Source organism: Microbacterium tenebrionis (genome assembly GCF_020682665.1).
In the GTDB taxonomy this organism is placed as follows: domain Bacteria; phylum Actinomycetota; class Actinomycetes; order Actinomycetales; family Microbacteriaceae; genus Microbacterium; species Microbacterium tenebrionis.
In genome coordinates this window covers 1-115,343 of record NZ_JAGTTM010000005.1, presented here as the reverse complement: position 1 = coordinate 115,343, position 115,343 = coordinate 1, and the positions used below count along the sequence as shown (strand labels likewise).

At 68.5% G+C, this 115,343-nt stretch carries 98 protein-coding genes, 3 tRNA genes and 1 pseudogene (1 of these 102 running past the window's edge); 58 read left to right on the top strand and 44 right to left on the bottom strand.

Translation table 11 applies throughout. The features are described 5' to 3' along the window. The 5 genes from KEC56_RS12215 to KEC56_RS12195 form a co-directional block, all read left to right on the top strand. Positions 1-939 carry the 3' portion of an ABC transporter permease gene (locus KEC56_RS12215; RefSeq protein ID WP_227531163.1) on the top strand. 93 nt of this gene lie to the left of the window's left edge, so the window shows 939 of its 1,032 coding nt (coding positions 94-1,032); its start codon lies off the left edge, out of view; its stop codon occupies positions 937-939. Beyond that, entirely contained in the window at positions 929-1,978 is a 1,050-nt protein-coding gene (locus tag KEC56_RS12210) for an iron chelate uptake ABC transporter family permease subunit (protein WP_227531162.1), read from the top strand. Before KEC56_RS12215 ends, KEC56_RS12210 begins: the two co-directional genes overlap by 11 nt. Beyond that, positions 1,975-2,733 (top strand): iron ABC transporter ATP-binding protein, encoded by a 759-nt coding sequence (locus KEC56_RS12205; RefSeq protein ID WP_175987040.1) that lies wholly within the window; start codon positions 1,975-1,977, stop codon positions 2,731-2,733. The genes KEC56_RS12210 and KEC56_RS12205 overlap by 4 nt, the downstream gene beginning before the upstream one ends. Before the next feature lie 197 nt (positions 2,734-2,930). Further along, on the top strand, positions 2,931-20,291 hold the full coding sequence (locus tag KEC56_RS12200) for a CLIPPER-2 domain-containing protein (RefSeq protein WP_227531161.1): 17,361 nt from the start codon (positions 2,931-2,933) through the stop codon (positions 20,289-20,291). A 23-nt stretch (positions 20,292-20,314) separates the two neighbouring features. Next, a complete protein-coding gene (locus KEC56_RS12195; protein WP_227531160.1) occupies positions 20,315-20,812 on the top strand; it encodes a hypothetical protein in 498 nt (165 codons plus the stop codon). 7 nt (positions 20,813-20,819) lie between these two features. Here KEC56_RS12195 and KEC56_RS12190 read toward each other — a convergent pair whose 3' ends face one another. The 3 genes from KEC56_RS12190 to KEC56_RS12180 form a co-directional block, all read right to left on the bottom strand. Then, positions 20,820-21,029: a hypothetical protein gene (locus tag KEC56_RS12190; protein WP_227531159.1), complete on the bottom strand. Its 210-nt coding sequence runs from the start codon at positions 21,027-21,029 to the stop codon at positions 20,820-20,822. 29 nt (positions 21,030-21,058) lie between these two features. Beyond that, positions 21,059-22,030 carry a DNA-3-methyladenine glycosylase family protein gene (locus KEC56_RS12185; protein WP_227531158.1) on the bottom strand — a complete coding sequence of 324 codons (972 nt, stop codon included), beginning with the start codon at positions 22,028-22,030 and terminating at the stop codon, positions 21,059-21,061. A 114-nt stretch (positions 22,031-22,144) separates the two neighbouring features. Then, positions 22,145-22,870, bottom strand: a complete 726-nt coding sequence (locus KEC56_RS12180; RefSeq protein ID WP_227531157.1) for a winged helix-turn-helix domain-containing protein — start codon at positions 22,868-22,870, stop codon at positions 22,145-22,147. A gap of 327 nt (positions 22,871-23,197) precedes the next feature. Here KEC56_RS12180 and KEC56_RS12175 point away from each other — a divergent pair, with 327 nt between their 5' ends. From KEC56_RS12175 to KEC56_RS14075, 4 genes are all read left to right on the top strand, one after another. After that, a complete protein-coding gene (locus tag KEC56_RS12175; RefSeq protein ID WP_227531156.1) occupies positions 23,198-23,506 on the top strand; it encodes a GNAT family N-acetyltransferase in 309 nt (102 codons plus the stop codon). A 31-nt stretch (positions 23,507-23,537) separates the two neighbouring features. Further along, positions 23,538-24,002 (top strand): DIP1984 family protein, encoded by a 465-nt coding sequence (locus tag KEC56_RS12170; RefSeq protein ID WP_175988424.1) that lies wholly within the window; start codon positions 23,538-23,540, stop codon positions 24,000-24,002. 245 nt (positions 24,003-24,247) lie between these two features. Beyond that, the gene (locus KEC56_RS12165; protein ID WP_227531155.1) at positions 24,248-25,405 is read left to right on the top strand and encodes an exonuclease SbcCD subunit D; all 1,158 of its coding nucleotides are present in this window, start codon (positions 24,248-24,250) and stop codon (positions 25,403-25,405) included. Beyond that, positions 25,405-28,380, top strand: a complete 2,976-nt coding sequence (locus tag KEC56_RS14075) for an AAA family ATPase (RefSeq protein WP_227531154.1) — start codon at positions 25,405-25,407, stop codon at positions 28,378-28,380. Before KEC56_RS12165 ends, KEC56_RS14075 begins: the two co-directional genes overlap by 1 nt. A gap of 41 nt (positions 28,381-28,421) precedes the next feature. Here the strand turns inward: KEC56_RS14075 and KEC56_RS12155 are convergent, their stop codons facing one another. Then, positions 28,422-29,372, bottom strand: a complete 951-nt coding sequence (locus tag KEC56_RS12155) for an aldo/keto reductase (RefSeq protein ID WP_227531153.1) — start codon at positions 29,370-29,372, stop codon at positions 28,422-28,424. A gap of 109 nt (positions 29,373-29,481) precedes the next feature. Between KEC56_RS12155 and nadE the strand changes: the two genes are divergently transcribed. Beyond that, on the top strand, positions 29,482-30,300 hold the full coding sequence (nadE, locus tag KEC56_RS12150; protein ID WP_227531152.1) for an NAD(+) synthase: 819 nt from the start codon (positions 29,482-29,484) through the stop codon (positions 30,298-30,300). Between the two features lie 38 nt (positions 30,301-30,338). Continuing rightward, positions 30,339-33,806 (top strand): TM0106 family RecB-like putative nuclease, encoded by a 3,468-nt coding sequence (locus KEC56_RS12145; RefSeq protein ID WP_227531151.1) that lies wholly within the window; start codon positions 30,339-30,341, stop codon positions 33,804-33,806. Between the two features lie 106 nt (positions 33,807-33,912). On the opposite strand, the gene upp is transcribed toward KEC56_RS12145, so the two are convergent. After that, entirely contained in the window at positions 33,913-34,545 is a 633-nt protein-coding gene (gene upp / locus KEC56_RS12140) for a uracil phosphoribosyltransferase (RefSeq protein ID WP_227531150.1), read from the bottom strand. Between the two features lie 66 nt (positions 34,546-34,611). Here upp and tadA point away from each other — a divergent pair, with 66 nt between their 5' ends. Next, positions 34,612-35,043, top strand: coding sequence for a tRNA adenosine(34) deaminase TadA (gene tadA, locus KEC56_RS12135; protein WP_227531186.1), 432 nt, complete (start codon positions 34,612-34,614; stop codon positions 35,041-35,043). A 52-nt stretch (positions 35,044-35,095) separates the two neighbouring features. On the opposite strand, the gene KEC56_RS12130 is transcribed toward tadA, so the two are convergent. Beyond that, the gene (locus tag KEC56_RS12130) at positions 35,096-35,407 is read right to left on the bottom strand and encodes a cation transporter dimerization domain-containing protein (protein ID WP_227531149.1); all 312 of its coding nucleotides are present in this window, start codon (positions 35,405-35,407) and stop codon (positions 35,096-35,098) included. A gap of 79 nt (positions 35,408-35,486) precedes the next feature. On the opposite strand from KEC56_RS12130, the gene proC reads away from it, so the two are divergent. Beyond that, complete coding sequence (proC, locus tag KEC56_RS12125) at positions 35,487-36,326, top strand: pyrroline-5-carboxylate reductase (protein WP_227531148.1); 840 nt, start codon at positions 35,487-35,489, stop codon at positions 36,324-36,326. A gap of 236 nt (positions 36,327-36,562) precedes the next feature. On the opposite strand, the gene KEC56_RS12120 is transcribed toward proC, so the two are convergent. Both KEC56_RS12120 and KEC56_RS12115 read right to left on the bottom strand, forming a co-directional pair. Continuing rightward, positions 36,563-37,234: a potassium channel family protein gene (locus tag KEC56_RS12120; protein ID WP_227531147.1), complete on the bottom strand. Its 672-nt coding sequence runs from the start codon at positions 37,232-37,234 to the stop codon at positions 36,563-36,565. Then, the gene (locus KEC56_RS12115; protein ID WP_227531185.1) at positions 37,227-38,588 is read right to left on the bottom strand and encodes a TrkH family potassium uptake protein; all 1,362 of its coding nucleotides are present in this window, start codon (positions 38,586-38,588) and stop codon (positions 37,227-37,229) included. Before KEC56_RS12115 ends, KEC56_RS12120 begins: the two co-directional genes overlap by 8 nt. Positions 38,589-38,751: 163 nt before the next feature. Here KEC56_RS12115 and KEC56_RS12110 point away from each other — a divergent pair, with 163 nt between their 5' ends. The 9 genes from KEC56_RS12110 to KEC56_RS12070 all read left to right on the top strand — a co-directional run bounded on the left by KEC56_RS12110 (position 38,752) and on the right by KEC56_RS12070 (position 43,202). Further along, positions 38,752-39,168, top strand: coding sequence for an ArsR/SmtB family transcription factor (locus KEC56_RS12110; protein WP_175988402.1), 417 nt, complete (start codon positions 38,752-38,754; stop codon positions 39,166-39,168). 126 nt (positions 39,169-39,294) lie between these two features. Further along, positions 39,295-39,486 carry a helix-turn-helix domain-containing protein gene (locus tag KEC56_RS12105; protein ID WP_175988400.1) on the top strand — a complete coding sequence of 64 codons (192 nt, stop codon included), beginning with the start codon at positions 39,295-39,297 and terminating at the stop codon, positions 39,484-39,486. 137 nt (positions 39,487-39,623) lie between these two features. Further along, positions 39,624-39,722, top strand: coding sequence for a 30S ribosomal protein bS22 (locus tag KEC56_RS12100; RefSeq protein ID WP_003792170.1), 99 nt, complete (start codon positions 39,624-39,626; stop codon positions 39,720-39,722). 96 nt (positions 39,723-39,818) lie between these two features. Continuing rightward, the gene (locus KEC56_RS12095; RefSeq protein WP_175988398.1) at positions 39,819-40,121 is read left to right on the top strand and encodes a rhodanese-like domain-containing protein; all 303 of its coding nucleotides are present in this window, start codon (positions 39,819-39,821) and stop codon (positions 40,119-40,121) included. After that, positions 40,118-40,375 carry a glutaredoxin family protein gene (locus KEC56_RS12090; protein WP_175988396.1) on the top strand — a complete coding sequence of 86 codons (258 nt, stop codon included), beginning with the start codon at positions 40,118-40,120 and terminating at the stop codon, positions 40,373-40,375. Before KEC56_RS12095 ends, KEC56_RS12090 begins: the two co-directional genes overlap by 4 nt. Beyond that, positions 40,372-40,671, top strand: a complete 300-nt coding sequence (locus KEC56_RS12085) for a Dabb family protein (RefSeq protein ID WP_227531146.1) — start codon at positions 40,372-40,374, stop codon at positions 40,669-40,671. The genes KEC56_RS12090 and KEC56_RS12085 overlap by 4 nt, the downstream gene beginning before the upstream one ends. A 123-nt stretch (positions 40,672-40,794) precedes the next feature. After that, positions 40,795-41,616: a transporter substrate-binding domain-containing protein gene (locus KEC56_RS12080; RefSeq protein WP_175988392.1), complete on the top strand. Its 822-nt coding sequence runs from the start codon at positions 40,795-40,797 to the stop codon at positions 41,614-41,616. A 36-nt stretch (positions 41,617-41,652) separates the two neighbouring features. Further along, complete coding sequence (locus KEC56_RS12075; RefSeq protein WP_227531145.1) at positions 41,653-42,450, top strand: amino acid ABC transporter permease; 798 nt, start codon at positions 41,653-41,655, stop codon at positions 42,448-42,450. Further along, complete coding sequence (locus KEC56_RS12070) at positions 42,447-43,202, top strand: amino acid ABC transporter ATP-binding protein (RefSeq protein ID WP_227531144.1); 756 nt, start codon at positions 42,447-42,449, stop codon at positions 43,200-43,202. The genes KEC56_RS12075 and KEC56_RS12070 overlap by 4 nt, the downstream gene beginning before the upstream one ends. A gap of 126 nt (positions 43,203-43,328) precedes the next feature. Here the strand turns inward: KEC56_RS12070 and KEC56_RS12065 are convergent, their stop codons facing one another. The 6 genes from KEC56_RS12065 to KEC56_RS14065 form a co-directional block, all read right to left on the bottom strand. After that, positions 43,329-44,414 (bottom strand): ABC transporter ATP-binding protein, encoded by a 1,086-nt coding sequence (locus KEC56_RS12065; RefSeq protein ID WP_227531143.1) that lies wholly within the window; start codon positions 44,412-44,414, stop codon positions 43,329-43,331. Further along, on the bottom strand, positions 44,411-45,205 hold the full coding sequence (locus tag KEC56_RS12060; RefSeq protein ID WP_175988384.1) for an ABC transporter permease: 795 nt from the start codon (positions 45,203-45,205) through the stop codon (positions 44,411-44,413). Before KEC56_RS12060 ends, KEC56_RS12065 begins: the two co-directional genes overlap by 4 nt. Continuing rightward, complete coding sequence (locus tag KEC56_RS12055; protein ID WP_227531142.1) at positions 45,202-46,119, bottom strand: ABC transporter permease; 918 nt, start codon at positions 46,117-46,119, stop codon at positions 45,202-45,204. Before KEC56_RS12055 ends, KEC56_RS12060 begins: the two co-directional genes overlap by 4 nt. Positions 46,120-46,124: 5 nt before the next feature. Beyond that, positions 46,125-47,264 carry an ABC transporter substrate-binding protein gene (locus tag KEC56_RS12050; RefSeq protein ID WP_175988380.1) on the bottom strand — a complete coding sequence of 380 codons (1,140 nt, stop codon included), beginning with the start codon at positions 47,262-47,264 and terminating at the stop codon, positions 46,125-46,127. A gap of 221 nt (positions 47,265-47,485) precedes the next feature. Continuing rightward, positions 47,486-47,686, bottom strand: coding sequence for a GNAT family N-acetyltransferase (locus KEC56_RS14070; protein ID WP_308013015.1), 201 nt, complete (start codon positions 47,684-47,686; stop codon positions 47,486-47,488). Positions 47,687-47,754: 68 nt separating this feature from the next. Continuing rightward, positions 47,755-48,036, bottom strand: a complete 282-nt coding sequence (locus KEC56_RS14065; protein WP_308013014.1) for a GNAT family protein — start codon at positions 48,034-48,036, stop codon at positions 47,755-47,757. 47 nt (positions 48,037-48,083) lie between these two features. Between KEC56_RS14065 and KEC56_RS12040 the strand changes: the two genes are divergently transcribed. Further along, a complete protein-coding gene (locus tag KEC56_RS12040) occupies positions 48,084-48,914 on the top strand; it encodes a sulfite exporter TauE/SafE family protein (protein ID WP_227531141.1) in 831 nt (276 codons plus the stop codon). 278 nt (positions 48,915-49,192) lie between these two features. On the opposite strand, the gene aspS is transcribed toward KEC56_RS12040, so the two are convergent. Continuing rightward, positions 49,193-50,974, bottom strand: a complete 1,782-nt coding sequence (aspS, locus tag KEC56_RS12035) for an aspartate--tRNA ligase (protein WP_227531140.1) — start codon at positions 50,972-50,974, stop codon at positions 49,193-49,195. 138 nt (positions 50,975-51,112) lie between these two features. On the opposite strand from aspS, the gene KEC56_RS12030 reads away from it, so the two are divergent. The 6 genes from KEC56_RS12030 (at position 51,113) to ccsB (KEC56_RS12005) (ending at position 56,338) form a co-directional block, all read left to right on the top strand. Further along, positions 51,113-51,478: a DUF5684 domain-containing protein gene (locus KEC56_RS12030; RefSeq protein ID WP_227531139.1), complete on the top strand. Its 366-nt coding sequence runs from the start codon at positions 51,113-51,115 to the stop codon at positions 51,476-51,478. Continuing rightward, positions 51,479-52,102, top strand: a complete 624-nt coding sequence (locus tag KEC56_RS12025; protein WP_227531138.1) for a histidine phosphatase family protein — start codon at positions 51,479-51,481, stop codon at positions 52,100-52,102. A 150-nt stretch (positions 52,103-52,252) separates the two neighbouring features. Beyond that, on the top strand, positions 52,253-52,870 hold the full coding sequence (locus KEC56_RS12020) for a TlpA family protein disulfide reductase (RefSeq protein ID WP_227531137.1): 618 nt from the start codon (positions 52,253-52,255) through the stop codon (positions 52,868-52,870). Further along, positions 52,867-53,631, top strand: coding sequence for a cytochrome c biogenesis CcdA family protein (locus KEC56_RS12015; RefSeq protein WP_227531136.1), 765 nt, complete (start codon positions 52,867-52,869; stop codon positions 53,629-53,631). The genes KEC56_RS12020 and KEC56_RS12015 overlap by 4 nt, the downstream gene beginning before the upstream one ends. 28 nt (positions 53,632-53,659) lie before the next feature. Then, on the top strand, positions 53,660-55,333 hold the full coding sequence (gene resB, locus KEC56_RS12010; RefSeq protein WP_227531135.1) for a cytochrome c biogenesis protein ResB: 1,674 nt from the start codon (positions 53,660-53,662) through the stop codon (positions 55,331-55,333). 9 nt (positions 55,334-55,342) lie between these two features. After that, positions 55,343-56,338 (top strand): c-type cytochrome biogenesis protein CcsB, encoded by a 996-nt coding sequence (gene ccsB / locus KEC56_RS12005; RefSeq protein ID WP_227531134.1) that lies wholly within the window; start codon positions 55,343-55,345, stop codon positions 56,336-56,338. A gap of 15 nt (positions 56,339-56,353) precedes the next feature. Here the strand turns inward: ccsB (KEC56_RS12005) and KEC56_RS12000 are convergent, their stop codons facing one another. The 3 genes from KEC56_RS12000 to KEC56_RS11990 all read right to left on the bottom strand — a co-directional run bounded on the left by KEC56_RS12000 (position 56,354) and on the right by KEC56_RS11990 (position 61,889). Next, positions 56,354-56,941, bottom strand: a complete 588-nt coding sequence (locus KEC56_RS12000; RefSeq protein WP_227531133.1) for a 2'-5' RNA ligase family protein — start codon at positions 56,939-56,941, stop codon at positions 56,354-56,356. 227 nt (positions 56,942-57,168) lie between these two features. Continuing rightward, positions 57,169-59,133 (bottom strand): YhgE/Pip domain-containing protein, encoded by a 1,965-nt coding sequence (locus KEC56_RS11995; RefSeq protein WP_227531132.1) that lies wholly within the window; start codon positions 59,131-59,133, stop codon positions 57,169-57,171. Further along, positions 59,130-61,889, bottom strand: coding sequence for an efflux RND transporter permease subunit (locus tag KEC56_RS11990; RefSeq protein WP_227531131.1), 2,760 nt, complete (start codon positions 61,887-61,889; stop codon positions 59,130-59,132). Before KEC56_RS11990 ends, KEC56_RS11995 begins: the two co-directional genes overlap by 4 nt. A gap of 139 nt (positions 61,890-62,028) precedes the next feature. On the opposite strand from KEC56_RS11990, the gene KEC56_RS11985 reads away from it, so the two are divergent. Next, the gene (locus KEC56_RS11985) at positions 62,029-62,661 is read left to right on the top strand and encodes a TetR/AcrR family transcriptional regulator (RefSeq protein ID WP_227531130.1); all 633 of its coding nucleotides are present in this window, start codon (positions 62,029-62,031) and stop codon (positions 62,659-62,661) included. Positions 62,662-62,784: 123 nt separating this feature from the next. Here the strand turns inward: KEC56_RS11985 and KEC56_RS11980 are convergent, their stop codons facing one another. Next, positions 62,785-63,768 (bottom strand): o-succinylbenzoate synthase, encoded by a 984-nt coding sequence (locus tag KEC56_RS11980; protein WP_227531129.1) that lies wholly within the window; start codon positions 63,766-63,768, stop codon positions 62,785-62,787. 122 nt (positions 63,769-63,890) lie between these two features. After that, on the bottom strand, positions 63,891-64,904 hold the full coding sequence (locus KEC56_RS11975; RefSeq protein ID WP_227531128.1) for a GNAT family N-acetyltransferase: 1,014 nt from the start codon (positions 64,902-64,904) through the stop codon (positions 63,891-63,893). Positions 64,905-64,981: 77 nt separating this feature from the next. Between KEC56_RS11975 and KEC56_RS11970 the strand changes: the two genes are divergently transcribed. From KEC56_RS11970 to KEC56_RS11940, 7 genes are read left to right on the top strand one after another with little or no spacing between them, the layout of a single operon-like run. Then, complete coding sequence (locus tag KEC56_RS11970; protein WP_175988440.1) at positions 64,982-65,320, top strand: PadR family transcriptional regulator; 339 nt, start codon at positions 64,982-64,984, stop codon at positions 65,318-65,320. Between the two features lie 2 nt (positions 65,321-65,322). Continuing rightward, complete coding sequence (locus KEC56_RS11965; protein ID WP_227531127.1) at positions 65,323-66,321, top strand: permease prefix domain 1-containing protein; 999 nt, start codon at positions 65,323-65,325, stop codon at positions 66,319-66,321. A gap of 32 nt (positions 66,322-66,353) precedes the next feature. Beyond that, a complete protein-coding gene (locus KEC56_RS11960; protein WP_227531126.1) occupies positions 66,354-67,262 on the top strand; it encodes a 1,4-dihydroxy-2-naphthoyl-CoA synthase in 909 nt (302 codons plus the stop codon). A gap of 3 nt (positions 67,263-67,265) precedes the next feature. Next, positions 67,266-68,402, top strand: a complete 1,137-nt coding sequence (locus KEC56_RS11955) for an AMP-binding protein (RefSeq protein ID WP_227531125.1) — start codon at positions 67,266-67,268, stop codon at positions 68,400-68,402. Between the two features lie 25 nt (positions 68,403-68,427). Next, positions 68,428-69,219: a class I SAM-dependent methyltransferase gene (locus KEC56_RS11950; RefSeq protein WP_227531124.1), complete on the top strand. Its 792-nt coding sequence runs from the start codon at positions 68,428-68,430 to the stop codon at positions 69,217-69,219. A gap of 52 nt (positions 69,220-69,271) precedes the next feature. After that, entirely contained in the window at positions 69,272-70,507 is a 1,236-nt protein-coding gene (locus KEC56_RS11945) for a sensor histidine kinase (RefSeq protein WP_227531123.1), read from the top strand. Then, complete coding sequence (locus KEC56_RS11940; protein ID WP_175988344.1) at positions 70,504-71,139, top strand: response regulator; 636 nt, start codon at positions 70,504-70,506, stop codon at positions 71,137-71,139. Before KEC56_RS11945 ends, KEC56_RS11940 begins: the two co-directional genes overlap by 4 nt. A 16-nt stretch (positions 71,140-71,155) precedes the next feature. Here KEC56_RS11940 and KEC56_RS11935 read toward each other — a convergent pair whose 3' ends face one another. Together KEC56_RS11935 and KEC56_RS11930 are read right to left on the bottom strand one after the other, a co-directional pair. Beyond that, positions 71,156-71,542 (bottom strand): type II toxin-antitoxin system VapC family toxin, encoded by a 387-nt coding sequence (locus KEC56_RS11935; RefSeq protein WP_227531122.1) that lies wholly within the window; start codon positions 71,540-71,542, stop codon positions 71,156-71,158. Then, the gene (locus KEC56_RS11930) at positions 71,543-71,785 is read right to left on the bottom strand and encodes a type II toxin-antitoxin system Phd/YefM family antitoxin (protein WP_227531121.1); all 243 of its coding nucleotides are present in this window, start codon (positions 71,783-71,785) and stop codon (positions 71,543-71,545) included. A 147-nt stretch (positions 71,786-71,932) separates the two neighbouring features. Between KEC56_RS11930 and KEC56_RS11925 the strand changes: the two genes are divergently transcribed. The 3 genes from KEC56_RS11925 (at position 71,933) to KEC56_RS11915 (ending at position 75,001) form a co-directional block, all read left to right on the top strand. Continuing rightward, the gene (locus KEC56_RS11925) at positions 71,933-72,694 is read left to right on the top strand and encodes an ABC transporter ATP-binding protein (RefSeq protein WP_227531120.1); all 762 of its coding nucleotides are present in this window, start codon (positions 71,933-71,935) and stop codon (positions 72,692-72,694) included. Continuing rightward, positions 72,691-74,169, top strand: a complete 1,479-nt coding sequence (locus tag KEC56_RS11920; RefSeq protein WP_227531119.1) for an ABC transporter permease — start codon at positions 72,691-72,693, stop codon at positions 74,167-74,169. Before KEC56_RS11925 ends, KEC56_RS11920 begins: the two co-directional genes overlap by 4 nt. Positions 74,170-74,344: 175 nt before the next feature. Further along, positions 74,345-75,001, top strand: a complete 657-nt coding sequence (locus KEC56_RS11915) for a 2-phosphosulfolactate phosphatase (RefSeq protein ID WP_227531118.1) — start codon at positions 74,345-74,347, stop codon at positions 74,999-75,001. Between the two features lie 241 nt (positions 75,002-75,242). Here KEC56_RS11915 and KEC56_RS11910 read toward each other — a convergent pair whose 3' ends face one another. The 3 genes from KEC56_RS11910 to KEC56_RS11900 form a co-directional block, all read right to left on the bottom strand. Beyond that, complete coding sequence (locus KEC56_RS11910) at positions 75,243-75,731, bottom strand: SprT-like domain-containing protein (protein ID WP_175988335.1); 489 nt, start codon at positions 75,729-75,731, stop codon at positions 75,243-75,245. A gap of 33 nt (positions 75,732-75,764) precedes the next feature. Next, positions 75,765-76,292, bottom strand: a complete 528-nt coding sequence (locus KEC56_RS11905; protein ID WP_227531117.1) for a hypothetical protein — start codon at positions 76,290-76,292, stop codon at positions 75,765-75,767. A gap of 78 nt (positions 76,293-76,370) precedes the next feature. After that, positions 76,371-77,231, bottom strand: a complete 861-nt coding sequence (locus KEC56_RS11900; RefSeq protein ID WP_227531116.1) for a spermidine synthase — start codon at positions 77,229-77,231, stop codon at positions 76,371-76,373. Positions 77,232-77,392: 161 nt separating this feature from the next. Between KEC56_RS11900 and KEC56_RS11895 the strand changes: the two genes are divergently transcribed. From KEC56_RS11895 to KEC56_RS11880, 4 genes are read left to right on the top strand one after another with little or no spacing between them, the layout of a single operon-like run. Next, positions 77,393-78,685 carry a sugar ABC transporter substrate-binding protein gene (locus tag KEC56_RS11895; protein ID WP_227531115.1) on the top strand — a complete coding sequence of 431 codons (1,293 nt, stop codon included), beginning with the start codon at positions 77,393-77,395 and terminating at the stop codon, positions 78,683-78,685. A gap of 42 nt (positions 78,686-78,727) precedes the next feature. Beyond that, on the top strand, positions 78,728-79,711 hold the full coding sequence (locus KEC56_RS11890) for a carbohydrate ABC transporter permease (protein WP_175988329.1): 984 nt from the start codon (positions 78,728-78,730) through the stop codon (positions 79,709-79,711). Further along, on the top strand, positions 79,708-80,541 hold the full coding sequence (locus tag KEC56_RS11885; protein ID WP_175988327.1) for a carbohydrate ABC transporter permease: 834 nt from the start codon (positions 79,708-79,710) through the stop codon (positions 80,539-80,541). Before KEC56_RS11890 ends, KEC56_RS11885 begins: the two co-directional genes overlap by 4 nt. Further along, positions 80,538-82,022 (top strand): glycoside hydrolase family 3 protein, encoded by a 1,485-nt coding sequence (locus KEC56_RS11880; RefSeq protein WP_227531114.1) that lies wholly within the window; start codon positions 80,538-80,540, stop codon positions 82,020-82,022. The genes KEC56_RS11885 and KEC56_RS11880 overlap by 4 nt, the downstream gene beginning before the upstream one ends. Before the next feature lie 15 nt (positions 82,023-82,037). Here KEC56_RS11880 and KEC56_RS11875 read toward each other — a convergent pair whose 3' ends face one another. Further along, positions 82,038-82,934 (bottom strand): TIGR01777 family oxidoreductase, encoded by an 897-nt coding sequence (locus KEC56_RS11875; RefSeq protein WP_227531113.1) that lies wholly within the window; start codon positions 82,932-82,934, stop codon positions 82,038-82,040. 238 nt (positions 82,935-83,172) lie between these two features. Between KEC56_RS11875 and rpoB the strand changes: the two genes are divergently transcribed. Both rpoB and rpoC read left to right on the top strand, forming a co-directional pair. Further along, positions 83,173-86,673 carry a DNA-directed RNA polymerase subunit beta gene (gene rpoB / locus KEC56_RS11870; RefSeq protein WP_227531112.1) on the top strand — a complete coding sequence of 1,167 codons (3,501 nt, stop codon included), beginning with the start codon at positions 83,173-83,175 and terminating at the stop codon, positions 86,671-86,673. Between the two features lie 41 nt (positions 86,674-86,714). Next, the gene (gene rpoC, locus KEC56_RS11865; protein WP_175989024.1) at positions 86,715-90,590 is read left to right on the top strand and encodes a DNA-directed RNA polymerase subunit beta'; all 3,876 of its coding nucleotides are present in this window, start codon (positions 86,715-86,717) and stop codon (positions 90,588-90,590) included. Between the two features lie 69 nt (positions 90,591-90,659). Here rpoC and KEC56_RS11860 read toward each other — a convergent pair whose 3' ends face one another. Further along, positions 90,660-91,253, bottom strand: a complete 594-nt coding sequence (locus KEC56_RS11860) for a hypothetical protein (RefSeq protein ID WP_227531111.1) — start codon at positions 91,251-91,253, stop codon at positions 90,660-90,662. 37 nt (positions 91,254-91,290) lie between these two features. On the opposite strand from KEC56_RS11860, the gene KEC56_RS11855 reads away from it, so the two are divergent. From KEC56_RS11855 to KEC56_RS11800, 12 genes are all read left to right on the top strand, one after another. Next, a complete protein-coding gene (locus KEC56_RS11855; protein WP_227531110.1) occupies positions 91,291-92,208 on the top strand; it encodes a PfkB family carbohydrate kinase in 918 nt (305 codons plus the stop codon). An 87-nt stretch (positions 92,209-92,295) separates the two neighbouring features. Continuing rightward, positions 92,296-92,377: transfer RNA gene (locus tag KEC56_RS11850), tRNA-Tyr, on the top strand. A gap of 81 nt (positions 92,378-92,458) precedes the next feature. Continuing rightward, complete coding sequence (locus KEC56_RS11845; protein WP_175989029.1) at positions 92,459-92,953, top strand: FBP domain-containing protein; 495 nt, start codon at positions 92,459-92,461, stop codon at positions 92,951-92,953. 50 nt (positions 92,954-93,003) lie between these two features. Continuing rightward, positions 93,004-93,801, top strand: coding sequence for an enoyl-CoA hydratase/isomerase family protein (locus KEC56_RS11840; RefSeq protein WP_227531109.1), 798 nt, complete (start codon positions 93,004-93,006; stop codon positions 93,799-93,801). Between the two features lie 123 nt (positions 93,802-93,924). After that, a complete protein-coding gene (locus KEC56_RS11835; RefSeq protein WP_227531108.1) occupies positions 93,925-95,127 on the top strand; it encodes a hypothetical protein in 1,203 nt (400 codons plus the stop codon). Then, positions 95,124-95,924 carry an inositol monophosphatase family protein gene (locus KEC56_RS11830; protein WP_372456279.1) on the top strand — a complete coding sequence of 267 codons (801 nt, stop codon included), beginning with the start codon at positions 95,124-95,126 and terminating at the stop codon, positions 95,922-95,924. Before KEC56_RS11835 ends, KEC56_RS11830 begins: the two co-directional genes overlap by 4 nt. A gap of 200 nt (positions 95,925-96,124) precedes the next feature. Further along, a complete protein-coding gene (locus KEC56_RS11825; protein WP_227531107.1) occupies positions 96,125-97,189 on the top strand; it encodes a peptidoglycan DD-metalloendopeptidase family protein in 1,065 nt (354 codons plus the stop codon). A gap of 50 nt (positions 97,190-97,239) precedes the next feature. Next, positions 97,240-97,311: transfer RNA gene (locus tag KEC56_RS11820), tRNA-Thr, on the top strand. A gap of 33 nt (positions 97,312-97,344) precedes the next feature. Further along, positions 97,345-97,418 (top strand) — tRNA-Met (locus KEC56_RS11815). 206 nt (positions 97,419-97,624) lie between these two features. Next, complete coding sequence (locus KEC56_RS11810; protein ID WP_175988823.1) at positions 97,625-97,840, top strand: helix-turn-helix transcriptional regulator; 216 nt, start codon at positions 97,625-97,627, stop codon at positions 97,838-97,840. 149 nt (positions 97,841-97,989) lie between these two features. Then, entirely contained in the window at positions 97,990-98,532 is a 543-nt protein-coding gene (locus tag KEC56_RS11805; RefSeq protein ID WP_227531106.1) for a site-specific integrase, read from the top strand. Between the two features lie 109 nt (positions 98,533-98,641). Then, the gene (locus KEC56_RS11800) at positions 98,642-100,000 is read left to right on the top strand and encodes a M23 family metallopeptidase (RefSeq protein WP_175988819.1); all 1,359 of its coding nucleotides are present in this window, start codon (positions 98,642-98,644) and stop codon (positions 99,998-100,000) included. A 110-nt stretch (positions 100,001-100,110) separates the two neighbouring features. Here the strand turns inward: KEC56_RS11800 and ccsB (KEC56_RS11795) are convergent, their stop codons facing one another. The 17 genes and pseudogenes from ccsB (KEC56_RS11795) to KEC56_RS11715 form a co-directional block, all read right to left on the bottom strand. Continuing rightward, on the bottom strand, positions 100,111-101,139 hold the full coding sequence (gene ccsB, locus KEC56_RS11795; RefSeq protein ID WP_175988817.1) for a c-type cytochrome biogenesis protein CcsB: 1,029 nt from the start codon (positions 101,137-101,139) through the stop codon (positions 100,111-100,113). A gap of 69 nt (positions 101,140-101,208) precedes the next feature. Then, complete coding sequence (locus KEC56_RS14060; RefSeq protein ID WP_227531105.1) at positions 101,209-101,889, bottom strand: M23 family metallopeptidase; 681 nt, start codon at positions 101,887-101,889, stop codon at positions 101,209-101,211. Between the two features lie 209 nt (positions 101,890-102,098). Beyond that, a complete protein-coding gene (gene resB, locus KEC56_RS11785) occupies positions 102,099-103,778 on the bottom strand; it encodes a cytochrome c biogenesis protein ResB (protein ID WP_175988815.1) in 1,680 nt (559 codons plus the stop codon). Beyond that, entirely contained in the window at positions 103,759-104,523 is a 765-nt protein-coding gene (locus KEC56_RS11780) for a cytochrome c biogenesis CcdA family protein (protein ID WP_175988813.1), read from the bottom strand. The genes resB (KEC56_RS11785) and KEC56_RS11780 overlap by 20 nt, the downstream gene beginning before the upstream one ends. Further along, positions 104,520-105,179: a TlpA family protein disulfide reductase gene (locus tag KEC56_RS11775; protein WP_175988811.1), complete on the bottom strand. Its 660-nt coding sequence runs from the start codon at positions 105,177-105,179 to the stop codon at positions 104,520-104,522. Before KEC56_RS11775 ends, KEC56_RS11780 begins: the two co-directional genes overlap by 4 nt. 811 nt (positions 105,180-105,990) lie before the next feature. Next, a complete protein-coding gene (locus tag KEC56_RS11770; protein WP_227531104.1) occupies positions 105,991-106,632 on the bottom strand; it encodes a M23 family metallopeptidase in 642 nt (213 codons plus the stop codon). A gap of 395 nt (positions 106,633-107,027) precedes the next feature. After that, positions 107,028-108,632, bottom strand: a complete 1,605-nt coding sequence (lnt, locus tag KEC56_RS11765) for an apolipoprotein N-acyltransferase (protein ID WP_308013013.1) — start codon at positions 108,630-108,632, stop codon at positions 107,028-107,030. Then, positions 108,633-109,571, bottom strand: coding sequence for a cytochrome c oxidase assembly protein (locus KEC56_RS11760; RefSeq protein ID WP_227531182.1), 939 nt, complete (start codon positions 109,569-109,571; stop codon positions 108,633-108,635). 206 nt (positions 109,572-109,777) lie between these two features. Then, positions 109,778-110,113, bottom strand: a complete 336-nt coding sequence (locus KEC56_RS11755; protein WP_175988803.1) for a DUF6804 family protein — start codon at positions 110,111-110,113, stop codon at positions 109,778-109,780. Beyond that, complete coding sequence (gene lspA / locus KEC56_RS11750; RefSeq protein WP_175988801.1) at positions 110,110-110,646, bottom strand: signal peptidase II; 537 nt, start codon at positions 110,644-110,646, stop codon at positions 110,110-110,112. The genes KEC56_RS11755 and lspA overlap by 4 nt, the downstream gene beginning before the upstream one ends. Next, on the bottom strand, positions 110,639-111,061 hold the full coding sequence (locus KEC56_RS11745; RefSeq protein WP_175988799.1) for a hypothetical protein: 423 nt from the start codon (positions 111,059-111,061) through the stop codon (positions 110,639-110,641). The genes lspA and KEC56_RS11745 overlap by 8 nt, the downstream gene beginning before the upstream one ends. A gap of 154 nt (positions 111,062-111,215) precedes the next feature. Further along, a pseudogene (locus KEC56_RS14055) lies at positions 111,216-111,284 on the bottom strand (TFIIB-type zinc ribbon-containing protein); the annotation flags it as partial. A gap of 48 nt (positions 111,285-111,332) precedes the next feature. Then, entirely contained in the window at positions 111,333-112,241 is a 909-nt protein-coding gene (locus KEC56_RS11735; RefSeq protein ID WP_227531103.1) for a cation diffusion facilitator family transporter, read from the bottom strand. Between the two features lie 16 nt (positions 112,242-112,257). Further along, the gene (locus KEC56_RS11730) at positions 112,258-113,271 is read right to left on the bottom strand and encodes an NAD(P)-binding domain-containing protein (RefSeq protein WP_227531102.1); all 1,014 of its coding nucleotides are present in this window, start codon (positions 113,269-113,271) and stop codon (positions 112,258-112,260) included. Then, positions 113,268-113,933 (bottom strand): DsbA family protein, encoded by a 666-nt coding sequence (locus tag KEC56_RS11725; RefSeq protein WP_227531181.1) that lies wholly within the window; start codon positions 113,931-113,933, stop codon positions 113,268-113,270. Before KEC56_RS11725 ends, KEC56_RS11730 begins: the two co-directional genes overlap by 4 nt. Before the next feature lie 86 nt (positions 113,934-114,019). Beyond that, positions 114,020-114,457, bottom strand: a complete 438-nt coding sequence (locus KEC56_RS11720) for a hypothetical protein (protein ID WP_175988795.1) — start codon at positions 114,455-114,457, stop codon at positions 114,020-114,022. Positions 114,458-114,612: 155 nt separating this feature from the next. Further along, positions 114,613-115,206 carry a copper resistance CopC family protein gene (locus KEC56_RS11715; protein ID WP_227531101.1) on the bottom strand — a complete coding sequence of 198 codons (594 nt, stop codon included), beginning with the start codon at positions 115,204-115,206 and terminating at the stop codon, positions 114,613-114,615. Positions 115,207-115,343: the final 137 nt, after the last annotated feature.

Sequence of the window (115,343 nt, the reverse complement as noted above, 5' to 3'; positions counted from 1 at the left end):
CCCCTCGTCGTCGCGATCGTCCTGACGATCGGGCTCATCGTGCTGTCCCTGTTCGTCGGGGTCGCCGACATCACCGCAGGCCAGGGAGGCGGCACGGAGTTCCTGTGGATCACGCGCGTGCCGCGCACGGCATCCCTCGTCCTCGCGGGGGCGAGCATGGCGATGGCGGGCCTCGTCATGCAGCTGATGACCCAGAACCGGTTCGTCGAGCCGACCACCGTAGGCACCACCGAATGGGCCGGGCTCGGTCTGCTCGTGACCTACATCGTGCTGCCGGCATCCGGCGTCTTCGTGAAGATGGTCGTCGCGATCGGATTCGCCTTCGTCGGCACCCTGATCTTCTTCGCGTTCCTGAGGCGCGTCACGCTGAAGTCGTCGCTCATCGTGCCGATCGTCGGCATCATGTTCGGCGCCGTCGTCAGCGCGATCACGACCTTCCTCGCGTTGCGATTCGATCTGCTGCAGGTGCTGGGCGGGTGGTTCATGGGCCGCTTCACCGGCGTCGAGGTCGGACGCTACGAGCTCCTCTGGATCGTCCTGGCCGTGGCGATCGCCGTGATGGTCCTCGCCGACCGCTTCACGGTCGCGGGCCTCGGCAAGGACGTCGCGACGAACGTCGGCATGAACTACGAGCGCGTCGTGCTGCTCGGCGTCGGGCTCATCTCTCTCACCACCGGTGTCGTGACCGTCGTGATCGGGATGCTGCCCTTCCTCGGACTCATCGTGCCCAACCTCGTCTCGATGGTGCGTGGCGACGACCTGCGCTCCAACCTGCCGTGGGTTCTGCTGACCGGCATCTGGATCGTGACGGTGTGCGACATCATCGGTCGCGTCGTCATCATGCCGTTCGAGATCCCGGTGTCCCTGGTGCTTGGCGTCGTCGGGTCCGCCGTGTTCATCCTCCTGCTCCTGAGCACGAGGAGGACCAATGCTCGCTGACTCTCAGCTCTCCGCGCCTGCCGGCGCGGGCATCGGCCGCCGGGGCTCCGGGCCCTACGCGAGCCCGCGGCACCGCATCCGGTACCTTGTCATCCTCGTCGCGCTGATCGTCGCCGCGGTCACGATCACGGCTCTGCTGCTCACGTGGGGCAACCAGTTCGAGCCGTTCAGCGAGAAGTGGTGGCGGATCTCGCGCATGCGCGCCACGACGCTCGTCGTCATCGCCGTCGTCACCTTCTGCCAGGCGATGGCGACCGTGACGTTCCAGACCGTGACGAACAACCGCATCATCACGCCGTCGATCATGGGGTTCGAGTCGCTGTACGTGCTCATCCAGACGGCGATCGTGTTCTTCTTCGGCACGGCGGGCGTCGCCGAGATCAGCCCGCTCGGCCGGTTCCTGCTGCAGAGCGCGATGATGGTGGTGTTCGCCGTGCTGCTGTACTCCTGGCTGTTGTCGGGGCGGTTCGGCAACCTGCACGTGATGCTGCTGATCGGCATCGTCATCGGCGCCGGCATGGGGGCGCTGTCGACGTTCATGCAGCAGATGCTCGACCCGAACGAGTTCGACGTGCTCGCCGCGCGGCTGTTCGGCAGTGTCGGGCACGCCAGCACCGACTTCCTCTGGATCGTGATCCCCGTGGCAGCGTTGGCGGGCGGTGCGATCTGGTTCCTCGCCAGGCGTCTCGATGTGCTCTCCCTCGGCGGGGAGATCAGCGCCAACCTCGGGCTTCGCCACCGGCGTCAGACCATGCTGATGCTGACCCTGGTCTCGGTTCTCATGGCGATGACGACCTCGCTCGTCGGACCGATGACCTTCCTCGGCTTCCTCATGGCCACGCTCGCGTACTCGATCACGAGCACGTACGACCATCGCCGCATCCTGCCGGTGGCGTGGCTGCTCGGCTACGTCATCCTCACCCTCGCCTACTTCCTGCTGCGGCACGTGTTCCCGATCGTCGACGCCGTGACGATCGTCGTCGAGCTGATCGGCGGGCTGCTGTTCCTCATCGTCGTCTTCCGGAAGGGACGCCTGTGATCCGTCTCACCCATGTCACCAAGCGCTACAGCAGCGATGTCGAGATCGGGCCCGTCTCGATCGACATCCCCGCCGGCGGCATCATCGCCCTCGTCGGGCCGAACGGCGCGGGCAAGTCCACCGTGCTCACGATGATCGGGCGGCTGCTCGCCCCCGACGAGGGGACGATCGAGGTCGCGGGACTCGACGTGCACCGCACGCCGTCGAAGACCGTCGCGAAGACGGTGTCGATCCTGCGCCAGGAGAACCACTTCGTCACCCGGCTCACGGTGCGTCAGCTCGTCTCGTTCGGGCGGTACCCGTACAGCGGCGGGCGGCTCACGCAGGCCGACGAGGACAAGATCTCCGAGGCGATCGACTTCCTCGATCTCACCGACCTCGAGCAGCGCTTCCTCGATCAGCTCTCGGGCGGACAGCGCCAGCGCGCGTACGTCGCGATGGTCCTCGCACAGGACACCGACTACCTGCTCCTGGACGAACCGCTCAACAACCTCGACGCGCAGCACTCCGTGCAGATGATGGGGCAGCTGCGCCGGGCCGCCGACGAGCTCGGGCGCACGATCGTCATCGTGCTGCATGACATCAACTTCGCGGCCGCCTACAGCGACTACATCATCGCCATGGAGAACGGACGCATCGCCGAGCACGGGACGCCGGACGAGATCATCCGCGACGACGTGCTGACCCGTGTGTTCCGCACGCCGGTGACCGTGATCGACGGCCCGAACGGACGGTTCGCCGCGTACCACCGGTGATCCCGGGCGCCGCGTGCAGCGGGGGAATCGACGTTCGCAAACTCGCCATGGCGGATGCGCTTTCGTGGAGGTTAGGATGGAAACCTCCGGCCTGAACGGCTGGCGACGCCTCGGAGAGGGGCCGTCGATTTGCGGGGAGAGTTATGAACGCGGAGACGACTGCGCCCCGTCGTCGACGGTGGCGTTCGCTCATCGCGATGACGACTGCGGCGACTCTCGCCGTCGTCGGGCTCACGGTCATCGCGCCGCCCGCTCCTGAGCCGGCGGAAGCCGCGGTCGTGCAGTGGGGCACGAACTCGGGAAGCGCACCGAACTACCAGGCCAACGTGAACGGCGACTTCCTGATGTCGGGAAACGGCGTGCTCGGCTGCACAGGCTCGGGTGTTACGGGCAGCGGCACGTGCACCGACCTGCACGCGGCCTCCAGCACCAACACGAACAACGTCAACGACAACTTCACGATGGCGAACGTCAACGCGGTCACGGGTTTCACGACGAACTCGTCCAGCGCGACCGTGAACATCCCGGCCGGCGCCACCGTGATCAAGGCGTTCCTCAACTGGAGCGCGAACACCGGCGTCTTCACCGGCGATTCGCGCGTGCTGTGCACGACGTGGAGTGCCGCGCGCGGCACCGCGACCCTGCCGTCGGGGTCGGCCACCGGCTACACGTCGCGTGCCGTGCAGTTCAAGGTCGGCAGCGGTGCGATTGCGAACGTGGCACCGCAGAGCATGATCGAGGATCCGACGTCGCAGGCGACCTACCGCAGCTACTCGGCGACAGCCGATGTCACCAGCGCCTTCGCGGGAGTCGCCACAGGTTCTGACGTCACCGTCTCGGCCGGCAACATCTGGACCCCGACCGGACCGGGTTGCTACGCGGGCTGGTCCGTCACCGTGATCTACGACTACGGCACCTACATTCCCGGGAACACCGCGTCCATCCAGCGCAACATCATCTACTACCAGGGTCACGTCCGGCAGGGAGCGTCCGATCCCGCGCTCACGGTCGCGTTCAACGGATTCACCGCGGTCGACACCGGTACGCGCGTGGGCTTCACGCTGTACGAGGGCGATCGCAACATCACGGGTGATTCGGCATCCTATTCGCGGAACACGTCGACGTCATACACACCGATCGCCAATCCTGCCGGCGCGACGAACAACATCGGCATCGGCCGTGCCGAGAACTCGATCCGATACACCGGAGCCGCGGGCACCGCCTTCACGAACCAGAGCGTCGACGTCGACACGGCACCGCTCACGAACATCGTGGCGGGGGACTCTCGCGTCAACCTGCAGCTCGGCACGAGCGGTGACTCCTACCTCCTCACCAACGCCGTGCTCTCGGTGCCGACGGCAGGGCTCCAGCTCGTCAAGTCGTTCGACGGCACGAAGGACACACAGTCGCGCACCGCCGGCGAGAACGCGACATTCACGATCCGGGTCACGAACACGGGTGCGGGCACCCTGCGCAACATCGTGATCCAGGACGACCAGTCCGACTGCAGCCGGACCCTCACCGGCGTGCAGCTCGCACCGCAGGAGTCCTACACCTTCACCTGCACCGCCAACGCGCCATCCTCGACGGGGTACGTGTCGACGGCGAAGGCGACGGCGAACACCGTGGTCGGCAACTTCCTCGCGCAGGACGAGGATTCGACCACCGTGCTGCTGTCCGCGATCGCGCTGACGAAGACGAGCACTCTGGCCGCAGGAGCCACTGGCAGGGCTGGTGATGTCATCACCTACACCTTCACCGTCACCAACAGCGGGCAGTCGACGCTGACCGGCGTCACGATCACGGACCCGCTGCCCGGGTTGTCGACCATCGTGTTCGGCGCGTGGCCCGGCTCCCCGGGAACCCTGGCCCCCGGCCAGTCGGTCACCGCGACCGCGACGTACACGCTCACCCAGACCGACGTGGATGCCGGCGCGGTCGCGAACACCGCGACTGCGACCGGAACGGATGACGACGGCGGAGCGAAGCCGACGGCCCCGGCCAACAGGGTGACGCCGATCGCTGCGGCCGCCGCGATCACGGTCACCAAGACGGGAGCGCTCGCATCGGGAGCGACCGGTCGCGTCGGCGAACGCATCAACTACACCTTCACGTTCACGAACACGGGCAACGTGACGCTCGCGAACGCGACTCTGGCAGATCCGCTCTCGGGGCTCTCGCCCCCGGTCATCACCTGGCCCACCGCGACCGCAGGCGTGCTCCCGGTCGGCCAGAAGGCGACGGCCACCGCGTTCTACACCATCACCCAGGCGGACGTGGACGCAGGATTCGTCCGCAACACCGCCACCGTCTCCGCCCGCACCCCCGCAGGCAGCACCATCTCGGCCTCTTCTCCTCAGGTCCAGGTCAACACGATCGCGTCCGCCCCGGCGCTCACGACGACGAAGTCGGGAGCCATCACCTCGGGCAGCGGCGGCGTCGGCAGCGTGATCACGTACAGCTTCACGGCCCGCAACGCGGGCAACACCACCCTGACGGGCGTCTCGATCTCCGATCCGCTCACAGGTCTGTCCGCACTCACGTACTCGTGGCCGGGCACCGCAGGAACGCTCGCTCCCGGTCAGACCGTCACGGCGACCGCCACGTACACCGTCAAGCAGGCGGACGTCGATGCGGGCTCGGTCAAGAACACCGCCACAGGCAAGGCGACGACCCCGGCCGGCGCGACCCTGACGGTGCCGAGCAGTCAGTCGACGGTGTCGACGGCGCCGGCGAACCCGGCCGTCACCCTCACCAAGACCGGTGCCCTCGCTCCCGGAAGCGCTGGGCGCGCCGGGGATGTGGTCACCTACTCGTTCGCCCTGGCCAACACCGGCAACGTGACGCTGACGCAGGTCGGCATCACCGACCCGCTCTCCGGCCTCTCAGCGCTCACCTATTCGTGGCCGGGCACCGCGGGGACTCTGGCCCCCGGTCAGAGCGTCACAGCGACCGCCACCTACACGCTCAAGCAGAGCGATGTGGATGCCGGTGCCGTGGCGAACACGGCGACGGCGAGCGCCCGGCCCCCGTCCGGTGCCGCGCTGACGCAGTCGCGCTCGGCGACCGTGCCGATCGCGCCCGCCAGCACGCTGTCCGTCCTCAAGTCCGGCTCGATCACCTCGGGCAGCGGCGGCGTGGGCAGCGTCGTCACCTACGACTTCTCCGCCACGAACACGGGCAACGTCACGCTCACGCAGGTCGCCCTGAGCGACCCGTTGGCAGGACTGTCGGCCATCACGTACACCTGGCCGGGAACCGCGGGAACGCTCGCGCCCGGTCAGGTCGTGACGGGGCGCGCGACGTACACGATCAAGCAGAGCGATGTGGATGCCGGGGTCGTGACCAACACGGCGACGGCGACCGGGCGCACTCCCGGCGGTCAGACCGTGACCGGAAGCTCGCCGACCAACCGTGTCAACACGGCCGCGGCCGCCCCGGCGTCCACGACGACGAAGGCCGCCGCGGTCTCCGGCACCGGCCGCGTCGGCGATGTCATCACCTACACCGTGCGCACGACCAACACGGGCAACGTCACGCTCACGGGCGTCTCCGTCTCCGATCCGCTGGCCGGTCTGTCCGCATTCACGTACTCGTGGCCCGGCACCGCGGGAACACTCGCACCGGGCCAGACCGTCACGGCCGTCGCGACCTACACGATCAAGCAGACCGACGTCGACGCGGGCGCGGTGCGCAACACGGCCGGCTCGACCGGGGCCTACGGCACGACACCCGTGACGAGCAGCTCCCCGCAGGTCGTGACGCCGACGGTCGCGGCGGCGCCGGCGATCGTGACGACCAAGAGCGGTGCGCTCCCCGGCGGCTCGGTGGGGCGCGCCGGCGACACCATCACCTGGACGATGACGCTTCGCAACAGCGGGAACGTCACGCTCACGGGAGTCGCCGTCAGCGACGCGCTGCCCGGCATCTCGCAGCCCGTCTACGGCACCTGGCCCAGCGGCACCGCCGGTACGCTCGCCCCGGGGCAGACCGTTACGGCCACCGCGACGTCGATGATCTCCCAGACCGATGTGAACTCGGGCGCAGTGAGCAACACGGCGACCGGCACCGGTCGTCCGCCCTCCGGCGACGCGGTCACGAGCTCGGCACCGGCCACGGTGTCGCTGGCCTCGACACCCGACCTGACGATGGTCAAGACCGGCGCGGTCACCTCGGGCAGCGGCGGTGTCGGCAGCACGATCACGTACACGTTCCGCTCGACCAACACCGGCAACGTGACGCTGAGCGGTGTCGCGTTCGCCGACCCGCATGCGGGGCTCTCCGCCATCTCGAGCGTGTGGCCGGGGGCGGCCGGCACGCTGGAGCCGGGGCAGACCGTCACCGGTACGGCGACGTACACGATCCGGCAGTCCGACGTCGACGCGGGCGTCGTCAAGAACACGGCCTCGGTGAGCGGCACCCCGCCGACCGGCGCGCCCATCACCAAGACGTCGAGCGAGGTCTCGGTCGCGACGGTGGCGGCAGCCCCGTCGATCACCACGACGAAGTCCGCGGCGGGAGCCGGGGGAGGCGTCGGCAGCACGATCACGTACACCTTCCGTGCCACCAACAGCGGCAACGTCACGCTCACCGGCGTCGCCATCACAGACCCCCTCGTCGGCCTCTCGGCCCTGAGCTACAGCTGGCCCGGCGCGAACGGCACGCTCGCTCCCGGCCAGAGCGTCACGGCGACCGCGACCTACACGCTCACTCAGCGCGACGTGGATGCCGGTTCCGTGACGAACACGGCGACCGCCCGCGGCACCGGCGGCGGCACGACGGTGAGCGCCGGCTCCAGCGCTGTCGTGACCCCCACGGCGACGAGCTCGCCCGCCATCACCGTGGGCAAGGCGGGGACGCTGAACGGCAGTGGTGTCGCAGGCGACACCATCACCTTCGCGTTCACCGTGCGCAACACCGGGAACGTGACCCTCACGGGCGTCGGGCTGACCGACCCGCTTCTCGGAGCGGCCCCGATCGCGCTTTCGGGATGGCCGGGCGCGGCAGACACGCTGGCGCCGGGACAGAGTGTCACCGGCAGGGCGACCTACACGCTCACGCAGACGGACGTCGACGCCGGTTCGGTCATGAACACGGCGACCGCCGTGGGCACGCCGCCACGGGGAGCGGCCGTGAGCGGCACGGGAAATTCCGCAGTGCCGATCGCCGCCGCGCCGTCGATCGTCGTGAACAAGACGGGTGCGCTGACCAGCGGCAACGGCGGTGTCGGCAGCACCATCACGTTCTCTTTCACGATCCGCAACTCGGGCAACGTGAGCCTGGCCGACATCGTCCTGACCGACACGCTGCCCGGTCTCCCCCGCCCGAGCGTGACCTGGCCGGGTGCGGCGGGATCGCTGGCGCCGGGCGAAACCGCGACGGGAACGGCTGCGTACACCGTGCGCCAGAGCGATGTCGACGCGGGAGCGGTGCCCAACACCGCATCCGTGAGCGGTCGCCCGCCTGCAGGCGCGCTCGTGTCGTCGTCATCCACGACGACGGTCCCGACGATCACTCCGTCGCCTGAACTCACGGTCACCAAGACCGCGAGCTCGACGACCGGCAACGTCGGCGACGTGATCGAATACACGATCCGGGTCGAGAACTCCGGCAACCAGACACTCACCGGCGTCACCGTGCGCGACGCGCTGCCGGGGATGTCCGTCCTGGCAGTCACGTGGCCGGGCGCCGCGGGGACCCTGGCACCGGGGCAGGCCGCGACCGCTCGTGGCACGTACGCCATCACGCAGGCCGATGTGAACGCGAGCACGATCCGGAACACCGCGACCGCTGAGGGACGAGCGCCCGGGGATGCTCCGGTCACGGCCAGCGCCACGAGAGACACCCCCACGGCCGCAGCCGCACCGCAGCTCGCGCTGAGCAAGAGCGCATCCCTCGCGTCGGGCGCCAGGGGCGTCGCCGGCGATGTCGTCACGTACACGTTCACGATCCGAAACGCCGGCAACGTCACCATGACCTCGGTCGGCGTGAGCGACCAGATGCCGGGTCTGTCCGACATCGCCTACTCGGCGTGGCCGGGTGCGTCCGGCACGCTTCAGCCGGGGCAGAGCGTTGTCGCGACCGCGACGAAGACTCTGACCCAGGCGGACGTGGATGCCGGGTCCATCGTCAACACCGCCACTGCGAGCGGCACCCCGCCGAGCGGTCCGGCTGTCCAGCAGTCGGCGTCCGCCACGCTTCCGCTCGCGCCCAGTCCGTCACTGACCCTCGCCAAGAGCGGCAGCTATACGAGCGGCTCCGGCGCCGTCGGCAGCGTCATCACGTATCAGTTCACCGCGCGCAACACCGGCAACGTCACGCTGACGAACGTCTCGATCGCCGACCCGCACGACGGCCTGAGCGCGATCACGCCGTCGTGGCCCGGCACGCCGGGGACACTCGCTCCCGGCCAGGCCGTGACCGCGAGCGCGACATACACTCTGGTGCAGGCGGACGTCGACCGGGGCTCGGTCTCGAACCGGGCACGCGTGACGGCCACTCCGCCCACCGGCCCGACGGTCGGTGCGAACTCGCCGACGGTCGTGCTGCCGACTGCCGCCGCCGGCCCCGGGCTCGTCACGACGAAGTCCGCCTCGGTCAGCGGTACGGGCGCGGTGGGCGACGTGATCTCGTACACGATCACGACGCGAAACTCGGGCAACGTGACCCTGAGCGGCGTCACGATCGACGATCCGCTTCCCGGCATCACTCCGCTGCAGTACACCTGGCCCGGCCCGGAGAACACGCTCGCCCCGGCGCAGACCGTGACAGCGACGACGTCCTACACCATCACCCAGGCCGATGTGGACGCCGGCAGCGTGAGGAACACCGCAACCGGGCGGGCGACGGCGCCCAACGGCGCATCGGTCGCGAGCCCGCCCGCGTCGGTCACGTCGCCGACGGTCGGAGCGGCGCCGCGGATCCAGGTCGTGAAGACCGGCTCGCTCCCGGGCGGTGCGGAGGGCGTCGCCGGCGAGACCATCACCTGGACTCTGACGATCACCAACACCGGCAACGTGACCCTCACGGGAGTCGGCGCCACAGACTCGGCACCCGGCGTCAGCGCACTGATCTACGGGCCCTGGCCGGGCGGAACGGCCGGCACGCTCCCCCCGGGTGCTTCGGTCACGGCGACCGCCACCTCCGTGGTGCGGCAGAGCGATGTGAACGCCGGATCCGTCGCGAACACGGCGACGGCGACGGGAACTCCCGCACGCGGTCAGGCCGCGACTGCCATGGGATCGGCCACGGTGCCGCTCGCAGCCGCCCCCGCCGTGACGATCGACAAGGCCGGCGCATACACGAACGGCACCGGCGCTGTCGGCGACACCATCACGTACACGTACACGGTGCGCAACACCGGCAACGTGACCCTGACCGGCATCACGATCGCCGACCCTCACAACGGGCTGTCGGCCATCAGTTACGGCGCATGGCCGGGCGGCACGGCCGGAACCCTCGATCCGACGCAGACGGTGACCGCGACCGCGACGTATGTCGTGCGTCAGAGCGATGTGAACGCAGGCAGCATCAGCGACACCGCCACCGTGTCCGGGCGGCCCCCGGCGGGCGCTGCGGTGAATGCGACCTCGCAGACGGTCGTGCTCCCGACGGCGGACGCGGCTCCTGCGATCGAGACGAACAAGACCTCGTCCGTCTCGGGCACCGGTGTCGTCGGCGACCTGGTGACCTACACCATCACGGCGCGCAACACCGGCAACGTCACGCTCACCGGCGTCACGATCTCGGACCCGCTCTCCGGGCTCAACGCACCGGTCTACGGACAGTGGCCGGGCCCTGCCCGCACGCTGCAGCCGGGTCAGACCGTCACGGCCACCGCGACGTACCGCATCACTCAGGCCGACATCGATGCCGGCAGCATCACCAACACGGCGACGGCGACCGGCAAGCCGCCGACCGGCGCCGACGTGAGCGACCCCGATTCGATCACGACGCCGGTCGCACCGCAGACCCCGGCGTACACGCTCACCAAGACCGGGGCGCTCGCGCCTGGAACGACCGGGCATGAAGGCGACACCGTCAACTTCTCCTTCACCGTGCGCAACACCGGCAACGTCACTCTCAACGCGGTGAGGCTGAGCGATCAGCTCGAGGGCATCTCGCAGCTGGCGTACGTCTGGCCCGGTGCCGAGGGCAGGCTGGTGCCCGGTCAGACCATGACCGCGACGGCGACCTACGCGCTCACCCAGGCGGATGTGGATGCCGGAGTCGTCACGAACACGGTGAACGGCACGGCGACGCCTCCCACCGGCGCCGCCGTGACACGCACGGCGGAAGTCGACGTCCCGATCGCCGGCGCACCCTCGATGACGCTCGAGAAGACGGGCACCGTGCTCGGTGCGGGTGAAGCCGGCGACACCATCCGCTTCGGGTTCACGATCGTGAACACCGGAAACGTCACGATCGACGCGATCGCCCTCACCGACAGCATCCCCGGCGTCTCGCCCGATGTCACCTGGCCGGGAGCCGAGGGCGTCCTCTCGCCGGGTCAGCAGGCGACTGCGACTGCCGACTACGAGATCACGCAGGACGACGTCGACGCCGGCAGCGTCGTCAACAGCGCAGCGGCTGAGGGGCGATCGCCGGCCGATCAGCCTGTGAGAGCGGCCGACGAGGTCACGGTGTCGACCGGAACGCAGCGAGCCGAGCTCACCCTCGAGAAGTCCGCGTCGCCCACGACGGGCGTCGCCGTCGGGGATGTCGTGACGTTCACCTTCGATGTGACGAACTCCGGCAACGTGACGATCGACTCGATCGCCCTGGCCGACGAGCTCCCCGGGCTGTCCTCCATCACGTTCGGTCCCTGGCCGAGCGCGACCGGAACCCTCGCACCTCGTGACACCGTGACCGCGACCGCGACCTACACCGTCACGCAGGCCGACGTCGACGCCGGCGGTTTCTCGAACAGTGCCACCCTCACCGGTGAGAGTCGTGGCGGCGTGGATGTATCCGACACCTCTGCCGTCGACATCGCGACGGTGGAGGCCGCGCCCGCCATCACTCTCACGAAGACGACCGGCGCCGACGCGGTGAAGCGCGGCGACACGATCGAGTACGCCTTCAGGGCGACGAACTCGGGCAACACGACCCTGACCGGCGTGAGCATCGCGGATGAACTCGACGGTGTGTCCGCGATCGACTACGGCTCCTGGCCGAGCGGCGAGGCCGGTGTGCTGGCGCCCGGGCAGTCCGTCACGGCTACGGCGCAGTACGTCGTGACGCAGGCGGATGTCGACGCCGGGATCGTCACGAACCGGGCGACCGCGAGCGGCGCACCGCCCACCGGCCCGGCGGTGACGGGCTCCGACAGCATCGACACGGCCGCCGCGCCCTCCGCGCCCGCCCTCCTGGTCGAGAAGTCCGGCGCCCTCGCGGCCGGATCCACCGGGCGTGCCGGAGACACGGTCGAGTACGGGTTCGTGATCCAGAACACCGGCGATGTCACCATCTCGAATGTCGTGCTCGGCGACCCGCTCCCCGGTATCAGCACCATCCAGATCACCTGGCCGCAGGCCGAGGGCGTGCTCGCCCCCGGACAGCGCGCCACGGGCACGGCGACGTACGCGCTGACGCAGAACGACGTGGACGCGGGGGCGGTCGTCAACACAGCGACGGTGACCGCAACGCCCTCGCGCGGGTCTGAGCTGACCCGGCAGGCCAGCGAGACGGTCGCGATCGCACCCGGAGCCGGACTCTCGGCGGTCAAGAGCGGGGCGCTGCTCGGCGACGGCATCGGCGAGGTCGGCGACGTGATCCAGTACGCGGTCCGTGCGACGAACACCGGAAACGTCACGATCACGGGCGGCCAGCTGATCGACCCGATGCCGGGTCTGTACGACGTCTCGATCACGTGGCCGGGGGCCGACGGACGGCTCGACGTGGGGCAATCCGTGACCGGCCAGGGCAAGCACCGGATCACCCAGGCCGACGTCGATCGCGGCTACGTCGAGAACACCGCCACGGTGGGCGGCCAGACGCCCCAGGGGCAGATTGTCAAGACCGACACGAACACCGTCCGCATCAGCACGGTGCAGCACGCACCGGCGATCGCCGTGGCCAAGTCCGGCACCGCGAGCGGTACCGGCGCGGTCGGCGACACGATCGAGTACTCCTTCGAGATCGTCAACTCCGGCAACGTGACACTCACCGGGGTCACGCTGTCGGACCCGCTGCCCGGCGTCGAGCTGTCGTCCATCGCCTGGCCTGCAGCGGACGCGCCAGGGCGACTGGAGCCGGGACAGAAGGCGACCGCGACGGGTGTGCTCGAGATCACTCAGGAGCACCTGGATGCCGGACGCGTCATCAACACGGCCACGGCGACCGGCACACCGCCCGCGGGGGCCGATGTCTCGGGCGCTTCGCCCGAGAACGTGGTCACCACGGCCGCTGGCCGCCCGGCGCTGACCGTGACCGACAGCGGCGCCCTCGCGCCAGGCGCCGCCGGTCGTGCCGGTGACGTCGTCACCTGGACGTACGTGCTGACGAACTCCGGGAACGTGACGCTGAGCGAGGTCGCGCTGAGCGACGCCGTCGCCGGCATCAGCGATCCCGCGTACACGTGGACGACTCCGGTCGGCGTCCTCGCCCCGGGAGAGTCGGTCACGGCGACCGCGACCTACGCACTGACCCAGGCCGACGTGGACGCCGGATCGGTGTCGAGCCTCGTGACCGGTTCCGGAAAGCCCGCGGTGGGCGATCGGGTGTCATCGACGGCCCCGGCCACCCTTGCCGTCGCGCCGGATCCCGCACTCGTCCTGACGAAGACCGCCCGGCCGGGTCCCGCGCCGAGCGTCGGCGACACCATCACGTACGACTTCACGATCGACAACCCCGGCAACGTCACCATCTCGGTCGTGAGGCTGATGGACGAGCTGACCGGTCTCAGCGAACCGGTGTTCGCGTGGCCGGGTGCCCCGCGCATCCTCGCGCCGGGACAGCAGGCCACCGCCACGGCCACCTACGTCGTCACGCAGGCGGACGTCGATCGCGGTGGCGTGGTCAACTCGGCCACTGCCGTGGGCGCGGCGCCCGGTGGAGTCCCCGTGGAGTCCGACGAGGTCGAGATCACCACGGCGACCGTTGCAGTCGCTCCCACCATCACCACCCGCAAGTCGACGGTGGGCGAGACCGAGGGACGCGTGGGCGACCGCGTGACCTACCTCGTCGAGGTCGAGAACACCGGCAACGTCACGCTGCACGACGTGCAGGTCGCCGACCCGCTTCCGGGTCTCTCCGCGCTGTCGCTGGTGTGGCCGGACGAGGAGGGCGTGATCGCGCCCGGCGAGATTGTCACCGCCCACGCCACCTACCGGATCACGCAGACCGACGTCGACCGCGGGACGATCGCCAACACCGCAACGGGAACCGGAACGCCGCCGACCGGGCCCGCCGTGTCGGACGACGACGAGCACACGCTGACGACGGCGGCCGCCGCCGCCGATGCCACGGTCGTCAAGGACGGCAGGCTCGCCGCTGGGGCCACAGGTGCGGTCGGCGACGAGGTGCAGTACTCGTTCACGATCCGCAACACCGGGAACGTCACGCTGAACGCGGTCGCCCTCGACGACACGCTCGCCGGCATCTCCGAGATCACGTACACGTGGCCGGGCGTGGCCGGGGTGCTCGCACCAGGACAGGCTGCAACCGCGACCGCGCGCTACGCGCTGACGCAGGTGGACATCGACCACGGATTCGTGGACAACTCCGTGACGCTCGACGCGGCGCCGACCCGCGGCGACCCGATCCAACGCACGAGCTCGAAGCGAGTGGACATCCCGCGTGAGCCGGGTGTGGTTGCGGTGAAGTCCGGTGAGCTGATCGATGGGGGGATCGGTCAGGTCGGTGATGTGATCCGGTATCGGGTCACGGCGACCAATACGGGCAATGTGACGCTGACCGGTGGTGCGCTCGTCGACCCGATGGAGGGTCTGGAGAACGTTTCGATCGATTGGCCGGATCCCGATGCCGAGGGTGTGCTCGAGGTCGGGCAGTCGGTCACCGGTACCGGGACGTATACGTTGCGTCAGTCGGACATCGATCGCGGGTACGTCGAGAACACCGCTCACGTGGCGGCCAAGTCGCCGGACGGCCAGGAGGTCCGCGCCGACACCAACACGGTCCGCATTTCGACCGTGCAAGCCGCGGGAGCGCTCGCAGTCACGAAGTCCGGCGTGATGAACGGAGACGGCGGTGTGGGATCGCGCGTCGACTATACGTTCCGCGTCACGAACACCGGAAACGTCACGGTCAGCGCCATCACGCTGAACGATCGGATGCCCGGTCTGAGCGAGCCGGAGATCACCTGGCCGGGCACGGCCGAACAGCTCGCCCCCGGCGACACGGCGATCGCGACCGCGACGTACACCGTCACCCAGGCAGACGTGGATGCCGGGTCGATCGTGAACGCCGCGAACGCGACCGGCGACTCGCGCGGCGGCGCCGTGACGAGCCCGCAGGCGCCGGCCACCGTCTCCACCCAGAACATCCGCGCGTCGATCGATGTCACGAAGACCGGTGCTCTCGAAGACGGCGCGACCGGCGCCGCCGGTGACCGCGTGGTGTGGAGCTACACGCTGGAGAACACCAGCAACGTGACGCTGACGGGCGTCACGCTGACCGACGAGCTCTCGGGCGAGGGGATCGAGTACGTCTGGCCCGACGCATCGCGACCCGGTGTGCTGCTGCCCGGCGAGACCGTCACTGCGACCGCGACGTACACGCTGACGCAGGCCGATGTCGACCGCGGCTCGGTGGGCAGCGCGGTCGACGGAGCCGCCGCGCCGCCGCGGGGATCGAACGTCACCGATTCCGCGAACGCCTCCGTGCTGCTCGAGGCGCGTCCGGGGATCCGTGGGGTCAAGACGGGCACCGTGAACGGCGAGGGCGCCCTCGGTGACACGATCGACTACGCGTTCGAGGTCGAGAACACCGGCAACGTCACACTCACGCTCGTCGACCTCAAGGATGCGCTGGCGGGCGTCAGCGATCCCGTCTTCGCGTGGCCCGGGGAACCCGGTATTCTCGCGCCCGGTCAGAGCGTGACGGCGACAGCCGACTACACGATCACGCAGGCGGATGTCGACCGGGGGACGGTCACCAACATCGCCACGGCGCGGGGCAAGCCCCCCGTCGGCGACATCGTCACCTCGAGCACGGACTCCGTCCAGTCGACGGTCGTCGCCGCCGAGCCCGCTCTCGACGTGCGGAAGTCCGCGGCCGTGGACGGCGACGGCGCCGTCGGAGACCGCATCGACTACGTCTTCGAGATCGAGAACACCGGCAACGTCACGCTGACCGGCCTCGTGCTGGACGACCCGCTTGCCGGGCTCTCGACGCCCGTGATCCAGTGGCCCGCAGACCCGGGCGTGCTCGCCCCCGGCCAGACCGCCACCGCCACGGCCCAGTACTCCATCTCCCAGACGGACGTGGATGCCGGCGACGTCATCAACACGGCGTCGGCCTCCGGGCACTCGCGCGCCGGCGAAGTGAGGGACGACTCGGAGACGGTCGCCACGCCGACCGAGCCGAGCGCGCCCGCGATCGCGGTGGCGAAGCACGGTGAGCTGGAGCCGGGCGGTACCGGTGAGGTGGGCGAGATCGTCACCTACGAGTTCGTCATCGCCAACGACGGCAACCAGACTCTGACCGGTATCGAACTCGACGACCGCATGGTGGGGCTCAGCGATATCGAGTACATCTGGCCTGGCGCCGACGGGGTGCTCGCACCCGGTGGTTCCGCGTCCGCCGTCGCGACCTATGCTCTGACGCAGCAGGACATCGATGCCGGCGCTGTCGCGAACGTCGTGATCGCCACAGGAACCGCACCGGGCGGCGGAGACGTCGCATCCGAGCCGACGCCTGAGACCGTCGAGGTTCCGCGTGTGCCTGGTCTGAGTGCGGTGAAGTCGGGTGAGCTGATCGATGGGGGGATCGGTCAGGTCGGTGATGTGATCCGGTATCGGGTGACGGCGACCAATACGGGCAATGTGACGCTGACCGGTGGTGCGCTCGTCGACCCGATGGAGGGTCTGGAGAACGTTTCGATCGATTGGCCGGATCCCGATGCCGAGGGTGTGCTCGAGGTCGGGCAGTCGGTGACCGGTACCGGGACGTATGCGTTGCGTCAGTCGGACATCGATCGCGGGTACGTCGAGAACACTGCGCACGTGGCTGCCGAGTCGCCGGACGGACAGACCGTCCGCGCCGACACCAAGACGGTGCGCATCGACACGGTCCTTCCCTCGCCCGCGCTCGCCGTCACGAAGGACGGCACGACCACCGGCAGCGGCGGGGTCGGCGATCTCGTCAGGTACAGGTTCTCGATCAGCAACACCGGGAACGTTACGATGTCGGGGGTCGAGCTCTCCGACAGCAAACCGGGCGTCTCGGTACCAGAGATCGAGTGGCCGGGCGTCGACGGTGTGCTGGCGCCGAACGAGACCGCGACCGCGACAGCCGAGTACACCATCACTCAGGCCGATGTGAACGCCGGGCAGGTGCTCAACACGGCATCCGCCACGGGGATGACTCCCCGCGGCGGATGGGCCACGGCATCCTCGCCCGAGAGCGTCGTTCCGACGCAGGCGGCGGCGCCGTCGATCGTCGTCACGAACTCGGGTGCGCTCGCTGCCGGAGCCGTCGGCAAGGCGGGCGACGTCGTCACGTGGACGTACACGCTCGAGAACACCGGCAACGTGACGCTTTCGTCGTCGAGCCTGGCCGATTCGCTGCCGGGCGTCGACGACCCGACCTACCTGTGGCCGGGCGAGGCCGGAGTGCTCGCTCCCGGGCAGAAGGTCACGGCGACGGCGACGTACACGCTCACGCAGGCGGATGTCGACGCCGGCGCAGTGACCAGCATCGTCACCGGAAGCGGCATGCCTCAGGTCGGCGCTCCTGCGAGCGCGACGGCACCCGCCACTGTGGCGATCGCCCCCGATGCGGGCATCGACCTCGTGAAGACCGGCCGGCTCGAGCAGCCGACGCAGAACGCGGCGGGCGATGCCGTCGAGTTCGGGTTCCGCATCGAGAACACCGGCACGGTGACCCTGCGCGACGTCGCGATCACCGACACCCTGCCCGGGCTCGAGCCGATCCGGATCACCTGGCCGGCCGCGACGGGAGTCCTCGCGCCGGGGCAGGTGGCCACCGGAACTGCTGCGTACGCCATCAGCCAGGACGACGTCGACCGCGGCACGGTCGAGAACACGGCATCCGTCAGAGGTACCACGCCCGGCGGGGAGACCGTCGGCGACAGCTCGACGATCACGCCGATCGCGACCGCTGCGCACGCACCCTCGGTGACGATCGTCAAGGGCGGCTCGTACGCGAGCGGCTCGGGCGGTGCCGGCAGCGTCATCGAGTACACGTTCGACGTGACCAACAACGGAAACGTCACGCTTCGCCTGATCCGCGTGGCCGATGAACTCCTGGGCCGCTCCGCACCGGTTCTGGCGTTCCCCTCAGCCGCCGGAGTCCTCGCCCCCGGCGAGACCGCGCAGGGAACCGCGCGCTACACGGTGACGCAGGCGGACGTCGACTCCGGCTCGGTGACCAACGTCGCGGCCGTGTCCGGCATCGCTCCGGACGGCGACGGGATCTCGGCGCAGTCCGACCCCGTGGTCATCGGAACCGACCCGCAGACGCCCCCTGCCGACGCGATCCGCACGACTCAGACCGCGCGCCTCGCCGACGGCGACACGGGCATGCTCGGCGACACGATCGAATACGTCTTCGAGATCCGCAACACCGGCAACACCACGTTGACCGATGTCGTCCTCGACAACACCGTGCCGGGCCTGACCGGGTTCGAGTACACCTGGCCCGACCCGGCCGCCCCCGGGCGCCTGCTTCCCGGTCAGTCCGCCATCATCCGCGCGACCCACACGGTCACACAGGCCGATGTCGACGCCGGTGAGGTGCGCAACACCGCGACCGGTTCCGGGACGCGCCCGCGCGGCGGAGACGTGAGCGACACGTCGACCGAGACCGTCGTCCCCCTGGTCGCACCGACGAGCGGGCTCGCGGTCGCCAAGACCGGCACGCGCAACGGAGACGGCACTCCAGGAACGACGATCACGTACGACTTCGTGATCACCAACGTCGGCCAGGTCACGACCAGCGGCGTAGTGCTCACGGACGATCTGCCGGGTATCGGCCCGATCACTTACGGCGCGTGGCCCGGCGCGGACGGTGTGCTCGCACCGCAGCAGTCGGTCACGGCGTCGGCCGAGTACACGATCACCCAGGCCGACCTGGATGCCGGTGCGGTGCGCAACACAGCCACCGCCACGGGGCAGAAGCCGAACGGCGACGCCGTCACGGGGGCCTCTCCTGAGGCCGTCGTGCCGACGGCCGATCGTGCCCCGCACATCGACCTGACGAAGACCCAGGAGCTCGCACCGGGTGCGACAGGGCGCCCGGGTGACGTCGTGCAGTTCGCCTTCACGGTCACGAACGACGGCAATGTCACGCTCACCGGCGTCGTGCTCGGCGATGCCCAGAACGGGATCTCGGATCTCGGCATCCGGTGGCCGGGGGAGCCGGGCGTGCTGGCGCCGGGGCAGACGGCGACCGCCACGGCCTCGTACCGGCTGACGCAGGCCGACGTGGATGCCGGCGGGGTATCCTCGACAGCGACCACCAGCGGCAGCGGTGGCGGCACGACCGTGAGCGATCGCGCGACGGGCTCGACGCCGATTGCTGCGGCGCCCGCGCTCACGCTGGACAAGACCAGCTCGGTCTCGCCGGCGCCTCAGCAGGGAGCCCGCGTCACCTACACGTTCACCGTGGTCAACACCGGCAACGTCACGCTCCACGACGTGTCGGTCACCGACGAGATGCCGCGTCTGAGCGATCTCACGGCGCACTGGCCCGAGACTCCCGGCGAGCTCGCACCGGGTCAGACGGCGCGCTTCACGGCCGTGTACGTCATCGCCCAGGCCGACGTCGACCGTGGATCGATCGTCAATACGGCCACCGCGACCGGCACCCCGCCTTCAGGGGCGCCCGTGCAGGCCGAGGACGAGAACACCCTCGCTGTGCCACACCGCTCAGCTGTCGCGCTCGACATGGGCATCGCCGTCAAGAGCGGTCAGCAAGGCTTCGCGGGCGACACGCTCGTGTTCAGCTACGCGGCGACCAACACCGGCACCAAGACGCTCACGAACGTCACGATCACCGACCTCTACCCGGGGCTGTCCGGGCTCACGTACACCTGGCCGGGCGTGCCGGGCGTGCTCCTGCCAGGGCAGACCGTGACGGCCACCGCGACGGTGACGATCACGGCGGCCATGGAGGGCACCGTGGTAGCGTCGCATGCCGTGGTGACCAGCACCGAGATCGACACCGAGATCCAGGTGCGCGACGAGGCATCCGCATCGATCGAGCTGCCGGCTCGCCCGCCGTGGGGCGGTCTTCCGCTCACGGGCGGCGACCCCGCACCGTACGCCGCGGCTGCGGCGGCGCTGCTGATGGCCGGCCTCGTGCTCCTGCTTGTCCGCCGTCGCCGCGAGCAGAACACAGACTCCGCATCCTGATCCACCCCGTGAAAGGCCACACCATGCAGTCCCAGACACCTCGCGCAACCCTCCGTGCGACTCTCAACCGTCGGTCGATCGGTGTGCGTGCGGCGGGCGCAGGCGCTGCCCTGCTGCTCGGCGTCGTCGGACTCAGTGCCTGCACCAATGGCGACAGCGAGCCGTCGCCGTCGCCGTCCGCGAGCTCCACTCTGACCCCCGGCATCACCGACATCACCGACACGCCCGGATCCGGCGAGAACCTGGTGGGCGCGCTCGCCGACGCCACCGTGTCGACGTGCGAGCTCGGCGACGGCAGCTGGACGGTCGACGGCACAGTGAAGAACCCCACGAAGGATTCGGTCTCGTACCGGATCTACGTCTCGCTCCTCAACGAGGCCGGGGACACCCGTTCTCTCAGCCAGGTCGATGTCGACGGCGTCGGTGAGGGCGCTGAGGAGGAGTGGGCGACCACGGTCGATCTGACCGACGAGGACCTCACCTGCGTTCTGCGCGTCGAGCGCTACGCGGCGGCCGGCTGATCCCGGCTCAGACCTCGATCCCGGTGGACTCGTCGTTCACACCGGTGTTGTCGCCTCGGCGCGACTCGGTCGCGATCAGCCACACGATCGAGACGATGAGGGCGAGCAGCAGACCCAGCCCGACGTTCTGCAGGATCAGTCCGATCACGACGCCGAGGACGACCAGGGCGACGGTGCCGCCGAGCCAGATCCAGCGCTGTTTCGTGCGTGCAGACATGCCGTCAGCCTAGGGGATGCCGTGGCGCCTCACCGGCGACGGTGATCCTCCGGGGCGACGCGCGGGCCGCGGCGCGGTTCGATGAGACCGCTCGCGAGGATGAGGCGGACGACGCGCTGACGGTGCCCCGCCCAGGGAGCGAGGAGCTCCAGCATCCCCGCGTCGTCGGTGCGGGATCCGGTCAGGGCGTAGCCGACCTGATGGGCGAGGTGGTAGTCGCCGACGCTGACCGCATCGGGGTCGCCCAGGGCGCGGATGCGGGTCTCGGATGCCGTCCACGCGCCGATCCCGGGAAGGCTCACGAGCACGCGATCCCCATCTGCGCCGGTCGGGCCTGCGAGCACGGCGTCCGCGATGCGCAGGCCGCGCTCGGCTGCGCGGACGATCGTGCGCGACTGCGGAGGTTCGACGCCGGCGCTGTGCCAGGCCCACGAGGGGATGCCGCGCCAGCCGTCGATCGTCGGCGGGGCGAACATCGGCCGCGGGGTCGGTCCGGGGGCGCGTTCGCCGAATCGCGTGATGAGCACCCGCCAGGCACCGAATGCCTGGAAAGACGTGACCTTCTGCTCGATGATGGCGCTTGCGAGCGCATCGAAGACGAGATCGGTGCGGGTGAGGCGGGTGGATGCCGTACGGCGGGCGACGTCGGCGAGATGCGGATGCCCTGCCGCCGTGAGGGATGCCGGGTCGAAGCCCGCGTCGTTGTCGGTGGCGCCGCAGAGGCGCGGGAGCTGCTCGAGGGCCCAGTCGGATCCCGGGCCCCAGGCGGTGGCGTGGACGCCCTCGGTGCTCTGGCGCAGGGCCAGCGTCGCAACGCCCGCCGGAGTGCGGGCGGCGCGCCACAGGGTGGAGCCGGCGACCATCATCGTCGGGTCCTTCGGCCCGCGCATGAGCACGCCGACCGTGCGGAACAGGTTCAGGGGGCGCTGCGGGTGGTAGACCGTGTGCAGCGGCTGTGCGGCGTCGACGGGGTCGGTCGCGGCATCCGCTGTCAAGGTCATACGAACACCCTACGTCGCGGCGCTGACAACGCCGCGCGCAACGAGGTGGCGCGTATGGTGGTCACCAAAGCGGTTCGGTGACCATTCGCGGCCCCTGGCGCTGCCGCGTCACACTCAGAAGCGGTCGGGCGAGGGGGTGCCCTGGCCGTAGCGGATCACGACGTCGGCGTGGCGGTCGAACCGGTACCCGACGCCGCGGACGGTGCGCACGATGTCCTCGTAGCGGCCGAGCTTCGCGCGCAGTCGGCGCACGTGCACGTCGATCGTGCGCTCGCCGGGGGTCTCGTCCTCCGGAGCCTGCCACAGGGCGCCGACGAGCTCGGAGCGCTCGATGGTGCGGCCCTCGCGGAGGACGAGGTACTGCAGCAGCTCGAACTCCTTGTACGTGAACGCGGCCGACTCGCCGTCGATCAGCACGCGCTTGCGCGAGATGTCGACGGTGACGCCGTAGTCCTCGTTCTTCTCCTCGGTCTCGGTGGCGGCCTTCGCCCGGGCGATCGCGCCGGGCTCGTGCAGAGCGAGGCGAACGACGTCGAGGTCGCGTCCGCCCGAGCCGTGCGGTGCGAGAGCGACCGTGGCGTGCGTCTCGGCCTCGGGGGCGAGTTCGGCGAGCGTGCGGCGCAGCGCGTCGACGAGCAGGGGCAGGCTCACGCCGGCGCCCGCGGCCTTGATCTCATCCAGACCGACGTACAGGGCGAAGCCACGGGGCGAGCGGGTGGCGGGGAGATCTTCGGGCGTGGCCGGTGCGGCCGGCGCATCCTGTTCGACGAAACGCGGGACGGGACGCAGGTGCGGGGCGCGGGTGGAGGCGGGACGCTCGAGGAGGGCGATGTTCGACATGATGATGAAGTCCTTGGAAGGGTGAGCCGACGCGGCTCGGATGTGTTGCGAGAGTGACCCTGAAGGCCGAGAACAAGCACACGGGTAGGTGCTCGGGGCTCACGCTTCGCAGATGGCGAAGAGCGGAGCCGGACAGGTCAGCTGAGTGATCAGCGACACATTCGGCAACACATGCCAACGCAGCCGGGCATCATCATCCCGGTAGTCCCGTTCGCCTCCTGGGCGGACAAAGGGAGCGCGTTGGTGGTCATGGGGGGATTATGTCTGAGGATGACGCCCCGTGTCAAAACGAGTCCCGGGGTTACCGGGTGGCATAGCGTGGATGCCATGACGGATTCGACGATGATCGACGGTTTTCTCGTCACGGATGAGAAGGATGCATCGCGCTACACGCTCACGCGTGACGGTGCGCTCGTGAGCGTTCTCGACTATCGCGACGACGGCACGACGATCGCGCTGACGCGCGCCTTCACGACCCCGACGTTCCGCGGGCACGGCTACGCGGCCTGCGTCGTGAAGGGTGCCGTCGACGACATCGAGAGCCGCGGCGACCGGAAGGTCGACCCGGTCTGCTGGTACGTCGCCGAGTGGTTCGAGCAGAACCCCGAGCATCAGGGTCTGCTGCGCCGACGGTGACACGGTCGGCATGGCCTGAAAGGATGAGGTCATGAAGATCGCCGAGGCTCTGACCGCGCGGGCCGATCTGCAGCGCCGTATCGAGCAGCTGCGCGCCCGCATCACCGCGAACGCCCGATATCAGGAGGGCGAGGAGCCGGCCGAGGATGCCGCTGCGCTCCTGGGCGAGGCCGAGAAGGACCTCGCGAGGCTCCGCGAGCTGATCCGTCGGATCAACGCGACCAACGCCCGGCTCGATCTCGGAGCCGACGGCACCATGACCGATGCGCTCGCCGCCCGCGACGTTCTGCGCCTGCAGCACTCCCTGCTCGTGGACGCCGCGGCCGCAGCATCCGGATCGGGCAGCGGCTTCCGGCAGATGCGCTCGGAACTGCGCCAGATCGCGGCACTGCCCGTGGCGCAGCTGCGGGAGGCCGCGGACCGCGTGGCACAGGAGCTGCGCGAACTCGACAATCGCATCCAGGAGGCGAACTGGACGCACGACCTGGAGGAGTAGAGCGGAAGTCGGTAGCCACGACGAGGCGGACACACGCCCAGCCGGAGGGTCAAGTCCGGCACTGCAGGGCGGAGGGCAGCCCACGATCTCGCATCGCGCAGCCCTGCACCCCGCACATGTGAAAGCGCATCGCGCATTCCGCATCACCACGTGTCGATCGTCGAGGTGAGGGTCGGGTCAGGGGCCTTCCGCTCGTCGCGGCACGCCTCGGAGAGAATGTCCGAGGCCGTCCGTACCGTGTGAGTATGCGAATCCTGCACACCTCCGACTGGCACATCGGCCGCACCTTCCATGGCAACTCGACCATGGATGCGCTGGCCGAGGTGCTCGCAGCGCTGGTGCAGCAGGTGCGCGACCAGGCGGTGGATGTCGTGATCGTCGCCGGCGACGTGTTCGACTCGGCGACGCCGGCCGGGCCCGCATACACCCTGCTCGGCGACACGCTCGCAGCGCTCCACGACACCGGCGCTCGTGTGATCGTCACGAGCGGCAACCACGATTCGGCCGCGCGGCTCGGGTTCCAGGCCCGGTTGCTGCGCGACGGCATCCATGTGATCACCGACCCGCTCCACGCCGGCACTCCCGTGACGATCGACGACGCCGACGGTCCGGTGCACTTCTACGGCATCCCGTACCTCGAGCCGGCGATCGTCCGTCAACACTGGGACGGCGTCGCGCTCAAGACGCAGGCGCAGACCATGGCGCACGCGATGAACCTCGTGCGCGCCGGCATGGCCGAGCACAGCGGCCGGTCGGTCGCGATCGCGCATTGCTTCGCCGCCGGGGTGGATGCCACGGCCGGACTCGAGCGCGAGGTGCGCCAGGGCGGTCTCGACGTCGTTCCGCTCGAGGTCTTCGACGGCCCCGATTACGTCGCGCTCGGCCACATTCACGGGCGCCAGAAGCTCAGCGAACGGGTTCGCTATGCCGGCGCCCCGCTGCACTACAGTTTCGGCGAGCAGCACAAGCAGCGCGGATCCTGGCTCATCGACCTCGACGCGTCGGGGCTGGCCTCTGCCGAGTGGCTCGAGCTGCCCGTCCCGCGCCGCCTGGTGACGCTCACCGGCACCCTCGACGAGATCCTCTCCGCCGAGAACGTTGCGGCGCATGCCGACGACTGGGTGTGCGCGGTCTACAGCGACGCGCTGCCGCAGGCCGAGCCGATGCGCCGTCTCAAGGAGCGCTTCCCGCACTGCGCGATGGTGCAGCACGCCCCGGCAGGTAGTACTGGCGACCAGGTCGAGCACTCGTATGCCGCGCGGCTGAAAACGGCTGTGACCGACACCGAGCGCATCGAGGCCTTCCTCGTGCACGTGCGCGCGGGGCAGGGGCCGACCGAGCGCGAGAGCGAACTCATCCGCGAGGTGCTCGATGAGCGCGTCATCGCGGAGGCTCTCGTCTAGTGCGCCTCCACCGTCTCGAGATCGAGGGTTTCGGGCCCTTCCTCGCCCGACAGATCGTCGACTTCGACGCGTTCGCCGACGACGGCATCTTCCTTATCGCGGGGCGCACCGGTGCAGGCAAGTCCAGCATCCTGGACGCCGTCTGCTTCGCCCTCTACGGATCCGTCCCGCGCTACGAGGGCGGCGACAAGCGCCTGCGCAGCGACCACTGCGAACCCGACGACCGCAGTGAGGTCGTCGTCGAGTTCAGCACGGGTGCCGGGCGGTATCGGGTGACGCGATCGCCCGAGTACCTGCGCCCGGCGAAGCGGGGTGGCGGGCTCACGAAGCAGAACTCCGCCGTGCAACTGGATGCCTTCATCGACGGGGGCTGGGTCACTCTCGCCGCGAAGGAGAAGCGCGTCGCCGATGAGCTGGACGGGATCGTCCAGCTCAGCCGTGAACAGTTCCTGCAGGTGATCCTGCTGGCGCAGAACAGGTTCGCCCGGTTCCTGCTCGCCGACAGCAAGGAGCGACAGGCATTGCTGCGGCGGCTCTTCGGCACCGAGCGCTTCGAAGACGTGCAGGCGCGGTTCGACGAGCGCAGGCGAGCATCCGAGAACGCGCTGGCCGGGGCCTCTGCGCGGGTGGACGCCCGGATCGACGAGGCCGAGCGTGTCGTCACGGACGGCGAGCTGTGGGGCGATGCAGGGACTGCCCCGGAGTCGGTGGCGACGGCGGAGCGGATCGAGGCGCTGCGGGCGGCCCTCGGCCGCGCCGAGTATCGGGTGGAGCGCCGGACAGCGGAGCGCGATGACGCCGAAAAGGCGCTTCAGAAGGCGGAGTCCGCGCTGACAGCCGTTCGCGAGGATCGCGCGGCCCAGCAGGAGCGCGATCGTGCGCGAGATGCTCTGGCGCAGCTCGATGCCGAGCAGCCCGCGATCGATGAGGCCCGCCGCGCGTTGGACCGCGCGCGGGCGGCCGAAGCGCTGAGAGCGACGATCGCTGCGGCGAGTCGGGCGGAGTCCGCGCGCGATGCCGCCGTGGTCGCGGAGAGCGCGGCGCGCGCTGCGTGGGACGCGACGGGAGCCGAACTCGACGAGGTCTCAGCGGAGACGCTCGAGGCCTGGGCGGCCGAGCGTACGCGCGAGAGCGGAGCCTGGGCGCGAGCGGCCGAGCTCGAAGGCGGCCGAACGGCGCTGCGTGCCGAGATCGAGGGCGCCGAGATCGTCGTCGAAGCGGCGACGGCGCGCGTGGCGGAGGGCGACGAGCAGCGCACAGCGCTTCCCGAACGGTTGGCCGAGCTCACCGCGCAGCGCGACCGGGCCAGGCGCAGCGCCGACCGCACCGACGATCTCGCCCGAGCGCTGGCATCCGCCGGAGCTCGCCGTGATGCCGCCGCCGAGGCTGCACGGATCATCGGTGAGCTCGAGTCGGCCGATCGAGAACTGGCCGAGGCGAGCACCGTTCTCGCCGAGGCCCAGACCGCGCTCGCCCAGCTGCGCCGCAGACGCCTGGACGGCTTCGCCGGCGAGCTGGCGACCGCGCTCGTCGCCGGAGAGCCCTGCTCGGTGTGCGGATCGACCGAGCACCCTGCGCCCGCCGTGCACACCGACCCGGTATCAGCCGAGGATGTCGAGCGCGCGGAGCGCGAGCGGGATGCTGCGCAGACGGCCGAGCGCGCGGCCCAGACGCGCAGTGCCGAGCTGACCTCGAGGCTCTCCGCGGCGGTGGCGATCGCCGACGGGCTCGGCGTCGATGCCGCGGAGTCCGAGGTCGCCGCGGCCGGCGACGCCCACGAGGCGGCCGTCGCCGCGGGGGCCGAGCTCGCGGCGCTGGACGAGCAGATCGCGCAGGCGACAGCCGCGACATCGGCCCTCGCGCAGGAGCGCGAGGACGCGGCGGCGGCCCTGGCCGCTGCCCGTGAGGCGCTGGCGCTGCTCGCGCAGCGCGAGCAGGACGCGGCGACGCAGATCGCCGACGCACGCGGTGCCTTCGAGACGGTGGCCGAGCGCATCGCGCACGTCGGCGGGCAGGCGTCGGCCGCGCGCACGCTCGCATCGGCGCTGACCGAGCGCGCGCGGATCGAGCAGGAGTTCGCCGAGGCGAAGAGCGAACAGGATTCCGCGCTCACCGCCTCCGATTTCGATGATGCGACCGCGGCGCGAACGGCGATGCGCTCCGCAGCCGAGCAGGAAGCTCTGGACGCACGCATCCAGGCGCACCGGGTGCAGTGCGAGAAGGAGCGTGCACTGCTGCTGCCGCTCGAGATGCGCACGCTGCCGGAGGAGACGATCGACCTCGCGCCGGCTGAGCACGCCGCCGCCGATGCGCGTTCTGCGTGGAAGACGGCGACGGATGCCGCCGGCCGCGTCGAGGCGATGACCGATCAGCTGCGCAGGCTCATCGACTCCGCGGCCTCCGAGCACGCCCGGAGCGCCGAGCAGCAGGCCGATCACGAGGTGCTCCGCGGACTCGCCGACACCGTCGCCGGCCGCGCGGGCAACACGCACAAGATGAGCCTCGAGACGTTCGTGCTCGCAGCGGAGCTCGAAGAGATCGTGGATGCCGCGAACCGTCGGCTGTCCGACATGTCGACCGGCCGGTATCAGCTGCAGCACTCCGACGCGCTTGCATCGCGCGGGGCGGCATCGGGCCTCGGCATCGTCGTGTTCGACGCGTTCACCGGGCAGACGCGCCCCGCGCAGTCGCTCTCGGGCGGAGAGACGTTCCTCAGTTCGCTCGCCCTCGCGCTCGGGCTCGCCGAGGTCGTCACGGCGCGGGCCGGCGGCATCCAGCTCGACACCCTGTTCATCGACGAGGGGTTCGGGTCGCTGGACGCGGACACGCTCGAGGTCGCGATGCGCACTCTCGACGAGCTGCGCTCAGGCGGCCGCACGGTCGGCGTGATCAGTCACGTCGAGTCGATGCAGGAGCAGATCCCCGCACAGGTCGTCGTCGAGCAGACCCCCGCGGGGCCGAGTCGCATCCGCTGAGCCGGCTTCGACTCCTCGCCGGCGCTCGACCGCCCCGGCGCTCAGGCGTTCGCCGGGCTCCAGGCCGAGACGGCATCCAGGCTGCGAACCTCGTCCGACGACAGCTCGAGCCGCGTGCTCGCCAGCAGATCCGCGACCTGCTCGACCCGCGACGCGCTCGCGATCGGAGCCGCGACGGTCGGCTGCGCCCGCAGCCAGGCCAGCGCCACCGAGGCGATGGACGCGTCGTGCCTGCCCGCGATCTCCTCGAGCTCATCGATGATCTTCAGCCCGTGCTGGGTCGCGTACTTGGCCGCGCCGCCGGCGCGGGGCGATGAGCCCGCCGCATCCGTCGACCGGTACTTTCCGGTGAGGAATCCGCTCGCCAGTGCGTAGTACGGCACGAGGCTCATGTCGAAGTCTTCGGCGACGGGGATGATGCTCTCCTCGACGTCATTGCGGTGCACGAGGTTGTAGTGCGGCTGAACCGCGACCGGCAGGGGGATCCCGGCATCCTGTGAGATGGAGACCCATTCGCGGATGCGCTCGGCGGAGTAGTTCGACACCGCGATGTTGCGCACGAGACCGGCGGAGACGAGCTCGCCGAACGCCGTGACGGTCTCTTCGAGCGGGGTCGAGGCATCGTCGAAGTGCGCGTAGTACAGGTCGATGGCGTCGACGCCGAGGCGCTTCAGCGACGCCTCGGCGGCAGCTCGCACATTCGCGGCCGACAGGCCGGGGAACTCGGGGTGCGTGCTGACCTTCGTGGCGATGGTCAGGCCGCTCGGCCTGCGTGCCGCGAGCCATTCGCCGATGATGCGCTCGCTCTCGCCGCCGTGGTTGCCGGGCACCCAGTGGCTGTAGCCGTCGGCGGTGTCGATGAAGTCGCCCCCGCCGGCCGTGAACGCGTCAAGGATCGCGAACGACGTGTCGCGATCGGCGGTCCACCCGAACACGTTCCCGCCAAGGGCGAGGGGGAGGACATCGAGGTCGCTGCGGCCGAGCTGGGTCATGATTCTCTCTTTCATCGGGAGGACGGTCCTGTGGTGACAAGCACGGCGCCTGCGACGGTATTCCCGCCGCGTCATACCCGCGTAACGCATGCAGGACGATACTGGAGGCATGACGCTTCAGCAGGAGATCGCCCAGACCCTCGGGGTGAAGCCCCAGATCGACCCGGCCGCCGAGGTCGAACGCCGCGTGACGTTCCTCGTCGACTATCTCGACAAGACCGGAGCGAGAGGGTTCGTGCTCGGAATCTCGGGCGGCCAGGACTCCACGCTCGCCGGACGCCTCGCGCAGCTTGCCGTAGAGCGGGTCCGCGACGGCGGCGGCACTGCCGACTTCATCGCGGTCCGCCTGCCGTACAAGGTGCAGCACGACGCGGATGACGCCGCTGCCGCCCTCGAGTTCATCGCGGCGGATCGGGTCGTCGAGGTGAACATCCAGGGCGGCGTCGACGGTGTCGAGACCGACATCGAGCATGCCGCCGGCGCGACGATCTCGGACTTCAACCGCGGCAACATCAAGGCCCGCATCCGCATGGTCACCCAGTACGCGCTCGCGGGGCACGATGCGCACCTCGTCATCGGCACCGATCACGCCGCCGAGGCCGTGACCGGTTTCTACACGAAGTTCGGCGACGGCGCGGCCGACATCCTGCCGCTGTCGGGGCTGAACAAGCGCCAGGGCAAGCAGCTGCTGCAGACGCTCGATGCGCCGGAGCGGCTGTGGAAGAAGGTTCCGACCGCCGACCTTCTCGACGACCAGCCCGGTCGCGCCGACGAGGACGAACTCGGCCTCACGTACGAGCAGATCGATGACTATCTCGAAGGCCGCCCGGTGGATGCCGAGGCTGCCGCCCGCATCGAGCAGAAGTACCGCGCCACGGAGCACAAGCGCCACCTGCCGGTCACCCCGGCCGACGACTGGTGGCGCTGAGCGCCGGGGGTGTCTGAGCCCCCGGCTACGCTCGAAGCATGCGGATCGACACCCAGGCGCAGCGCGTCATCTGGAGCGCGAGCGACCTGAAGGCCGCCGCCGAATGCGAGTTCGCCTGGGCGCGCGCGATCGACGCCAAGCTCGGCCGCGTTCCCGCTGTGGAGGAGCCCGAGGATGCCACGTTGAAGCGCGCGGCGAAACTCGGCGACGCGCATGAGGTGAAGGTCCTCGAGGCGTACCGAGAGCAGCTCGGAGCAGATGCGGTGCACGAGGTGGCGAAGGTCAACTCCTCCGATCCCGAGGCTCTGACTGCTGTGGTCGACGAAACGCGCGAGGCGCTGCGGTCGGATGCCCGCCTCGTGTTCCAGGCGGCGTTCGCGACCGACGAGTTCGTCGGATTCGCCGATTTCCTGCTGCGCGACGACGACGGCCGGTGGCGGGTGCAGGACTCCAAGCTCGCCCGGACGGCGCGGGTCACCGCACTCATGCAGCTGGCGGCATACGTCGACCAGCTCGACGGTCTCGGCATCCCGCGATCCGACCAGGTCGATCTCATCCTCGGCGACGGAACGGTCAGCACGCACGACGTCGACGACCTCCTGCCGCTCTTCCACGTGCGCCGATCGCGTCTGCGAACGCTGATCGCCGATCGTGATGTGGCAGCAGGCGCCGCGGGCACGCCGCTCGCCTGGGGCGATGAGCGCGGCGACATCGGTCTCGTCGCGTGCGGGCGCTGCGAGACGTGCACGCAGCAGGTGGATGCCGCACGCGATCTCCTCATGGTCGCGCGGATGCGACCGGTGCAGCGCACGCGCCTCCGCGACGCCGGCATCGAGACGATCGATCAGCTCGCCGCGGCGACCGAAGCCCCCGTCGGAATGAACATCGACACCTTCGAGTCGCTCCGTTCCCAGGCCCGGCTGCAGCTGCGCGCCGAGGCCGACGACGCCCCCTCCTACGACGTCTACCACCCCGCGGCGATCCACACGCTGCCCCGCCCGAGCCGCGGCGACATCTTCTTCGACTTCGAGGGCGACCCCCTCTACACCGAGCCCGCCGCGGACGGCCATGCGCAGTGGGGCATCGACTACCTCTTCGGCTGGGTCGACAACGACGACCAGTACACACCGCTGTGGGCGCACACCTTCGCCGACGAGAAAGCAGCGCTCGAGCAGTTCCTCGACTTCGTGCACGCCCGCAGAGCCGCCCATCCCGACATGCACATCTACCACTACGCGCCGTACGAGACCTCGCATCTCAGTGCGATGGCCGCGCGGCACGGGGTCCGGGAGGGCGATGTCGACAAGCTCTTGCGCGAGGGCGTCTTCGTCGATTTGTACCCGCTCGTGCTGCGCACCGTGCGGGTCGGCTCGCGGTCGTACTCGATCAAGAAGCTCGAGCCGCTCTACATGGGCGAAGACGTGCGCACCAGCGACGTGCAGAAAGGCGACGACTCGATCGTGCAGTACGTCGCAGCGCGCCAGCTCGCCGCCGCCGGCGAGGCAGCCGATGCCGACGCCGTGCTCGCCGATCTCGCCGACTACAACCGCTACGACTGCGTCTCCACGCGCCGCCTGCGCAACTGGCTGATCGAGATCGCCCGCGACAAGGGCGTGAACCCGGCGCCGCCCGATGTCGCCGACGAGGTCGTCTACGAGCCGTCGCCGAGGTCGGTCGCGCTGCTGGCCGACGCCGCAGAAGACGTCGAGCGCGGGGGAGACGGCGAAGCCCATCGCGTGGCTGCGGCCGCGATCGACTACTACCCGCGCGAGTCGGCGATCTTCTGGCGGGCGCACTTCCAGCGGCTGCGCGAACCGGTGTCGATGTGGGATCAGACCCGCGACGTCGTCCGCGTGGACGCCGCGGCCTCGGCGGTGCGCCGCGACTGGAGCATCGAAGAGGGTCGGCGCGTCATGTCGCGCGAAATCGAGGTCCGCGGCGAGGTCTCACCGGGGACGACTCTCGGCGAGGGCGCCGAGCCATTCGCGCTGTACCCGTTCCCCGCACCCTTCGTGGTCGATGCGCCGTCACGGGCCGTCCACGTGCCGCATATCGTGCGCATCACCGAGGTCACAGAAGACGGCTACGTCGTGACCGAGAACGCGGTGGACGGGCAGACCTGGGACGAGCTGCCCCTCGCGCTCACCCCGGCAGCGCCTCCCCGGGTCGTCTCCCTGCAGGGCGCGATCGACGAGTGGGCGGATTCCGTGCACCAGGCGGCGCCCGAGTTCCCGGCGGATGCGGCAACCGATATCCTGCGCCGTGTGCCGCCGCGCACCGCGTCGGGCACAGGGCTCCCGGCGCGCGGAGCCGACGTGATCGATGCGATCGTCCGCGCCGTCCGAGATCTCGATCGCAGCTACGTCGCCGTGCAGGGGCCGCCCGGCACCGGCAAGACCTACACCGGGTCGCACGTCATCGCCCGGCTCGTGAACGAGTACGGGTTCCGCATCGGCGTCGTCGCGCAGTCGCATGCCATCATCGAGACGCTGCTCGAGCGCGTCGTCGCCGCCGGCGTGCCGGCGGGTCAGGTCGCGAAGAGCCCGAAGGAGAAGGGGAGCGATCCCGCGTACACGCCGATCCCCAAGACGGGCATGGCGGCCTTCCTCGCCGAGCGCGAGGGGCAGGGCGTCGTGGTCGGCGGCACCGCGTGGGACTTCAGCAACACGACCCGGGTCGAGCGCGGAGGCCTCGATCTCATCGTCATCGACGAGGCCGGTCAGTTCTCGCTCGCCTCGACCATCGCGGTCGCGGCCGGGGCGAAGCGATTGCTTCTGCTCGGTGACCCGCAGCAGCTGCCGCAGGTGAGCCAGGGCGCGCACCCCGAGCCGGTCGACACCTCGGCGCTCGGCTGGGTCATGGACGGCGACTCCGTCGTCCGGCCCGAGTACGGCTACTTCCTCGACCACAGCTGGCGGATGCATCCCGCCGTCGCCGAGCCCGTCTCACGGCTCTCGTACGCGGGGCAGCTGGAGTCGGCATCCGGAACCGAGCTGCGGGCGATCGACGGGATCCGTCCCGGGCTCCATCTGGCGCCGCTCCGTCACCGCGGGAACGCGACCCAGTCGCCGGAAGAGGCGGACGAGGTCGTGCGGATCGTCCGCGACCTGATCGGGCGCGCGTTCTCCGAGCCCGACGCCGGCACCAGGCCGCTGACGGAGGCGGACATCATCGTCGTCGCGCCGTACAACGCGCAGAAGCAGCTCGTCCACGACGCGTTGACCGCCGCCGGATTCGGCGACGTGCCCGTCGGGACGGTCGACAACTTCCAGGGCAAGGAGGCCGTCGTCTCGATCACGACGCTCGCGGCATCCAGCGGTCGCGATGCGCCGCGCGGGCCGGAGTTCCTGCTGCTGCAGAACCGGCTCAACGTCGCCATCTCGCGCGCGCAGGTCGCGGCGTTCCTCATCTACTCGCCTGCGCTGCTCGATGACCTCCCGCGGACGCCGGAGGGCGTGACCAGGCTCAGCGCCTTCGCGCGTCTCGTCGGCGCGGATCGAGGTTGAGCCGCCGCTCCCGGATCAGGACGAGTGATCGAGATCAGGAAGGTCTATCCGAATCGTCCTGCTCTCGGGCACTGTTCCTGACCTCGGCGCGGCTGAGCGGGAGAGGTCAGACCGTGCCGTACAGGCGGTCCCCGGCGTCGCCGAGGCCGGGGACGATGTAGCGGTGCTCGTTCAGCCCCTCGTCCAGCGCGCCGAGCACGATCGTGACGTCGCGGTCGCCGACGAGCTTCTCGATCGCCTCGAGGCCCTCCGGCGTGCCGAGCAGGCAGATCGCGGTGACGTCCTTCGCGCCGCGGTCGAAGAAGAACTGGATCGCCGCGGCGAGCGAGCCGCCGGTGGCGAGCATCGGGTCGATCGCGAAGCACTGGCGGTCGCTGAGGTCGTCGGGCAGCCGCTCGGCGTAGGTGGTCGGCTCGAACGTGGTCTCATCGCGCACCATGCCGAGGAAGCCGACTTCGGCGGTCGGGAGCAGCTTGACCATGCCCTCGAGCATGCCGAGGCCCGCACGCAGGATCGGCACGACGATCGGACGCGGCTCGGAGATCTTCACGCCCGTCGTCTTGGTGACCGGCGTCTGGATCTCGATCGGGGTCACCTTGACGTTGCGCGTCGCCTCGTACGCGAGCAGGGTGACGAGTTCCTCGGTCAGCTGCCGGAAGACCGGAGACGGGGTGCGCTCGTCGCGCAGCACGGTCAGCTTGTGGGTGATGAGCGGATGGTCGGCGACGTGAACACGCATAGACATAGGGTAATGCGCGCGGGGTCCGGATACGCTCGGAACATGCGCCAGGCACACACCGACGGGATGCTGCGCGCGCTCGCGCTCGCTGAGGAAGCGGCAACGGCGGGAGAGGTGCCGGTCGGGGCGGTACTGCTCGATGCCTCCGGTGCGATCATCGGCGAGGGGCGCAACACCCGCGAGCAGACGCACGACCCGACCGGTCACGCCGAGGTCGTGGCGATGCGGCAGGCCGCGGCGTCCATCTCGTCCTGGAACCTCGAGGGCTGCACGCTCGTCGTCACGCTCGAGCCGTGCGTGATGTGCGCGGGGGCGATCCTGCAGGCGCGCGTGGGACGCGTCGTCTTCGGCGCGTGGGACGAGAAGGCCGGGGCTGCGGGGTCGATGTACGACGTGCTGCGCGACCGTCGTCTTCCGTACCGCGCGGAGGTCGTCGGCGGGGTCTCGGAAGATGCGTCGACCGCGCTGCTGCGCGACTTCTTCGAGCAGCGCCGCTGAGGCGGCCGGGCGATCGCGGAGCCTGTCGATGCGCCCGGTGGGCAGCGGCCGGTCAGTCCTCGGACTTCAGCACGAAGACATCCGTCGACGGCTCGGGGTCGAGCGACGGGCGGTAGATGTCCGGCTGGATGTACAGCGAGCCCACGGCAGGCACCGTCGTCCGGATCTGCTGCTCGATCTCGCCGATCACGTCCGCGACGTCGCGGACGGTCTTCTCCGCAGGCAGGGCGATCTTGACCGCGACGAGGAGCTTGTCGCCCTCGACCGTGTACGTCTTCAGGCTGATGAGCTTCTCGACATCGGCGCATCCGAGGATCGCGTCCATGATGAGGTCGAGGTCGTGTTTGCTGGCAGATCCGCTCATGCCGCGAGTCTAGTTCGGGCCCCTGTGATCCGCTGGGGTCCTCATCGGCGCTGTCGCATCCCGAGCATAGGATGGCCGCATGCATGAAGCGCTTCCGTCCCTCGCGTTCCTCGGTGCCGGATCGATGGGAGGCGCCATCCTGCACGGCGTCGTCGCGTCGGGCATCCCGGTCGACGGGGGCATCATCGCGACCAACCGCACGGCCGAGAAGGCCGCGACGCTCCAGGGGCTCGAGAACGTCACGGCCGTCGCGCTGGAGAGCGAGCCGAACGGCAACACGGATGCCGCGGCATCCGCCCGTGTCATTCTCGTCGGCGTGAAGCCGTACATGGTGCCCGATCTGTTGCGAGAGATCGCGCCCGTCCTCCGGGACGACGCCATCGTCGTGAGCCTCGCCGCCGGTGTCACGCTCGCCACATTCGCAGAGAACCTCGGCGAGGGTGCCAGGGTCATCCGGTCGATGCCGAACACCCCCTCGACTGTGGGCAAGGGGGTGACCGGACTCGCCGCCGGAGGTGCCGTGACCGCCGATGACGTCGCGCTCGTTCGGCGGCTGTTCGAACTCGTCGGCGCCGTCGTCGAGGTTCCGGAGGAGAAGATCGACGCCCTCTCGACGATCTCAGGCTCCGGCCCGGCGTACGTCTTCCTGCTCATCGAGGAACTCACCAAGGCCGCGATCGCCAAGGGCTTCGACGAGACCGACGCCCGGCTCATGGCCGAGCAGACCTTCATCGGCGCGACCGCGCTGCTCGCGGCATCCGGAGAGGAGCCCGCCGAGCTCCGACGGCGCGTGACGAGCCCGAAGGGGACGACCGAGCGGGCGATCGCGGTCCTGCAGGATGCGAATCTCGACGACGTATTCACCCGGGCGACGGATGCCGCACTCGCCCGCGCCAAGGAGATGGCTGCGGGGAAGTAGCGGCTTCGACCCGTCGCTGCGCTCCGCGCTCAGCCCGTTTCCTCTGCGCGCTTCGCGCTCCGCTCAACGCCCCGCAACCGGAACCACGGGTCGCTGAGCGAGCGCAGCGAGTCGCAGCCGGGTCAGGCGGCGTACCCAATCCGCTCGAGCAGCGCCGTGCGAAACTCCTCAGGGCGCTCGAGGTGCGGCGAGTGTCCGACGCCCTCGAACTCGACCTCGGCCACGTCTCGACGCGGTCAGCGGTCCAGCGCCGCGAATCGTTCGATGTCGCTGTTCGTACCCGACACGATGATGAGGTCGTGGTTGGTGACGACGGTGTTCGCCTCGGCGTAGCGGAACGGCTTGCCGGGGCTCTTCACGCCCACGACCGTGACCTTGTACTTGCTCCGCACACCGGACTCGTTCAGGCTCACGCCCCGGATGAACTTCGGCGGGTACATCTTCGCGAGCACGAAGTCGTCGTCGAAGCGGATGAAGTCCAGCATCCGACCGCTCACGAGGTGCGCGACGCGCTCGCCGGCCTCCCGCTCGGGGTAGATGACGTGGTTCGCGCCGACCCGGGCGAGGATCTTGCCATGCGACTGCGAGACGGCCTTCGCCCAGATCTGCGGGACCTTGAGGTCGACGAGGTTCGCGGTGATGAGGACGGATGCCTCGATGAGCGAGCCGACCGCCACGACCGCGACCTGGAAGTCCTGCGCGCCGATCTGCTTGAGAGCGTCGATGTTGCGGGCGTCGCCCTGGACCGTGTGCGTGACGCGGTCGGACCACTTCTGCACGAGCTCGAGGTTCTCGTCCATGGCGAGCACCTCCCGGTCGAGCCTGTCCAGCTCGCCGGCGCACGCGGCGCCGAAGCGTCCGAGTCCGATGACCAGCACCGGGGCATCGCTGCGGAGACCTTCAACCAACGATCGGCCTTTCGACGGGCAGCGAGTAGAGCTGCGTTCTCGTCGTCGCGGCGACCGCCGCGGCGAGTGTCACTGTACCAACGCGCCCCATGAAGATGGTCAGCGCCATGACGTACACGGCAGGATCGGGCAGGCTCTGGGTGAGGCCTGTGCTCAGGCCCACCGTGCCGAAAGCCGAGATGACGTCGAAGAGCACGTCCTCGGTCGAGGCCTTGGTGATCTGCCCGATGATGATCGTCGACAGGGCGACGATCGTCGCGCCCCAGGCGACGACGCTGAGGGCGACGCGCTGCACGTCGCTGGGGATGCGGCGTCCGAACGCGTTCACCGACTGGCGTCCGCGCGCCTCGGACCACACGGCGATCGCGAGCACGGCGAGAGTGGTCACCTTGATGCCGCCCGCCGTCGAGGCCGAGCCGCCTCCGACGAACATGAGCATCGAGATCGCGAGCTTGGACGAGCCGTTCAGATCGGCGATCTCGACCGTGCTGAACCCGCCGGATCTCGTCATCGCCGAGAGGAAGACGGACTGGAACGTCGTGTCGACGGCATCCATCGACCCGAAGGTCTTCGGGTTGTCGAACTCGAGGACCACGAACACCGCTGCGCCCAGGACGAGCAGAATCGCCGTCGTGATGAGCGTGAGCTTGGAGTGCAGTGACCAGCGCTTGACGTGATAGTGGTGCTTGAGCAGCGTGTAGATGACGGGGAATCCGATGCTGCCGAGGAACACCCCGATCATCAGCATCGTGAGCACGAAGTAGTCGTCGACGAACTCGACGACGCCGGTCGCGTTAGGCGCGAAGCCGGTGTTCGTGAACGCCATCGCCGAGTAGTACGGCGCCTCCCAGAGGGCCGTCAGCGGATGGATGCCTGCCATCACGAGGCCCGGATACAGCAGGGCCGCGACGACGAGCTCGATGACGATGAGCGACATCGCGACGGTCATCAGCAGCTGGCCGACCTCGCCCAGCCGGACGGTCTGTCCTTCGTTGACGACGCCGCCGTGCGCACGCAGCGGGTTGCTGTCGCCTGCTGCGAGGAGCTTGGCGCGCAGGCCGAGCTTCTTCGAGATCACCAGGCCCAGGACCGAGGCGAGGGTCAGCACGCCCATGCCGCCGATGTTCACCCCGAGGAAGATGAGCACATGGCCGAACGGTGACCAGTGCTCGGCCATGTCGACCGTGGCGAGGCCGGTCACGCAGATCGTCGAGACCGCGGTGAACAGTGCGTCGCCCAGCGGGGTGACCGTCCCGGATGCCGATGCGATCGGCAGTGAGAACAGCGCGGTGAACAGGAGGATCAGCGTCGCGAAGATGAGGATCGCGAACCGCGACGGCGAGGATGTGATGATCCGCCTGGAGAGGTGCCAGAAGTCGAATGCTCGCTTGCGGGACGACGTCGACCAGCCGATGCTCGACACGCACGCCTCCCCGATTCATCCGGTCGCTCGGCGCGAAGGTCACGCCGAGTCTTCGTCATGGTACTCCCGGCGCGGGGCGACTAACCTGAACTTCATGACGGACATCTTCGACGTGATCGCAGACGGAACGAGGCGCGACATCCTCCAGCTTCTGCTGCGGCGGTCGACGGAGGGGGATGCCGGTACCAGCGTCTCGCAGATCGTCAGCGACCTGGGCATCAGCCAGCCCACCGTCTCGAAGCACCTCAAGGTGCTGCGCGATGCCGAGCTCGTCAGTGTCCGCGAGGACGGACAGCGCCGCTTCTACAGCATCGAGGTCGAACCGCTCGAGACCGTCGACGACTGGCTGGTACCGTTCCTCGTCGATGCTTTCGGCGAGTCCGCGCCCGACATCGACCTCTCCACGATGCCGTTGCCCGACGGTGCCGCGCACGCGGCCGAGGTGGTCGGCCGCGCCGCGGCATCCGCGAAGCACGTCGTCGCGTCGGCGCTCAAGCGGCTCGGCGCCTGAGCGCGGCAGCGCAGAGCGCGCTGAAGAGAAATGCACAGCAGTCACATAGACAACATTCGTCCCGCAGGTTTACACGGGCCACGTCTTCCCCATAGAGTTGGGCATCACCAGAAAGGGGTACGTGGGATGCCCGATGTTCCAGAGGTCCGGTTCCTCACCGTCGCCGAGGTGGCGGAGATCATGCGCGTGTCGAAGATGACCGTCTACCGGCTCGTGCACTCCGGCGATCTGCCAGCGATCCGCTTCGGCCGCAGCTACCGCGTTCCTGAGACCGCGGTGACCGAGGCGCTCCAGCGTCCGATCTCCGACGTCGGCTGACGCCGTCGGAGCCGGGTCTGCGCTCGGTGTGCATCGCGCAGCCGCGCGTTTGCTAAACTGATCCGAGGCATTTTTCCGTGCCCGTACCCGGGTGTCCGATTTCAGCGACGCCCAGCCCCTGACGTAGTGAGGTTTCCGTGGGTTCAGTCATCAAGAAGCGCCGTAAGCGCATGGCGAAGAAGAAGCACCGCAAGCTGCTTCGCAAGACTCGCCACCAGCGCCGCAACAAGAAGTAAGCGGCCAGAGCACCGAGCGCCTGTCTTCGGACGGGCGCTTCGTGTCTGTGCGCGCGAATCAGGGCGGCCAGAGCCGTCCCCGTCGATCGAGGAGCTATGAAGTCCATCACCATCGCCGATCTCGATGACCGCGAGAACACTCCGCTCATCGATGTGCGCGAGCGCGACGAATTCGCCGCCGGCCATGTCCCCGGCGCCGTCAACATCCCCATGTCCGAGATCGGCAACCGGCTCGATGAGCTCCCCGCCGAGGCGTTCGACGTGATCTGCCAGGCAGGCGGACGCTCGGCCCGTGTCGTTCAGGCACTGGAGGAACGCGGCTACGACGCGACCAACGTCGAGGGCGGCACAGGGGAGTGGATCGCCGCCGGCAAGCCGGTCGAGAAGCCCTCGGCGTGACCACGATCACGGTCATCGGCCGCCAGGGCTGCCACCTCTGCCCGACGGCGCTCGGTATCGTCGAACAGGTCGTCGCGGGCCTCCCCGATGACATCGGAGGCGACATCGAGATCGTCGAGCGCTCGATCGAGGACGACCCCGCCCTCTACGAGCGGTGGTGGGAGAAGATCCCCGTCGTGCTGATCGACGATCAGGTGCACGCGTACTGGCGGGTGTCCGCCGACAAATTGCGTCAGGAACTGGAGAAGGCATGATCCGCCACGTCGTCATATGGAAGCTCGCGAGCGAGGATGCCGTCGAGCGCGGTGCGCAGGCCGCAGAGGTCGCCCGCAGGCTCAACGCGCTGGACGGTGTCGTGCCGCAGCTGCGCGCGATCTCGGCCGGTGCGAACGCGATCTACCCCGAGTCGAACTGGGACGTCACCGTCGTCGCCGACTTCGATTCCGTCGACGACCTCGAGCAGTACAAGGTGCATCCGGCCCATGAGGAGGTCGTGGCCTACGCCCGCTCCGTCGTGGCATCCCGAGTCGCCGTCGACTTCGAGATCTGAACGATCTGCCGGGTTGCGAAACGCAAACGTAACTCACAAAGGTGGGGTTTCGCGACCGCTCCGTGTCAGGATGATCTGCATACCCGTCCGCGGGCCTCACGGCCCCGTCAGTCAGGAGCGGTCATGACCCGTCGCCGTCACCTCGTCCTCGGCCTCGCCTTCGCGGCGACCGCCGCGCTCACCCTCGCCGGCTGCGCCAGCAGCGGCAACGATGCCGGCGGCGACGCCCCGGAGTCCACCGGAGACGACTACGGACTCGTCGAGGCGGGCACGCTCACGATCTGCTCCGACATCCCGTATGCACCCTTCGAGTTCGAGGGCGGCGACAACGGCACCGGCTACACCGGTTTCGACATCGACCTGCTCGACGCGATCGCGAAGAAGCTAGACCTGAAGCTCGCCGTGCAGGACGTGGGCTTCGACGCGTTGCAGTCGGGCACCACCCTCGCCTCCGGTACCTGCGACCTCGGCGCGTCCGCCATGACGATCACCGACGAGCGCAAGGCGAACATCGACTTCTCCGACCCGTACTACGACTCGCTGCAGTCGCTGCTGGTCCCCGCCGACTCGGACATCAAGTCCATCGACGACCTCGACGGCAAGATCGTCGGCGTGCAGCAGGGCACCACCGGTGAGGCGTACGCGACGGAGAACGCGCCCGGAGCGGAGCTGCTGCAGCTCCCGTCCGACGGCGAGCTGTGGCCGGCGATCCAGGCCGGCACCATCGACGCGATCCTGCAGGACCAGCCGGTCAACATCGAGCACGAGAAGGCCGACCCGAACTACACGATCGTCGAGGAGTACGACACGGGCGAGTCCTACGGTTTCGCCTTCGCCAAGGGTGAGAAGACCGCTCTGCTCGACGCCGTCAACGGCGCTCTGCAGGAGCTCCGCGACAGCGGCGACTACGACACGATCTACGACTCCTACTTCTCCGCCAACTGAGTTCGCGGAGGACGGTAGGCCGGGAGGACCTTGGCAATGGCGTTGAGGCGCACTCAGAAGCAGAAGCTGTACCGCTACACGGTGTACGCGATACTCATCGCGCTCCTCGTGTGGGGTGTCGTGACGGCCGACTGGGCGCGCCTCGGCCCGCTGTTCTTCAACCCCGAGGTCGCGTTGAAGATGCTCCCGGGCATCATCACCACGGGCCTGGTGAACACCCTGTGGTTCACGGTCGTCGCGTTCGTCGGCGGTCTGCTGCTGGGCGTCCTGCTGGCGCTGATGAAGCTGTCGGTGATCGCACCGTTCCGGTGGATCGCGACGGTGTGGATCGAGCTGTTCCGCGGTCTGCCGGCGCTGCTGACGATCTTCGCGATCGCGTACATCCTGCCGATCGCCATCGGCGTCCGCAATCAGGATCTCGGCGGCCCGGTGGTGCTCGGGCTCGTCGGTCTCATCCTCGTCGCCTCGGCCTACATGGCGGAGACGATCCGGGCGGGCCTGCAGGCCGTGCCGAAGGGGCAGACCGAGGCGGCCCGGTCACTGGGCATGTCCCCGATGAAGACGACGTTCTGGATCGTGATCCCGCAGGGCTTCCGCATCATCATCCCGCCGCTGACGAACGAGTTCGTCCTGCTGCTGAAGGACACCTCGCTGCTGTTCATTGCCGGAAGCTTCATCTGGTCGAAGGAGCTCACCACCTTCGCCCGTGACGCGACGACGCAGAACGGCAACGGCACGCCGCTGATCATGGCGGCGCTGCTGTACCTGATCGTGACGATCCCCCTCACGCGCTTCAGCGCGTGGCTCGAGCGACGAATGGCGAGGCAGCGATGAGCACCGACCTGATCGACGTCCACGCCCCGGCCATCGAGGTCCGCGGGCTGGTGAAGAGCTTCGGCGACAACGAGGTGCTCAAGGGCATCGATCTCACAGTCACCGCCGGCGAGGTCGTCTGCGTGATCGGACCGTCGGGCTCGGGCAAGTCGACGCTGCTGCGTTCGGTGAACAGGCTCGAAGAGCCCACTGGCGGCAGCATCCTCATCGAGGGCATCGACATCACCGACGAGGACGTCGACATCGACCGGGTGCGCACTCGCATCGGCATGGTGTTCCAGAGCTTCAACCTGTTCCCGCACCTCAGCGTGCTCGACAATCTCACGCTCGCGCAGCGGCGGGTGAAGAAGCGCTCGAAGGCGGAGTCGGAGAAGGTCGCGCACGAGATGCTCGGCCGCGTCGGGCTCAGCGAGAAGGCATCCGCTTTCCCAGGGCACCTGTCTGGCGGGCAGCAGCAGCGCGTCGCGATCGCGCGCGCACTGTGCATGAACCCCGACATGATGCTGTTCGACGAGCCCACGTCGGCGCTCGACCCCGAACTCGTCGGCGAGGTGCTGCAGGTGATGCGGTCCCTGGCGGACGAGGGCATGACCATGCTCGTCGTCACGCACGAGATGGGCTTCGCCCGCGAGGTCGGCAGTCGCCTGATCTTCATGGACGGCGGGCACATCGTCGAAGAGGGCGATCCGCGTCAGGTGCTCGCGAACCCGCAGCATCCGCGCACGCAGGACTTCCTCTCGCGCGTGCTCTAGCCCTCGGCATCCCCGCGCAGCTCCCCGCGGCACCCCACGCTCATCCCGCGAGACGGGGTTTGCGGCACGAGACGAGAGCTGGTGGCCCGGGTCTCATGCTGCAAACCCCGTCTCGAGGTGACGACGTCAGCCCCGTGGGCGGACGGCGACGGGCACGGGATCGACGGCGAGCCAGACGCGGTCGCCGAAGGCTGGATGCTCGTGCGCATCGTGCTGCACGCGGACGAGGTCGCCGGCATCCGTCTTGACGAGCGTGCGGCGGATGCTGCCGAGAAACGTGCTCTCCTCGACGACGCCGCCGGTCGCGGCATCCGCTTCACCGGTGAACCGCAGGTTCTCGGGGCGCAGGTGCACGTCGACCTCGCCGTTCGCGGCCGTGTTCGTCGGCAGCGTTCGGCCCCACACCGACACCGTCTCGCCGGATGCGACCCCGGAGACGAGGCTGGACAGCCCGACGAAGGCCGCGACGTGCGCGGTCGCCGGGCGCAGGTACAGCTCTTCCGGCGTGTCGATCTGGTCGATGCGTCCCGCGTTCATCACCGCGATCCGGTCGGACACGGCCAGCGCCTCCTCCTGGTCGTGCGTGACGAAGACGGTCGTGATGCCCAGGCGCAGCTGGATGCGGCGGATCTCGTCGCGCAACTGCACGCGGACCTTCGCGTCCAGCGCTGAGAGCGGTTCGTCGAGCAGCAGCACCCGCGGCTCCGTGACCAGAGCACGGGCGAGCGCCACGCGCTGCTGCTGCCCACCGGAGAGCTGGTGCGGGAAGCGATCGGCGAAGCCCTCGAGGCCCACGAGGGCGAGTGCGTCCAGCGCCTTCTTGCCCGCGGCCGTCTTGCCGACGCCCCGTCGGCGCAGCCCGAACGCCGTGTTGTCGGCGACGCTCAGGTGCGGGAAGAGCGAGTACGCCTGGAAGACCATGCCGATGTCGCGCTTGTTGGTGGGTACCCGCGAGACGTCCTTACCGCCGAGCAGCACAGCGCCGCCGTCGGCGTTCTCGAGCCCGGCCAGCACGCGCAGCGCCGTCGTCTTGCCGCACCCGGACGGCCCCAGCAGCGAGACGAACTCGCCCGGCGCGATGTCGAGGTCGACACCGTGCAGCACGCGGTTCGAGCCGTAGCTCTTCTCGATGCCCTGGAACTGCACGCGTGTGCCCTCGCCGGCTTCGGAGAGAAGCTGGTTGTCCTTCGTGGCGGGGAGCGGCATGGTCATGACGAGGCCTTTCGGTTGCCGCGTGCGGCGCGGCCGATGAGGAGCAGGAGCAGGAAGCAGAACAGCAGCGCGAGCAGCGTGAAGATCGCAGGTGCGTACGGGTCCTGCTTGCCGACGACGACCATCGCCGTCTGGAACACCTGACGGTTCAGGAGCGATGCGATCGTGAACTCGCCGAGCACGACGGCGATCGAGATGAGGGATGCCGACAGCAGACCCTGACGCAGGTTGGGGGCGAGCACCTTCCACACGACCGTCGGCCAGTTCGATCCGAGGGACCGAGCCGCCTCCGAAAGCGTGCGCAGGTCGGCCGCATCGATCGACGCCTGGATCGACCGGTACGCGAACGGCAGCACGGTGACCCCGTAGGCGAAGGCGAGCGTCCAGGTTCCGGTGCCGAGCGCGCGGCTGATCTGCAGGTAGATGGGCGACAGCCCGACCACCAGCACGATCGCCGGGATGGAGATCGGCAGGAGGGCGGTGAACTCGAACACCGGCTTGAGCTTCGGGAACCGCAGGTTCACGAGGATCATGGTGGGCGCGAGCAGCAGCAGGACGATCGCGACCGTGACCAGGGCCAGCACGAGCGAGTTCCCGAGCCCCGTCCAGATCGGCTTGATCGCCGCGGATGCAGCGGGGTCGAGCAGGGCCGCCCAGCGCTCGAACGACATTCCGCCGTCCCGGGTGCGCAGCGTGTACAGGAACGTCGAGATCAGCGGGATCGCGAAGAACGCGCCGATGAGGATGCCGATGATCCAGCGCGTCGCGCGCGAAGGGGCGAGCCGGTTCATGACTGCCACCTCGCAGCCCGCCGCTGGATCAGCGAATACAGCGCCATGACGACTCCGACGACGATGATCATGCCGAGCGCGAGGGCGCCGGCGAGGTTCGCGTGCCCGAGGACCGTCTCGCTCGTGAGGGCGGCACGGATCTGCAGCGGCACGATCTGCGACCCCTGGCTGATCAGCGCGGCCGCTGTCGCATAGGACGAGAAGGCGTTGGCGAACAGCAGCAGCAGGCTGGCGAGGAACGACGGGGCGAGGATTGGGATGCCGATGCGAGTCCAGAATCCGAGCCGGGTGCCGCCGAGGGTGAGGTTGGCCTCGGACCACTGGGGCTTGAGCGCCGCGAGTGCGGGCATGAAGGTGATCACCATGAGCGGCACCTGGAAGTAGATGTAGGGGAAGATCAGACCGGGCACTTCGTAGAGCCACACGCCGTTCTCGAAGATGTCGACGCCGAACGAGTCGCGCAGCAGCACGGTGATGACGCCCTGGGAGCCGATCGTCGCGATGAAGGCGAAGGCGAGCATGACGCCGCCGAACTGCGCGAGAACGCCGGCGACGGCATCCACGGTCTGGCGCACCGCACCCTGCGGGTTCATGCCGAGCATCGCGTAGCAGACGAGGGCGCCGGCGACGGCGCCGACGACGGCCGTGAGCAGCGAGACCCAGGCGGAGTTCGCGAAGGTGTTCAGGACGACCGGATCGCCGAGGGCGGCGACGTTCGACCAGGTGAAGGCGCCGTCCGCGTCGAAGAAGCCGGAGCCGATCGCGAGGATCGTCGGCACGGCCAGGAACAGCAGCACGTAGGCGCTGAAGGGCACGAGTCCCAGCCATGCCCACGACATGCCGGACCGCCGGGCCGTCTGCGACGGCCCGGCGGTGGTGGGGGCGGATGCCGCGGCATCCACCCCCGTGGTCATCGTGGTCACTGGACCGCCGCAGCCCACTTCTCGCCGAGCAGGGTGCCGGCGGCGGTGGACTGCTCCTCGGTCGGGACGACCGTCTCGGCCGGAACCTCGGGAAGGGCCGCGGCGAGATCGGCGTCGATGGTGCCGGCCTCGGTCATGGCCTCCATGCGTGCCGGGCGTGCGCCGCCCTTCAGCCACAGGTTCTGCACGTCGTCGCTGTAGAGGAACTCCTGCCACAGGCGGGCGGCGGCGGGGTGCGGAGCATCCTTGTTGATGGCCTGGTTGTAGTACGAGGCGTAGCCCGTGCCGTCGAGGACAGTGACCTTCCAGTCCGGGTTGTCGGCGCCCGCGGCGGCGTTCAGGTAGTCCCAGTCGAAGACGACGGGCGTCTCGCCGCTGGTGATCGTGGCCGTGGTCACGTCGACCTTGAGGAAGTTGCCGGCCTTCTGCAGCTCGCCGAAGTACTCGATGCCGGGCGTGAAGTCGTCGAGCGTCCCGCCGTTCTGCACCGTCGCCAGGCCCACCGCGGCGAACGCCGAGCCCGCCTGGGTCGGGTCGCCGTTGATCGCGACGGCGCCCTTGTAGTCCGAGCCTTTCAGGTCGTCGAGCGAGGTGGGCTCGTCGAACTTCGACGAGTCGTAGCCGATCGACATGTACCCGCCGTAGTCGCCGACGAACAGGCCGCTCGGCTCCTTGAGCGCGTCGGGGATCTCGTCGAAGTTCTCCACCTGGTACGGCGCGAACGTGTCGGTGTTCGCCAGCGCGACGGCGAGACCGAGGTCGAACACGTCCGGGGCGGTGTCGAGGCCCTCGTTCGTCTTGGCGGCGTCGATCTCCTCCTGGCTGGACACGTCGGGCGAGGCCTCGTTGATCGTGATCTCGGGGTAGCGCTCGGCGAACAGGTCGAGGATCTCGCCGTAGTTGGCCCAGTCGCGGGGGAGGGCGATGACGTTGAGCTGTCCCTCGGCCTTGGCCGCGGCCTCGAGGTCTTCGAAGGAGCCGAAGTCGGCGAGCGAGGTGGCGGATGCCGCGTCGGCGGAGTCGCCGCCGTCCGTACCGGCGCTCGTGTCGGCAGCGCAGGAGGTCAAAGCCAGCGCTGCCGTGGCGGCGAGGGCGATGCCGGCGACGAGACGCGCGCGGCGGGTGATGGTTGCCATGAGGTTCCTCTCGGAGGTCCGGCGCGGGCGCGCCGGAATTCGGGTTGCGTCAGGACGCTACGGTGCGAGAGTTACCGGATCGCTCGGCGTCGGTGAACGAGAGGTGACGCGGATGCGAACGCCGACGTCTCGCGCCCGCCCCGGTCGCTTCTGACCGTGAGACGGGGTCTGCAGCATGAAACGGGTGCTGGTGGCCCGGGTCTCGTGCTGCAAACCCCGTCTCACGTGGTGCGAGGAACGTTGTATTTGAAACCCACGTGCGAGCCGACGTAGCCGAGGCGCTCGTAGAATCGGTGCGCCGCGGTGCGCGCGGCATCCGAGGTGAGCTGCATGAGCGCCGCTCCGAGCGCGGATGCCGCAGCATCCGACACCCAGCGCATCACGGCCGATCCGATCCCGGACGAGCGCAGATCGCTGCGCACCGGCACCGCCTCGACGAGCAGCCGGCGCGCACCGGCACCGCCTCGACGAGCAGCCGGCGCGCACAGCGTCAGGCCATGCCAGGGATGGATGTGAGCTGGCGAGTGCCGACGACCACGCCGTCGAGCTCGACGACGAGCAGGTCGTTCGAGGGCTCGGCGAGGATCTCGGCGAGGGCCGAGCTGTACGCGTCGCGGTCCTCGGCGGATGCCGCGTCGCCCCGCGCTGCGCTGATCGGATCGTCCGAGAGCAGCGCGATCAGGGCGTCGGCATCCTCCGGCGTCGCCCGACGCAGGAGCGCCGAACCCGCCCTGGACTCGAACGGATAGGGCAGGGGGAGGGCGTCGAGCATGGCTGCAGTCTGTCATCGGCTTGCCGTGCGAGGAGGATACTGGAGGGATGGACATCGGTGGGCTGCTGGGGCTCGAGCAGCTCACCTGGGGGATGCTGATCTTCGTCGTCATCGCGGCGTTCGCCGCCGGCTGGATCGACGCTGTCGTCGGCGGCGGAGGCCTGCTGCAGTTGCCGGCGCTGCTGCTGATCCCGGGCATCGCACCCGTGCAGGCGCTCGCGACGAACAAGCTCGCCTCGGTCTTCGGCACGGCGACGAGCAGCATCACCTACTACCGGCGGGCGAAGCCGGACATCCGCACGGCGCTGCCGATGGCGGGGATCGCGCTGGTCGGATCGTTCGGCGGCGCCGCCGTGGCGACCGTGCTCCCGCCCGCGGCTTTCAAGCCGATCATCGCGGCGGCGCTGCTCGCCGTGGCGATCTTCACGGTATTCAAGCCCGAGATGGGGGCGGCGACCAAGCTGCGGTTCGCCGGTCACAAGCACCACATCATGGCGGGTGCCGCAGGCCTCGTGATCGGGTTCTACGACGGGATGATCGGGCCGGGGACGGGCACGTTCCTCGTCATCGCGCTCGTCGCGCTCATGGGGTACGACTTCCTGCAGGCCAGCGCCAAGGCGAAGATCGTCAACCTCGCCACGAACGCCGGGGCGCTGCTGCTGTTCATCCCGCACGGGTCGGTGCTGTGGCTGCTCGGCGGCATCCTTGCGGTGGCGAATGTCGCGGGCAGCTACCTGGGATCGCGGATGGCGATCGCGCGCGGGTCGACGTTCATCCGGGTCGTCTTCCTCATCGTCGTCGTCGCGCTGATCGGCAAGCTCGGGGTGGACGTGTGGAACGAGAACATCGTTCCGGGGCTCGCGCTGCTCGCACGCTGAGCCTCGCCGGGACACCTCTCGCTCGCCCCCTGGAACCCGCTCGTCAGCGACGAGACCTCTCCATATCCCCCGCATCCGCGGCACAGACCTCTCGTCAGCGACGAGACCTCCCCATAAACACGTGAATATGGAGAGGTCTCGTAGACAAGACGGGGTCTGTGCAAGCTGGCCGGGCGGGGCCGCCGCCGGGCGGGGTCGCACCGCCGGGCGATGCGGGCGCCGGGCGGGGCGGGCGTCGGGCGGGGCCGGCGTCGGGCGGGGCGGGCAGGGCCGCGGGCTCAGGCCTCGGCATCCTCCGCGACGAAGTCGACGCCGGCCTCGGCGCGCTGCGCGTCCGTGATCGGCGCGGGTGCGCTGGTCAGCGGGTCGAAGCCGTTGCCGGTCTTCGGGAACGCGATGACCTCGCGGATCGACTCGGTCTTGGTGAGGTGCTGCAGTACGCGGTCCATGCCCAGCGCGATGCCGCCGTGCGGCGGGGCACCGAACTTGAAGGCATCCAGCAGGAAGCCGAACTGCTCGTCGGCTACCTCGTCCGAGATGCCCATGACCTCGAACACGCGCTTCTGCACGTCCTCGCGGTGGATGCGGATCGAGCCGCCGCCGAGCTCGGTGCCATTGCAGACGATGTCGTACGCGTACGCCAGCGCAGAGCCGGGGTCGGTGTCGAACGTGTCCTCGAACTCCGGCTTGGGGCCGGTGAAGGCGTGGTGCACGGCGGTCCAGGCGCCGGCGCCGACGGCGACGTCACCGGATGCCACGGCATCCGCGGCCGGTTCGAACATCGGAGCATCCACGACCCACGTGAACGCGAACGTGTCGGGATCGAGGAGGCCCTGGCGGCGGCCGATCTCGACGCGCGCAGCTCCGAGCAGCGCACGCGAGTCCTTGGCGGAGCCGGCGGCGAAGAACACGCAGTCGCCCGGCTCGGCGCCGGTGAGCTCTGCGAGCCCCGCCTGCTCCTTCTCGGACAGGTTCTTGGCCACGGGGCCGCCGAGCGTACCGTCCTCGTTGAAGAGGACATAGGCGAGGCCGCGGGCGCCGCGCTGCTTTGCCCAGTCCTGCCAGGCGTCCAGCTGCTTGCGCGGCTGCGAGGCTCCGCCCGGCATCCGCACCGAGCCGACGTACTCGGCCTGGAACACGCGGAACGTCGTCTCGGAGAAGTAGTCCGTCGCCTCGACGAGCTCGAGGCCGAAGCGCAGGTCGGGCTTGTCGGAGCCGTACTTCGCCATCGCGTCGGCGTAAGTGATCCGCGGCAGCGGCGTCTGAACGTCGACGTCGATCGTCTTCCACATCGCGACGACGAGGGACTCCATCATCTCGATGACGTCCTCCTGGTCGACGAAGCTCATCTCGATGTCGAGCTGGGTGAACTCCGGCTGGCGGTCGGCACGGAAGTCCTCGTCGCGGTAGCAGCGGGCCATCTGGTAGTACTTCTCGACACCGCCGACCATGAGCAGCTGCTTGAACAGCTGCGGGCTCTGCGGCAGCGCGTACCAGCTGCCGGGGTGCAGGCGCGCGGGCACGACGAAGTCGCGGGCGCCCTCCGGCGTGGACCGGGTGAGGGTCGGAGTCTCGACCTCGACGAACTCGCGCTTGTCGAGCTCGTCGCGGACAGCCTTGTAGACCTTCGAGCGCAGGCGCAGAGCGGATGCCGCGGATGGGCGCCGCAGGTCAAGATAGCGGTGCTTGAACCGCACGTCCTCGCCGACGGTCTCGCTGTCGCCGAGGCCCGTGGAGACCTGGAACGGCAGGGGAGCGGACTCGTTGAGCACCTCGACATCGGTCGCGATGACCTCGATGTCGCCGGTGGGCAGGTTCGGGTTCGCGTTGCCCTCGGGGCGGCGCGAGACCTCGCCCGTCACGCGGAGCACGAACTCGCTACGCAGCGGGTGGGCGACCTCTTCATCGCGGATGACGACCTGGGCGATTCCGGAGGCGTCGCGAAGATCGATGAAGGCGACTCCTCCGTGATCACGACGACGATCGACCCAACCCGTGAGGGTGACGGTCTGACCGATGTGGTCGGCTCGCAGCGAGCCGGTCGTGTGAGTGCGAAGCACGGAGATTCCTCCAGTTCAGAAAAGGGAACCCCGCCATTCTACGTGGGCGCGGGCGGGGATCCGCGGGGCGCCGGCGGCGCTGGATAGACTCGGCCGCAGCGGGCCGCGTCGGGCGGCTCCGCCAACAGGGAGCACGCCGTGGACTGGAATCTGATCACCGACCAGATCGCCTCGACGAACTCGATGTGGCTGAGCCTGACGCTGTACGTCCTGTACGCCCTCACCATGTGGCGGGTCTTCGTCAAGGCCGGGTACGCCGGCATCCTCGCGCTGATCCCGATCGTGAACTGGATCTTCCTCGTGAAGATCGCCGGACTCTCCGGATGGCTCGCGCTGCTGTATCTGATCCCCTTCGTCAACGCGATCTTCGCGATCGTCGTCGCGGTGAAGGAGGGTGCGAACTTCGGCAAGGGCGGGCTGTTCTCGTTCTTCCTGCTGTGGATGCTCCCGTTCATCGGCCACCTGATCATCGGCTTCGGGTCGGCCACCTACCGGAAGGTCTGAATGCCTGCCGAGCGACTGCATCTCGTCCGTCACGGCGAGGTCCACAACCCCCGACGCGTCCTCTACGGACGCCTGCCGCACTATCGGCTGAGCGAGGCGGGCAGGGCTATGGCCCGATCCGCGGCGGAGTACGTCCAGGGCCTCGATCGGCCGGTCACCACGCTGCGGTGCTCGCCGCTGCAGCGCACCCAGGAGTCCGCCGAGCCCTTCAGCGAGATCTTCGGGCTGGCGCCCGCCCTGGACGAGCGGGTCATCGAGCCCGCCAACGTGTTCGAGGGCACGAACATGCGCCGATCGCTGCAGGACCCCCGCAACTGGTGGCACCTGCGCAATCCCTCGGTGCCGAGTTGGGGAGAGCCGTACACGTCGATCGCCGAGCGCATGGAGCAGGCGATGAACAGCGCCTGGAACGAGACCGAGCGGGGGGATGCCGTGATCGTCTCGCACCAGGCGCCGATCTGGATCGCGCACCTGCACGTCGCCGGGCTCCGTCTTCGCCACGACCCCCGCACGCGTCGCTGCGCGCTCTCGAGCGTCACCTCCTTCGAACGCGTCGGCGACGTGTGGCGCGAGGTCGGCTATGCCGAGCCGGCCGCAGCCGGCGTCGACCTCGGCGCGGTGTGACGGAAGTCATCGATCTCGATCGCACCCGACGGCAGCATCCGCAGTCCGAGCTCTGTGGCGCAGGGCGCTCGCTGAGGCGCCGAACCCGCCGCGACGAACAGGCTCGAGCCTTCCAGATCCCCCATAGAAACCCCTGCGTAGACTGGGAATGTGCCCGCTCTCTCGCCGAATCACCGTGCCCGTCGCGTGCTCGGAGCTGCGCTCGCCGCGCTGGTCGCCGTCTCACTGACGGCCTGCGGCACCGACCCCGTCGCCGAGCAGTACCTGTCGGGCGACGGCAAGGGCTACATCTCGGCGGACGGCGCGGTCGAGGAGATCCCCGTCGCCGATCGCGGTGAGCCGGTCGTCTTCAGCGGCGTCACCGAGAACGGTGATGAGTTCGACAGCGCCGACATCGCCGGGGACGTGACGGTCGTGAACTTCTGGTACGCCGGCTGCGCCCCGTGCCGTGTTGAAGCGGGCGACCTCGAGGACGTCTGGCAGGAGTACGGCGGCGACGGCGTCTCATTCGTCGGCATCAACATCTACGACCAGGCCGACACGGCGCGCTCGTTCGCGAAGACGTACGGCGTCACCTACCCCAGCATCATGGACGTCGACAGCGGCGCCGCGAAGCTCGCCTTCGCGAGCGCGACGCCGATCCAGGCCACGCCCACCACACTCGTCCTCGACAAGCAGGGTCGTGTCGCCGCTCGGATCATCGGACAGATCGACGGCACCAGCATCCTCTCGACGCTCGTCAAGGACGCGCTCGCGGAGAGCGCGTGAACACGGCTGAGCTGATCGGCTCCGGCGCCCTCTGGCTCGCGATCCCGGTCGCGATGCTCGCCGGTCTCGTCTCGTTCCTCTCCCCGTGCGTCTTGCCGCTCGTGCCGGGGTACCTCGGGTTCATCGGGGGAGCGGTGGCACCGAAGGGCGCTGACCCTTCGACGGGCTCAGGGATCGGCGGGAGCCGCGGCCGCCTCGTGCTCGGGGTGCTCCTGTTCATCCTCGGATTCAGCGTCGTGTTCATCGCGTTCACGGTCGTCGGCGGCGCGGCATCCGTCTTCTTCCTGCAATGGGGCGACCTCATCACCCGCATCCTCGGCGTCGTGATCATCGCGATGGGTCTCGTCTTCCTCGGTCTGTTCGGATTCGCGCAGCGTGAATGGCGCATGCAGGTCAGCTCGAAGACCGGCCTCATCGGGGCGCCGCTGCTCGGCTTCGCGCTCGGCATCGGCTGGGCTCCCTGCATCGGACCGACTCTCACGACGATCGTCGCGCTGTCGATCAATGTCGGCGACCCCTGGCGCGCCGGATTCCTCGGCCTCGCGTACAGCCTCGGCCTCGGCATCCCGTTCCTGCTCGTCGCCCTCGGCTTCGGCTGGGCGACCAAGGCGATCGGGTTCCTGCGCCGCCACATCCGCGTGGTGAACATCGCCGGCGGCGTGCTGCTCATCGCGCTCGGCATCCTCATGGTCACGGGCCTGTGGACCGAAATCATGTCCCGACTGACGGCGGTGATGGGCAGTGTCATCCTCCCGCTCTGAGAAATCGCGAAAGAACCAGAAGGATGCCGTGACGAGTTCCGATCCGCTCCGCCCCTCCGACCACATCGACGGCGATGAGGCCGCGATCGCCCAACCGCGCCTCGGCGTCGTGGGCTGGCTGCGCTGGGGCTGGCGTCAGCTGACCTCGATGCGCACCGCGATCATCCTGCTCCTCGTGCTCGCGATCGCGGCGATCCCGGGCTCGATCTTCCCGCAGCGCATGGCCGACCCCAATGGCGTCACGCAATGGCAGACCGACAACCCCGACCTGTTCCCGGTACTCGATGCGCTGGACATGTTCGACGTCTACCTGTCGCCGTGGTTCTCGGCGATCTACCTGCTGCTGTTCATCTCGCTCGTCGGGTGCGTGATCCCGCGCATCAAGCACCACCTGGGGGCGCTGCGCTCGCGCCCGCCGCGCACACCCGTCCGTCTGCAGCGGCTCGAGGACTTCCGCTCGGTGGTTCGTCCCGTCACCGGGGCGGATGCCGACGCCGAGGCATCCCGGTCCATCGACGTGGCCCAGAAGCAGCTCAAGGCGCTCGGGTACCGGGTCGAACGCTACGACAGGGGCGCGACGTACTCCGTCTCGGCCGAGCGCGGCTACCTGCGCGAGACCGGGAACCTCGTCTTCCACCTCGCGCTCGTCGGGGTGCTCATCACCGTGGGCGTCGGCGGCAGCTTCGCCTACACGGGCCAGCGCGTGGTCGTCGAGGGTCAGACGTTCGTCAACACGCTCCTGGACTACGAGTCCATGAACCGCGGCCGCTTCGTCGGCGACGACGCCCTCAGCCCGTACTCGATGACGCTCGATTCGTTCGATGTGACCTACCAGGAGTACGGGTCGGCGGCATCCGGCCAGGCGGGCGATTTCTCGGCGAACGTGACGGTCACGCAGGACGGAAAGACGCGCGAGGATGCCGTCCGGGTGAACCATCCGCTCGACATCGCCGGCGACAAGGTCTACCTGCTCGGCAACGGATACGCGCCGACGATCACGGTGCGCAACGCCGACGGCGAGGTCGTCTACGACAACTCCGTGCCGTTCCTGCCGCAGGACAACGCGCTCACCTCCCTCGGCGTCATCAAGGTCACCGACGGCCTGCCCGAGCAGCTCGGCATCGCCGCGTTCTTCTATCCGAGCGCGGTGAAGCTCGACAACGGCGCCTTCGCGTCGGCGCACGGCGATCTGCTCAATCCGCTGCTCACCCTCCGCGTGTACGAGGGGGACCTCGGCATCGACGACGGCTCCCCGAAGTCGGTGTACGTGCTCGACACCGACGAGCTCACCCCGATCGCCGGCGACGGCAGCGACACCCCGTCGATCGAGCTGCAACCGGGCGAGACCGCGGATCTTCCGGGCGGCCGCGGCACGATCACGTTCGAGGACGAGTCCCCGGTCGGCGCCACGGACTATACGGAGTCCGTCAAGCGGTTCGCCTCGCTTCAGGTGCACCACGACCAGTCCGCGGTCTGGGTGCTCGTGTTCGCCCTGCTCGCGCTCGGCGGTCTCATGCTCGCCCTGTTCGTGCCCCGTCGCCGGATGTGGGTCAAGGCGACGGCGACCGGCGGGGAGGTGCGCCTCGAGTACGCGGGCCTCGCCCGCGGCGAGGATCCGACGCTCGGCGCCGCCGTCGACGACCTCGCGGCCGGCCATGCCCGCCTCATGGACGCCGCTTCCTCCGCAACCACCCGAAAGTAGACTGGGACAATGCCCGACCTCGACTCTCTCTCGATCCTGTTCATCTGGACGGCGATCGCGATCTACGCGGCGGCCTTCGTCGCCTACGCGTTCGATCTCGCACGCCGTTCCGAGGTGCATGCGGACGCACGTCTGGTCCGCGAGCGCGAGGCCGTGCTCGTCGGCGCGGGGTCGGCGGCCGGGGCGGGCGGGGATGCCGTGGCATCCGACGTACCGGCATCCGATGCACCCGCGAAGCCGCGCTACGTCATGGCGCGGATCGGAACGGCGCTGACGGTCCTCGGATTCCTGTTCCAGCTGGCGGCGACGATCACGCGCGGCATCGCGGCCGAGCGCGTGCCGTGGGCGAACCTCTACGAGTTCGCGATGACCGGCACACTGCTGGTCGTCTTCGTCTACCTGGTCGTGAACACCCGGGTCGACCTGCGCTTCCTCGGCACCTTCATCACCGGGCTCGTCGTCGTGCTGATGGGCGCGGCAGCGATCAGCTTCTACGTCGGCGTCGTGCCGTTGATGGATCCGCTCAAGAGCGTGTGGCTCGTCATCCACGTGTTCGTCGCCTCACTCGGCACGGCGTTCTTCGCGCTGGCCTGCGCGCTGTCGGTGCTGCAGCTCATGCAGTCGCGGCGCGAGCGCCGCATCGCCGAAGCGCTCGAGAAGCCGGGGCCGCGCTTCCTCGGCACGCTGCCGAACGCCGAGCGGCTGGAGGGCATGGCCTTCCGCTTCGCGATCGTCGGGTTCATCTTCTGGACCTTCACGCTCATCGCCGGCGCCATCTGGGCGCAGGATGCCTGGGGCCGCTACTGGGGCTTCGACGTCAAGGAGACCTGGACGTTCATCATCTGGGTACTCTATGCCGGGTACATCCACGCCCGCGCCACCCGCGGCTGGCGGGGCAACCCCTCGGCGTGGCTGTCGATCGTCGGCTTCACCGCCGTGATCTTCAACTTCACGATCGTGAACGTGTTCTTCAAGGGCCTGCACGCCTACAGCGGCCTGAGCTGATCGGGGGCCCGGTCGTCACCCGAGCGGGATCACCTCGGCGTGCTCGATGCCGCCCTCGTACCAGACCAGTTCCGCCTCGGCGACCTTGCAGGCCGGCGCCTCGGTCAGCTCGCGTCGCGACGCCCGCTCGAGTTCTGTCCAGTCGTCCGGGGCGAGTGTCTTGCCGTAGACCACGGACAGATGGAAGATCCAGTCGTCGAGAGCGAGCTCGTCGAGACGGCGGAAGTCGGTCTTCTCGAGCACGGCGGTCAGCGACCCATGGGCCGCGACTAGGGATGCCGTGCGCGCGAGCCGCATGATCACGATCTGCCAGGGCGCGGGGAACGTGTCGATCGCGTCGACCGTGATGTCGATCGGATGTTGCACGGCAGCCCACTCGCGAACGAGCGCGGCGACCGCGTGTCGTCGCTCCGGCTCGAAGAAGCCGCGGAGCGTGACGTGCTCGGTGCGCGGATGCTTGATCTCCGCCGGAAGGAGCTTCAGCAGATCGCGTTGCGTCGCCCGATACTCGGCTGCGACCGCGCCCGTCGGCCGAAGCACGAGATACTGCTGCCCCTCGAGTGAGGCGAGCTGATCGGGATGGTTCATGAACGGCCGTCGCATGCAGAGAGCGTACCTGCCTGCCGGGTGCTTTCGACTCGCTGCGCTCGCTCAAGCCGTTTCGACTGCGGCGCTTCGCGCCTTCGCTCAACGCCCCGCGGGAGGACCCGCCCGGTCTTCGCTCAACGACCCGGCGGTTGGCCGTTCTGCGGGGCGTTGAGCGAGCGGAGCGAGACGAAACGGGGTGAGAGAGCCGGAGGCGAGTCGAAGCCGCCTCCGGCATCCGTCACCTACGCCGAGGCGAGCACCGCCTTGGCCGAGGTCGTCCGACGCAGCGCCACCGTGATCGTCGTGACGATCAACGACAGCACACCCCAGGCGATGAGGCCTGCCACGGCGCTGCCGTTCGCGGCGATGAGTCCGGTGACTGCCGGTGCCGTGGGGAGCATGGCCCCGATCGAGGAGAGCCAGTCGGGCACGGTGGAGATGAGCCCGGTGGCGATCGCGACGACCCCGATGAGCGCGCTGACCCAGCGACCCGCCCCGCCGAACACGGCGACGAGTGCCTGGTTGACGGCGGCGAACGCGATCCCTGCGAGCACCGCGGTGCCGGCGAACGCCCACCAGGTCGCGGCGTCGTACGAGGCCACGATCTGCACGATCAGCGCCACGAGGACGCCCTGCCCTGCGCCGATCGCCGCGGCGGGCCAGAAGCCGCCCAGCGTCAGCCACGCCGACGAGCGGCGCGAGGTCAGGGTCCGCGCGGTGTGCGCGCGCATCACGAGGAACGACGCCAGTCCGCCGAACCACAGCACGACAGCCGCGAGCAGAGGGATCGCCGTCGGGCCGAAGATCGTGTTCGCCTCCGCGTTCGAGGTCACGGGATCCGCGATCACGGATGCCAGTGACGTCGACTCCTGGTCGCTGAAGGACGGCAGCTGGTCGGCGGCCTGGTGCAATCCGCTCGCGAGCTCCTCGTTGCCGTCGGCGAGGTCGTCGAGACCGGTCGCGAGCTCACCCGCGCCGTCGGCCAGCGCTGTCGCGCCGTCGCTCAGCTGCGTCGCGCCGGTGCCGAGCGCCGAGGCGCCTGCGGCCGACTGGTCGACTCCGCCCGCGAGCTGGTTCAGGCCGTTCGAGAGATCGAAGGCTCCCTGACCGGCGGTGCGCAGCTGACCCGCCATCGTCTGAGTCGCTTGCGTGTCGAACGCGTTCAGTCCGGTGGCGGTTCCGGCAGCGGCCTGTGAAGCCATGTCCGCAGCACCCTGGAGCTCCGGCATCGCGGCGGCCATGTCCGCCAGACCGATGCAGACCGGGTCGATCTCCTCGCGGCCGACGCATGCTGCGAGCAGTCGGTTCATGCCTGCGGCCAGATCGTCGACCCCGCCCTTCACGCCGGCGGTCGCCTGCTGCGAGCCAATCGCGGCTGTGAACAGCTGATCGGGCACCAGCCCGGACTGCTCGAGTGCGCTGGCCCCGCTGGTGAGTCCGCCGCCGAGCTCGGCTGCGCCGTTCGCGGCATCCCGGGTCCCCGACGCGATCGTGCCGAGCCCGTTCGCGAGTTCCGATGCCCCCGATCCCAGCTGCGCTGCGCCATCGGCGAGCTGCGTCGCGCCGCTCGGAAGCTCGGCGGCGCCGTCGGCCGCAGAGCGCGCGCCGTTCGCGAGTTCGTCCGCGCCGTTCGCCGCCTCGCCGATCTGGTCCCCGATGGTGGTGAAGCCGACGAGGATGTTCTCCGTCGTCGCCTCGCTCAGCATCGTGCTCATGGAGGAGGCCGCGACCGTGGCGATCTGCGACGTGATGAGGTCGTCCGCGACGAGCCCGTCATCGGGCGTCGTCACCTGGATCGTCGCCTGCTCCGCGGTGCCGCTGCCGCTCGAGATCCGCTGACCGGCCGAGGTGGCCGCGGCCGAGAACTGCGACGGGATAGTCACGACAGCCTGATAGCTGCCGTCGGCGAGGCCGTCTGCGGCATCCTCCTCGTTGGAGATCACCCAGGTGAGGTTCGATTCCATGTCGTCCGAGCCCTCGACGAGCCCGGCTGCGAGCTGACGCCCGAGCGGGGTGTACTGGTCGTCGATCGTGACCGGCTCGTCGTTGTTCACGATCGCCGCCGTCATGGTGTCGAGGCGCTCCGTCGGATTCTGCAGCGCCGCCACGAGGATGCCGCCGATCACGGCAGGCAGCAGCAGCACGCCGAGGATCGTCAGCACGGTGATGGGCTTGCGGGATCGTGCCCGCTCGATGGAGAGGGTCATGCGTTCACCTCGCGGTTGGAGTCGGATGCGGAGGAGCGGCGTGCGGCCGAGAGGTCGACGACGGCGGCGGCGGGCCAGGCGGCCTCCGTCAGGATCGCGCGGGCCTCGGCGGGGTCGGATGCCGTCGCCACGACGGCGAGCGGACGGGATACCGAGGCACGCTGCAGCATCGCGGTCGCCTGGTCTCGCTGCCCGCCGGTGAAGCGGTCGACGCCGTCGATGACGACGAGGCTCGAGCGGCCACGGAGCGCTTCGCGGAGGTCTCCGAGCGCAGCATCCGGGTCGTCCACGAGGACAGCGCCGACGTGCCGCCGCACCCACGCCGCACGACCGGGCAGCAGGTGACCTGCGACGCGAAGCTTCCCGGCATCCGGAGTCAGGCGCCCCGCGACGGCCAGCGCGACCGCGCGGCGCACGCGGGCGTCGGTGCCGGTGACGACGAGCGCCTCGCCCGGCGCGACGCGCAGCGAGAGACCCTCGACGATCGGCGCATCCGCATTCAGCACCAGGTCGTCGGCGGCGACGACCGAGTCGTCGCCCGGCCAGGAGGCCAGGTGCCGCTCGCGCTCGACGGCCTCGCCCTCGATGTCGACGCTGGGAAGGATCCGCTCCAGCCAGCGTGGGATCTCCCAGGCGCGCTCGCCGAGGATCGCCATGAGCGCGGGGATCAGCGTCATCCGCACGAGGAAGGCGTCGATCGCGATGCCGGCGGCGAGTCCCAGGGCGATCGGCTTGAGCGACGAGTCGCCCTCGGGCACGAACGCCACGAACACCGCGAACATGATGAGCCCGGCGGCGGTGACGACCTTCGCCGATCCGGTGAAGCCGCTGCGCACCGCGCGCAGGGCCGCAGCCCGCCGCTCGGCGCGGTTCGCGGATCGAGCGGCGGGGTCGTGCACGAAGTCCTCGCGCATCCGCGAGACGAGGAACACCTGGTAGTCCATCGCGAGGCCGAACAGCACGCCCATGAGGATGATCGGCATGAAGCTGATGATCGGAGCGACCTTCGCCACGTGCAGCAGATCGGCCATCCAGCCCCACTCGAACACGGCGCCGACGATGCCGAAAGCGGCGACGATCGACAGCAGGTAGCCCAGGGCCGCGGTGATCGGCACCCAGATCGAGCGGAACACGATCGTCAGCAGGATCAGCGACAAGCCGATCACGAACACGCCGAACGGCAGCAGTGCCGCGCCCAGCTGGTCGGAGATGTCGATCGCGACGGCGGTGAACCCGGTCACCTTGACGTCGATGCCGAACTCGTCGAGCCATTCGTCGTGGTGCGATCGCAGCTCGCGGACGAGGTCGCTGGTGGCCGGGTCGTCCGGTGCGGTCTCGGGGATCACCTGGACGATCCCGGTGTCCGCGGTCTCGTTCGGGGTGGCCAGCGCCACCTCCTTCACGCCAGGGACCTCGGCGACGGCATCCCCGAGATCCTCCATCAGGGTGAGCGGGTCGGTCGAGGTGACGATCGTGCCGGTCAGCACGAGCGGGCCGTTGAACCCCGGGCCGAACTCCTCGGCCGTGAGGTCGTAGCTCTGGCGCGCCTCGTCGTCGGGCGCGAGCACTCCGGCGTTCGGCAGGGCGAGGTCGAGGCTGAGCGCCGGCACGGCGACGAGGCCGAGCCCGAGCACCACGGCGGCGGAGGTGACGACCGGATGCTTCGTCACGCCCGTGACCCAGCGGTCGCTGAAGCGGCGGCCGGGCTTGTTGCCCTTGCGCACCTTCTTCGGGCGCCCGACGATGCGTCCCTTGAGGAACCCGAGCAGTGCGGGGGTGAGGGTGACGGCGATCGCGACGGCGACGGCGACCGCGACGGATGCCGCGATGCCCATGGTCGTCAGGAAAGGGATGCCGGCGAACCCGAGCCCGATCAGAGCGATGAGCACCGTGATGCCCGCGAACACGACGGCCGACCCGGCCGTCCCGACCGCGCGAGCGGCGGACTCCTCCGGTTCGACGCCGTCGCGCACCTGATCCTGATGGCGGGCCATGATGAACAGCGCGTAGTCGATGCCGACGGCAAGGCCGAGCATGAGCGCGAGCAGCGGCGTCGTCGACGACACCGTCGCGAAGGCCGTCGCCGCGAAGATCCCGGCCATCGAGATCCCGACGCCGAGGACGGCCGTCAGCAGCGGGAGGCCCGCGACGACGAAGGAGCGGAACGTCACGATCAGCACGAGCAGCGCGATGACGAGACCGACGGCTTCGGTGAGCGTCACACCGGGGATCGAGATCGCGAACAGATCGCCCCCGAGCTTGAGCTGCGTGCCGTCCGGCAGCTCGCCGCGCAGGTCGTCGACCATCGCGGTCAGCTCGTCCTTCGTCGCATCCGAGACGTCGGTGGCCTGGCCGTCGAACTGCAGTTGGACGATCGCGGCGCTCTCACCGTCGTTGACCATGCCCTCGACCATGTCGTCGTACGGGGAGGTCGCCGCGAGCACGCCGTCGAGGTCTGCCAGCCGGTCCACGGCATCCTCGATCGGCTCGCGGTAGTCGTCATCCGTGATCCGGTCTCCGTCGGCGGCGACCACGATGAACTGCGCGTTCGTGCCGCTGACCTGCGGGAACGAACGCGACAGCTGCTCGAGACCGTCCTGCGCCTCGGTGCCGGGGATGCTGAAGGAGTTGTCCGTGCCCTGCTGCAGCACGACGGCGCCACCACCCGCCGCGGCGAGGATGATCAGCCAGGCGGCGAGCACGCGCCAGGGGTGACGGAACGACCAGCGTCCGAGGGACGACAGGAGTGTGGACACGGTGCCTCCGTGAGAGCCGGCGCGGGGAACGGATACAGAGATGTATCCGATACACATGTGTATCCTACGATTCGACGGACGTGCAACACTGTGCGCCGGATGTGAATGGTTCGAGAAAGAATGGGGGGAGGAGGCTTCGATGACGATTCCGGTGACCAAGCGCCGCGAGAACACGCGCGCGCGATTGATGGATGCCGCAGCCCAGGTCTTCGCCGAGGTCGGTCTCGAGGGCGCGAGCGTCGAGGCGATCTGCGAGCGCGCCGGTTTCACCCGAGGGGCCTTCTACTCCAACTTCGAGTCCAAGGACGAGCTGTTCCTGCAGCTCGCCTCGTCCGTCGCCGAGCAGCGCCTGGCATCCGTTCGCGGGCGCATCGACGAGTTCGTCGCATCCGGGGTGCTCCGTGGGGATGCCGACCCGATCGAACTCGTGCAGAAGGTCATGGACTCCGGGCTCGACGACCGCCTCGGCGTGCTGATGATGAGTGAGATCCGCATCCGAGCGCTGCGCGACGACGCGTTCGGCAAGGCCTATCTCGCCCAGGACCGTGCGATGCTCGCGAGCATCGAGGGCATCATCCAGGGCATCGTCGACTCGGGCCTGTTCGCGCTGCGCATCGACGTGCCTGCCGCCGCACAGATGCTCATGGTGCAGTGGGAGGGATGCATGGCGCGCGCCGCCGTGTCGGGGTGGGACGGCGAGAAGCTGCACCGCGCCGGCGCCGAGGCCCTGGGTCAGCTCGTCGAACTGATCATCGCGCCCGCCGCTCCGTGAGCGCGCCCTGACGAAACGGGGTTTGCGGCATGAGACCCGTGCTGCACGCACCCGTCTCATGCTGCAACCCTCGTCTCGCGGGCGGGCGCAGGGCGCTCAGGGGTTCGCTGGCGCGGGCGGCGCTCAGCCGTCGGATGCTGCGAGCAGGGCGTGGCAGCGGCGCAGGCGGTCGAGCCACCAGTCGCGGCGGTCGTCGGATGCCGCGAGCCGGTCGAGGCGCGCGGCATCCGGTGTGACGCGGCCGACCGGGATCGCCCCGTCGACCGGGGAGAGATCGGCGACGTCCTCGGCGAAGAGCGCGCCGGTGCCCAGGCCGCAGTCGTACTCCAGTTCGGGCAGGACAGCGGCGAGGGCCGCGCCCTGACTGAGACCGACCGCCGTATCGAGCGCGCTCGAGACCACGGCGGGGAGCCCGGCCTCGCTGACGATCTCGAGCGCTCGCCGGATGCCCCCGAGCGGCTGAGCCTTGATCACGATGAGATCCGCGGCGCCGGCCCGAGCGACGGCGAGCGGGTCCTCCGCCTTGCGGATGCTCTCGTCCGCCGCGATCGGGATGCCCATGTACTTCACGCGTCGGTGCAGTTCGGCGAGCTCCTCCACGCTCGCGCACGGCTGCTCGGCGTACTCGAGGTCGAACTCGGCCAGGGCGTGCAGCGCGCGTTCGGCCTCGTCGACGTTCCAGTTCGCGTTGGCGTCGATGCGCACCCGCCCCTCCGGCCCCAGCGCTTCGCGCACGGCGTGCACGCGGTCGATGTCGTCGGCGAGCGACTGCCCGGATTCGGCGACCTTGACCTTCGCCGTGCGGCATCCGGGGAACCGCGCCAGCACCGCGGCGACCCGTTCGGCGCCGACTGCCGGCACCGTGGCGTTGACGGGGATGCGCTCGCGCTCAGGGGCGGGCTGCGTGTTCCAGGCGTAGTCGATGGATGCCGCGAGCCACACCGACGCCTCGGCATCCGCGTATTCGACGAAGGGCGAGAACTCCCCCCACCCCTGCGGGCCCTCGAATAGCAGCGCTTCGCGCACGTCCACACCGCGGAACCGCGTCGTCATCGGCAGCGCGACCACGCGCGCGGTGCTGAGCAGGTCGTCCAGATCCGGCGTCATGGTGCCATTCTGCCCGTCTCGACGGGTCGGATCGCAGACGCTCCGACATCTGCACGGCGCGTCCCGCGCCGACACGACGGCGCGCCGCACGATTGTCCGGGATTCGGCACGCGGCCGCAGCGTCAGAGGTGCTTCTGGAACTCGCCCATGTGCTCCGACGGGGCGAAGCCGAAGGTGCGGTTGATCGCGAGCATGTGCTCGTTCACGCCGGCGTTGTACGTGTACACCGAGCGGACCGTCGGGGCGTGCTGCTGCAGCATCCGCAGGTTCGCGACCTTCACCGCTGTGCCGAGGCGGTGCCCGCGGGCCTCGCGTCGCACGAGTGTTCCCCACTGGTAGGCGTTCCCGTCGTCGCCCGAGACGACGAGCTGCGTGTACGCGACCACGCGGCCGGTGTCGTCGAGCGCGACCGTGCCGAAGCTGCGGCGGTTCTGCTGGGCGATCAGCGTCTCGTTCGACCGGATCTCCGCCACGTCGACCGATGCCGGTTCGATGTCGAGGTCGCCGGTCGGAGCCTCGGTGTCGACGGCGGCATCGAGCTCGGCCCAGCCGCGCAGGACGTCGGCGGGGACATTCCCGATCCACGAGCGAAGGGCGTAGCCGCCGGAGCGAGCCGCCGCAGCGGCTCCGACGTCATCGAGCAGCTCTGCGTCGAGCGGCAGCCGCAGACGGCTCTGCACATCCCCGAGTGCGAGCGCGTACCCGTGCCGCCGTGCGAACTCGCGTCCGGGAATGCCTTCGCCGTCGTCGCCGGCCGAGACCGGCCAGGATGCGGTGGAGGTCACGATGCTGCGGCCGGCCTCGCGTGCAGCGGATTCCAGCGCGGTCAGCACCGCCGAGCCCGTGCCCCGGCGTCGCAGCTCGGGCGCCACGTGCACGCCCAGGCTGGCCGTGCGGACGTTGTCGCGGAGCGGCAGCGCGAGCCGTGCGGAGCCGACGACCTCGCCGCCGCTGCGCGCCAGATACGCCCGGCGGTCGACGGCGCGGCTGCGCTGCTGCAGCTCGTGCCTGGACTCGTTTCGCGTCCACACCGCCGAGTCGGCGCCGCGATCGGCGCGCTCGGCTGCGGCGTAGATGTCCCACCAGAGGTCCACCGCTGTCGTGTCGAAGGGGTCGACCTGGGTGAGTTCGAGCATCATGCAACCGTACCCCTATCCGTTGACCATCAATGGATCATTGACAATAGTGTGTGTCACACAGTAATGTGATCGACATGGACGAGACGCTCGAGACCCATCTGCAGGAACTGCGGCGCGGCACGGTCGTGCTCGCCTGCCTGCAGCTGCTGCGCACTCCCGGCTACGGCTACGGGCTGCTCGAAGACCTCGAGCGCCACGGCTTCGCCACTGACGCGAACACGCTGTACCCGCTGCTGCGCCGTCTCGAGAAGCAGGAGTACCTGACGAGCGAGTGGAACACCGACGAGGCGCGGCCCCGCAAGTTCTACCGCACCTCACGAGCCGGCATGCGCCTCGCCGACACCCTCACCACGGAATGGGCCGCCCTCACCGAGGCCGTCGCGACCCTCACGAACACAGACCAGGAGGTCTGATCATGGCTGCTGCACTCACCGACCGCTATATCGGCGCCGTCACGAAGTCGTTGCCTCCCGCGACGCAGGGCGACGTGCGGGCCGAGCTGGAGGCGTCCATCGGCGACGCCGTCGAGGCACGCGTCGAACAGGGCGAGAGCCGGGCGGATGCCGAGCGCACCGTCCTCACCGACCTCGGCGACCCGGCCGCGCTCGCCGCGGGCTATGCCGATCGCCCGCTGCACCTCATCGGGCCGACGTATTACCTGACCTGGAGGCGTCTGCTGAAGCTGCTGCTGTGGATCGTGCCCGCCTGCGCGATGGTCGGAGTCGCGATCGCGAACGGCATCGCCGACAAGCCGATCGGTGAGATCATCGGCCAGGTGGCCGTCGTCGGCATCAGCACGATCGTGCACGTCGCGTTCTGGACGACTCTGGTGTTCTTCATCCTCGAGCGCACCGGTGCGGACGCGGGCACGTCGTGGAGCATCGACGACCTGCCCGAGCCGCAGGAGAGCGGTGCCGGGCGCGGCGACCTCATCGCGTCGCTCGTCTTCCTCGGCCTCGCCGCCGGCGCCCTGCTGTGGGATCGTTTCGTCGGATTCGTGCTGTTCGCGAGCGACAGCGTCGACGTCGGGGTCGGCCTCGGCTCGCAGACGTCGTCGATGCCGATCCTGAATCCGGGCCTGTGGCCGTGGTGGATCACCGCGACGATGGTGCTGATCGGCGCGGAGGCGCTGCTCGCGATCGCCGTCTACGCCCGCCGCGGGCGGAGCGCCGCTCTCGCCGTGGTGAACACCGTGCTGGCGATCGTGTTCGCGGCGGGAGCCGTGCACCTCGTCGTGACGGGGCAGCTGCTCAACCCGGAGTTCCTCGCCGTGACCCTGTACCGCGACGACGTGCCGTCCGACGTCGGACAGATCCTGTCTGTGCTGCTGATCGTGGGCATCGTCGGGGTCGGGGCCTGGGACATCATCGACGGCTGGCTCAAGACGCGGCGCGCGCAGCGCGGGGCGCGGTGATCGCGCCGAGCCCGGCGGAATAGGCTGGACGCATGGTCTCCGATCTGTTCGATCCTGCCGAGTGGGTGCTCGCCCCCGGCGCCGATGCCTACACCGACATCACCGCGCACGTCACGCACGACGGCGGCATCGCCCGCATCGCGTTCAACCGGCCGGAGGTGCGCAACGCCTTCCGCCCGCACACGGTCGACGAGCTGTACCGGGCGCTCGACATCGCCCGTCAGGATCCGAGGATCGGCGCCGTGCTCCTCACCGGCAACGGGCCGAGCCCCAAGGACGGCGGCTGGGCGTTCTGCTCGGGCGGCGATCAGCGCATCCGCGGCCGGGACGGCTACAAGTATGCTTCGACAGGCTCAGCAACCGAGGGCCCAGCATCCGCTGCCTCGTTGGGCCGTCTGCACATCCTCGAGGTGCAGCGGCTGATCCGCTTCATGCCGAAGGTCGTCATCGCCGTGATCCCCGGGTGGGCCGCGGGTGGCGGGCATTCGCTGCACATCGTCTGCGATCTCTCGATCGCCTCCGCCGAGCACGGGAAGTTCAAGCAGACGGATGCCGATGTCGGCAGCTTCGACGCCGGCTACGGCTCGGCGTACATGGCGCGGCAGACCGGGCAGAAGATCGCCCGAGAGGTGTTCTTCCTCGCCGAGGAGTACTCGGCGCGGCGCGCGTACGAGATGGGCACGGTCAACCGGGTCGTCCCGCACGCGGAGCTCGAACGCGAGGCGCTGTCGATGGCGCGCACGGTGCTCACGAAGTCGCCCACCGCGATCCGCATGCTGAAGTACGCGTTCAACGCCGTCGACGACGGTCTCGTCGGTCAGCAAGTCTTCGCCGGCGAGGCCACGCGCCTGGCCTACGGCACGGACGAGGCCGTCGAGGGCCGCGACTCCTTCCTCGAGAAGCGCGATCCGGACTGGTCGTCCTTCCCCTGGCACTACTGACCCATGGTCGCCCTGGTCACGACGTCCGCGGACGACCCCGCGCAGCTCCAGCGCGACCTGGAGCGCGCCCTCGACGGCGGCCCCGCGATCGGGCTCGGGATGCTGGGGGATCAGCCGCCCGAGGTCGAAGACGGCACGGCCGTCGTCATCGGCACGTCCGGATCGACCGGCATCCCCAAGCGCGTCGTCCTCAGCGCCGTGGCTCTGCGCGCGGGTGCGGAGGCGACCGCCGAGCGGATCGGCTCCGGACGGTGGCTGCTCGCATTGCCTGCCGGTTACGTCGCCGGGCTCCAGGTGATCGTCCGCTCGATCCTCGCGGGCACGAGTCCTGTGCTGCCGTCCGGTGGATTCTCGCCGCGATCGTTCGCCGAGGCCACGCTCGGGATGCCGCCGAGCGGCCCGCTGTTCACCTCGCTCGTCCCCGCCCAGGTCGCGACCCTTCTGGATGCCGCAGGCGAGACGGCCGTCCTCGCGGCGCTGCAGGCGTACGACGCGATCCTCGTCGGGGGCCAGGCCCTGCCCCAGCCCGTGCGGGAGCGCGCGGCCGAGCTCGGCGTGAAGCTCGTGCGCACCTACGGATCGACCGAGACGAGCGGCGGCTGCGTCTACGACGGCATCCCGCTCGAGACCGCCGCCGTCCGAGTCGAGGATGGCGAGCTGCAGATCGCCGGCCCCATGCTCGCGGACGGCTACCTCGGCGACCCCGCGCTCACGCAGCGCACCTTCACCCGCGACGCGCACGGTATCCGCTGGTACCGCACCGGTGACCTCGGAATCGTCGAGGATGGCGTCGTGCGGGTGCACGGCCGGGCCGACAACGTCATCGTCTCCGGCGGCGTCAACATCTCGCTCGACCGGGTCGAGCGCATCGTGCGCGGCATCCCCGGGCTCACCGGAGCCGTCGTCGTCGGCGTCGAGGATGAGCGCTGGGGTGAGGCATCCGTCATCGTCGTCCAGCGCGGCGAGGCGCTTCGCCGCAGCGCGTCCGAGCAGCTCGAGCACGCGCGGGCGGCCGTCGCCGACGAGATCGGCAAGCCGGCGCGGCCGGCCAGGCTCATCCTCGTCGACGAGCTCGCGACGCTGTCGTCCGGCAAGCCCGACCGTGAGGCGATCCGGCGGATCGCCGCCGAACTGCGCTGAGGCGCACCGACCGAAGGGCGCCGCCATGGCCACCTACACCCACGGGCACCACGATTCGGTGCTGCGATCGCACAGCAATCGCACGATCGCGAACTCGGCGGAGTATCTCCGTCCGCACCTGCGCCCCGACACGCGCCTGCTCGATGTCGGAGCGGGGCCGGGCACGATCACGATGGACTTCGCAGCTGTCGTCGCCCGCGTCGCCGCGACCGAGATCAACGCGGACGCCCTCGGGCTCTCGCAGAAGCTCGCGGCGGAGCGCAGCATCCGGAATGTCGACTTCGCGGTCGAGGACGTGCACGCGCTGAGCTTCCCGGACGACTCGTTCGACGTCGCACACGCCCATCAGGTGCTGCAGCACGTCGCCTACCCGGTGCAGGCGTTGCGCGAGATGCGGCGGGTGGTGAGACCGGGCGGGATCGTCGCAGCCCGGGACGCCGACTACGCCGGCTTCGTCTGGTTCCCGCTGCTGCCGGAGCTCGATGAATGGCTGAGGCTGTACCGCGAAGCGGCTCACGCGAACGGCGGAGAACCGGATGCCGGGCGGCGCCTCCTCTCATGGGCCAGGGCAGCGGGATTCGAGGACGTCACGGCGACCGCGTCCACCTGGTGCTACGCGAACCCGGAGGCACGCGCCTGGTGGGGCGGCATGTGGGCCGACCGCATCCTCGAGTCCGCCCTGGCCCGACAACTCGTCGATTCGGGCATGGCCGGGCGCACGGACCTCGAGTGCATCAGCCGCGCATGGCGCACGTGGGCGGATGCCGGAGACGGCTGGTTCCTCGTGCCGCACGGCGAGATCATCGCGCGCGCCTGAATACATCCCCAGGCGGATGCCGCGGCATCCTGCCCTCGCGTAGCGTGAAGGAGTGATCCGCCCGCTGTCCCGCACTGCGCTCGCCCTCGACATCGTGGGGGCGAGCCTGCTGTTCGCGCTGTTCCTGCCGATGTCGCTGGTGTTCTACTCGCCGGGTCAGCTGAGCACGACGGTCGCAGAGCCGGTCGCCGTCGCCGCGGTCGTGATCGCCGCAGTGCTGCAGTTCGGCGCCGTAGCCGTCGGCCGACTCGCACCGGGAATCGCCCTGAGCGTCGCGTGGCTGGGCGCGATCGTGCAGCTGCTCGCCGGGCTCGGCCCGCTGCCGATCAACGTCGCGATCCTCGGCGTCCTGTACGCCACCGCGGCGTGGGGCTCGACCCGGATCTTCTGGGCGGGTCTGGGCTCCGCCGTCATCGGCGGCATCATCGCGGCGCTGCAGATCGTGTTCGTGAACGGCATGGCCGGAGTCTTCGGCATCATCACCACCGCGGTCGCCCTCACCGTCGTCAGCGTCCTCACCCTCGGAGCGCCGTGGCTGGGCGGCTTCGGGTGGCGGATGGTGCTGCGCTGGCGCGCGACGCGCGACGCGCAGGCGCGCGCGGAGGTCGCCGCTGCCGAGGAGCAGGAGCGGGTGCGCATCGCACGCGACATGCACGACGTCGTCGCGCACTCCCTCGCCGTGATCATCGCGCAGTCCGACGGTGCGCGGTACGCCGCGGCATCGTCTCCGCAGATCGCGGCCGAGACGCTCGGCACTGTCGCGCAGACAGCCCGCGCCGCACTGACCGACGTGCGGATGCTGCTGACGCAGTTGCGCCATCGTCAGGGAGTCGGACCGCAGCCGACCATCGCCGATCTCGAGCAGCTGTTCGAGCAGGTGCGGCAGGCCGGGCTCGAGGCGCGCGTCACCGTCGACCCGATGCCGCCGGGGGAGCCGCCGGGGGCGGTGCAGCTGGCGGTGTACCGGATCCTGCAGGAGGCGCTGACCAACGCGATCCGGCACGGCAGCGGCGACACGGTCGACGTGCGGCTGGCCTGGATGCCGGACAGCGTGCGCATCGAGGTGCGCAACCGCGTCGGCGATGCCGCTGCGGCCCCGGCCGGCGCGGGAGGTCACGGCATCGTCGGCATGCGCGAGCGGGCCCAGCTCATCGGCGGCGTGCTGCGGGCGGAGCGCGACGGCGAGGAGTTCGTCGTGCACGCCCGACTGCCCATCGGAGAGCCGTTCCACACCGGGCCCGCCGGTGCTGCGGTCGGTGGCACTGCCAGCGGAGAGGAGACGGCATGATCCGGGTGCTGCTCGTCGACGACCAGGCGCTGTTCCGCGCCGGCATCCGCATGCTCGTGTCGTCGCAGCCCGACATGGAGATCGTCGGCGAGGCCGGCAACGGGCAGGAGGCGCTCGATGCCGTCGCCGCCCACCGCCCGGATGTCGTGCTGATGGACATCCGGATGCCGGTGATGGACGGCCTGACGGCGACCGGTCATCTGCTGGCGCAGCCGGAGCCCCCGCGCGTCGTGATGCTGACGACCTTCGATCTCGACGAGGCGGCGGCGCGGGCCATCCGACAGGGAGCGAGCGGGTTCCTGCTGAAGGACGCCGAGCCGGAGTTCCTGCTCGCCGCGATCCGCACCGTGCATTCCGGGTCGAGCGTGATCGCGGCATCCGCGACGCGCGAGCTGTTCGCGCACTTCACGCCGCAGACGCGCCCGGTGCCGGAGTCTTTCGCAGCCCTCACCGAGCGAGAGCAGGAGATCTTCGCGCTCGCCGCCCGAGGGCTCTCGAACGCCGAGATCGCCGGGCGCGAGTTCCTCAGCGAGGCGACGGTCAAGACGCACATCAGCCGCATCCTCACCAAGCTGTCGCTGCGCGATCGTGTGCAGCTCGTGGTGTTCGCGTTCGAGCACGGTCTGGCCTGAGCCGCCCGGCGATCGACTACACGAGTCGGACCGGGGCTCCGTATGCCACGACGGAGCGGTCAGAGGTGAGGAGCGTGATGCCTTCGATCCGGGCTTGGGCGACGAGAACTCGGTCGAACGGGTCCCGATGGATATCAGGGAGCCCGGATGTGGCGACCGCGTGGGCTCCTGTGATGGCCAGTTCGTCGTACCCGTTCTCGAGCAGTTCGCGTCGAAGCACGTGCGGATCGGCGGTGAAGTCGTCCCGGCCCTGTGCTGCCTTGATCGCAACCTCCCAGATGCTTGCAGCACTGAAGAGCACGTCGTTCGACTCGTCGGAGATCAGGCGGGTCGCCTCCGGCCGCAGTCGGCCAGGAGCGTAGGCGCTCCAGAGCAGGAGATGCGTGTCGAGCAGCAGCCGCACTCAGGTGTCCGTTCCCGCGAACAGGTCGGTGATCTCATCCGCCGCGAGGTCATCGAAGTCGTCGGGGACCCGAGCCTGATCGGCGAGGAACCCGAGGCGGCGACGGGTCGTCGGAGAATCGACGCGCGTGAGCTTTGCCACTGGGCGGCCGGCCTTGGCGATGATCACGACTTCGCCGTCGAAGGCGGCATCCACGAGACGCGACAGATGCGTCTTCGCCTCGTGCATGTTGACCGTGGGCATGATGACTCCTTAGCTAACTCAACTTAGTCTAGCCCATGGGGCCCGCATCGGCGCGGTTCTGAGGCCTCGCGGATCATCCTTGCGATGTAGGCGGATGCGACGGGGGAGCGATGCGGCAAGGCATCCACCGTTCGTAGCGTGAAGAGCATGGAGATCACGACCAGCGACCTCGGGCTCGCAGCCCGCGTCCAGCACCTCACGAAGACCTACGGCTCGGGCGACGGCGCGGTGAACGCCCTCACCGATGTCAGCGTCGGCATCCGCCGCGGGCAGTTCACCGCGATCATGGGGCCGTCGGGCTCGGGAAAGTCGACGCTCATGCACATCATGGCGGGCCTCGATGCGCCGACCCAGGGGCGTACGTGGATCGGCGACACCGACATCACGGGCCTCGGCGACCTCGAGCTGACGATCCTGCGCCGCCGGCGCGTCGGGTTCATCTTCCAGGCGTTCAACCTCGTTCCCACCCTCGATGCGCTGGGCAACATCCTGCTGCCGTTCGAGCTCGACGGACGTCGCCCCAGCGCGATCGAGAAGGCCCGCATCGACGGACTCGTCGAGCGGCTCGGGCTCGCCTCGCGGTTGAACCACCGGCCGCATGAACTGTCCGGCGGTCAGCAGCAGCGCGTCGCGATCGCCCGCGCCCTGGCGACCGCGCCCGACCTCGTCTTCGCCGACGAGCCGACGGGCAACCTCGACTCGCGCAGCGGCCGCGAGGTGCTGCAGCTGCTGGCGACGGCGACCCGCGAGCACGGCCAGTCGATCGCGATGGTCACGCACGACGCGATCGCGGCCAGCCACGCCGACCGCGTGCTGTTCCTCGGCGACGGCCGGATCGTCGCCGACCACCCGCGGCAGAGCGCCGAGCAGATCGCGTCGTACATGCTGGCTGCCGAGGTGGCGGCATGAGCGCGGTCGCGACGTCCGGTGTGGTGTCCACCGTCGTGCCCGAGTCGACGATGACCGGCCCGCGTCTGGGCTGGTTGCGCGACCGCGGCATGGGCGCCAGCGTCCTCGTCGCGGCGCTCTCGTCGGCGTTCGGTGTCGTCCTCGTCGAGGCGACCGCCTACATCGGTGCGATGCTGCAGTCCGACCCGTACATCGGCGACAGCGGCACGCTCGCCGCCGTCGTGGCGATCCTGTCCGTGCTGCTGATCGGCGTCGCGCTGTACGTCGCGGCCATCGTCACGGCGAACACGTTCTCGACGATCGTCGCGGGTCGTACCCGCCGTATCGCGCTCATGCGGCTGATCGGGGCGACGGCGCGATCGCAGCGCACCGAGGTGGCCGGCCACGGCTTCGTGGTCGGCGCGCTGGGGGCCGTCCTCGGAGTTCTCGTCGGCATCCTGGTCGCGGCGGCCGGCGTGTATGTCGCCGAGCGCGTCCTCGGGGCGGTGGACGCCTTCACCCTGTTCCAGCCCGCGATCATGATCCCCGCGGTCGGGGTCGTGCTGACGACCTGGCTCGCCGCGTGGGTCGGCTCGCGCCGGGTGCTGTCGGTGACGCCGCTGCAGGCGATCGGCGGCTCGGTCGAGCGATCGCACGAGGATGCCGCTGCGCGCCCGACCCGCCACGTCGGCGCGCTGCTGCTGTTGATCCTGGGAGCCGCGCTGCTCGCCTTCGGCGTGCTCGTCGGACTCGTCACCCCGCTCGGCGTGATCATCTCGTTCTTCGGCGGACTGCTGTCGTTCACGGGCATCTCGCTGGCGTCGGTGCTCGTGATGCCGCCGCTTCTGCGCCTCGTCGGACGTGCGTTCGGGCGATCGGCGACCGCTCGCCTCGCGGCGGAGAACGCCCTGCGCTATCCGGAGCGCTCCAGCCGCATGGCGATCGGCGTCGTGATGGGCGTGACACTCGTGACGATGTTCGCCGTCGCCCTGGAGTCCGTGAAGGCGCTGCTGACCAAGGCGGCGGGTGGCGGGCTCGACTCGGAGTTCGCGGTCATCATGGACAGCTTCGCCGCCGTCATGATGGTGCTCGTCGGGATCTCGGCAGTCATCGCCGCGGTGGGGCTCGTGAACCTGCTGACCATCGGCGTGGTGCAGCGCCGACGCGAACTTGGGCTGCTGCGTGCGGTCGGCCTGTCGAACGGTCAGGTGCGCCGGATGATCCTGCTCGAGGCGCTGCACATCACGGTGACCGCCACGGTCGCCGGGCTGGTTCTGGGAGTCGTGTACGGCTGGATCGCCGCGCAGTCGCTGCTCGGATCGGTGCGAATGCCGCCGTTCTTCGAGGAGACGGCCGGACTCGTCGCGCCGGCCGTGCCGTGGCTACCGGTCGTCATCATCGTGGTGGCGACGGGCGTGCTGACGCTGGTGGCCGCCGCGGCCCCCACGCGCCTGGCGACGCGCGTGGCCCCGGTCGAGGCGCTCGCCGTCGACTGAGCATGTCGGCGCGCGGCGGAGGGGTCGCGTTTGGTTGCCGGTGCGGGCCCGCGGCGGCCATTTGCGCCCCCTCGGGGAGGGGCCAGCGCCTGTCGCCCAACGAGGGGTCGCGGGTGGTCGTCACATGATGACGGTGGCAGCCATCCGCGACCCCTGTCGCCCATAGGGTGGGGGGATGCCGCAGCCGTTCGATCAGTCGTCGTACCAGGTCCGTTTCGAGTGGGGTGTCGCGGGGCTCGAGCGCCTCGCACCGGCCGATGTCGTCGTAGTCGTCGACGTGCTCCGCTTCTCGTCGACCGTGACGGATGCGGTCGCCTCCGGCCGCACCGTCTCGCTCACGGATGCCGCAACCTGGTCGCGCGACGGAGCCGCCGTCGCGGCCGCCGCGCGGGAGGCGACCGTGCTGATCGGATCGCTCCGCAACGCCGCCGCGACCGCACGCGCGGTGCTGGAGATCCAGAACCGCCGTCAGCAGCGAACCTCGGTGGCCGTCATCGCGGCGGGGGAGTTGACGGATGCCGGCGACCTCCGCTTCGCCGTCGAGGACCTCCTCGGCGCGGGCACCATCATCGCGGCGCTCAGCGATCTGGGCGCGGATCACACCTCGCCGGAAGCCGCAGCGGCATGCGAGTCCGCCCGCGGACTGCGCCGGGCGCTGAGGCACCTGCTCACCGCATCCGGATCCGCCAAGGAGATCGCCGCGGGCGTCCAGGCGACCGCGAAGATGGAGGCGGCCGGGCTGACCCCGACCGACCCGAAGGCTGCGGCCGAGGTCGACGCGACCGACGCGGTGCCGGTGCTCGACGGCGACGAGTTCGTCGCGTTCGTCTGAGAGAGGACTTCGACTCCCTGCTGTCGGTCAGCCCGCTTCGTATCGCTCAGCCCGCTCCGTCTCGCTCCGTTCGCGGGGCGACCCGTGGAGCTGATCCAGCGACCCATGGAGCTGATCCAGCGACTCGGGGTGCTGATCCAGCGACTCGGGGTGCTCGACGACACGGGTGCTCGACGACACGGGTGCTCGACGACCGCGAGAACGCTCGATGACTCGCGTGGCGCCCTGACGCGACCGAGCGTCAGCGCGGGGTGCGGGCGGCGAGACGCGCGGCGGGGGTGATCTCGCGGCGCAGCCAGGCGAATTCGAAACGCGGGTCGTAGGTCTTCGAGCACTTCGCGCACGACGTGGGCCGGCTGGGGCGCCGGTGCCGATAGGTCACATGACCCGACGGGCAGGTGCCGACCCACGGTGCGAGCTCGTGGGCTGTCTCGCCGTGATGCGTCGCGCCGCCGACGTACCCCAGCTCGCGGGCCGTCCGCCGCCACGTCGGACCGTGCGCCGCGCGATGACCGGCCAGGGCGTGGGCGACCTCGTGCAGCAGCACCTGGTGGATCTCGTCGTCCTCGAAGCGGGCGGCCAGGTACCGCGAGACTGTGATCCGCTTCTTGCGGAAATCGCACTGCCCGGCACGGAGCTTGGCGTTGTCGAACCCGAACGACCACGACGCGTCGAGGTGCATGCGGATGAGCGCGTCGGCCCAGACACGCACACGGTTCAGATCGGCCATGCATCCAGGCTAGATGAGGCCCCGGACATCGGCTCAGCCGGCGATGAGCTCGCCGCTGCGGCGGCGCTCGGCGGCCTCGATCGACAGCAGCACGCTCCCCAGCTCCTCGTCGGACGCGCCGGCCTCGCGTCGCAGGAACAGCGCCTGCTTGAAGCTCTCGCGCGCCTGCTCGAAGTCGCCGGCCTCGTAGGCGTTGCGTCCGTGGTTCTGGTGCGCGAACGCGGCGATCCCCGCCCAGCGCTGGCCCTCGGCTTCGGCGGCGCAGGTCGTGAGCTCCTGCTCTGCGGCGGCGTGCGCGCCGCGGTACTGCAGGATCGTCGCGTGCAGCACGCGGGAGCGCAGCACGTCCTTGCGGGTGCCTGCCATCCGCGCCACGCGCACCGATTCGTCCGACAGCGACAGCGCCTCGTCCAGCCGGTCCAGCACCTTCAGCAGCCAGACCCGCTCGAGCATGGCCGGGAGGCTCCGCTGCTCCTCGATCTCGGCGAGCCGAGCGGCGCACTCGGCCTGGTCCACCTGCTCGCGAAGAGTCTCGGAGTCGTAACCCTTGATGTAACCCAACGTGCTCTCCTCTCGCAGCATCCTCAGTCTGCATCCGAGTTCGCGGGAGTCGGGGTCGGCGCGCCCCGGATGCCGTTTTCAGCGCAGGAAGATCGATGCGTCGGGCTTCGGGGATGCCACGGCATCCGCATCCGTGACGATCCGGGCATCCTGCGCGAACGCCCGCACCTCCGCGCCCTGCGCGATCTTCGCCGGATGGGGACCGGCCGCCAGCATCCGCGGCAGCCAGTCGGTCGGCAGGGGAGCGGCGGATGCCGCGATCACGAGGTTGCCGAACCGGCGGCCCTTGAGCACCTGCGTGTCGGCGAGGAGGGCGACCTCCGGCAGCACGTGCGCGATCGTGGCGACCTGGCGTCTGGCGAATGCGAGACCGGGTCCGTCCGCGACGTTCACGAGCAGGACGCCCGCCGGGCCGAGCAGTGACGACAGCTCGCGGTAGAACTCCGCGCTCGTCAGATGCGCCGGAGTCTGCGCGCCCGAGTACACGTCGGAGACGACGAGATCGCAGGCGCCGGTCAGAGCGCCGGGCAGCTTCCCCACACCCGCGCGGGCGTCACCGATCCGCATCCGGATGGATGCGCCCTTGGGCAGCGGCAGATGCTCGCGGACGAGGGCCGCCAGCGGAGCCTCGAGCTCGATCACCTGCTGCCGCGATCCAGGGCGGGTGGCCTCGACGTAGCGCGGGATCGTCATCGCACCAGCGCCCAGGTGCACGGCCGTCAGCGGGCCGCCCGGCAGCTGGTCGATGACGGCGCCCATCCGGACGATGTACTCGAAGTGCAGGTGCGTGGGGTCGGCGAGGTCGACGTGCGACTGCGGGGTCCCGTCGACGATGAGCTCGAAGCCCGACGTGAACTCCGAGGGGACGACGGTGGCGATCCCGCCGTGATCGAGGCGTGCCGTCGGATGCTCGGCGTCCCGAGCGCGTGTGCGTCCCACGCTGCCGAGCCTACTTCGGTGCGCCGTCGTGACCGGCGTGTTACAGGTCGATGACGATCGGGAAGTCGGGTTGCGGGGAGTTTGTTAGTGGTGAATACTTTTTCCAAGTCGGCCCGCGACCGCCGTGGCCGAGGGCAGTTTTCAATGAGGAGATTCAGCTTATGAAGAAGCGGGTTCTTTCGATCGTGGCGCTGGGCGTCACGGCTTCGCTGGGCCTTGCCGGCTGCGCCGCAGGCGGCGGCGAGGGCGACGGTGGGACGGACGGCGAGGGGCAGACCCTGAACGTCTGGATCATGAAGGGCACCAACCCCGACGCGACCGCGTTCTACGACGAGGTGTCCGCGGCCTTCGAAGAGGAGACCGGAGCCAAGGTCGAGATCGAAGAGGTCCAGTGGGCCGACGCGCACGACCGGTTCGTGACCGCGATCGCCGGTGGCACGACCCCCGATGTCGCCGAGACCGGGACGACCTGGACCGCCGAGTTCGCCGACGCGGGTGCGCTGCTGCCGATCGACGAGTACGTCGACGGTGAAGACGGCCTGCGCGACGACCTCGTCGAGGGTCTCGAGGTCGCTGGAACCTACGACGAGGAGCTCTACGGCATGCCGTGGTACGCCGGTGTGCGTGCGCTCGTCTACCGCACCGACATCTTCGAGGAGCTCGGTCTCGAGGCTCCGAAGACGTGGGATGACATCGTCACCGCCGGCGAGGCCATCAAGAAGGCCCACCCCGAGATGATGGCCTTCCCGGTGCCGGGCGATGCCGAGTTCCAGGTGTACCCCTGGGTCTGGGGAGCCGGTGGCGAGATCGCCACGCTCGACGGCGACACCTGGACGAGCGAGCTCGACAGCGCCGAGTCGCAGGAGGGCATCCAGTTCTACACCGACCTCGCCACCGAGCACGGCTTCTCCTCCGCGGGTGCGACCACCTGGAAGGAGACCGACCTCAGTGACGCGTTCTCGCAGGGCAACGTCGCCATGATGCTCTCGGGCTCGTGGACCCCCGGCTCGCTCGTCGAGGCGAACCCCGACCTCGAGGGCAAGATCGGCGCAGCCGTCATCCCCGGCAAGGACGGCGGCATCGCTCCTTCCGTGCTCGGCGGCTCGCACCTGTCGATCTTCAACACGACGAAGAACGCCGACCTCGCGTGGGAGTTCACCAAGATGATGACCACGGGCGAGTTCGCCGAGAAGTGGGCTTCGCAGACCGGTTACTTCCCGGGTGTCGCCTCGGCGATGGAAGAGGCGCTGGCCTCGACCGACCCGCTGGTCGCGCCGTTCGCTCAGCAGATGGTCGACGGCGGCGCTTCGGTGCCCGTCACCCCGAACTTCGGCGCCGTCCAGGCGAAGAAGACGACCAACGCCATGATGCAGTCGATCCTCAGCGGGCAGAAGGACGTCGCCACCGCGACGAAGGATGCCGCGGCCGAGATGACCGAGCTGCTCAATCAGTGAGACTGGTAGCTCCAGCTTCGACAAGTTAGGCAGTATCTCTTGATGTCGACGGTGCACGCACCGCTGCCGACACCCACGGAGGCGGGGAACAACACCCCCGCCTCCGTGCCCGGTGGCCGCCGATCCAATCGGTTCACCCTGCTCGCGAAGAGCCGGCCGTGGCTGCTCCTCGCGCCGGGACTCATCATCCTGGCCGGGCTCATGCTCTGGCCGCTCGTGCAGGTGTTCATCTACTCGCTGCAGGACTACGGTCTGCGCGAGATCAACACCGGCGAGAACAACTGGATCGGCTTCGGCAACTACATCGAGGCGCTGACCGACGAGACCCTCTGGACCGTCGTCCTTCCCAACACGGTCGGCTTCGCAGCCGTCGCCGTATTCACCACGGTCGCCGTCGGCACGCTCGTGGCGCTGCTCCTGCAGCGCCTCGGCAAGACCTGGCGGCTGATCGTCGCCAGCTGCATCATGATCGCCTGGGCGATGCCCGCGGTCACCGGCACGTACGTGTGGACCTTCATCTTCGACGCCGACCGGGGCATCTTCAACGACATGCTCCTGGGTCTCGGCCTCATCGACGGGCCCGTCAACTGGTTCACGAACCAGTGGTCGTTCTACGCGATCGTGCTCCTCAACGTCGTCCACCACGGCTTCCCGTTCGTCGCGATCACCGTGCTCGCGGGCCTTCTCGGCGTCTCGAAGGAGATGCTCGAGGCCGCCGCGATGGACGGCGCCGGCGCCTGGCGCCGTTTCTGGCAGATCGTCTTCCCGACCCTGCGCCCCGTCTTCTCGGTCGTGATCATCCTTTCGACCATCTGGGACTTCAAGGTCTTCGCGCAGGTCTACCTGATGCCGGGCGGATCCGGCTCGAACCGGTCGGTGCTCAATCTCGGCGTCTGGTCGTACGTCGAATCGTTCGGTCAGAACCGCTACGGCTTCGGCGCCGCGCTCGCGGTGCTGCTCACCCTCGTGCTGATCGGCATCACGATCGTGTACATCCGCTCGCTCATGAAGGAGGACGAACTGTGAACCCCAAGAAGTCCGTCCTCTCGCGCGTCGGCGTCGGCGTCGGCGTCGTCGTCGTGCTCGCGTTCACGCTGTTCCCCGCGTACTGGATGGTCTCCAGCGCCTTCGACGCGAACGCGTCCAGCGGCGGGCGCTCGTTCATTCCCGAGGCGTTCACCCTCGATCACTTCGCGTTCGTGTTCAACGAGGGCGGGTTCGGGACGTACCTGCGCAACTCCGCCATCGTGGCGCTGGTCACCGTGCTCGTCAGCGCCCTGGTGTGCCTGCTCGCCGCGGTCGCCGTCGCGCGGTTCAAGTTCCGGTTCCGCACCATGATCCTCATGATGATCCTCGTGGTGCAGATGGTGCCGCTCGAGGCGCTCGTGATCCCGCTGTTCCTGCAGGTGAAGAGCTTGGGTCTGCTCAACAGCATCATCGGTCTGATGATCGTCTACATCGCGCTCTCGCTCGCGTTCGGCATCTGGATGCTGCGCGGCTTCGTCGCCGCCGTCCCCGTCGAGCTCGAGGAGGCCGCGTACCTCGACGGCGCGAGCTGGTGGCGGATGTTCCGCTCGGTACTGCTTCCCCTGGTCATGCCGGGCCTGGTCGCCACGAGCATCTTCAGCTTCATCACCGCGTGGAACGAGTTCATCTTCGCCATGACGATGCTCGGCGGCGCGACCGACCAGTACACCGTCGCGATCGGCCTGAAGTCGTTCTTCGGCCTGCACTCCAATGACTGGGGCAGCATCATGGCCGCGTCCACGATCATCACCATCCCGGTCATGATCTTCTTCGTGATCGTGCAGGGGCGTCTCGCCAGCGGCATGACCTCGGGGGCCGTGAAGGGATGACGGACGACCTCACCCGCCTCGCGAACAGCGTCCTGTGGCCGGGATTCTTCGGCACGACCGTTCCGGCCTGGCTGCACGCGGCACTCGAGGACGACCTCGCCGGCGTCGTGTACTTCGGTCAGAACGTCGCCGGCGACATCGCGTCGCTGAGCTCCGCGATCCACGACGCGAACCCGCACGCGCTGATCGGCATCGACGAAGAGGGCGGCAGCGTCACCCGCCTCGAGGTCGCGACCGGCTCGACGCTGCCTGGGGCAGCGCAGCTCGGGGCCCTCGACGATCCGGATGCCACCGAGGCGACGGGCCGCGAGCTGGCCCGGCGTGCGCGTGCCGCCGGTGTCGACGTCGTGCTCGGCCCTGTCGCCGACGTCAACACCGATCCGCGCAATCCTGTCATCGGCGTCCGCTCATTCGGCTCGGACGCCGCGCTCGTCTCGCGTCATGTCGCCGCCGCCGTTCGCGGTGTGCAGGCCGGCGGCGCGGCCGCGTGCGTCAAGCACTTCCCCGGCCACGGCGACACCCACCTCGACTCGCACCATGCTCTGCCCGTGATCACCCTCGACCCGTCCGAGGTCGAGGACGTGCATATCGAGCCGTTCCGGGCTGCGATCGCCGCCGGCGCCCGCACGATCATGACCGCGCACATCGTCGTCCCCGCGTGGGGCCGGCAGCCGGCGACGCTGAACCCTGCGGTCCCGGGGCGGCTGCGCGAGATGGGCTTCGACGGCGTCATCATCACCGATGCGCTCGACATGGCAGCGATCCGCGAGTCCGTCGGCATCGGCGGGGGAGCGGTGCAGGCGCTCGCCGCGGGCGCCGATCTGCTGTGCATCGGCAATCCGACCAACCCCGGGGATGCCGCGGCATCCGATCAGGACGAGCAGGACTATCTCGCAGCCCGCGACGCGGTCGTCGCGGCGCTGCGCGACGGAACGCTCGCCCGCGAACGCGTCGAGCAGGCCCGTGACCGCGTTCGCGCGCTCGCCGCGCACCTCGCGGAGGCGACGCCTGCCGAGGCGCCGGCGTTCGACGGCGCCTCGATCGTCCGGGCCGCCCTGCACGTCACGGGCGACCTGGCCGTCGCCGGCGCGGATGCCGTGGCATCCGCCCTCGCCGTCGTCGACGCCCGCCGCCGCTCCACGCTCGCGGTCGACAGCGCCGCCGCTTACGTCGCCGAGGCACTTGCCGGCGACGGATTCCGCGTGCGGCTCGACGTCGCCCGTGCCTCGGACGACGAGCGGAGCGCCGCTCTGGATGCCGCGACGGCTGCCGAGGGACGCCTGGTGCTGCTCATCGACCGACCCGACGTGGATGCCGAGCAGCGCGAGCTCGTCGATGCCGCCGCTGCCCGCGACCCGCACACGGTGGTCGTCAACGTGGGCCTGGCCGCGCAGCATCCGCTGCCCGTCCCCACGATCGAGGTCGGCGCGGCCAGCCGTCTCGGCGCTGAGGCAGCTCGCGCCCTGCTCCTGGTGCGCTGAGAGCCGCGGGCGGCCTCAGGCTTCGGCGCGACGGGCGCTCAACAGGGCTCGGACGCCTTCGTCGATGGTCGGCTGCTCGAAGGTGAAGCCGTCCGTCAGCAGGACCCGCGGTTCCACCGCCTGGTCGGCGAGGAGGAGCTCGTCCGCTGCCCGGCCCAGCGCTGCCCGCAGAGCGAAGCGCGGCAAGGCGAACAGATGGGGCCGGTGCATCCCCCGGGCGAGGGCACGGCTGACATCACGGGCGGTGGACCGGGTCGGAGCCACGAGGTTCACAGGTCCGCTCGTCGCGGAGTCGGTCGCCAGGTGCAGGAGAGCGCGGGCCTCGTCGTCCAGCCCGATCCACGGCCAGTGCTGACGGCCATCGCCGACCTGAGCGCCCAGACCGAGCCGCGTCGTGATGATCAAGGGGCTCAGCGCTCCAGCGAGCACGAGCCCGGTGCGCGCGTTCACGACGCGGGTGTGCGGACGCGCAGCATCCGTGGCCGCTTCCCACTCGGCGACGACATCGGCGAGGAAGCCCGTGCCGCCGGCGGACTCCTCCGTGAGGATCTCCCCGGGCCGGTCGCCGTAGAAACCCACAGCGGAGGCCGACACCCAGGCTGCGGGCGGGGACGCGGCGGCGGCGATGCCCCGCGCGATCGCCTCCGTGGTCTGCACGCGGCTGCGTCTGATCTCGGCGCGGTATCTGCTCGTCCAGGGCAGGCGAGACAGGCTTGCGCCGGACAGGCTGATCACGGCATCCGCCCATTCGAGCGCCTCCGGCGGGAGCACTCCGGAGGCCGGATCCCAGCGATACTCGCTGTCTGAACGCGGTACGCGACGCACCAGGCGACGCACGTCGTGGGCTCCGTCCGCCCGGCGGGTGACCTCGGTCCCGATGAGTCCGGATGCTCCGGCGAGCAGAATTCTCATAGCGATCACCTCCGCGGTTGGTCGACGCTAACACGAGGGTTGGGGCTTTTACCGCAGCATCCCGAATTGGTCAAGGATTCTGCTTGCCATGTCGTGAAATCCGACGTATAGTTGTTCTTTGCGCCTCCGTTCTCCCTGCCCTCATATGGTGGTCGGCAGATGTTGAGACCGTGAGCGCGCACTCCACCTGACGACAAAGGAATCGAGAAGCCCTGCGGGGCTCACGGAGGTTATTCCCTTGGCTGCTGCTCGCAACGCATCCACATCCACCACCAACAAGAACGGACGCGGAGCATCCCGCCTCTCGTTCGCCAAGATCTCCGACACGCTGACGGTCCCCGACCTTCTCGCGCTGCAGACCGAGTCCTTCGATTGGCTCGTCGGCAACGACACGTGGAAGGCGCGTGTCGCCGAGGGCAAGAAGGCCGGTCGCAAGGACCTCAACGAGTTCAGCGGTCTGGAGGAGATCTTCGAGGAGATCTCTCCGATCGAAGACCTCAGCGAGACGATGCAGCTGAGCTTCACGAACCCGTACCTCGAGCCCGAGAAGTACTCGATCGACGAGTGCAAGGAGCGCGGCAAGACCTACGCCGCCCCGCTGTACGTCGAGGCCGAGTTCATGAACCACCAGACCGGTGAGATCAAGACGCAGACCGTCTTCATGGGCGACTTCCCGCTGCAGACCAGCAAGGGCACGTTCATCATCAACGGCACCGAGCGCGTCGTCGTCTCGCAGCTCGTCCGCTCGCCCGGCGTCTACTTCGACAAGACCCCCGACAAGACGTCCGACAAGGACATCGTCTCGGCCCGCGTCATCCCCAGCCGCGGTGCATGGCTCGAGTTCGAGATCGACAAGCGCGACCAGGTCGGTGTGCGCATCGACCGCAAGCGCAAGCAGTCCGTCACCGTGTTCCTCAAGGCGCTCGGCATGACCAGCGAGGAGATCCTCGCCGAGTTCGCCGGCTTCCCCTCCATCGAGGAGACCCTGGCCAAGGACACCATCCTCACCAAGGAAGACGCGCTTCGCGACATCTACCGCAAGCTCCGTCCGGGCGAGCAAGTCGCCGCCGAGGCCGCCCGCGCGCTGCTGGACAACTTCTACTTCAACGCCAAGCGCTACGACCTCGCCAAGGTCGGCCGCTACAAGATCAACCAGAAGCTGGGCCTGAACCAGCCGCTCGACTCCTCGGTGCTCACCGTCGAGGACATCGTGGCGACCATCAAGTACCTGGTGCGCCTGCACCGCGGCGACGAGACCTTCGAGGGTCTCCGCAGCGGCAAGAAGGCCGAGATCCGCATCGCGACCGACGACATCGACAACTTCGGCAACCGTCGCATCCGCGCCGTCGGCGAGCTCATCCAGAACCAGGTCCGCACGGGTCTGTCCCGCATGGAGCGCGTCGTCCGCGAGCGCATGACCACGCAGGACATCGAGGCCATCACGCCGCAGACCCTGATCAACGTGCGCCCCGTCGTCGCCGCGATCAAGGAGTTCTTCGGAACCTCGCAGCTGTCGCAGTTCATGGATCAGAACAACCCGCTCGCGGGCCTGACCCACAAGCGCCGCCTCTCGGCCCTCGGCCCCGGTGGTCTCTCCCGCGACCGCGCCGGCGTCGAGGTGCGCGACGTCCACCCGTCGCACTACGGCCGCATGTGCCCCATCGAGACCCCTGAAGGCCCGAACATCGGTCTGATCGGCTCGCTCGCGACGTTCGCGCGCATCAACTCGTTCGGCTTCATCGAGACCCCGTACCGTCGCGTCGTCGACGGCGTCGTCACCGATGACATCGACTACCTGACCGCCGCCGAGGAGAACGACTTCAACATCGCGCAGGCCAACGCGCCGCTCGACGCGAAGAAGCGCTTCGTCGACAGCCACGTGCTTGCGCGCCCGAAGGGCGGCAGCGGCGAGGTCGACATGTTCGAGCCCGCCGAGATCGGCTACATGGACGTGTCGCCGCGTCAGATGGTCTCGGTCGCGACCTCGCTCGTGCCGTTCCTCGAGCACGACGACGCGCAGCGCGCGCTCATGGGCGCCAACATGCAGCGTCAGGCCGTGCCGCTGCTGCGCAGCGACTCGCCGCTGGTCGGAACCGGTATGGAGGGCTACGCGGCCATCGACGCCGGTGACGTGCTCACCGCCGACAAGGCCGGTGTCGTCACCGAGGTCTCGGCCGACCGCGTGGTCGTGCAGCTCGACGAGGGCGGCACGCAGGAGTACCACCTGCGCAAGTTCGACCGCTCGAACCAGGGCACGTCCTACAACCAGAAGGTCGTCGTCTCGGCCGGTGAGCGCGTGGAGGCCGGCGAGGTCATCGCCGACGGCCCCGCCACCGAGAACGGCGAGCTCGCGCTCGGCAAGAACCTGCTCGTCGCGTTCATGACGTGGGAGGGCTACAACTTCGAGGACGCGATCATCCTCAGCCAGGACCTGGTGAAGGACGACACCCTCTCCTCGATCCACATCGAGGAGTACGAGGTCGACGCCCGCGACACCAAGCTCGGCAAGGAGGAGATCACCCGTGACCTCCCCAACGTCAGCCCCGAGCTGCTGAAGGACCTCGACGAGCGCGGCATCATCCGCATCGGCGCCGAGGTCCGCCCCGGCGACATCCTCGTCGGCAAGGTCACGCCGAAGGGCGAGACCGAGCTGTCGGCCGAGGAGCGCCTGCTCCGCGCGATCTTCAACGAGAAGAGCCGCGAGGTCCGCGACACCTCGCTGAAGGTGCCGCACGGCGAGCAGGGCACGATCATCGCCGTCAAGGAGTTCAACGCCGAAGACGGCGACGACGAGCTCGGCTCGGGCGTCAACCGCCGCGTCGTGGTCTACATCGCCCAGAAGCGCAAGATCACCGAGGGCGACAAGCTCGCCGGCCGTCACGGCAACAAGGGCGTCATCGCCAAGATCCTTCCGGTCGAGGACATGCCGTTCCTCGCCGACGGAACCCCGGTCGACATCGTCCTGAACCCGCTCGGCATCCCTGGTCGAATGAACTTCGGCCAGGTGCTGGAGACCCACCTCGGGTGGATCGCCAAGCAGGGATGGAAGGTCGAGGGCACCCCGGAGTGGGCCGTGCACCTGCCCGACGCCGCTCGCGAGGCAGCACCCGGCACGAAGGTCGCCACCCCCGTGTTCGACGGCGCAGAGGAGCAGGAGATCGCCGGTCTCCTCGACTCGACGCTGCCGACCCGCGACGGCGACCGCCTCATCGACCGCTCGGGCAAGACCCAGCTGTTCGACGGCCGCTCGGGTGAGCCGTTCCCGGCACCGATCTCGGTCGGCTACATGTACATTCTGAAGCTGCACCACCTGGTCGACGACAAGATCCACGCCCGTTCGACCGGTCCGTACTCCATGATCACCCAGCAGCCGCTCGGTGGTAAGGCGCAGTTCGGTGGACAGCGCTTCGGTGAGATGGAGGTGTGGGCCCTCGAGGCCTACGGTGCGGCATACGCGCTCCAGGAGCTCCTCACGATCAAGTCCGACGACATCCTCGGCCGCGTCAAGGTGTACGAGGCAATCGTCAAGGGCGAGAACATCCAGGAGCCCGGCATCCCCGAGTCGTTCAAGGTGCTCATGAAGGAGATGCAGTCGCTCTGCCTGAACGTCGAGGTCCTCTCGGCCGATGGCACGGCGGTCAACCTCCGCGACACCGACGATGAGGCGTTCCGCGCCGCCGAGGAGCTCGGTATCAACATCTCCAGCCGATTCGAGTCCGCCTCGATCGACGAGATCTGATCCGGCCGATAACGAATTCTTATTGAGACACAGGAGAACTAGTGCTCGAGTCAAACACCTTCGACGAGCTTCGCATCGGCCTGGCCACCGCAGAGGACATCCGCGGATGGTCCTACGGTGAGGTGAAGAAGCCCGAAACCATCAACTACCGCACCCTCAAGCCCGAGAAGGACGGTCTGTTCGGTGAGCAGATCTTCGGACCTTCCCGCGACTGGGAGTGCGCGTGCGGCAAGTACAAGCGCGTCCGATTCAAGGGCATCGTCTGCGAGCGCTGCGGCGTGGAGGTCACCAAGAGCTCCGTCCGTCGTGAGCGCATGGGCCACATCGAGCTCGCCGCACCCGTCACCCACATCTGGTACTTCAAGGGCGTCCCGTCGCGCCTCGGGTACCTGCTCGACATGGCGCCGAAGGACCTCGAGAAGGTCATCTACTTCGCCGCGTACATGGTCATCTCGGTCGACGAGGATGCTCGTCACCGAGACCTGGCCACGCAGGAGAACAACATCCGCCTCGAGCTGAAGACGCTCGCGGACCGTCGCGACGCGAAGATCGCCGAGCGCATGTCCAAGCTGGAGGAGGAGCTCGCGGCCCTGGAGGCCGAGGGTGCCAAGGCCGACGCCAAGAAGAAGGTCAAGGACGCCGCCGAGAAGGAGATGTCGCAGCTGCGCAAGGGCGCAGACGACGCCATCGCCAAGCTCGAGCGCGTGTGGGAGGACTTCCGCACGCTCGAGGTCGGCGCCCTGCGTCCGGAGGACGACGTCTTCCACGAGCTGCAGGACCGCTTCGGTCAGTACTTCGAGGCCTACATGGGTGCGGAGTCGATCCAGCGGCGCCTGGCCGCGTTCGACCTGCAGGCTGAGGCCGAGAGCCTGCACCTGCAGATCTCCGAGGGCAAGGGCCAGCGCAAGATCCGTGCGATCAAGCGCCTCAAGGTCGTCAACTCGTTCCTCGAGACCGGCATGTCGCCGGCATCCATGGTCCTCGACGTCGTCCCGGTGATCCCGCCGGAGCTGCGCCCGATGGTCCAGCTCGACGGTGGACGCTTCGCGACCAGCGACCTGAACGACCTGTATCGCCGCGTCATCAACCGCAACAACCGTCTTCGTCGCCTGATCGACCTCGGTGCCCCCGAGATCATCGTGAACAACGAGAAGCGGATGCTGCAGGAGGCCGTCGACGCACTGTTCGACAACGGCCGCCGCGGTCGTCCCGTCACGGGCACCGGAAACCGTGCTCTGAAGTCGCTCAGCGACATGCTCAAGGGCAAGCAGGGCCGTTTCCGTCAGAACCTGCTCGGAAAGCGCGTCGACTACTCGGGCCGTTCGGTCATCGTCGTCGGCCCGCAGCTGCAGCTGCACCAGTGCGGTCTTCCCAAGACCATGGCGATCGAGCTGTTCAAGCCGTTCGTGATCAAGCGCCTGATCGACCTGGGTCACTCGCAGAACATCAAGGCCGCGAAGCGCTCGGTCGAGCGCATGCGTCCCGAGGTCTGGGACGTGCTCGAGGAGATCATCCGCGAGCGCCCCGTGCTGCTCAACCGTGCACCCACCCTGCACCGTCTCGGCATCCAGGCGTTCGAGCCGCAGCTCGTCGAGGGCAAGGCCATCCAGCTGCACCCGCTCGTCTGCGCGGCGTTCAACGCCGACTTCGACGGCGACCAGATGGCCGTGCACCTGCCGCTGTCGGTCGAGGCTCAGGCCGAGGCCCGCGTGCTGATGCTCGCGTCGAACAACATCCTCAAGCCGTCGGACGGACGCCCGGTCACCCTGCCCTCGCAGGACATGATCATTGGCCTCCACCACCTGACCACGGTCAAGGAGGGCGCTGCCGGTGAGGGTCGCGCGTTCGGCTCGGTCTCCGAGGCGATCCTGGCCAAGGACGAGGGAACCCTCGACCTGCAGGCGAAGATCCGCATCCGCATCCCGGGTCTGACCTTCCTCGAGGGCCAGGCTCCTGAGGGCTACGAGAAGCACGGTCTCGTCGACGCGTCGCTGGGTCAGGCGATCTTCAACGCCACGCTGCCGAAGGGCTACCCGTTCGTGCGCGAGCCCGCCGACAAGGGCAAGCTCTCGCAGATCGTCAACAAGCTGGCCGAGGAGTACCCGAAGGTCGAGACGGCTGCGACGCTGGACCGCATCAAGGACGCCGGTTTCTACTGGGCCACGCGCTCGGGTGTGACCGTCGCCCTGAGCGACATCCTCACTCCTCCGAACAAGAAGGAGATCGTCGCCGGCTACGAGAAGCAGGCCGCGAAGGTCCAGTCGCAGTACGAGAAGGGTCTCACCACCGACGCCGAGCGTCGTCAGGAGCTCATCAAGATCTGGACCGAGGCGACCGACGAGGTCCAGGCCGCGATGCGCGAGAACTTCCCGGCCGACAACACCATCAACCGCATGGTGTCCTCGGGTGCTCGCGGTAACTGGCTGCAGATCCGCAACATCGCGGGTATGCGCGGCCTGGTGAACAACCCCAAGGGTGAGATCATCCCGCGTCCGATCATCTCCTCGTACCGCGAGGGTCTGTCGGTGGCGGAGTACTTCATCGCGACGCACGGTACCCGTAAGGGTCTGGCCGACACCGCTCTGCGCACCGCCGACTCGGGTTACCTGACCCGTCGCCTCGTGGATGTCTCGCAGGACGTCATCATCCGCGAAGAGGACTGCGGCACGTCGAAGGGCCTCGCGCTCCCGATCGCCGCTCCGAACTCGCAGGGCGAGCTGGTGCGCGACGCGAACGTCGAGAACTCGGTGTTCGCCCGTACCCTGGCCGCTGACGTCGTCAGCGAGTCGGGCGAGGTCCTCGCCTCGGCCGGCGACGACGTGGGCGACGTGCTCATCGACAAGCTCGTCGAGCTCGGTGTCGAGGAGATCAAGGTCCGCTCCGTGCTGACCTGCGACTCCGCTGTCGGGGTCTGCGCGCAGTGCTACGGCCGCTCTCTTGCGACCGGCAAGACCGTGGACATCGGCGAGGCCGTCGGCATCATCGCCGCACAGTCGATCGGTGAGCCCGGTACCCAGCTGACGATGCGTACCTTCCACACCGGTGGTTCGGCCTCGGCTGATGACATCACCCAGGGTCTGCCCCGTGTGCAGGAGCTCTTCGAGGCGCGTACCCCCAAGGGCGCGTCGCCGATCGCCGAGGCCGATGGCCGCATCACGATCGACGAGACCGAGAAGGCCAAGAAGGTCATTCTCACGCCCGACAACGGTGATGAAGAGGTCGTCTACCCGGTGCTGAAGCGTGCGACGCTCCTCGTTGAGGACGGCCAGCACGTCACGGTCGGTCAGCCCCTGCAGGTCGGCACGCTCGACCCCAAGGAGGTCATGCGCGTCATGGGTGCCCGCGAGGTGCAGAAGTACCTCGTCGGCGGCGTCCAGGGCGTGTACCGCTCGCAGGGTGTGCCGATCCACGACAAGCACATCGAGGTCATCGTCCGTCAGATGCTCCGCAAGGTCACCGTCGTCGACCACGCCGACACGACCCTGCTGCCGGGTGAGATGGTCGACCTCAAGCGCTACCAGCAGATCAACCGCGAGGCTGTGGCCGAGGGCAAGCGCCCGGCGTCCGGCCGCTCGGAGCTGATGGGTATCACCAAGGCGTCTCTGGCGACCGAGTCGTGGCTGTCGGCCGCCTCGTTCCAGGAGACGACCCGCGTGCTCACCGAGGCTGCGATGCAGGGCAAGCGCGACCCGCTGGTCGGTCTCAAGGAGAACGTCATCATCGGTAAGCTCATCCCCGCCGGAACCGGTCTGTCGAAGTACCGCAACGTCACGGTCGAGGCCACGGAAGAGGCCAAGAGCGAGCGCTACCCGAACCGGATCTTCGCATCCGACGGCGCGTACGCCGAGGGCGAGTTCGGCTACGTCGACTTCGACGCGTTCTCGACGGATGACGTGACCCCGGGAACCTATAACTGATCCCGCACGCCGCGAAGGCCCCGCACCTCTTCGGAGGGGCGGGGCCTTCGCCGTACGTCGGCACGTCAGCTAGTCGAACAGGTGCGCGACGATGCTCGCGGTGTACCCGCTCGGGGCGAGGTTCGAGTACCGGGTGTCGATCAGCACGTCCTCGCGCCAGAAGAGCGTGCGGCCATCGGTGACCGGATAGTTCTCATTGGGCCAGGTCTTCTCGCAGCGGATGCCCTTGTCGGGCGTGAAGCAGACGAGGTCCTCGTCATCGGCGAGCTCGTTGAGCAGATCGAGCGCCGGGCCCCGGTTCAGGTGCGAGATGGTCGTCGTGAGGCCCGTCGTGTCGGCGGCCGGGTCGCCCCACGCGCAGATCAGCGAGCCGTCAGGCTGGATGCCCGTGGCGCCGAACGCCGGGTCATTCAACGGGATGCCGTCGAGCTGGGCGAGCACGTCGTCGGAGAGGATCGCACGGCAGTCATCGGGAATCGGGATCGCTTCGGCCGTCGGGGTCGCGGTCGGATCCGGGGTTGCGGATGCCGCAGGCTCAGGAGTCTCGGTCGCAGGAGACTCCGATGGCGACGCGGACTCGCCGGAGGGTGGACCGCCGCACCCGGCGAGGCCGGCGGCGAGCAGGAGCGCGGCGGCTGCGGTGACGATGCGTGTGGCGTCCATGGGTCACAAGGTAGCGCGGGTACGAGACAATGATGGGATGCCCCACGCATCCTCCGTCGTCGTCATCGGCGACGCGCTCATCGACGAGATCCACGACGCCGGGGGAGTGCGCGAGCTCGTCGGCGGGGCCGCGCTCAACGTCGCGGTCGGACTCCGGCGTCTCGGCATTCCTACGACGCTCATCGCGATGGTCGGCGACGACGAGCCCGGCGCGCACATCCGCGAGTACCTCGCCGACCACGGTGTGATTCTGGTGAGCAGCCCGTCTCCGCTCGGATCGTCGCGCGCGATCGTGCGCCGCAACCGCGACGGCGAGCCGACCTACGTGTTCAACGATGCGGCGCAGCAGCGCAGCATCCGATACGGCGAAGAGGCGCTGCAGGCGATCGGGACCGCTGATCTCGCCGTGATCAGCTGCTTCCCGTTCGACCGCGTCGCCGAGGTGGATGCTCTCGTCGATGCCCTCGCAGGGGCGCAGGTCGCCATCGATCCGAACCCGCGGGCCGGCATGCTCGCCGACCGGGCGGAGTTCGTGCGCGGGTTCGAGAGGATCGTCGCCGGTGCCGCGGTCGTCAAGGTCGGTGCGGATGACGCCGCCCTTCTGTACGACGGCGATCTCGACGCGCTGCGGGCGCGACTGCGCGGGCTCGGCGCAGGCGCTGTTCTCGCGACGGCAGGCCGCGAGGGTGCGGTGCTCGAGGCGGATGCCGGGATCTTCACGGCGCCGATCTCAGCGCTGCCCGGACCCGTCGTGGACACGGTCGGTGCGGGAGATGCAACGCTCGCAGCCGTCGCCGCAGGCATGGTCGCCGCCCGCCCGGAGCATGCCGTCGAGTGGCAGCGGCTGCTCCAGAGGGCGATGGATGTGGCGGCCGCGACGTGCCGCGCCGAGGGCGGCCTGCTGCGGACTCCCGAGTCGCTCGACGGCGGGGAACGCGGCATCGGCGGCAGCTGATCGTTCGATTTCTTCGACCTGCGTCGCGCAGGTATGATGGATACTCGCGCCCCCGGTTGGCTGTACAAGCTGGACGGGTGTGCACTCGGCAAGTTACCCAAGCGGCCAAAGGGAGCTGACTGTAAATCAGCCGTCTTAGACTTCGGGGGTTCGAATCCCTCACTTGCCACCGAACGAATCGAGCGTCGCCCCGTACGGGGTGGCGCTCAGTTCGTTTATCGAGCCATGCGGGAGTTCATAGACTGGGACGATGCGAGCGCTCACCGAGTCCGACGTCCGTGCGGCCTTCATCAACGCGACCGACGACGAGCTGCGGATGATCGAGATGCCGCACGACTTCCTGCTCGTCGACTGGGACTTCCACGATTTCCTCGCCTGGCGGGATCCGGCATCCAGCAAGCGCGGGTGCATCCTCGTGCAGTCCGGTGACGAGGTGATCGGCGTCGTCGTTCGCGCGAGCGACCCCGGTCGCAGCCGTAACGGCATGTGCAACATCTGCCACACGATGCAGCCGGGCAGCCAGGTCGCCCTGTTCACCGCGCGCAAGACCGGTGAGGCAGGCCGCCGCGGCGACGGCGTCGGCACCTACATCTGCGCCGACCTGTCCTGCCACGACAACGTGCGGCTCGCGCATCCACTCGCCCCGAATGAGATCCGCGCCGCCGGTCAGGTGGACATGCGACTGGACGGAACGCGCCGCCGTATGGAGGGCTTTGTCGCTCGGGTACAACAGGACACCGACTGAGTGCACGTTCTGGCTAGGCTGGCGAAGTCCGCGCTTCGAAGGAGATGCCCATGAGCGATACCGTCCAGTTCTCGGTCGATGAGGGGCTTGCCCGCCTCACGCTCAACCGTCCCACCCGCCTCAACGCCTTCGGGTCGGACCTCGCCCACGCGTGGCGGGATGCTACCGCCGAGGCGACGTCCCGTGACGACGTGCGGGCGATCATCCTGGATGCCACAGGCCCCGCCTTCTGCGCCGGCGGCGACGTGATCGAGATGGCCTCCACCATGGGAGACGGCTCGCCCCTGACCGAGCTGGCGGGTGTCATCAACGAGGGGATCCGATCGCTCACCGAGTCGGCGATCCCGGTGGTCGCCGCAGCCCACGGCACGACCGCCGGCGGCGGGCTCGGCATCCTGCTGAGCACCGACTACGCGGTCGTCGGCAGTCGATCGAAGATCGGCAGCCTGTACGCGAACATCGGCCTCACTCCCGACCTGTCGGTGTCGGCCCAGCTCGCGGATGCCGTCGGCTCCCGTCGCGCCCTGCAGCTCGTTCTGCAGGATCGCCTGCTCAGCGCCGAAGAAGCCCTCGAGTGGGGCCTGGTCGCCGAGATCGTGATGGGTGCGGATGCCGAGGACGAGGCGAGCCGCGTCCGCGCCCGTGCCGAAGAGGTCGCGCGGTTCTGGCTCGCCGGGGCCGCAGCCGCGTACGGCCAGGCCAAGCGCCTGGTGCGCTCGCAGCCCTCGCGTTCGTTCCCCGAGCAGCTCGCGGAGGAGGCGCGCTCGATCGGTGCCGCATTCGGCACCCCGGATGCCAGGGCGCGGGTCGCCGCGTTCGCCGCGGCATCCGCGAAGCGCGCACGCTGAGTCCGCGCGGACTTACCCACAGGACCGGCGGCGCCCCCGCGCGGGACGGTCCTCACATGCGAGGATGATTCCAACGTCGGCCGAAGAGGGGGGACCACCATGTCAGAGGTCAAGGAGTCCGGGGTGAAGCCGAACGCTTCGCTGCTGATCCGCGGGGCGATCTGGATCGCCATCGGAGCACTGATCGCGGCGGCACTGGTGTGCGTCGTGTGGGTTCTGATCGGTGATCAGGACGGCATCATCGGCCGCGCGTTCCTGACGATCCTGCTGCTCGCGGCGTTCGCCGGCATCGCCATCCTCGAGGCGGGGCTCGCGCCCCGGCGCCCCGACTGGCTGGCGCTGGCGAGCATGATCACCTGGATCGTCGCGCTCATCGCCGGCGCCATCAAGATCTGGCTGCCCGATGAGCCGGGTGAGTACACCGGCGGTGTCGGAAGGTTCTTCCTGCTGCTCGTCATCGTCGGCGTCCTGCAGCTGGGGCTCCTGCACGTGCGTCTGTTCACGGCGGCCGCTCAGCGGTACGTGACCACGTTCACCCGCGTGATCTACTACGTCACGGTCGCGTTGCTCGTGCTGCTCGTCGCGATGCTCGTAATCTTCCTGACGTTGCCCGACACGTTCGAGTATTCCGACCTGTACTGGCGAATCGTCGTCGCTCTCGCCATCCTCACCGCCGTGGGCACGACGCTCATCCCGCTGCTGAACGCCCTGTTCGCGCCGAAGAAGCAGGTGGGCCCGCTGGCGGCACAGGCCCACGGAGCGTTCACCGGATCGGGCGTCGCAGCCCTGCCCGCAACACCGAACGACCAGGGCGCCCAGCCGTGGCCGACGTACGCGGACGGCAGGACCCCGCTCCCGGTGCTGCCCGACGGCTCGCCGGACTGGAACGCGTATTACACCGGCTATCCGACACAGCAGACGCCGGTGCAGAGCTATTACCCGGCCCATGAGACGACGCCGTCGTTCCCAACCGTGCCGTCGGACGGACATGCGCCGCCGCTGGTGTCCTCACCGGACGCGCCGATCGGAGCGGACGGATTCCCGGTGCCGCCGGCCGGGGCACCGGCCGCGCCCGACGGCATCGCAGGCGACACGGCTGCCACACCTGTTCCTGAGAAGTCACCTGCTCCCGAGCACGCACCAGCGCCCGAGCACGCACCAGCGCCCGAGCAGGTGCATGAGCCTGTGGAGCCGCCGGTGCCGGAGCAGCCGCAGGTTCCGCCGCACTCGGAGGAGCCGCCGACGCCTCCGGCCGCGCCCGGCGCATTCCCGCCTCCGGCCGCGCCCGGCGCATTCCCGCCTCCGCCTCCGGCGCCCCTCCGGTGACCGTGGACCTGCCCATCGAGGTCGAGCTGCAGGAACTCGCAGCCGGCATCGCTCGCGAGGCCGGCGAGCTGGCTCGCGAGCGCCGGGCCGCCGGCGTCGCACTCGCGGCGACGAAGTCGACCCTCGCCGACATCGTCACCGAAGCGGACCGTGAGGTCGAGCAGCTCATCCGCGACCGGCTCAGCGCCGATCGGCCCGGCGACGGGTTCCTCGGCGAGGAGTCGGGCGCGGCGGACAGCGAGACGGGCATCACATGGGTCGTCGACCCGATCGACGGCACTGTGAACTACGCGTACGGCATCCCCTCCTACAACGTCAGCATCGCCGCCGTGCGGGGCGGTGACGATCCTGACGCGTGGGAGGCGCTCGCCGCTGCGGTCTACGCGCCCGCCGTGGATGAGCTGTTCACGGCGGCCAGGGGCGGGGGAGCGTGGCTCGGCGGGCTTCGGCTCGGTGTGACGAGGCCCAACCCCGCCGGTGCGCTTCTGGCGACCGGGTTCGGATACGATCCGGCGACGCATGACGGTGACCTGGCGACCGTCCGACGGGTGATGCCGCTCGCCCGCGATCTCCGGCGCATCGGCTCAGCGGCCCTCGACCTCGCGTACGTCGCGGCGGGGCGGCTCGACGGCTACTTCGAGCGCGGACTGAAGCCGTGGGATTTCGCCGCGGGAGCGCTCCTCGTCGAAGAGGCGGGTGGGCTGGTCACGCGCATCGACACGGCATCCGCCCGTCCCATGATCATCGCTGCGGGGCCCGAGTTGCACGCCCGTCTGTCGGCTGTGCTCGAAACATGAATTCAACCGCGGCGCGCATGACTTTCCCAGTGGTGCCACGGTAGGGTTTTTCTGTTCGTTACCGGCGCAACCCGAATGCGCAGGTCCCCCGAGTTCGACGAGTCACCCGAGAGACTGCATTGCCCTTCGACACCTCCCCGGCTGAGTCTGTGCCCACGCGCCGCTCCAGCCGTCACCGGGACGCGGATTCCGCGACCTCGGTGACCATCGAAGAGGCGTCGCCGGCAGCTCCCTCCGATGTTCCGGTTTCGCCGCTGTCCCGCCGCGCGCTGCGCGAGCGCATGCGCGCCGCCGCGACCGAGATCGTCGTCGAAACGCTCATCGAGGAGCCGGCCCAGACCGCGATCGCGTCCGACTCCGTCGTCGACGACCCAGCGCTCGCGGAGGACGCCTTCGTCGCGGCATCCAGGGCTTTCGCGGCCGTCACCAGCAGCCTCCCGGTCGCTCAGGCCCCGTCGGTGCAGCGACTGCCCAACGCGGCCACCGAGATCCATACGGCCTCGCGTCGCGCCGGACGCCGCCGCAAGGTCTTCGCCGCCGGAGCCACCGTCGGCATCATGGGGATCGCGGGGATGCTCGCCGTCTCGATGACCCTTCCTGCCGAGGCGCTCGCCGCGGCTCAGGGCGGCCAGACCTCCGCCGCGATGTCGTTGGTCGCGGCATCCCAGAGCGTTTCCTCCTCCGAGACCGACGAGATCCAGGCGTACGTCGCATCGTCCGACGTCCAGAACGAGGCCATGCAGCGTTCGGAGGGCTTCTCGGCGGCATCGCTGATCGACCTTGCCGCCGAGCAGGGCATCTCGTACTCCAACCGGATCTACACCAACGACCCGACGGCGGCGATCCAGTGGCCGTTCATCGTCGGTGTCGGCATGAGCTACGGGTACGGCATGCGCAACGGCACGCTGCACGAGGGGCTCGATCTGCTCCCCGGCGATGGCGCCCCTGTGCAGTCGATCGCCGACGGCAAGGTCCGCATCGCGACCGAATCCGGCGGCAACTACGGCGTCACGGTCTACATCGATCACATGATCGACGGGAAGCTCATCACGAGCCACTACGCGCACATGCAGTACGGCTCGCTGCAGGTCGTGGCGGGTCAGACGGTCGAGGTCGGCGACATCATCGGCAAGGTCGGCAACACCGGCCGCTCGTACGGTGCGCACATGCATTTCGAGCTCATCGTCGACGGCTCGACGATCGATCCGCTTCCCTGGTTCACCGAGAACGCCGGGAGGGACGACGGGGTCTCCCCGGTTTCGTGAGAATGCCGAAGTGATGGTATTCTCGTGTGGTTGCCTTCACGGGTGACAACGCCCCGATAGCTCAGTGGCAGAGCACTTCCATGGTAAGGAAGGGGTCGTCAGTTCAATCCTGACTCGGGGCTCGCAGCCTCCGCCTCATCGGCGGAAAGCCGTGCGGCAGGGTAGCTCAGTTGGTGAGAGCGCACGACTCATAATCGTGAGGTCGCGGGTTCAAGCCCCGCTCCTGCTACTTCGTTCCACCTTGATACACGCGGAAATCCGCGGAAATCGAGGACGTGTATGTGGAACACAGATGGGCCCCGACAAGGGGCCCGATCCGTTTTTGGTCCGTTTATCGCCGAGAACGAGGCCGATCGCGAACCTCCTGCGCAGGTGCTACCGGTTCGTACGAGCACCCCCGAACACGATCCGGTTAACACCGGGTATGTGCTCGGCATGACGGACATCACGATCGCTCGACTGCTCACCACCGACGAGGTCGCGGAGATCCTCCAGGTCTCCAAACGGACCCTCGAATCCTGGCGGATCACCGGAGACGGGCCTGCTTGCATCAAGGTCGGCAAGCACGCGCGGTACCGCGAGGCTGACGTTGCCGACTGGATCAACGCGCAGACACCGATCGCTCCGACGGCGAGCAAGGGCGCAGCCTGATGGGTCGCCGGCCACTGAAGGTCGGCGAGCTCGGCAGCGTGACCTTCACCCCCGTCCGCGGCGGGTTCCGGGCGCGCTGCCGAACTCGAGACGCCGGCGGAAACGATCGACGCCCGTCTGCGATCGGTGAGACTGAGGCCCTCGCCTTGATGGCACTCAAGGCCGAGGTCCTCCGCATGGTGTTCGGAGCGGAGTCCCTGAGCGAGGACACGCCCCTCTCCGTCCTCTTCGGGCTCTGGATTGAAGACCGCGACGGCGCGATCCGCAAGCAGTCCGTCCGGATCTATAAGAGCACGATCTCATGGCTCGACCCCCTCATCGGCGCCATCCCGATCGGCGAAGCTCGGCAGCCTCTGCGAGTGAAACGCATGCTGAAAGCCGTCGAGGAGGCGCGAGGAGAAGCCGCGCTGCAGCAGGCCCGAGTGGCGCTCAACGGAGCCTTCGCCATGGCGATCGAGAACGGAGTCATCGAGCACAACCCCATGAGGTCCCTTCGCCGTCAGCAGAAGAAGCGGAAGGTGCCGAAGAGCCTCACGGTCGCACAGGTGGACCTCGTTGATCCGCAGTCCGGAGCCGAGCATGATCTCGATGACCCACCCGAGCACGTGCAGGGACTCGCGGGACCATTTGGCGATTCGAGCTTCGCGTCGCACCACCGCTTCACGGAGCACCTCGGTGCGCCGATGGCGTGACCAGATGGATACCGCGCGAGCATGGGAGAGACAGAATTCTCCGGATGCGAGATCTCCGCAGTCCCGCACGATCCTGCCCGGTGGAACACGACGACCCTGAAGGATCACCGTGAACGAACGGCTCGCAACGGACGCGGCAGCCGCGGCCGCTCAGGACTGCAGTTGCGCCCCCACCGCCGCGGAGCGTGACTCCCTCTGGGGGAGGACAATCACGCGGCGCAGTGCCTTCGCGCTCGGCGCGCTCGGAGTCGTCGCCCTCGCCGCATTCGGTGTCTCCTCTGGAGTGTCCGCTGCGTATGCGGACTCCTATCCGAGCTGGGACGATGTGCAACGCGCCAAGAACAACGAGGCCGCCAAAGCGGCTGAGGTGACGCGCATCGAAAGCCTGATCCAGTCCCTGACCCAGAACGTCGCCGAGACGGAAGCGGCCGCGAAGACGGCGTCCGACGAGTTCTTTGCAGCACAACAGGAGTACTTCGCTGCGATCACCGAAGCCGAATCCCTGCAAGCTCAGGCGGACGAACAAGCCAAGATCGCCGATGAATCCGCTCGCCGAGCCGGCCAGGTCGCCGCCCAGCTATACCGGAGCGGGGGCGACGACACCGCCCTCGAGCTGTTCTTCTCCGGCTCCGGCGCGAACGCCGACGAACTCCTGTCTCGGCTCGGCACGATGGAGAAATTCCTCGAGTACAACCAGTCGATCTTCGACAAGGCCGCCTCGTCACGCAATGCTGCGCAGTCCCTCTCCGATCAGGCACAGGTAGCACGTGACGAGCGTGACCGTCTTCAGCGGATCGCTGAACAGAAAATGGAAGCTGCTCAGCAGGCGGCAGAGGCAGCGCGGATTGCGCTCGACGAACAGACTGCGAATCTCGACACGATGAAGGCCCAGCTGGCCGCTCTCACAGACACCACCACGCAAACCGTTGCCGGGTACCAGGCTGGTGTCGCGGCACGAGAGGCTGAGGAGAGGGCGCGCCGCGAGCGGGAAGCTGCGGAAGCCGCCGCCAACGGAGGAGGCAACGGGGGAGGCGGTGGAACCGCAGGCAGCGGCGGATGGGTCCGTCCCCACGGAGGAGCTCGCAGCTCGAGCTACGGTCCTCGAACGCCGATGTGCGGGCCGCAGGGCTGTTCGTCGAGCTACCACTACGGCGCCGACCTTGCCAACGGATGCGGCGCGGCGATCTACGCTGCCAATTCGGGGACCGTGGACTATGCCGGCGCCAACGGTGGCTACGGAAACTACGTTCGCATCCAGCATGGCGGGGGAGTCGGCACCGGCTACGCGCACATCAGACCCGGGGGGATCATTGTGCGACAAGGGCAGTGGGTGAACTCGGGGCAAGTGATCGCATATGCAGGTGATACGGGACGTTCCTTCGGATGCCACCTGCACTTCGAGGTCTACATCAACGGCGGATACACCAACCCCGTGAGGTTCATGGAGGAGCGCGGCGTTTACGTCTGATAACGCCGCCCGACTGCCTGCTCATCGGAGGTCTTGCACTCCTGTGGGACCGAGCTCGAGTGCACGCCCTTTCAGCGCCTAATGGCCATCGTCTCGTCGGAACCTCAAGGTCACGAGAGACCGGAGTAAGAGTGCAGGCCCTGAAAGTACATGTTGACGATCGTGAAGTTGAACAGCACAGCGACGAAGCCGACGATGGACAACCACGCCGAGGGGGATCCGCGCCAACCGCGGGTAGCTCTGGCGTGGATGTAGCCGGCGTAGAGCACCCAGATCACGAACGTCCAGACCTCCTTGACGTCGAAGCCCCAGTAGCGGCCCCACGAGTCGTTCGCCCAGATCGCGCCGGCGATCAGGGTAAAGGTCCAGAACATGAATCCGACGATCGCGAACCGGTACGCGAGAGTTTCCAGCGCATCCGCCGCGGGCAGCGTGTTCAGGAAGCTCGACCGGGGAGTTCGGTGAGCGTCGGTCGACGCTCGTGCGAGTCGGCGTGCCTTCCGGTTCTGCAGTAGTTGTGTGATGGATATGCCGCATGCGATGGCGAACAACGCGGTGGCGAGGGATGCGACGAAGACGTGGATGACGAGCCAGATGCTCTTGAGGGGATCCATCAACGGGACGACCTCGACGTAAAAGCTGATCGTGGCGCCACCGAGAAGGAGCACGATCATGCCGATAAGGAACGCGCCGAGGAAGCGGAGGTCGTAACGTCGTAGTACGGCGATGTAGACGGCGACGATCAGGACGGTGCCAGTGAGGGCGAACTCGTACATGTTCGCCCAGGGGACGCGTTCGGCGGCGATGCCGCGGGTGACGGTTCCGGCCAGATGGAACACGAATGCGAGCGCCGTCAGCGAGGTCCCGATTCTCGCCCACAACAGGCGCGGCCTCTGCGACGGCGGAACCAGGATACTGTCTGGTGACTCCGGCGGATCCTGAAGGTCCAGAGGCGCGGGAGTGCGTGCGGGACTGCCTGCTCCGGTGAGCTCCCGTTCACGTTGCGGCACGGTTGTGCGGGCGGCGCGTTGGGCGAGGTCGATAGTGAAGGCGACGAACGCCAACAGATAGGTGGCGATGGCAGTCCAGACGAGCAGAAGGGAGATGCTGTCGAGGGAGAGCGGGTCGACGTCATTCATTGCGAATCATGCTCCAGATCAAGGGGGCGGTTACGGGCGAGTGTGTGGTGGGCCGGCGGGAGGGACATATCAGCCTGCGTTCGCTTCGAGCCAGCTCAGCGAGTCAACGGCTTGTCCGTCGATGTACACCTCGAAATGGAGGTGGTTTGCGGTAGACCGTCCGGTGCTGCCGACGAGGCCGATCAGTTGTCCCGCCGATACGGTCTGGCCGACGCCGACCTGACGGCTTCCGGTGCGCATGTGCGGGTACACGGTGCTGACGCGCCTTCCGTTCACGACCGATTCCAGGACGATTGCAACACCATACGCGGAGTAGCTATCCTGGGAGACCCGCACGACCCCGTCGAGTGCCGCGAAGACGGGTGTCCCGCCCTCGGCCAACATGTCGGTGCCCATGTGCGCACCGGCGCGTGCCCCGAAGCGGTCGCCGACCGTGAAGGGTCCGCCCAAGGGCCAGCGCACGAGACCGCTTCCTGGGGAGACCATGCTGAAGTCGAAGCGGGTCGAGGCGGCCTGGGCGTTGGCTGTCGCTCTGGCGGCGGCAGCCTCGTCAGCCTTCTTCTTCGCGATCTCATCTGGCGTCGTCGCCGAGAAGGTGCCCCGCTGGAGCGGAGTCGGCGATACATCGGAGGCGACAACCAAGGATTCTGACTCTTCCGCGGCGACCTGTTGAAGAGTCAGCGAATCTGCGGCATCCACGGGAGGGCTCGCATACGCGGGAAGGGCGAAGGCGGCGACAAGCGCGCCCACCGCAGTAAAGATCGTCGCCTTCTGCGCGGACCGGTTGACGCGTGACTTCTGGCGGGATCGCCGTAGCACCTTGCGGTGACGCGATCTTGGACGGACGGGGCCCTGATCGTTGCGACGGAGAACTCGCCGCGTCGTCGTGTGGTTCTGGGGCAGGGTCGACGGGGGCGAGCCGGTATCGACATGCGTGCTCTTTCGTGGGCGGTGTATCTTCACAGTGACTTCTCCGGTGTCTCGTTTCGCAGCCCGGCCGCGTGATGCATCGCGAGATCGTCGACCGCGCGCTGCAGAGCCGGGTCATCCCCTCGTGCAAGCCCCGCATACTCGATTCGCACGCCAGATGCGCTCGGTTGCGCCTTGACCCAGAGACGACGGCGAGGAACGAAGAGTCCAGCGAAGAGCCCCAGCGTTGCGAGTACGGAGAATCCCAGCACCCAGCCGCTACTGGGATCGTTCTGTATCTGAAGCGATGCAAACCGCTTCACCGGCTTATCTTCGGAGACGGACTCCCATGTCACCGTCCCCCAACCCTTCGGCAGATCTACCGTTGCGCCAGGGGTCAGCTCGAGGGAGTCCTGACTGCTCTCCCCGCCGGTGTGCTGGGTGAGCCCACTCACGTCGAGCGTGTACACGGACCGTGGCGTGCCGTCGTCGATGCCGAGATCACCGCTGAAGACGTTGAACGTCAGTACTGGCTTGACGACGTCCGGGTAGATCGAGGTGTATGCGCCCGAGTCCAGCACGCCGCGTGTGGGATAGAAGAACCCGACGAGCCCGACTTGCTCGGGCAGACCATCCGGAACCTTGATGATGCCAAGCGACGTCATGTTCGAGTCCTGAGGTAGGAAGGGCTGCGATTCGCTGTAGACGACCTCTCCGTCGGCGTTGCGGACAGTGATCGTGGGGGCGTAGCCGTTCCCGAGCAAGAAGATTCGGTCGCCTTCGACAGTGATCGGGTAGTTCACGATCACGTTCTGCTTGCGGTCTTCCCTGCCGAACTGGCGGATCGTGACCTGCGCGTCGAAATCTCCGGCTTGTCCTGCTCCTGCGCTCCCCGGAAGTCGGTACGAGACCCCGAACGTGTCGAGTGTCAGTGAGTAGGGGGCAAGACCTGTGCCGTCGACGAAGCGTCCCGGGTTGAAGGAGGAGTAGTCGCTGAGCGCGTTGACGAAGGTCGTGCCTTCCACGACGACGCGTTGCCCGGTGTAGGCGAACGATCCTCCGATCGCGACGGAGACGAGAACACCGACGAGGGCGAGGTGGAAGATCAGGTTGCCCGTCTCTCGCAGATATCCCCGTTCGGCGGACACGGAGAAGGTGCCGCGCGCATCATAGCGCTCCACCCGGTATCCGGCTTTCCGCAACTGTTCTGCGGCGAGGTCGACCGCGGTCGTCGCCGTGACGTCGCCGGCGCCCGGGAGGGTAGCCTCGGCGAATGCTGGCAGCCGATTGAGCCTGGCCGGGGTGCGGGGAGGGCGCGAGCGCAGCGCTTTGTAGTGGTACTTTGCGCGCGGAATGACACACCCGATCAGCGAGGTGAACAACAACAAGTAGATCGCGGAGAACCAGGGCGAGAGGTACACGTCGAACAGTCCGACGGCATCTGCGATCGGGAACGCATCTGGATTGTTTCTCTCCCATTGGGTGACGCCATTCGGATCGGCACTGCGCTGCGGGAACAGCGACCCGGGGACCGCGGCGATGGCGAGCAGGAGGAGCAGAAGGAGCGCGGTGCGCATGCTGGTCAACTGGCGCCATGCCCAGCGGAGCCATCCGATGAACCCTAAATGTGGTTGGGCGATCTCGCTAGGAACGGCAGCGTCGGCATGATCGCTGGGGCGCAGCGGATCTGTCGTCGTTTCCGTTCGGAGATCAGATCGGGAGGGGGACATTGATCACCACCTGTTGCAGTTGGGACATCAGCGTCGTCCACGCCCCGGTCACCATGAGCACGCCGAGGGCGATAAGCATTGATCCGCCGACTATGTTCAAAGCGCGGACATGACGACGCAGGAATGTCACGGACCGAGACGCCCAGCCCCATCCAGCAGCGAGGACAAGGAAAGGGATGCCCAGGCCCAGCGAGTACGCGAGTCCCAACAGCCCCGCGCGGGCTGGGTCGCCGAGATTCCACGACATCGAGATGATTGCGGCGAGAGTCGGGCCGATGCATGGAGTCCACCCGACTCCGAGAGCGAATCCGAGCAGCGGTGCCCCGATCAGGCCGGTTCTGTTCTGAATTCGTGGGCGAACGTTCCGCTGGGCGATGCCGAAGAAACCGATGAAGACGAAACCGAGAACGATGATGACAACGCCGAATGCCCGGGTGAGGACGTTGGCGTATTGCAGGAGCACGAGACCGAAGGCGCCCCCAAGCACCGTCACTGCGACGAAGACGACCGTGAAACCGGCAATGAAGAGCACAACACCCGCAAGAAGTCGGGCACGTTCGGGCGCCACTGCTCGGTCCCGCCTAGACTGGCCCACCGGTGCGATCGTCGCGCTTCCCAGATATCCGAGGTACCCCGGGACAAGCGGTAAGACGCACGGGGAGACGAACGACACCAGGCCCGCCAGGATTGCGACCGGAATGGCGACCCAGAGGGCGCCGTCGACAATCATTGCTCCGGGACTCACGGTACATCCTCGTCGAGGGTGTCACTGACCAAGGTCGACAGAATCGACGCACTGGCCAGCTGCCCGATGATCCGCGCGGCCACCCGTCCTTGCCTGTCGATGACGAGGGTCGTCGGAGTAGCCTGAATCGGCGTGGCCTGGGCAAAGGCAAGCTTGACTCTTCCGTCAACGACGTCGATCACACTCGGGTATGTGACACCGTTGTCTTTGGCGAATGAGAGCGCGGTGGCCGGCTGGTCGTAGGTGTTGACTCCGAGGAAGGATACGTCATCGTTCTGGTACTCCTGCCAGACCTGCTCGAGGAGAGGCGCTTCGACGATGCACGGACCACATGCCGCGTACCAGAAGTTGACTACCAGCACCTCGCCGCGGTAGCCGTCACTGGAAACCGACGTGCCTATCTCCGTGACACCATCGAACACGACCGGCTCGCCGCGTTCCGATTCGGGAATCTCCACGACCTGAAAGTCGCCGGCTATATATCCCTTCTCATCGCCGGCGCGGTACTGCTGCGCAAGGGAGTCATTCGGGGCGCAGGCGCCGAGCACGCTGAGGACGAGCACCGTCGTCAGCGCCGTGAGCGCCCGGCGGCGATACGCACTGCGTCTGTTAATACCGTAGGGGCGGGCGGGGGAATCTGTTTGTTCGAGGCTCATGTGAAGTCCAGGGATTGGTCCGGTTCACGGACGACGAGAGAATCGTGCGATGAGGGAAGCGGCTCTATGAGCTAGCGCATCGGAGTGCCTCCGGTTCGCAGCGAGGTGAGCGAGATCTATCCGGTCGGCTACGAGGGCGGCACCTCGCAAGGTGGCACGGTCTACGACTGTGACCGCAGTGACAGCGAGACCGGCGGGTACCGCGAGCTCAGGTTCGCGACACGCTCAACAGCGTCAGCGACGGCGCGATCGTCCGAACTCGGGAGGGTGCTACCACTGCGCATAGCGGGGCAATAAGGCTGGGCTCGCCGCGATCACGCACCTGCGGACGGTTCCACAAGCGGCGCGCGAGAATCGTGACGAGAAGTCCGCACACCAGGCCGAGGGCGCACAGGGTGAACCCGGTGGAGGCGCCTGACCACCCGGAGTGCGTGCTCATCATGAGACCGGTGTTCGCGGGAGCGCCTGCCGTGGTGCTCTCTTCTTCTGTTGCGGCGTCCGTCAACGAGCCGTGAAGCGCAATGTTCGAGCCTGTGTTGTAGGCATCCGTGGCTCTTTCAGCGCTCGCGCATGCGAGACCGAGGGCGAAGAGTAGAGCCGTGCACACGGTGAGAATGAGACCCGTTATCAGGGCACGTGCGGGTGACCGCCCGAGAGCGGGGAAGCGTGCCGGTGATGCCATCACTGCGAGCATATCCCGGCGATGGCGTCGTGCTCGAACCCGCGAATGACAATTTGATTGCCCCCAGAGAGAGGCGAGGGTCCGGAGCGCCCACGGCGCGGGGCATCCATCCATCGGTCACGCACCGACCTACCTGCCGGTGTTCTCCTGCAGCCATGCCACAGGGTCGACCTTCTCGTTCTCAGTCGTGATCTCCAGGTGCAGGTGTGCCCCGAAGCTCCTGCCCGTGTTGCCGACGAGACCGACCTTCTGTCCTGCGCTGACCTGCTGTCCCTCGGACACCATCAACGAACCGTACTGCATGTGGGCGTAGCGACTGAAGACGGTGCGACCGTCGACGACGTGTTCGATGTACACGGTCACGCCGAAGGCACCGCCTTGTTCCGTGGCGACGCGCACCACTCCATCGGCGATCGCCTGGATCTCCGCTCCCTCCCCGGGAGCAAAATCGGCGCCCTCATGCTGCCGGCCCCCACGTGGACCGTAATTGGATGAGGTGGGAACGCCGACCGGGAACGGCCACTGCACTGCGGCGCTCGGGTCGGCGAGGATGGCGCCGGTGAAGTATCTGATTCCCGCCACGGCGGCGAGATCCGCGACCGAGGCGACGCTGAAGCCGCCTTGTCTGTCCAGTTGTTCGGTGCGTATCTCGCCGGGAGTGACGAAGGCTCGGATCTGATCATCCGAAACCTTTGTCGTCTCCACGGGGGTGCGGTATCGGCTTGCGGTATCCAAGGCTGGGCCACCTGCGACGGTGGCGGGGATGGTCATCCCGACGGCGAACGACCCTGCCACCGCAAGAACGCCGATGGCGAACAGCTTCCTGCCGACGCGACGAGCGCGATTACCGGCAGGGGTAGACATCGTCAACTGCGGCGACCGCACAGGGGTGCGTGGGCAGACGGAGGGCGCCAGCGGGGTCTCGGGGCCGGTCTCCCGGTCAAGGGAGGTCCTGGTCCGTGCCTCCTCCGACTGGAGCGGCGGTTGCTCGCTCACACTCGGGACGGGTACCGCACGCTGCCGCCGGAGGGCAGCACGGGTGAGTGGACGTTCCATCTCCGCCGGCTCAGTGGCGTTCGTATCCGGTCTGCCGGTGCGATCACGACGCAGACGCTTCTCGGGACTCGAGAGGCGGGGGCCGGGCGAAGTCAAGGCGCGGGTCTCCTCTACAGCGGGTGGGGTCGACGATCGGGCTGACGTCGACGAAGATCGATGAATCCTGCGGTGGCGACGAGCGCGAGCGCCGCCGCGGGCACGAGCAAGGACAACCAGGGGCCGAGGATTACACCGGCCGTCAGCCCCGTGTGCAGCGGAACCCTGGTGATGTTGGCCGCCGCGACGTCGACGCCGATCGTGTCGACGGTTTTCCCTGCAGGATCGATGACTTGGCTGGTTCCGACCGTGGAGACATTGATCACCGACCGGCCTGTCTCGATCGCCCGCATTCGAGCGAAGGCAAGCTGCTGCACGTTCTCGTCGGAGCCGCGGAAGTCGGCGTTGTTGGTCTGGAACACGTAGAGCTCGGCACCGCTCTCGGCACCTGTGCGGATCACGTCATCGAAGATCACGTCGAAGCAGATCGCCAGGCCCACACGTGTCGTGCCCACGGTCACGATGGGTGGGTTCGTCCCGGGGGTGTATTCGCGTTGGATGAGACCGACCAGATCTGGCGCGACCTTCTCGTACAGCCACCGATCGGGGACGTACTCGCCGAAGGGCACCGGGTTCACCTTGTCGTGAAGCTGAGGTTTGTCTGCTCCGGGCGTCCACAGGATCGACGTGTTGAAGGTCTTCTCTCCGCGGGTGGTTGCGGCGTTGACCAGGAGCGGTGCTCCGGCAGCAGTGGCGATCTGCTCCAACTTCGTGGCGGTGTCGCGGTCGCGGAGCGGATCGGAGTCGACGGCTCCCTCCGGCCACACGATGAGATCCATCGGTTTCCCGTACAGTGGCTCGGTGGCCGAGGAGTATGCCCGGAGGATGTCTCCGGGTGCCTTCTCGTCGAAGTATCCGGACGGGCCGTTGCCTTGCACCCACCCGACGGTGAAGGCCCCGGCGCTGGTGGTCGGGAACTGCGGTGTCACGGCGAGGACGCCGATGATGACGACCGGGAAGAGGGATCCTTGCGGAAAGGTCAGGCCGCCGGCGCGAATCCACTGCACCAACGCGGCAGACACCACAGCAATGAGGAACGACAGCCCGGTGACGCCGATCCAGGATGCCGCTTCCGGGAACGGGCCGTTCACCTGTGTCATTCCCAGGCGCGCCCATGGGAACCCGCTGTACGGCCAGGAGCCGACGGCGACTTCGCGGGCGGTCCACAGCCCACCGATCATCACCGAAACGACGACGATCTGGATCGCGCCACGACGCGGGAAACGGCGCGTCCACCGGTAGGCGAGAGCAAGGGGGATGGCCCCGAGGCCCAGTAAGAGCGTCTCCAGGCCGGAGAGAGCAAGGCGGGGCACGGGGCCTAAGAATTGGCCCACCCAGGCGAGGTGGAGGGTGTAGAAGCCGGCGCCGAACAGGAGCCCGACCGCGACGGCACCGCCGATGCTTCGTCCGATAAGGGTCGCGAGGGAGAGCGAGACACTGATGAACGCGAGCGGCCACCATCCGACGTCGGGAGTGGACAGGTCGAGGAGCACGCCGGCGACGAGGGCGAGGGGCAGTGCGATGCGCAGGCGCAGCATCGGCGCGTCGGAGAGCCTCACGGCGTGGGCTTTGAGACCGGTTGCCGGTGGCTGGAAGCGGGGGAGCTCGGTGGTCGTCATTCAGGCGTCCTTCTTATGCAGCGTCTCAAGGTAGGCGTTGTACGCATCTAACTCGGTCGTGCCGTGCACGTCTGCGTACCGGTCTTCCGCTGCAGCACGGGCTGTGTCCTCGCGGAACCATCGATGCATCACGTACACGAGCATAAGCAAGGTGGGTGCCTCCCCGTATGACCATGCCAGTCCTCCGGCGAGGCGCTGGTCCTCGAGCGGGTCGAGACCGAGAGCCTCTGTGGGTGAGACGAACTGGGTGACGAGCATGGTGGTCGCCATCATCAGGAAGACGCCGAAGAACGCGTGCAGAGCAGCTTCGGCGAAGACATCGATCGCACGCCCGCCGTGGCTGAGCCGCATTGGTAGCGGGTCTGAGCTGAGCACGGGGATGGTGAACAGGACCCCGGCGACGAGGAATGCGACCTCGAGTGCCATATGGCCCCCGATGGTGGCGAGGATGCGGTCAGCGAGGCCTGCCAGATACAGGCCGTAGAACGCCGCCAGATAGATCGGCAGGGCCAACCAGGGGCTGAGTACCCACCGGGCTGCACGGCTACGCAACCCGGCGTGTGCTGCTCGAAGAATAACCCGTCCCACCCCGCGGTGAGGGGTGGCGCGCAGAAGGAGGGTCCCGGGGGAGCCGAGCACCAGCAGAGGAGGGATCGCCATCATCAGCGTCAACTGCTGGAACATGAACACCGACAGCAGCGCATGTCCGTAGGCCTCGACGCCAAGGCCGGTGGTACCGGCAAGTAGCACGCATCCCAGGAGGAAGCTGGCCGTGCGCCACACGGGCCACCGTCGCCCGTGGCGCCATAGACGGATCGCACCCGCCAGGTACACCACGGCCAGGACCGTCGCCAGCATCGGCAACACAGGAAGGGGGCCAGGAAGCACAGCGAAGTAGTCGGCGAGCGTCGGAGGAGATTCCGGGATCCAGGGGCTCATCGAACAGACCTCACAGCCTGGATATCGACGAGCTCCGCAGGCATCGTCGATGGACACCACCGGGCACAGCGGACGTCGCCACGGCAGCGGGCAGCTCCGGTGACGTGCACGGGTGGGCGAGCCGGGATCATCGCGGTGTTATTGCCTCCTTCTTGGCGCACCTTGCACGGGGCGCAGCACGACGCAGCAGACGATGTTGTCGACTGTCACGGCCTCGGGACCTTGACCAAACTCCCCGCAACGAGGAAGAGCACCGCAGCGGCGGGCTGCACCCCGATCCAGACGGGCCCCGTGAACGGGAACGGAAGCACAGGGTTCCAGATCACCGCTACGGCGACGAACACGGGGATCCACCACCATTGCCGTGCCTGGAACGCGAACCAACTGACTATGATCGCGAGGATCGAGGTCACGAACAGCACGACCGTCGACCAACTAGTGGTCAGCAGGACTGGTGCGAGGAAGAGCACTGCGGCAGCGATCAGGCTCGGAGCGAGCGCATTACGCTGATAGACGGATGGGGCGCGTTTCTTCTGCGTCATGATCCGTACACCTGGGCATCCTCGGCCGGTACGGACGTGGCGCCGGGCTCTTGTGATGCGGCCCGCCGGCGAATCCAGAGCCCGAGACCGAGGATGACGGCCCCAATTCCGAGGGCTATGTCGGCGAGATTGCCGATGAACCAGTTCCCGTAGGCCAGGAAGTCAGTCACATGTCCGCGTCCGAATCCGGGCGGGGAGAACAAGCGATCCAGGACGTTGCCGATGGCGCCACCGAGGATGAATCCGATTCCGGTAGCCCACCAGATGCTTCGCGAGCGCTTCGCTGCGACGAACAGCGTGACCGTGATTCCCACGCCGAGGACGGTCAACACCCATGTCACCTCGGATCCGAACGACAGGAGCGCACCTGGATTGAACGCGAGTTGCAAGCCGAGCAGGTCGCCCAGCAGTGGGATGCGCTCCGACTCGCTCAGCTCGGCAAGCGCGGCGGCCTTGCTCGCCTGATCAATGAGCACGACCAGCCCAGCGACGATGAACGCGACGGCGTATGGTGGCGTCTTCTTCTTATCCATCGGTTGAGCGCCCCTCTTTCGATGCGGCCTCGGCTCGATCTCGACGGCGCCGTTCGCGGGCAACCAACAGGGCACCGACCGCTCCCGCGGCGAGAATAAATCCAAGACCCGCCACAAAGACAACGCCAAGGAATCCGAGATCACCGCGCTCCGATCCCTGTTCATCAACCAGTTCCTGGTGCGGCTTGTCCGTGGATTCGGTCGGGGTCGGGGTCGGCGATAGCGTTTCTGTGGGAGCTGGCGTGGAACTGGCAGACCAGTTGGACGACGACGCCGCCGCGGCTTCAGCTCCGATGAACAGCAACCCGGCGCTGAGTGCCGCAACTACGACGGCCAGACGAAACGTCGACTTCCGTCTGGACGCGGTCGAGTGGGGCGTACGTGATTCGTGGGATTCAAAAGTCGAAGAGGTCACCAAGGAACCCTTCACGGCCACGACCACGCTTATGGCCACCATGGTTGTCGCGGCGGCGGTCTCGATAACTCGCATCAGGCGTCAGCGAACCCGCGCTGCGGTCGATGATCTTGTCGAGTTCGCCGCGGTCTAGCCACACGCCACGGCATTGTGGACAGTAGTCGATCTCAACGTCGGATCGGTCGGCGACCACCAGATCAGCGCCGTCAACAGGGCATTTCATCATGATTCTCCTTGGGTAGGTCTTCGGACATTGGGTGCTTCGAACTCGTCACGCGTGAGTCGCGTGCTCGTCGGGGTGAGATCTTGGCTCGATCTGGAAGGTGGAATGCTCGACGCTGACCGCGAAGTGCTCCGCAACACACTCCTGAAGCGAACGGAGAAGCGCAGACGACGCCTCCTGCGAGAGTTCATCGTCGACCACGACGTGTGCACTCAGGGTGGGCAGGTCGGTGGACACCTGTGAGGCGTGCAGATCGTGCACGTCGACGACGTGAGGCAACTCGCGCAGATGCCGGCGGACGTCCTCGAGGTCCAGCCCAGGTGGCGTGGACTCGAGAAGAACGCTCCCGGATGCACGCAGCAGAATAAGGGTGCGCGGAATGATCAGCAGCGCGATCACGATGCCCGCAACCGCATCCGCTCGGTACCAGCCGAGCGTCGCTATCAGGATCGCGCTGACGATCACTCCGACGGATCCGAGCGCATCATTCAAGACCTCGAGGAACGCCGCACGCATATTGAGGTTCGCCTTGCGTCCACTCATGAGGACAAACAGGGAAGCGATATTGGCGAGCAAGCCGACGATCCCGAAGAATAGCAAGCTGCCGGATGCGATCTCCGGGGGCTCGAACAAACGCCGCACTCCCTCGACCAGTGCGAAGATCCCGACGCCGAGAAGGAGCGCCGCCTGACCAAGTGCACCGAGGACCTCCGCTCGGCGCAGGCCCCAGGTATGACGGACGGACGGTTCCCGATTCATCAGGTGTGCCGCAGTGACGGCAAGGGCAAGGCCGATCACGTCGGTCAGCATATGCGCCGCATCTACGAGCAATGCAAGGCTGCCGGTGATGACTGCTCCAATGACTTCGATGATGAAGACCATCGACGTGATGGCGAAGGCGATGAGCAGACGCCGCCGAGGTGTCCCGACCGAGGCGTGATCATGTTGGACGCCCATACGCTTCTCCTCTTTCTCAGGGGCGATTCATGATGCGCCGTGCGATCGCGGCTGCGTCCCGCTGCGCACCGGCGAAGCTGTCTGACCCCGGTCTGCTGTAACCGGGGATACCCGCCACGAACAAGCCCGGCATTGAAGTCGCTCCGAATCGCCCGCGGCTGGCTCCCGAGCCACGGACCACCGGAGGGAGCCAATCATCACCGGGCAGATACCCGGTGGCGAAGACAACGGACTGCGGCTTCGCTCGCATCCCGTCCTCGAAGATGACGTATCCCCCGTCAGCGCCATGAGCGGGCGGCGCTATCGACACTCCGTGTTGTTGCAGCTCTGCGTGCACATCCTCGTTCAGCGGCGTGGAGCGCCGGCGCGCAAGCCACGACAAACGCCTCGTGTCCTGTTCGCGATTCGGGCGGCCCCGGGATCGGGTCGACAGTGTGACGGTGTGTGAGTGGGCGAGCTCCCGTGCGATCTGCACTCCGCTGTCCCCACCGCCGATGATCAGCACGTCGCCGTGGGGAATCTGTCGAGGAAACTGATAGTCGGCGCTGTGTATCGCAGCGCCCGGCACAGCGAGATCCGCAGCCCAGGCCGGGATCCAAGGTCGGGATGAAGAACCCGTCGCGCACACCACGTTACGGGTCTGAACCTGTCCCTCGCTGGTCGAAAGCAGGAGAGTCGAGCCGCTGCCATGAGGATCTACGCCAGCGGCGCGGATACCCCACATCACGGCCACGCCGAGCGAAGCTTCGACCGCGGCAAGGTACTCCTCCATTTCGTCCACACGCGGACGTCGGGATGGGTCGCCGGGAAGCGGTCGGCCGGCGATCGCGCTGTGGTGCGCATCGCTGAGGAGCACCATGGAATGCCAGCGTGCGGACCACGAGCGTTGGCCGTTCGTGTTCGCGTCGATGACGGTGAAATCCTTCTGCGGTATCAGACCACTGCTTCTGAGAGCGCCCGCGACTGCCAGCCCGGCATGTCCGGCACCGACGATGATCACACGACGGTGTGGCAGTCCCAGAATCGTCACTGAGTCTCCAACGCGGCCTTGATGGCGTTCTCCAGGTCGTCGAACTGCTGCAACTGGAGCTTCTCTCCATCGACGTAGAACGTCGGGGTGCTGTCGACTCCGAGGGCCTGGCCGTCGTTGAAGTCCACATCGATGCGTGCGGTCGTAGCCGGGTCAGCGACGGCCTTGTCGTATGCGGGCATGTCTAGGCCCAATTGTTCAGCGAACCCGCGGAAAACATCTGCACGTGATTCCTGGGCTTCGCCCCATTCCGCTTGGGTTTCGAACAATTCGCGGTACATGTCATCGAGTCGTCCCTGTTGCGCGGCGGCTTCGGCGGCGAGGGCAGCGTTCCTCGAGTTCAGGTGACCCGGGAGGGGAAAGTAACGGACGACGTAGGTGATCTTCCCGTCGTACTTTGCCCTCAGATCCTCCACGATCGGGTAGAAGGCGCCGCAGGCTTCACACTCGAAGTCCAGGAACTCGACCACGGTGATGGCACCTTCACCGCCGTCGTCGAGCACATGCGAGTTCTCGCGCTGGACGGGCGCGGAGGGGGCGGAACCGTCGGAGGTGGGCGGCTCCTTTCCGTTCTGATTGACGATGACGACGACGAACACGATGAGCATCAGCACTACGACGACTGCAGCAGTGACGATGCCGGCTTTCACACCAGGTTTCAACGGGTACTCCAATGACACGACGAGGACGAACGACAAGATGAGCGTGAGCTCGTGGAATCGCCGCCGTGAAGGCGGCGCATCGGACGTCAGGTTCGCGAGAGGCCGAGCTGGGTGAGGGACAATGCAGTAGTGCGCAGGGGCGAGGTGAACACCGATGCGCGGGCTAAGGGGCGCGGTCCGGCGCGGAGAGGGGAAGCCAGTTGAGGAGACCAGAACAGCCTCAGGACCAGGATGATCGCCGTAAGTCCGCAGAGGATGCCCAGGGCGCACAGAGCGACTCCTAGAGATGCGTTCACGTCTCCCGGGACAGTGACGATCTGCTGTGTACTGGGATCGACGCCGGCACCGTCGAACTCTGTCATGGCGAAGGGAACCTTCTCGCCGTTCTGGGTGTCCGTATGCCCCGTCGTGGCGGCGACACTGAAGAGCAGGAGCAGCGATAGCCCGATACTGGTAATGAGCCGCATTATCAATAACTGCTTGTGCGTTCGCGTGGGATCGGGGATCCGCAACGAACGGTGCATCCTCCGCATTGTACTCGTCCCGTGTTTGCGCTTTCTTTGAGCGGGCAGGGAACTGTCGGCCCAATGAGGCACGGGCAGGGATCACGATTGACGATGCTAGGCGTCGAGTGATGAGCAGAGACGTCTGAGAGCCCTTTGACCGCCGCCAGCCATGCCTATTCGGTGCGGCGGCGACGTGCTCGGATGAGCCAGAACGCCGCCGCAATCACGGCGGCGAGAACGAACACTCCTCCAAGCATGAAGAGAACGACAACGCCCTCGGAGGATCCGTCGGATGCGCTGTCCGTCTTCGCGGGAGTGGGGGTGGTTGCTTCGTCCTGCGCGCTCTGAGTGGGCGTGGGGGACGCCGCCACGACTGCTCCGGGTTGGGCGCGGATCCGCTCGTTCTCGCAGGCCGGCAGATCCCATCCGAGTGCAGACTCGGTGCCTTCTTCTGGTGCGTACTGGAACTCGAAGGACTCCGAGATCGGGTGGCCATCGCTGGAGACCGCGTTCCAGAGGATCGTGTAGGTCCCCGCCTCGCCGAGCGCGACCGGGGTGGTCAGTACATTCAGGTCGATGGTCGAGCACGACGTCTCGTAGTACAGGCCGTCGGGCCCCTGGACCTGAGCGAAGCTCGCCTGCCCGAAGTCGATCAGCTCGCCGCTGAAGGTAAGCGAGACCGCTTCCAGGGTTGTGACCGTATCGCCGGCGGACGGTGCGGAGTCGAGAAGGTTGTCATGGGCGGCGGCCGGGGCGGCGAACAGCAAGGTCGTGATGGCAGGGTCAAGCCCCAGGAAGTGGTGTAGCGGTCGGTGATCCTTCTGTTGTTGGTGTCGGTTAGGCGCTGAGCTCGAGGACGGTGTCGGTATTCACCTCGTTTCCGTTGTCGGCAACGAGAGTGAGG

What these genes read in the sequence shown, in the direction of transcription:
- KEC56_RS11805 (WP_227531106.1), top strand. Translation starts at nt 97,990, where the DNA reads ATGGCACTCAAGGCCGAGGTCCTCCGCATGGTGTTCGGAGCGGAGTCC.
- KEC56_RS12185 (WP_227531158.1), bottom strand. Translation starts at nt 22,030, where the DNA reads ATGACCTTGACAGCGGATGCCGCGACCGACCCCGTCGACGCCGCACAG.
- KEC56_RS12110 (WP_175988402.1), top strand. Translation starts at nt 38,752, where the DNA reads ATGACGGACATCTTCGACGTGATCGCAGACGGAACGAGGCGCGACATC.
- KEC56_RS11735 (WP_227531103.1), bottom strand. Translation starts at nt 112,241, where the DNA reads ATGGGCGTCCAACATGATCACGCCTCGGTCGGGACACCTCGGCGGCGT.
- KEC56_RS12190 (WP_227531159.1), bottom strand. Translation starts at nt 21,029, where the DNA reads ATGTCTGCACGCACGAAACAGCGCTGGATCTGGCTCGGCGGCACCGTC.
- KEC56_RS11955 (WP_227531125.1), top strand. Translation starts at nt 67,266, where the DNA reads ATGGTCGCCCTGGTCACGACGTCCGCGGACGACCCCGCGCAGCTCCAG.
- KEC56_RS14065 (WP_308013014.1), bottom strand. Translation starts at nt 48,036, where the DNA reads ATGCTCGACGCCCTCCCCCTGCCCTATCCGTTCGAGTCCAGGGCGGGT.
- KEC56_RS11880 (WP_227531114.1), top strand. Translation starts at nt 80,538, where the DNA reads ATGACGGACGACCTCACCCGCCTCGCGAACAGCGTCCTGTGGCCGGGA.
- KEC56_RS12105 (WP_175988400.1), top strand. Translation starts at nt 39,295, where the DNA reads ATGCCCGATGTTCCAGAGGTCCGGTTCCTCACCGTCGCCGAGGTGGCG.
- tadA (WP_227531186.1), top strand. Translation starts at nt 34,612, where the DNA reads ATGCTGCGCGCGCTCGCGCTCGCTGAGGAAGCGGCAACGGCGGGAGAG.
- KEC56_RS11965 (WP_227531127.1), top strand. Translation starts at nt 65,323, where the DNA reads ATGGCTGCTGCACTCACCGACCGCTATATCGGCGCCGTCACGAAGTCG.
- KEC56_RS11915 (WP_227531118.1), top strand. Translation starts at nt 74,345, where the DNA reads ATGCCGCAGCCGTTCGATCAGTCGTCGTACCAGGTCCGTTTCGAGTGG.
- KEC56_RS12210 (WP_227531162.1), top strand. Translation starts at nt 929, where the DNA reads ATGCTCGCTGACTCTCAGCTCTCCGCGCCTGCCGGCGCGGGCATCGGC.
- KEC56_RS11755 (WP_175988803.1), bottom strand. Translation starts at nt 110,113, where the DNA reads ATGACGCAGAAGAAACGCGCCCCATCCGTCTATCAGCGTAATGCGCTC.
- KEC56_RS12145 (WP_227531151.1), top strand. Translation starts at nt 30,339, where the DNA reads ATGCGGATCGACACCCAGGCGCAGCGCGTCATCTGGAGCGCGAGCGAC.
- proC (WP_227531148.1), top strand. Translation starts at nt 35,487, where the DNA reads ATGCATGAAGCGCTTCCGTCCCTCGCGTTCCTCGGTGCCGGATCGATG.
- KEC56_RS11845 (WP_175989029.1), top strand. Translation starts at nt 92,459, where the DNA reads ATGCGAGCGCTCACCGAGTCCGACGTCCGTGCGGCCTTCATCAACGCG.
- nadE (WP_227531152.1), top strand. Translation starts at nt 29,482, where the DNA reads ATGACGCTTCAGCAGGAGATCGCCCAGACCCTCGGGGTGAAGCCCCAG.
- KEC56_RS11960 (WP_227531126.1), top strand. Translation starts at nt 66,354, where the DNA reads ATGGTCTCCGATCTGTTCGATCCTGCCGAGTGGGTGCTCGCCCCCGGC.
- KEC56_RS12180 (WP_227531157.1), bottom strand. Translation starts at nt 22,870, where the DNA reads ATGTCGAACATCGCCCTCCTCGAGCGTCCCGCCTCCACCCGCGCCCCG.
- KEC56_RS11970 (WP_175988440.1), top strand. Translation starts at nt 64,982, where the DNA reads ATGGACGAGACGCTCGAGACCCATCTGCAGGAACTGCGGCGCGGCACG.
- lspA (WP_175988801.1), bottom strand. Translation starts at nt 110,646, where the DNA reads ATGGATAAGAAGAAGACGCCACCATACGCCGTCGCGTTCATCGTCGCT.
- KEC56_RS11810 (WP_175988823.1), top strand. Translation starts at nt 97,625, where the DNA reads ATGACGGACATCACGATCGCTCGACTGCTCACCACCGACGAGGTCGCG.
- KEC56_RS11875 (WP_227531113.1), bottom strand. Translation starts at nt 82,934, where the DNA reads ATGAGAATTCTGCTCGCCGGAGCATCCGGACTCATCGGGACCGAGGTC.
- KEC56_RS11860 (WP_227531111.1), bottom strand. Translation starts at nt 91,253, where the DNA reads ATGGACGCCACACGCATCGTCACCGCAGCCGCCGCGCTCCTGCTCGCC.
- KEC56_RS11910 (WP_175988335.1), bottom strand. Translation starts at nt 75,731, where the DNA reads ATGGCCGATCTGAACCGTGTGCGTGTCTGGGCCGACGCGCTCATCCGC.
- KEC56_RS12080 (WP_175988392.1), top strand. Translation starts at nt 40,795, where the DNA reads ATGACCCGTCGCCGTCACCTCGTCCTCGGCCTCGCCTTCGCGGCGACC.
- KEC56_RS12065 (WP_227531143.1), bottom strand. Translation starts at nt 44,414, where the DNA reads ATGACCATGCCGCTCCCCGCCACGAAGGACAACCAGCTTCTCTCCGAA.
- KEC56_RS12165 (WP_227531155.1), top strand. Translation starts at nt 24,248, where the DNA reads ATGCGAATCCTGCACACCTCCGACTGGCACATCGGCCGCACCTTCCAT.
- lnt (WP_308013013.1), bottom strand. Translation starts at nt 108,632, where the DNA reads ATGACGACCACCGAGCTCCCCCGCTTCCAGCCACCGGCAACCGGTCTC.
- KEC56_RS12130 (WP_227531149.1), bottom strand. Translation starts at nt 35,407, where the DNA reads ATGAGCGGATCTGCCAGCAAACACGACCTCGACCTCATCATGGACGCG.
- KEC56_RS11775 (WP_175988811.1), bottom strand. Translation starts at nt 105,179, where the DNA reads ATGAGCCTCGAACAAACAGATTCCCCCGCCCGCCCCTACGGTATTAAC.
- ccsB (WP_227531134.1), top strand. Translation starts at nt 55,343, where the DNA reads ATGCCCGACCTCGACTCTCTCTCGATCCTGTTCATCTGGACGGCGATC.
- ccsB (WP_175988817.1), bottom strand. Translation starts at nt 101,139, where the DNA reads ATGAATGACGTCGACCCGCTCTCCCTCGACAGCATCTCCCTTCTGCTC.
- KEC56_RS12155 (WP_227531153.1), bottom strand. Translation starts at nt 29,372, where the DNA reads ATGACCCAGCTCGGCCGCAGCGACCTCGATGTCCTCCCCCTCGCCCTT.
- KEC56_RS11985 (WP_227531130.1), top strand. Translation starts at nt 62,029, where the DNA reads ATGACGATTCCGGTGACCAAGCGCCGCGAGAACACGCGCGCGCGATTG.
- KEC56_RS11925 (WP_227531120.1), top strand. Translation starts at nt 71,933, where the DNA reads ATGGAGATCACGACCAGCGACCTCGGGCTCGCAGCCCGCGTCCAGCAC.
- resB (WP_175988815.1), bottom strand. Translation starts at nt 103,778, where the DNA reads ATGTCCCCCTCCCGATCTGATCTCCGAACGGAAACGACGACAGATCCG.
- KEC56_RS12055 (WP_227531142.1), bottom strand. Translation starts at nt 46,119, where the DNA reads ATGACCACGGGGGTGGATGCCGCGGCATCCGCCCCCACCACCGCCGGG.
- KEC56_RS12025 (WP_227531138.1), top strand. Translation starts at nt 51,479, where the DNA reads ATGCCTGCCGAGCGACTGCATCTCGTCCGTCACGGCGAGGTCCACAAC.
- KEC56_RS12170 (WP_175988424.1), top strand. Translation starts at nt 23,538, where the DNA reads ATGAAGATCGCCGAGGCTCTGACCGCGCGGGCCGATCTGCAGCGCCGT.
- KEC56_RS11760 (WP_227531182.1), bottom strand. Translation starts at nt 109,571, where the DNA reads ATGAGCCCCTGGATCCCGGAATCTCCTCCGACGCTCGCCGACTACTTC.
- KEC56_RS12070 (WP_227531144.1), top strand. Translation starts at nt 42,447, where the DNA reads ATGAGCACCGACCTGATCGACGTCCACGCCCCGGCCATCGAGGTCCGC.
- KEC56_RS12000 (WP_227531133.1), bottom strand. Translation starts at nt 56,941, where the DNA reads ATGCGACGGCCGTTCATGAACCATCCCGATCAGCTCGCCTCACTCGAG.
- KEC56_RS11770 (WP_227531104.1), bottom strand. Translation starts at nt 106,632, where the DNA reads ATGACCATCCCCGCCACCGTCGCAGGTGGCCCAGCCTTGGATACCGCA.
- KEC56_RS12095 (WP_175988398.1), top strand. Translation starts at nt 39,819, where the DNA reads ATGAAGTCCATCACCATCGCCGATCTCGATGACCGCGAGAACACTCCG.
- KEC56_RS11995 (WP_227531132.1), bottom strand. Translation starts at nt 59,133, where the DNA reads ATGACCCTCTCCATCGAGCGGGCACGATCCCGCAAGCCCATCACCGTG.
- upp (WP_227531150.1), bottom strand. Translation starts at nt 34,545, where the DNA reads ATGCGTGTTCACGTCGCCGACCATCCGCTCATCACCCACAAGCTGACC.
- KEC56_RS11855 (WP_227531110.1), top strand. Translation starts at nt 91,291, where the DNA reads ATGCCCCACGCATCCTCCGTCGTCGTCATCGGCGACGCGCTCATCGAC.
- KEC56_RS11980 (WP_227531129.1), bottom strand. Translation starts at nt 63,768, where the DNA reads ATGACGCCGGATCTGGACGACCTGCTCAGCACCGCGCGCGTGGTCGCG.
- KEC56_RS12040 (WP_227531141.1), top strand. Translation starts at nt 48,084, where the DNA reads ATGGACATCGGTGGGCTGCTGGGGCTCGAGCAGCTCACCTGGGGGATG.
- KEC56_RS11975 (WP_227531128.1), bottom strand. Translation starts at nt 64,904, where the DNA reads ATGCTCGAACTCACCCAGGTCGACCCCTTCGACACGACAGCGGTGGAC.
- KEC56_RS12075 (WP_227531145.1), top strand. Translation starts at nt 41,653, where the DNA reads ATGGCGTTGAGGCGCACTCAGAAGCAGAAGCTGTACCGCTACACGGTG.
- KEC56_RS11720 (WP_175988795.1), bottom strand. Translation starts at nt 114,457, where the DNA reads ATGCACCGTTCGTTGCGGATCCCCGATCCCACGCGAACGCACAAGCAG.
- KEC56_RS12175 (WP_227531156.1), top strand. Translation starts at nt 23,198, where the DNA reads ATGACGGATTCGACGATGATCGACGGTTTTCTCGTCACGGATGAGAAG.
- KEC56_RS11950 (WP_227531124.1), top strand. Translation starts at nt 68,428, where the DNA reads ATGGCCACCTACACCCACGGGCACCACGATTCGGTGCTGCGATCGCAC.
- KEC56_RS12195 (WP_227531160.1), top strand. Translation starts at nt 20,315, where the DNA reads ATGCAGTCCCAGACACCTCGCGCAACCCTCCGTGCGACTCTCAACCGT.
- KEC56_RS11930 (WP_227531121.1), bottom strand. Translation starts at nt 71,785, where the DNA reads ATGCCCACGGTCAACATGCACGAGGCGAAGACGCATCTGTCGCGTCTC.
- KEC56_RS11840 (WP_227531109.1), top strand. Translation starts at nt 93,004, where the DNA reads ATGAGCGATACCGTCCAGTTCTCGGTCGATGAGGGGCTTGCCCGCCTC.
- KEC56_RS11890 (WP_175988329.1), top strand. Translation starts at nt 78,728, where the DNA reads ATGTCGACGGTGCACGCACCGCTGCCGACACCCACGGAGGCGGGGAAC.
- KEC56_RS12085 (WP_227531146.1), top strand. Translation starts at nt 40,372, where the DNA reads ATGATCCGCCACGTCGTCATATGGAAGCTCGCGAGCGAGGATGCCGTC.
- KEC56_RS12050 (WP_175988380.1), bottom strand. Translation starts at nt 47,264, where the DNA reads ATGGCAACCATCACCCGCCGCGCGCGTCTCGTCGCCGGCATCGCCCTC.
- KEC56_RS11940 (WP_175988344.1), top strand. Translation starts at nt 70,504, where the DNA reads ATGATCCGGGTGCTGCTCGTCGACGACCAGGCGCTGTTCCGCGCCGGC.
- KEC56_RS11895 (WP_227531115.1), top strand. Translation starts at nt 77,393, where the DNA reads ATGAAGAAGCGGGTTCTTTCGATCGTGGCGCTGGGCGTCACGGCTTCG.
- KEC56_RS11920 (WP_227531119.1), top strand. Translation starts at nt 72,691, where the DNA reads ATGAGCGCGGTCGCGACGTCCGGTGTGGTGTCCACCGTCGTGCCCGAG.
- KEC56_RS12060 (WP_175988384.1), bottom strand. Translation starts at nt 45,205, where the DNA reads ATGAACCGGCTCGCCCCTTCGCGCGCGACGCGCTGGATCATCGGCATC.
- KEC56_RS12200 (WP_227531161.1), top strand. Translation starts at nt 2,931, where the DNA reads ATGACGACTGCGGCGACTCTCGCCGTCGTCGGGCTCACGGTCATCGCG.